This window comes from Gillisella taibaishanensis (assembly GCF_001938985.1).
GTDB classification, from domain to species: Bacteria; Pseudomonadota; Alphaproteobacteria; order Rhizobiales; family Rhizobiaceae; genus Allorhizobium; species Allorhizobium taibaishanense.
In genome coordinates, this window is the sequence record NZ_MKIN01000022.1 from 399,907 (window position 1) to 515,249 (window position 115,343).

Annotated in this window: 95 protein-coding genes, 1 tRNA gene and 1 other RNA gene (1 of these 97 running past the window's edge); 44 read left to right on the forward strand and 53 right to left on the reverse strand. The window is 58.7% G+C overall.

What is annotated here, in order from left to right:
- A protein-coding gene (locus tag BJF91_RS13055; protein ID WP_075615620.1) for a cell division protein FtsQ/DivIB crosses the window boundary here: on the reverse strand, positions 1-315 show its start. The gene continues 606 nt to the left of window position 1, outside the view; only the first 315 of its 921 coding nucleotides appear in the window; the start codon lies at positions 313-315; its stop codon lies beyond the left edge, outside the window.
- 23 nt (positions 316-338) lie between these two features.
- Complete coding sequence (locus tag BJF91_RS13060; RefSeq protein WP_075614937.1) at positions 339-1,265, reverse strand: D-alanine--D-alanine ligase; 927 nt, start codon at positions 1,263-1,265, stop codon at positions 339-341.
- Positions 1,266-1,552: 287 nt separating this feature from the next.
- Between BJF91_RS13060 and BJF91_RS13065 the strand changes: the two genes are divergently transcribed.
- Entirely contained in the window at positions 1,553-2,857 is a 1,305-nt protein-coding gene (locus tag BJF91_RS13065) for an MFS transporter (protein WP_075615621.1), read from the forward strand.
- Between the two features lie 470 nt (positions 2,858-3,327).
- Here the strand turns inward: BJF91_RS13065 and murB are convergent, their stop codons facing one another.
- From murB to BJF91_RS13155, 17 genes are all read right to left on the reverse strand, one after another.
- Positions 3,328-4,302 carry a UDP-N-acetylmuramate dehydrogenase gene (gene murB, locus BJF91_RS13070; RefSeq protein ID WP_075614938.1) on the reverse strand — a complete coding sequence of 325 codons (975 nt, stop codon included), beginning with the start codon at positions 4,300-4,302 and terminating at the stop codon, positions 3,328-3,330.
- Positions 4,303-4,380: 78 nt separating this feature from the next.
- Positions 4,381-5,799, reverse strand: a complete 1,419-nt coding sequence (gene murC / locus BJF91_RS13075; protein ID WP_075614939.1) for a UDP-N-acetylmuramate--L-alanine ligase — start codon at positions 5,797-5,799, stop codon at positions 4,381-4,383.
- Positions 5,796-6,917 (reverse strand): undecaprenyldiphospho-muramoylpentapeptide beta-N-acetylglucosaminyltransferase, encoded by a 1,122-nt coding sequence (gene murG / locus BJF91_RS13080; protein WP_075614940.1) that lies wholly within the window; start codon positions 6,915-6,917, stop codon positions 5,796-5,798. The genes murC and murG overlap by 4 nt, the downstream gene beginning before the upstream one ends.
- A 41-nt stretch (positions 6,918-6,958) precedes the next feature.
- Positions 6,959-8,113 carry a putative lipid II flippase FtsW gene (gene ftsW, locus BJF91_RS13085; protein ID WP_075614941.1) on the reverse strand — a complete coding sequence of 385 codons (1,155 nt, stop codon included), beginning with the start codon at positions 8,111-8,113 and terminating at the stop codon, positions 6,959-6,961.
- A gap of 1 nt (position 8,114) precedes the next feature.
- Positions 8,115-9,518, reverse strand: coding sequence for a UDP-N-acetylmuramoyl-L-alanine--D-glutamate ligase (gene murD, locus BJF91_RS13090; RefSeq protein ID WP_075614942.1), 1,404 nt, complete (start codon positions 9,516-9,518; stop codon positions 8,115-8,117).
- A 7-nt stretch (positions 9,519-9,525) separates the two neighbouring features.
- Complete coding sequence (gene mraY / locus BJF91_RS13095; protein WP_075614943.1) at positions 9,526-10,626, reverse strand: phospho-N-acetylmuramoyl-pentapeptide-transferase; 1,101 nt, start codon at positions 10,624-10,626, stop codon at positions 9,526-9,528.
- Between the two features lie 87 nt (positions 10,627-10,713).
- Positions 10,714-12,147, reverse strand: a complete 1,434-nt coding sequence (locus BJF91_RS13100) for a UDP-N-acetylmuramoylalanyl-D-glutamyl-2,6-diaminopimelate--D-alanyl-D-alanine ligase (RefSeq protein WP_075614944.1) — start codon at positions 12,145-12,147, stop codon at positions 10,714-10,716.
- On the reverse strand, positions 12,144-13,619 hold the full coding sequence (locus BJF91_RS13105; RefSeq protein ID WP_075614945.1) for a UDP-N-acetylmuramoyl-L-alanyl-D-glutamate--2,6-diaminopimelate ligase: 1,476 nt from the start codon (positions 13,617-13,619) through the stop codon (positions 12,144-12,146). The genes BJF91_RS13100 and BJF91_RS13105 overlap by 4 nt, the downstream gene beginning before the upstream one ends.
- 185 nt (positions 13,620-13,804) lie before the next feature.
- Entirely contained in the window at positions 13,805-15,553 is a 1,749-nt protein-coding gene (locus tag BJF91_RS13110; RefSeq protein ID WP_075614946.1) for a peptidoglycan D,D-transpeptidase FtsI family protein, read from the reverse strand.
- Positions 15,553-15,969: a cell division protein FtsL gene (gene ftsL, locus BJF91_RS13115; RefSeq protein WP_075614947.1), complete on the reverse strand. Its 417-nt coding sequence runs from the start codon at positions 15,967-15,969 to the stop codon at positions 15,553-15,555. The genes BJF91_RS13110 and ftsL overlap by 1 nt, the downstream gene beginning before the upstream one ends.
- A gap of 3 nt (positions 15,970-15,972) precedes the next feature.
- Positions 15,973-16,998, reverse strand: a complete 1,026-nt coding sequence (gene rsmH / locus BJF91_RS13120; RefSeq protein ID WP_075614948.1) for a 16S rRNA (cytosine(1402)-N(4))-methyltransferase RsmH — start codon at positions 16,996-16,998, stop codon at positions 15,973-15,975.
- 14 nt (positions 16,999-17,012) lie between these two features.
- Positions 17,013-17,453 carry a division/cell wall cluster transcriptional repressor MraZ gene (mraZ, locus tag BJF91_RS13125; protein WP_075614949.1) on the reverse strand — a complete coding sequence of 147 codons (441 nt, stop codon included), beginning with the start codon at positions 17,451-17,453 and terminating at the stop codon, positions 17,013-17,015.
- A 430-nt stretch (positions 17,454-17,883) separates the two neighbouring features.
- An RNA gene (gene rnpB / locus BJF91_RS13130) (RNase P RNA component class A) lies at positions 17,884-18,281 on the reverse strand.
- Positions 18,282-18,332: 51 nt separating this feature from the next.
- Positions 18,333-19,538: an NAD(P)/FAD-dependent oxidoreductase gene (locus tag BJF91_RS13135; RefSeq protein WP_075614950.1), complete on the reverse strand. Its 1,206-nt coding sequence runs from the start codon at positions 19,536-19,538 to the stop codon at positions 18,333-18,335.
- Positions 19,539-19,811: 273 nt separating this feature from the next.
- Positions 19,812-20,396 (reverse strand): lytic transglycosylase domain-containing protein, encoded by a 585-nt coding sequence (locus BJF91_RS13140; RefSeq protein WP_075614951.1) that lies wholly within the window; start codon positions 20,394-20,396, stop codon positions 19,812-19,814.
- Between the two features lie 295 nt (positions 20,397-20,691).
- Positions 20,692-21,450: an N-acetylmuramoyl-L-alanine amidase gene (locus BJF91_RS13150; RefSeq protein WP_075614953.1), complete on the reverse strand. Its 759-nt coding sequence runs from the start codon at positions 21,448-21,450 to the stop codon at positions 20,692-20,694.
- Complete coding sequence (locus tag BJF91_RS13155; protein ID WP_075614954.1) at positions 21,447-22,184, reverse strand: J domain-containing protein; 738 nt, start codon at positions 22,182-22,184, stop codon at positions 21,447-21,449. Before BJF91_RS13155 ends, BJF91_RS13150 begins: the two co-directional genes overlap by 4 nt.
- A 399-nt stretch (positions 22,185-22,583) precedes the next feature.
- Between BJF91_RS13155 and BJF91_RS13160 the strand changes: the two genes are divergently transcribed.
- The 3 genes from BJF91_RS13160 (at position 22,584) to BJF91_RS13170 (ending at position 25,944) form a co-directional block, all read left to right on the forward strand.
- Entirely contained in the window at positions 22,584-23,798 is a 1,215-nt protein-coding gene (locus BJF91_RS13160) for a pyrophosphate--fructose-6-phosphate 1-phosphotransferase (RefSeq protein ID WP_075614955.1), read from the forward strand.
- A 251-nt stretch (positions 23,799-24,049) separates the two neighbouring features.
- Positions 24,050-24,685 carry a LysE family translocator gene (locus tag BJF91_RS13165; protein ID WP_075614956.1) on the forward strand — a complete coding sequence of 212 codons (636 nt, stop codon included), beginning with the start codon at positions 24,050-24,052 and terminating at the stop codon, positions 24,683-24,685.
- Positions 24,686-24,834: 149 nt separating this feature from the next.
- Complete coding sequence (locus BJF91_RS13170) at positions 24,835-25,944, forward strand: transglycosylase SLT domain-containing protein (RefSeq protein ID WP_075614957.1); 1,110 nt, start codon at positions 24,835-24,837, stop codon at positions 25,942-25,944.
- A gap of 63 nt (positions 25,945-26,007) precedes the next feature.
- Here BJF91_RS13170 and BJF91_RS13175 read toward each other — a convergent pair whose 3' ends face one another.
- Positions 26,008-27,375 (reverse strand): serine hydrolase domain-containing protein, encoded by a 1,368-nt coding sequence (locus BJF91_RS13175; protein ID WP_075614958.1) that lies wholly within the window; start codon positions 27,373-27,375, stop codon positions 26,008-26,010.
- Between the two features lie 215 nt (positions 27,376-27,590).
- Between BJF91_RS13175 and BJF91_RS13180 the strand changes: the two genes are divergently transcribed.
- The 7 genes from BJF91_RS13180 to BJF91_RS25025 all read left to right on the forward strand — a co-directional run bounded on the left by BJF91_RS13180 (position 27,591) and on the right by BJF91_RS25025 (position 34,134).
- On the forward strand, positions 27,591-28,838 hold the full coding sequence (locus BJF91_RS13180) for a DUF3419 family protein (RefSeq protein ID WP_075614959.1): 1,248 nt from the start codon (positions 27,591-27,593) through the stop codon (positions 28,836-28,838).
- 86 nt (positions 28,839-28,924) lie between these two features.
- A complete protein-coding gene (locus BJF91_RS13185; RefSeq protein ID WP_075615622.1) occupies positions 28,925-29,551 on the forward strand; it encodes a class I SAM-dependent methyltransferase in 627 nt (208 codons plus the stop codon).
- A 160-nt stretch (positions 29,552-29,711) separates the two neighbouring features.
- The gene (locus tag BJF91_RS13190) at positions 29,712-30,518 is read left to right on the forward strand and encodes a glycoside hydrolase family 25 protein (protein WP_075614960.1); all 807 of its coding nucleotides are present in this window, start codon (positions 29,712-29,714) and stop codon (positions 30,516-30,518) included.
- Between the two features lie 112 nt (positions 30,519-30,630).
- The gene (locus BJF91_RS13195) at positions 30,631-31,863 is read left to right on the forward strand and encodes a lytic murein transglycosylase (RefSeq protein ID WP_075614961.1); all 1,233 of its coding nucleotides are present in this window, start codon (positions 30,631-30,633) and stop codon (positions 31,861-31,863) included.
- Positions 31,864-32,080: 217 nt separating this feature from the next.
- Positions 32,081-32,650, forward strand: a complete 570-nt coding sequence (locus tag BJF91_RS13200; RefSeq protein WP_075614962.1) for an isochorismatase family protein — start codon at positions 32,081-32,083, stop codon at positions 32,648-32,650.
- Positions 32,647-33,639 (forward strand): GlxA family transcriptional regulator, encoded by a 993-nt coding sequence (locus BJF91_RS13205; RefSeq protein ID WP_075614963.1) that lies wholly within the window; start codon positions 32,647-32,649, stop codon positions 33,637-33,639. The genes BJF91_RS13200 and BJF91_RS13205 overlap by 4 nt, the downstream gene beginning before the upstream one ends.
- A 357-nt stretch (positions 33,640-33,996) precedes the next feature.
- Positions 33,997-34,134: a hypothetical protein gene (locus BJF91_RS25025; RefSeq protein WP_162843866.1), complete on the forward strand. Its 138-nt coding sequence runs from the start codon at positions 33,997-33,999 to the stop codon at positions 34,132-34,134.
- Between the two features lie 35 nt (positions 34,135-34,169).
- Here BJF91_RS25025 and metF read toward each other — a convergent pair whose 3' ends face one another.
- The 5 genes from metF to BJF91_RS13230 all read right to left on the reverse strand — a co-directional run bounded on the left by metF (position 34,170) and on the right by BJF91_RS13230 (position 41,387).
- Positions 34,170-35,084, reverse strand: coding sequence for a methylenetetrahydrofolate reductase [NAD(P)H] (gene metF / locus BJF91_RS13210; protein WP_075614964.1), 915 nt, complete (start codon positions 35,082-35,084; stop codon positions 34,170-34,172).
- Positions 35,084-36,085: an ArsR/SmtB family transcription factor gene (locus tag BJF91_RS13215; protein WP_075614965.1), complete on the reverse strand. Its 1,002-nt coding sequence runs from the start codon at positions 36,083-36,085 to the stop codon at positions 35,084-35,086. The genes metF and BJF91_RS13215 overlap by 1 nt, the downstream gene beginning before the upstream one ends.
- A 244-nt stretch (positions 36,086-36,329) precedes the next feature.
- A complete protein-coding gene (locus BJF91_RS13220; RefSeq protein ID WP_075614966.1) occupies positions 36,330-38,702 on the reverse strand; it encodes a methyl-accepting chemotaxis protein in 2,373 nt (790 codons plus the stop codon).
- A 112-nt stretch (positions 38,703-38,814) separates the two neighbouring features.
- Positions 38,815-40,464, reverse strand: coding sequence for an energy-dependent translational throttle protein EttA (ettA, locus tag BJF91_RS13225; protein ID WP_075614967.1), 1,650 nt, complete (start codon positions 40,462-40,464; stop codon positions 38,815-38,817).
- A 185-nt stretch (positions 40,465-40,649) separates the two neighbouring features.
- Positions 40,650-41,387: a ribonuclease T2 gene (locus BJF91_RS13230; protein ID WP_075614968.1), complete on the reverse strand. Its 738-nt coding sequence runs from the start codon at positions 41,385-41,387 to the stop codon at positions 40,650-40,652.
- Positions 41,388-41,771: 384 nt separating this feature from the next.
- Here BJF91_RS13230 and BJF91_RS13235 point away from each other — a divergent pair, with 384 nt between their 5' ends.
- The 3 genes from BJF91_RS13235 (at position 41,772) to BJF91_RS13245 (ending at position 45,591) form a co-directional block, all read left to right on the forward strand.
- Complete coding sequence (locus BJF91_RS13235) at positions 41,772-42,704, forward strand: alpha/beta hydrolase (RefSeq protein ID WP_075614969.1); 933 nt, start codon at positions 41,772-41,774, stop codon at positions 42,702-42,704.
- A gap of 186 nt (positions 42,705-42,890) precedes the next feature.
- Positions 42,891-43,862, forward strand: a complete 972-nt coding sequence (locus BJF91_RS13240) for a DMT family transporter (RefSeq protein ID WP_075614970.1) — start codon at positions 42,891-42,893, stop codon at positions 43,860-43,862.
- 76 nt (positions 43,863-43,938) lie between these two features.
- On the forward strand, positions 43,939-45,591 hold the full coding sequence (locus BJF91_RS13245; protein WP_075614971.1) for a thiamine pyrophosphate-binding protein: 1,653 nt from the start codon (positions 43,939-43,941) through the stop codon (positions 45,589-45,591).
- A gap of 705 nt (positions 45,592-46,296) precedes the next feature.
- On the opposite strand, the gene BJF91_RS13250 is transcribed toward BJF91_RS13245, so the two are convergent.
- The 3 genes from BJF91_RS13250 to BJF91_RS13260 all read right to left on the reverse strand — a co-directional run bounded on the left by BJF91_RS13250 (position 46,297) and on the right by BJF91_RS13260 (position 48,152).
- Positions 46,297-46,638: a RidA family protein gene (locus tag BJF91_RS13250; RefSeq protein ID WP_071204851.1), complete on the reverse strand. Its 342-nt coding sequence runs from the start codon at positions 46,636-46,638 to the stop codon at positions 46,297-46,299.
- 119 nt (positions 46,639-46,757) lie between these two features.
- Positions 46,758-47,093 carry a TIGR01244 family sulfur transferase gene (locus BJF91_RS13255; RefSeq protein WP_075615623.1) on the reverse strand — a complete coding sequence of 112 codons (336 nt, stop codon included), beginning with the start codon at positions 47,091-47,093 and terminating at the stop codon, positions 46,758-46,760.
- A 225-nt stretch (positions 47,094-47,318) separates the two neighbouring features.
- Entirely contained in the window at positions 47,319-48,152 is an 834-nt protein-coding gene (locus BJF91_RS13260; RefSeq protein WP_075614972.1) for a DUF4432 family protein, read from the reverse strand.
- Between the two features lie 305 nt (positions 48,153-48,457).
- On the opposite strand from BJF91_RS13260, the gene BJF91_RS13265 reads away from it, so the two are divergent.
- On the forward strand, positions 48,458-49,819 hold the full coding sequence (locus BJF91_RS13265) for a L,D-transpeptidase family protein (protein ID WP_075614973.1): 1,362 nt from the start codon (positions 48,458-48,460) through the stop codon (positions 49,817-49,819).
- 66 nt (positions 49,820-49,885) lie between these two features.
- On the opposite strand, the gene BJF91_RS13270 is transcribed toward BJF91_RS13265, so the two are convergent.
- From BJF91_RS13270 to BJF91_RS13280, 3 genes are all read right to left on the reverse strand, one after another.
- Positions 49,886-50,602, reverse strand: a complete 717-nt coding sequence (locus BJF91_RS13270) for a ParA family protein (RefSeq protein ID WP_075614974.1) — start codon at positions 50,600-50,602, stop codon at positions 49,886-49,888.
- 178 nt (positions 50,603-50,780) lie between these two features.
- On the reverse strand, positions 50,781-51,926 hold the full coding sequence (locus tag BJF91_RS13275; RefSeq protein ID WP_075614975.1) for an iron-containing alcohol dehydrogenase: 1,146 nt from the start codon (positions 51,924-51,926) through the stop codon (positions 50,781-50,783).
- 335 nt (positions 51,927-52,261) lie between these two features.
- The gene (locus BJF91_RS13280; protein ID WP_075614976.1) at positions 52,262-53,833 is read right to left on the reverse strand and encodes an amino acid permease; all 1,572 of its coding nucleotides are present in this window, start codon (positions 53,831-53,833) and stop codon (positions 52,262-52,264) included.
- 811 nt (positions 53,834-54,644) lie between these two features.
- On the opposite strand from BJF91_RS13280, the gene BJF91_RS13285 reads away from it, so the two are divergent.
- The 6 genes from BJF91_RS13285 (at position 54,645) to BJF91_RS13310 (ending at position 61,399) form a co-directional block, all read left to right on the forward strand.
- Complete coding sequence (locus tag BJF91_RS13285) at positions 54,645-55,712, forward strand: ABC transporter substrate-binding protein (protein ID WP_075615624.1); 1,068 nt, start codon at positions 54,645-54,647, stop codon at positions 55,710-55,712.
- Positions 55,713-55,781: 69 nt separating this feature from the next.
- Positions 55,782-56,651, forward strand: coding sequence for an ABC transporter permease (locus BJF91_RS13290; RefSeq protein ID WP_075614977.1), 870 nt, complete (start codon positions 55,782-55,784; stop codon positions 56,649-56,651).
- Positions 56,648-57,436, forward strand: a complete 789-nt coding sequence (locus BJF91_RS13295) for an ABC transporter permease (RefSeq protein ID WP_075614978.1) — start codon at positions 56,648-56,650, stop codon at positions 57,434-57,436. The genes BJF91_RS13290 and BJF91_RS13295 overlap by 4 nt, the downstream gene beginning before the upstream one ends.
- 10 nt (positions 57,437-57,446) lie before the next feature.
- Entirely contained in the window at positions 57,447-58,505 is a 1,059-nt protein-coding gene (locus BJF91_RS13300; protein ID WP_075614979.1) for an ABC transporter ATP-binding protein, read from the forward strand.
- Positions 58,506-58,634: 129 nt separating this feature from the next.
- Positions 58,635-60,362, forward strand: a complete 1,728-nt coding sequence (locus BJF91_RS13305) for a methyl-accepting chemotaxis protein (RefSeq protein WP_075614980.1) — start codon at positions 58,635-58,637, stop codon at positions 60,360-60,362.
- Between the two features lie 146 nt (positions 60,363-60,508).
- A complete protein-coding gene (locus tag BJF91_RS13310) occupies positions 60,509-61,399 on the forward strand; it encodes a hypothetical protein (protein WP_075614981.1) in 891 nt (296 codons plus the stop codon).
- A 2-nt stretch (positions 61,400-61,401) separates the two neighbouring features.
- On the opposite strand, the gene hisC is transcribed toward BJF91_RS13310, so the two are convergent.
- Positions 61,402-62,460, reverse strand: a complete 1,059-nt coding sequence (hisC, locus tag BJF91_RS13315) for a histidinol-phosphate transaminase (protein WP_075615625.1) — start codon at positions 62,458-62,460, stop codon at positions 61,402-61,404.
- 485 nt (positions 62,461-62,945) lie between these two features.
- On the opposite strand from hisC, the gene BJF91_RS13325 reads away from it, so the two are divergent.
- Positions 62,946-64,109, forward strand: coding sequence for an acyltransferase family protein (locus tag BJF91_RS13325; protein WP_075614983.1), 1,164 nt, complete (start codon positions 62,946-62,948; stop codon positions 64,107-64,109).
- Between the two features lie 215 nt (positions 64,110-64,324).
- Positions 64,325-65,233, forward strand: a complete 909-nt coding sequence (locus tag BJF91_RS24780; protein WP_139310688.1) for a hypothetical protein — start codon at positions 64,325-64,327, stop codon at positions 65,231-65,233.
- 10 nt (positions 65,234-65,243) lie between these two features.
- On the opposite strand, the gene BJF91_RS13335 is transcribed toward BJF91_RS24780, so the two are convergent.
- Entirely contained in the window at positions 65,244-65,726 is a 483-nt protein-coding gene (locus BJF91_RS13335; protein ID WP_075614984.1) for a GNAT family N-acetyltransferase, read from the reverse strand.
- 418 nt (positions 65,727-66,144) lie between these two features.
- Positions 66,145-69,918 (reverse strand): methionine synthase, encoded by a 3,774-nt coding sequence (metH, locus tag BJF91_RS13340; RefSeq protein ID WP_075614985.1) that lies wholly within the window; start codon positions 69,916-69,918, stop codon positions 66,145-66,147.
- Between the two features lie 156 nt (positions 69,919-70,074).
- Here metH and BJF91_RS13345 point away from each other — a divergent pair, with 156 nt between their 5' ends.
- Positions 70,075-71,331, forward strand: coding sequence for an AGE family epimerase/isomerase (locus BJF91_RS13345; protein WP_075614986.1), 1,257 nt, complete (start codon positions 70,075-70,077; stop codon positions 71,329-71,331).
- Between the two features lie 121 nt (positions 71,332-71,452).
- Here BJF91_RS13345 and BJF91_RS13350 read toward each other — a convergent pair whose 3' ends face one another.
- The 4 genes from BJF91_RS13350 to BJF91_RS24590 all read right to left on the reverse strand — a co-directional run bounded on the left by BJF91_RS13350 (position 71,453) and on the right by BJF91_RS24590 (position 74,349).
- Positions 71,453-72,028 (reverse strand): hypothetical protein, encoded by a 576-nt coding sequence (locus BJF91_RS13350; RefSeq protein WP_139310689.1) that lies wholly within the window; start codon positions 72,026-72,028, stop codon positions 71,453-71,455.
- Between the two features lie 169 nt (positions 72,029-72,197).
- Positions 72,198-72,695 (reverse strand): hypothetical protein, encoded by a 498-nt coding sequence (locus BJF91_RS13355; RefSeq protein WP_162843867.1) that lies wholly within the window; start codon positions 72,693-72,695, stop codon positions 72,198-72,200.
- A 233-nt stretch (positions 72,696-72,928) separates the two neighbouring features.
- Positions 72,929-73,153, reverse strand: coding sequence for a hypothetical protein (locus BJF91_RS13360; RefSeq protein ID WP_139310691.1), 225 nt, complete (start codon positions 73,151-73,153; stop codon positions 72,929-72,931).
- Positions 73,154-73,527: 374 nt separating this feature from the next.
- Complete coding sequence (locus tag BJF91_RS24590) at positions 73,528-74,349, reverse strand: thermonuclease family protein (RefSeq protein ID WP_083943298.1); 822 nt, start codon at positions 74,347-74,349, stop codon at positions 73,528-73,530.
- 268 nt (positions 74,350-74,617) lie between these two features.
- Here BJF91_RS24590 and BJF91_RS13370 point away from each other — a divergent pair, with 268 nt between their 5' ends.
- Positions 74,618-74,983: a nuclear transport factor 2 family protein gene (locus BJF91_RS13370; RefSeq protein WP_075615629.1), complete on the forward strand. Its 366-nt coding sequence runs from the start codon at positions 74,618-74,620 to the stop codon at positions 74,981-74,983.
- 231 nt (positions 74,984-75,214) lie between these two features.
- Here the strand turns inward: BJF91_RS13370 and BJF91_RS13375 are convergent, their stop codons facing one another.
- A complete protein-coding gene (locus BJF91_RS13375) occupies positions 75,215-75,646 on the reverse strand; it encodes a plastocyanin/azurin family copper-binding protein (protein ID WP_075614989.1) in 432 nt (143 codons plus the stop codon).
- Between the two features lie 90 nt (positions 75,647-75,736).
- Positions 75,737-77,134 (reverse strand): aminotransferase-like domain-containing protein, encoded by a 1,398-nt coding sequence (locus BJF91_RS13380; protein WP_075614990.1) that lies wholly within the window; start codon positions 77,132-77,134, stop codon positions 75,737-75,739.
- A gap of 150 nt (positions 77,135-77,284) precedes the next feature.
- On the opposite strand from BJF91_RS13380, the gene BJF91_RS13385 reads away from it, so the two are divergent.
- Positions 77,285-78,148 (forward strand): DMT family transporter, encoded by an 864-nt coding sequence (locus BJF91_RS13385; RefSeq protein ID WP_075615630.1) that lies wholly within the window; start codon positions 77,285-77,287, stop codon positions 78,146-78,148.
- Between the two features lie 312 nt (positions 78,149-78,460).
- Positions 78,461-79,093 carry an outer membrane protein gene (locus BJF91_RS13390; RefSeq protein WP_075614991.1) on the forward strand — a complete coding sequence of 211 codons (633 nt, stop codon included), beginning with the start codon at positions 78,461-78,463 and terminating at the stop codon, positions 79,091-79,093.
- A gap of 368 nt (positions 79,094-79,461) precedes the next feature.
- Here BJF91_RS13390 and BJF91_RS13395 read toward each other — a convergent pair whose 3' ends face one another.
- Complete coding sequence (locus BJF91_RS13395) at positions 79,462-80,220, reverse strand: SIMPL domain-containing protein (RefSeq protein ID WP_075614992.1); 759 nt, start codon at positions 80,218-80,220, stop codon at positions 79,462-79,464.
- Positions 80,221-80,404: 184 nt separating this feature from the next.
- On the opposite strand from BJF91_RS13395, the gene BJF91_RS13400 reads away from it, so the two are divergent.
- Positions 80,405-80,480, forward strand: a tRNA-Ile gene (locus BJF91_RS13400).
- Between the two features lie 342 nt (positions 80,481-80,822).
- On the opposite strand, the gene BJF91_RS13405 is transcribed toward BJF91_RS13400, so the two are convergent.
- The 4 genes from BJF91_RS13405 to BJF91_RS13420 all read right to left on the reverse strand — a co-directional run bounded on the left by BJF91_RS13405 (position 80,823) and on the right by BJF91_RS13420 (position 85,095).
- Complete coding sequence (locus tag BJF91_RS13405; RefSeq protein ID WP_075614993.1) at positions 80,823-81,716, reverse strand: Mu-like prophage major head subunit gpT family protein; 894 nt, start codon at positions 81,714-81,716, stop codon at positions 80,823-80,825.
- 14 nt (positions 81,717-81,730) lie between these two features.
- Entirely contained in the window at positions 81,731-82,678 is a 948-nt protein-coding gene (locus BJF91_RS13410) for a phage protease (RefSeq protein ID WP_075614994.1), read from the reverse strand.
- Positions 82,671-83,168, reverse strand: coding sequence for a hypothetical protein (locus BJF91_RS13415; protein WP_075614995.1), 498 nt, complete (start codon positions 83,166-83,168; stop codon positions 82,671-82,673). The genes BJF91_RS13410 and BJF91_RS13415 overlap by 8 nt, the downstream gene beginning before the upstream one ends.
- 448 nt (positions 83,169-83,616) lie before the next feature.
- The gene (locus tag BJF91_RS13420; RefSeq protein WP_162843868.1) at positions 83,617-85,095 is read right to left on the reverse strand and encodes a ParB/RepB/Spo0J family partition protein; all 1,479 of its coding nucleotides are present in this window, start codon (positions 85,093-85,095) and stop codon (positions 83,617-83,619) included.
- Between the two features lie 343 nt (positions 85,096-85,438).
- Between BJF91_RS13420 and BJF91_RS13425 the strand changes: the two genes are divergently transcribed.
- The 4 genes from BJF91_RS13425 (at position 85,439) to BJF91_RS24785 (ending at position 90,940) form a co-directional block, all read left to right on the forward strand.
- Positions 85,439-86,158 (forward strand): hypothetical protein, encoded by a 720-nt coding sequence (locus tag BJF91_RS13425; RefSeq protein ID WP_075614997.1) that lies wholly within the window; start codon positions 85,439-85,441, stop codon positions 86,156-86,158.
- 674 nt (positions 86,159-86,832) lie between these two features.
- The gene (locus BJF91_RS13430; protein ID WP_139310692.1) at positions 86,833-87,834 is read left to right on the forward strand and encodes a nucleoid-associated protein; all 1,002 of its coding nucleotides are present in this window, start codon (positions 86,833-86,835) and stop codon (positions 87,832-87,834) included.
- Positions 87,831-89,315 carry a hypothetical protein gene (locus tag BJF91_RS13435; RefSeq protein WP_075614999.1) on the forward strand — a complete coding sequence of 495 codons (1,485 nt, stop codon included), beginning with the start codon at positions 87,831-87,833 and terminating at the stop codon, positions 89,313-89,315. Before BJF91_RS13430 ends, BJF91_RS13435 begins: the two co-directional genes overlap by 4 nt.
- A 1,163-nt stretch (positions 89,316-90,478) precedes the next feature.
- On the forward strand, positions 90,479-90,940 hold the full coding sequence (locus BJF91_RS24785; protein WP_139310693.1) for a hypothetical protein: 462 nt from the start codon (positions 90,479-90,481) through the stop codon (positions 90,938-90,940).
- Positions 90,941-91,106: 166 nt separating this feature from the next.
- On the opposite strand, the gene uxuA is transcribed toward BJF91_RS24785, so the two are convergent.
- Positions 91,107-92,285: a mannonate dehydratase gene (gene uxuA / locus BJF91_RS13440; RefSeq protein ID WP_075615000.1), complete on the reverse strand. Its 1,179-nt coding sequence runs from the start codon at positions 92,283-92,285 to the stop codon at positions 91,107-91,109.
- 152 nt (positions 92,286-92,437) lie between these two features.
- Here uxuA and BJF91_RS13445 point away from each other — a divergent pair, with 152 nt between their 5' ends.
- The 6 genes from BJF91_RS13445 to BJF91_RS13470 all read left to right on the forward strand — a co-directional run bounded on the left by BJF91_RS13445 (position 92,438) and on the right by BJF91_RS13470 (position 97,487).
- Positions 92,438-93,160 (forward strand): FadR/GntR family transcriptional regulator, encoded by a 723-nt coding sequence (locus tag BJF91_RS13445; RefSeq protein ID WP_083943300.1) that lies wholly within the window; start codon positions 92,438-92,440, stop codon positions 93,158-93,160.
- A 1-nt stretch (position 93,161) separates the two neighbouring features.
- Complete coding sequence (locus BJF91_RS13450; protein WP_075615001.1) at positions 93,162-93,947, forward strand: SDR family NAD(P)-dependent oxidoreductase; 786 nt, start codon at positions 93,162-93,164, stop codon at positions 93,945-93,947.
- A gap of 123 nt (positions 93,948-94,070) precedes the next feature.
- The gene (locus tag BJF91_RS13455) at positions 94,071-95,144 is read left to right on the forward strand and encodes a Gfo/Idh/MocA family protein (RefSeq protein WP_075615002.1); all 1,074 of its coding nucleotides are present in this window, start codon (positions 94,071-94,073) and stop codon (positions 95,142-95,144) included.
- Positions 95,144-95,965 carry a sugar phosphate isomerase/epimerase family protein gene (locus tag BJF91_RS13460; RefSeq protein WP_075615003.1) on the forward strand — a complete coding sequence of 274 codons (822 nt, stop codon included), beginning with the start codon at positions 95,144-95,146 and terminating at the stop codon, positions 95,963-95,965. Before BJF91_RS13455 ends, BJF91_RS13460 begins: the two co-directional genes overlap by 1 nt.
- Complete coding sequence (locus BJF91_RS13465; RefSeq protein WP_075615004.1) at positions 95,962-96,789, forward strand: alpha/beta fold hydrolase; 828 nt, start codon at positions 95,962-95,964, stop codon at positions 96,787-96,789. The genes BJF91_RS13460 and BJF91_RS13465 overlap by 4 nt, the downstream gene beginning before the upstream one ends.
- 50 nt (positions 96,790-96,839) lie before the next feature.
- Positions 96,840-97,487, forward strand: a complete 648-nt coding sequence (locus tag BJF91_RS13470) for a ribulose-phosphate 3-epimerase (protein WP_083943342.1) — start codon at positions 96,840-96,842, stop codon at positions 97,485-97,487.
- A gap of 24 nt (positions 97,488-97,511) precedes the next feature.
- Here BJF91_RS13470 and BJF91_RS13475 read toward each other — a convergent pair whose 3' ends face one another.
- From BJF91_RS13475 to BJF91_RS13495, 5 genes are all read right to left on the reverse strand, one after another.
- Positions 97,512-98,345, reverse strand: a complete 834-nt coding sequence (locus BJF91_RS13475; RefSeq protein ID WP_075615006.1) for a DeoR/GlpR family DNA-binding transcription regulator — start codon at positions 98,343-98,345, stop codon at positions 97,512-97,514.
- A 225-nt stretch (positions 98,346-98,570) separates the two neighbouring features.
- Positions 98,571-99,314 (reverse strand): ATP-binding cassette domain-containing protein, encoded by a 744-nt coding sequence (locus BJF91_RS13480; RefSeq protein WP_075615007.1) that lies wholly within the window; start codon positions 99,312-99,314, stop codon positions 98,571-98,573.
- The gene (locus BJF91_RS13485) at positions 99,307-100,371 is read right to left on the reverse strand and encodes an ABC transporter permease subunit (RefSeq protein ID WP_075615632.1); all 1,065 of its coding nucleotides are present in this window, start codon (positions 100,369-100,371) and stop codon (positions 99,307-99,309) included. Before BJF91_RS13485 ends, BJF91_RS13480 begins: the two co-directional genes overlap by 8 nt.
- A gap of 312 nt (positions 100,372-100,683) precedes the next feature.
- The gene (locus BJF91_RS13490; RefSeq protein WP_075615008.1) at positions 100,684-101,673 is read right to left on the reverse strand and encodes an ABC transporter substrate-binding protein; all 990 of its coding nucleotides are present in this window, start codon (positions 101,671-101,673) and stop codon (positions 100,684-100,686) included.
- A 165-nt stretch (positions 101,674-101,838) separates the two neighbouring features.
- Positions 101,839-102,747, reverse strand: coding sequence for a sugar-binding transcriptional regulator (locus BJF91_RS13495; protein WP_075615009.1), 909 nt, complete (start codon positions 102,745-102,747; stop codon positions 101,839-101,841).
- A gap of 382 nt (positions 102,748-103,129) precedes the next feature.
- Between BJF91_RS13495 and BJF91_RS13500 the strand changes: the two genes are divergently transcribed.
- The 4 genes from BJF91_RS13500 to BJF91_RS13515 all read left to right on the forward strand — a co-directional run bounded on the left by BJF91_RS13500 (position 103,130) and on the right by BJF91_RS13515 (position 107,455).
- Entirely contained in the window at positions 103,130-104,047 is a 918-nt protein-coding gene (locus BJF91_RS13500) for a tagatose-bisphosphate aldolase (protein WP_075615010.1), read from the forward strand.
- A 21-nt stretch (positions 104,048-104,068) separates the two neighbouring features.
- Positions 104,069-105,532, forward strand: coding sequence for an ROK family protein (locus BJF91_RS13505; protein ID WP_075615633.1), 1,464 nt, complete (start codon positions 104,069-104,071; stop codon positions 105,530-105,532).
- Between the two features lie 154 nt (positions 105,533-105,686).
- Positions 105,687-106,199, forward strand: coding sequence for a hypothetical protein (locus tag BJF91_RS13510; RefSeq protein ID WP_075615011.1), 513 nt, complete (start codon positions 105,687-105,689; stop codon positions 106,197-106,199).
- A gap of 128 nt (positions 106,200-106,327) precedes the next feature.
- The gene (locus BJF91_RS13515; protein ID WP_075615012.1) at positions 106,328-107,455 is read left to right on the forward strand and encodes a hypothetical protein; all 1,128 of its coding nucleotides are present in this window, start codon (positions 106,328-106,330) and stop codon (positions 107,453-107,455) included.
- A 90-nt stretch (positions 107,456-107,545) separates the two neighbouring features.
- Here the strand turns inward: BJF91_RS13515 and glf are convergent, their stop codons facing one another.
- Positions 107,546-108,658 (reverse strand): UDP-galactopyranose mutase, encoded by a 1,113-nt coding sequence (gene glf / locus BJF91_RS13520; protein ID WP_407639890.1) that lies wholly within the window; start codon positions 108,656-108,658, stop codon positions 107,546-107,548.
- A 566-nt stretch (positions 108,659-109,224) separates the two neighbouring features.
- On the opposite strand from glf, the gene BJF91_RS13525 reads away from it, so the two are divergent.
- A complete protein-coding gene (locus tag BJF91_RS13525) occupies positions 109,225-111,600 on the forward strand; it encodes a beta strand repeat-containing protein (RefSeq protein ID WP_075615014.1) in 2,376 nt (791 codons plus the stop codon).
- Positions 111,601-111,915: 315 nt separating this feature from the next.
- Positions 111,916-113,964: an O-linked N-acetylglucosamine transferase, SPINDLY family protein gene (locus BJF91_RS13530; protein WP_075615015.1), complete on the forward strand. Its 2,049-nt coding sequence runs from the start codon at positions 111,916-111,918 to the stop codon at positions 113,962-113,964.
- Positions 113,965-114,089: 125 nt separating this feature from the next.
- On the opposite strand, the gene BJF91_RS13535 is transcribed toward BJF91_RS13530, so the two are convergent.
- On the reverse strand, positions 114,090-115,328 hold the full coding sequence (locus tag BJF91_RS13535) for a membrane dipeptidase (RefSeq protein ID WP_075615016.1): 1,239 nt from the start codon (positions 115,326-115,328) through the stop codon (positions 114,090-114,092).
- Positions 115,329-115,343: the final 15 nt, after the last annotated feature.

The following is a 115,343-nucleotide window of genomic DNA, read 5'->3' on the forward strand; positions in this document are numbered from 1 at the left end:
CAGCACGTCGATCTCGGACGTATGCACGTTGCCAGACAGCTTGACGTCTTCGACGGCAAAGCCGGCGGTCGAGGTCATGGCCTCGGCGAAATCGGGCCAATGGCCGCCACGCACGATGCCGAAACCAGCAACCGCAACGACGTAGGCCGCAAACGAAACCTTGCCGAGATGTTCTGGCACCGCAACCTTGCCGGAGCAGAGCGCGATGACGAAGCGCATCATCCTGCGTGCAGGACGCGGCAGAATCATCAGGCCGTCATCGGCCAGGCTCGGCGCACGGTAGGGCGCCGGCTTGCGAGCCTTGACAGACTTCAGTCCTTTTCCGGAACGACCACCCCTTACCGCGAACAAGACGCGTCCTCCACCATCCAGCTGACGAATTCACCAAAGGAAATGCCCGCATGTGCGGCCATTTCAGGCACCAGCGATGTCGGCGTCATGCCCGGCTGGGTGTTGATTTCCAGCCAGATCAGATCGCCATCTTCAGAGAAACGGTCGTCGTAACGGAAGTCGGACCGACTGACGCCACGGCACCCGATCGCTTGATGAGCCCTGACCGCCAAGTCTTGTATTTTTTGGTAAATTTTCGGTGAAATTTGTGCCGGAATGACATGCTCGGAGCCGCCAGCAGCATATTTGGAGTCGTAATCGTAGAATGTGTTCGCCTTGGCGACCACTTCTGTCACTGCAAGCGCCTTGCCGTCCATCACGCCGCAGGTCAATTCGCGTCCGGCAACATATGATTCGACCATCACGGTATCGCCATAGCGCCATTCGGACGATCCCAGAACCTGGGGCGGATGCGACTGATCTTCCTTGACGATCACGACGCCGAAGCTCGACCCCTCGCGCACCGGCTTCACCACATAGGGCGGCGCGATCGGATGGGTATTGCCGATATCGAAACGCGACATCTGCCGGGCAAAGGCGATCGGAACGCCAGCCGCAGCAGCCACGATCTTGGCCTGCATCTTGTCCATGGCAAGCGCCGAGGCCAGCACACCGGAATGGGTATAGGGAATGGAGAGATATTCGAGGATGCCCTGAATGGTGCCATCTTCGCCGAAGGGGCCATGCAGCGCGTTGAAGACGACATCCGGCTTCAGTTCCTGCAAAACGCTGGCAATATTGCGGTCGACATCGACCCGGGTGACGCGATAGCCCTGCTCTTCAAGTGCTGCCGCGCAAGGGGTTCCGGAGGCGAGGCTTACAGGCCTTTCCGACGAAAATCCACCCAGCAACACAGCAACATGCTTCTTAGCCATTCACGCACCCAAACCAAACAACTGCGGTTTCCCGCCTCTTCTTGCGCCTCACTTGCGGCGCGAATCGCGCCACTTCATGCGCTTGCCCTCATAAAACGCCATTAAGGTTAATGAACCGTTTACTTTCGTTAACCCGCCCCCAAAAAGCCCGGGTGGTCAGCGGGAAGGCCGATTGAAGCGCCGTTATAAAATGTCGTGCTTACGCTTTCAAAAGACCGGAAATTACGTTAGAGGACGCTTCATTGTTAACTTTGCGCCTCGAGCGCATCATCCTGGACATGCTCACGATGACTGATGCGGTACGCTCTGTATCGCCGTCCACCGAGCCGTTGGCGCCTGGTGCATTGAATTCTCCTGCACGGGTCCTGACGGCCAGCCTGGTCGGCACCACAATCGAATTCTTCGACTTCTACGTCTATGCCACGGCAGCCGTACTGGTCTTCCCGACGCTGTTCTTCCCCAACAGCGATCCGATGACGGCAATGCTCGCCTCGTTTGCCACCTTCTCCATCGCCTTCTTCGCAAGGCCGATGGGCGCCGTGGTCTTCGGCCATTTCGGCGACCGCATCGGCCGCAAGGCAACGCTGGTGGCGGCCCTGCTCACCATGGGCGTGTCCACAGTGGTGATCGGCCTGTTGCCGACCTATGCGCAGATCGGCGTCTATGCGCCGCTGCTGCTGGCACTGTGCCGGTTCGGCCAGGGCTTCGGCCTCGGCGGGGAATGGGGCGGCGCCGTGCTGCTCGCCACCGAGAACGCGCCTGAGGGCAAACGCAACTGGTATGCGATGTTCCCGCAGCTCGGTGCACCCGTTGGCCTGTTCCTGTCATCGGGCATCTTCTGGCTGCTGCTGCATGTCGTCTCCAAGGACGACCTCCTCGCCTGGGGCTGGCGTGTGCCCTTCCTGGCCTCGACTTTGCTGATCGCCATTGGTCTCTGGGTTCGCTTCTCGATCTCGGAAACCCCGGCCTTCCGCAAGGCCATGGAAGCCCATGAGCGGGTCGAAGTGCCTGTGGCGGAGATCTTCGGCAAATACAAGCGCAGCCTGTTTCTCGGCACCTTCGTGGCACTGGTCACCTTCGTGCTGTTCTACATCGGCACGGCCTGGCTCCTGTCCTACAATATCAAAGTGCTGCAGATGCCCTTCCTCGACGCTCTGGAAATCCAGATCATGAGCGCCGTGGTTTTCGGCATCTTCATTCCGCTGACGGCCAAGATCGGCGACAAGATCGGCCGCCGCAAGGCGCTGATCGGCATCACCATCGCAATCGCCGCCTTCTCCTTCCTGCTGCCGGTGCTGCTGACATCAGGCGAAGTCGGCGTTGCCGTATTTGCCGCCGGCTCCATGGCACTGATGGGCATGACCTACGCGCTGATCGGCGCTGCCTTGTCGGCACCATTCCCGACAAACGTTCGCTATACCGGCGCATCGCTGACCTTCAACTTTGCCGGCATCGTCGGCGCCTCGCTGGCTCCTTATATCGCCACCTGGCTGCAGGCCACTTACGGCATGGCTTACGTCGGCTACTATCTCGGCCTAGCCGCCGCGATCACGCTGGTGTGCATTGTCGCATCGCGCAAGGGCGAGGTTTAACAAGGCTCATGGTGGGTGCCCTGCACCCACCAATTTCATGCATTAAAGTTTCGAATGAGGCAGAAGAATACTCCATGGTGCAAGCCAGTTCGATATGCACGTTTTTGTCGGCTTTGACCGGAGGCTATTCTGCATGGCTATGGTACAAGTCGAGCCGTATACCGATTAGTCCTGACTGGGCAGGTTGCGGTTTTGAACCGGTAGATCCTGAACAGTCGCACACCGGATGGATCGTTGCCATTCTACAAGCGGCAAGCGAATCATCTAAAATTAATAAGCATGCAGCTGCGTGGTCTGCTTCGACCGCCGCCATAACGGTCATCTCTGCTTTGTGTGGCCTATTTGGATATTGAAACATCCAACCCGAAGCTATGGCGAAAACAGCTCAACTTGAATCAGATTCTGAACAACAAAAAACGCCGCCAAGTGATTCCACTGGCGGCGTTTTTCGTGATTGGAAGAAGCCCGAATTAGTCGGTGGTCACGCCCATGAACGGCGCCACTTCGCGGCCCGGCATGAACAGGCCCAGGCGCTTGATTTCCCAATGAAGCTTGATGCCGGACTTTTCGAACACCAGCTGGCGGATGGTTTCGCCGAGATATTCGAGATCATAGGCCGTGGCATGGCCGATATTGATCATGAAATTGCAATGCAGCGACGACATCTGCGCGCCGCCGATCATCAGCCCGCGTCCGCCGGCCTCGTCGATCAGTTCCCAAGCAGAATGGCCGGGTGGGTTCTTGAAGGTGGAGCCGCCGGTCTTTTCCTTGACTGGCTGCACGGTTTCCCGGTGCTGGCGCACGGCATCCATTTCGGCGCGGATGACAGACTTTTCCTGAGGGAAGCCTTCGAACAGGCCGCTAACGAAGATCAGGCCTTCCGGTGCCTGCGAATGGCGATAGCCATAGCCCATGTCGGCCTTGGTGAGAACATGAACAGTGCCCTTGCGGTCCACCGCCTCGACTTCGACGACACGTTCGGCCGTCTCGCCACCATTGGCGCCGGCATTCATCCGAAGCGCCCCGCCGATCGAGCCCGGAATGCCGTAGTAGAAGGCAAAGCCGCCGATGTTATTGTCCATGGCCATGGCAGCTATATGCTTGTCCGGGCAGATAGCGCCGGCACGGATGCGGTTTTCGCCTTCCAGCTCCAGCCCGCCAAAACCCTTGGCCGACAGCCTGATGACCACGCCAGGAATACCGCCGTCGCGCACCAGCAAATTGGAGCCAACGCCGACCACGGTCAGCGGCACATCGTCAGGCAGGATCTTCAGGAAGGCAATCAGATCGTCCTTGTCATGCGGCTGAAACATCAGCTCGGCAAGACCGCCGGCCTGGAACCAGGTCACCCGGTCCATCGGCGCATTCGGCGTCAGCCGGCCCCGTAGCGCATCCACACCCGAGCCCAGACGAGCCAGCAGCTTTTCCCCATCCACCTGTTTCATTCCGATTTTTCCCGAATGCGCTTGCAACTCTTGGCAGACAGCCTGCCCCATCTCATTTCGGCAGCACCGCTGCCACTCTCATTTCTCAGGCGAAGACGCCAGTTTTTCCAGCTCGCCGGGCAGTGCCGCTGCCCATTGGGTGATATTGCCAGCCCCCAACAGGACCACAAAATCGCCCGGTTGCGCAATGGTCGAAACCACGCCGGCCAGTTTGTCCGGCGACGCCAGATATCGTGCATCGCGATGCCCGCTTGCCCGGATACGCGACACCAGCGCTTCGGAATCGATGCCCTCGATCGGATCTTCACCCGCAGCATAGACCGGCGACAAGAGAATGCTATCGGCATCGTTAAAGCAATTGGCGAAATCCTCGAATAGACTCGACAGTCGCGAGAAGCGGTGCGGCTGGTGCACGGCGATGATCCGCCCCTTGCAGCTCTCACGCGCCGCCTTCAGCACCGCCTTGATTTCCACGGGATGGTGGCCGTAATCGTCGAAGACCTGCACGCCGTTCCAGGTGCCGGTCAGCGTGAAGCGCCGCTTGACGCCACTAAAGCTCGACAGGCCCTTGCGGATGGCCTCTTCCGAAATTCCCAGCCGGTTGGCGACAGCAATCGCCGCGCAGGCATTCGAAATATTGTGCCGGCCGGGCATCGGCAGCATCAGATCGTTGAAGGTAAAGATCCGACCGGTGCGGCGGCGCCTGATCTCCACGTCGAAGATCGAGCGCGTGCCATCGTTGCGCACGTTGGAAAAGCGCACATCGGCCTGCGGGTTTTCGCCATAGGTCACCACCTTACGGTCTTCGATCCGGCCAACCAGGACCTGCACTTCAGGATGGTCGAGGCACATGACGCCGAAACCGTAGAAAGGTACATTCTCGACGAACTGCCGGAATGCAGCGCGCACGGCATCGAAATTGCCGTAGTGGTCAAGATGCTCGGGGTCGATATTGGTGACGACAGCTACATCAGCAGGCAGTTTCAGGAAGGTACCGTCAGACTCGTCTGCCTCGACCACCATCCACTCACCCTCGCCCATGCGCGCATTGGTGCCATAGGCATTGATGATGCCGCCGTTGATTACCGTCGGGTCGAGCTGGCCGGCTTCGAGCAGCGCTGCGACCATTGACGTCGTTGTCGTCTTGCCATGGGTGCCACCGATGGCGATCGCATTGCGGAAGCGCATCAGCTCGGCCAGCATTTCGGCCCGGCGCACCACCGGCAGCAGTTTTTCGCGCGCGGCAATCAGTTCGGGATTATTCTTCTTGATGGCTGTGGAAACAACGACCACTTCGGCATCGCCGAGATTTTCCGGCTTGTGGCCGACGAAAACCTCGATGCCCTTGTCGCGCAGCCGCTGCACATTGGCGCTTTCCGCCTGGTCCGATCCCTGCACGCGGTGACCGAGATTATGCAGCACTTCGGCAATGCCACTCATACCGATCCCGCCGATCCCGATGAAATGCACCAGACCGATGCTCTTCGGCATTTTCATGCTGTCACTTCCTTTGTAGTCTTAAAACTCCTGCCCTCGGCAATAGTCTGAACCAGTTCGGCAAGCAAGCCTGCCGCCTCCGGTTGTCCCGCGCTGCGGGCCGATGACGCCATGTGGGCAAGCTTGTCCGGGCTGGTCATCCACTCCTTCAATAGGCTTGAGAGCTTTTCAGGCGTCAGTTCCGATTGGGGCACGACGATTGCCCCGCCCTTGCCGGCGATGGCTGCCGCGTTCGCAGCCTGATCGTGATCGAGCGCGTAAGGATAAGGCACCAGCACCGCAGGCCGGCCGACAACGCTGAGCTCCGTCACAGTCGAGGCACCGGAGCGGGAAATCACCATCTGCGCCGCGCCGATCCGCTCGGCCATGTCGCCGAAGAAGGGCGAGACCGATGCGGGAACCTTGAGCTTTTCATAGAGGGTCTTAACCCGGTCGGCATCCTCCGGCCGGGCCTGCTGCGTCACATGCAGACGGGCGCGCAGCACATCATCGAGAATGCAGATGGCGCTTGGCACCGCATTGGAAAAATGCTGGGCACCCTGGCTGCCGCCGAACACGACCAGCTCGAATGGATCGCCGTCGCCCGAAGGACGGTATTCCGTTTCAGACGCCGCCAGCACCGCAGGGCGCACCGGATTGCCGGTGACCACGGTCTTGTCGGCATAGGGGCCGCCGGCCTGCAGGAAACCGCCGGCAATCGCCTGTACCCGAGGCGCCAGAAACCGGTTGGCCCGGCCCATGACGGCGTTCTGCTCATGGATGACGGTGGCCACACCAAGCGCGCGCGCCGCCATCAGCGGCGGAATGGTCGGATAACCGCCAAAGCCAATCACGACCTTCGGCTTCAGCTTGGCGATCAGCGCACGGGCGACACGGTAGCCGCGCCAGAGCGTCAACATGGCCTTGGTCACGGCGACAGGGTTTTTCGAGCCGATCGTCGCGGAAGGCACGATATGGATCGCATCGGCCGGGAATTTGCCGGCATAGCGTTCGGCCCGGCTATCCGTGACCAGATGCACGCTATAGCCACGGGCGCGCAATTCATGCGCCAGCGCCTCGGCTGGAAACAAATGGCCGCCGGTACCCCCGGCGGCAAGAAGGATGAGACCTTTCGACATGAAAACTCCGCTGGCCTAATCTGCTGGCCTGTTTTGCTGGCCTATTCTGCCGGAACGCCCTGAACCGACCTGAACAGCCGTCGCTCCTGCGAACGCTTTTCCGGCCTGTGACGCGTCAGCGCCAGGATGAAGCCTGCTGTCACACCAATCGCGACCATGGAGGACCCACCATAGGAGATCAAGGGCAGCGTCATGCCCTTGGCAGGCAGCAGTTCGAGATTGACGCCGATATTGATCATCGACTGCACACCGATCTGAAGGATCAACCCAGCCACGGCAAAACGGTTGAAGTCGTTGCGCTCGCGAAACGCATGGCCGAGGCCCCTGATAACCAGGAAGGCAAAGATCGTCACCAGCAGCAGGCAAAAGATGATGCCGAATTCCTCGGCAGCGACCGAGAAGATGAAGTCGGTATGGGCGTCGGGAATGATCCGCTTGACGATCCCCTCGCCCGGGCCGACGCCAAACCAGTTGCCGCGAATGATCGCCTCGCGCGCCGTATCCACCTGGAACGTATCGCCATCGCCGGTGAGGAAGCGGTCGATACGGCCGGCAACGTGCGGCATGGTGTAATAGGCGAGCGTCGAGCCGAGACCGCCGATACCGGCAAGCAGCACGATGAAGATCCAGGGCACGCCGGCCATGAAGAACATGCCGCCCCAGACCACCGAAGTCAGAACCGTCTGGCCGAAGTCCGGCTGCACCATCAACAGCGCCACCACCACCATGAACAGCAGAATGGCGAAAAAATTGCCGGGAATGTCCGGCTGGCGGGCATGTTCGGCAAACAGCCAGGCGCAGACCACGATGAAAGCAGGCTTCATGAATTCTGACGGCTGAATCGACAGGCTGCCGAAATTGATCCAGCGATGCGCGCCCTTGACTTCAGGACCGAAAAACAATGCCAGGATCATCAAGCCGAGCGACGCAAACAGGATGAGCAATGCGACCCGCCGGATCTGCCGGGGCGACAGAAAAGACAGTCCGATCATCGTTCCGAGGCAGGGTATGGTAAAGGCGGCCTGACGGCGCACGAAGTGGAAGCTGTCGAGCCCGATACGCTCGGCCACCGCAGGCGACGCGGCAAAGGACAGCATGAAGCCGATGCCGAGAAGCACGATGAATGTCACCAGAAAGAGCCTGTCGATGGTCCAGAACCAATCGGCCAAAGCTCCACGTTCCGCGCGGCTTACCATATCATGTCTCTCCTGGAGCCTGTTGGATCAGCATCGTCATACCTTCAAGCCCTGCAACCAGCGAGACGAAGGCATCGCCGCGGACTTCGAAATTCTTATACTGGTCGAAGCTTGCGCAAGCCGGTGACAGCATCACCGCCACATCGGCGCCATCGGCCTCAGCATCGACGCTGGCATGCGCCACCGCCCGGTCCAGCGTGCCTGATATCTCAAACGGCACAGCAGAGCCCAGCGTCGCCGCAAAACCAGCCGCTGCCTCGCCGATCAGATAGGCCTTGGCGATGCGGGAAAACAGCGGCTGAAGGCTCGCAATCCCACCCTGTTTCGGCAAACCGCCGGCAATCCAGTAGATCCGGTCGTAGCTCGACAGAGCCGGCGCTGCCGCCTCGGCATTGGTGGCCTTGCTGTCGTTGACGAAGACGACACGCCCGCGCCGCCCGACAGGCTGCATGCGATGTTTCAGCCCGGCAAAGCTCTGCAAACCGACCCGCACTTCTTCGACCGTCAGGCCAACGGCAAGGCAGGCCGCAATCGCCGCTGCCGCGTTCTGGGCATTGTGGCTGCCGCGCAGGGTGGAAATGCCGTTGAGGTCGGCGATCATCTCTCCGCTGCCGCCGCTGACGATACGATGGCCGGCATTGAACAACCCATCCGTCAACGCGCGATCCTTGGAGATCCGCAGAACCCGCTTGCCATCGGCTTCCAGCCGTTCGGCAATCGCCGCGCAATAGCTGTCGTCGACGCCGACGACAGCCGTGTCGCTACCGGCCACCAACCGCTCCTTGATGGCGGCATAGTTTTCCATGCTGCCATGGCGGTCGAGATGATCAGGGGTGAGATTCAAAAGAATACCGGCCGTAGGATCGATGCTGGGGGCAAGATCGATCTGGTAGGACGAGCATTCGACCACGTAGTAACGGTTCGGCGCCGGCGGATCGAGCGTCAGGACCGCCGTGCCGATATTGCCGCCGACCTGCACGTCATAGCCATTGGCCGAGAGGATATGGCCGATCAGCGCGGTGGTGGTCGATTTGCCATTGGTGCCGGTTATGGCGATGAAGGGGCAGCCCGGCGCGGTGGCGCGGCGCTCGCGCACGAACAACTCGACATCGCCGATAATTTCGGCGCCTGCCGCCTTCGCCAAGTCCACGGTCCAATGGGGTTTCGGATGGGTCAGCGGCACACCGGGAGACAAAACCAGGGCTGCGACACCGCTCCAGTCGATGCCGCGCAGGTCCGTGGCGATCAGCCCTCGGCTGCGCGCTTTCTCGACGCTATCGGGATTGTCGTCCCAGACGGTCACGTCGGCGCCGCCGGCCACAAGCGCCTCGGCCGTAGCCAGGCCCGAGCCACCAAGCCCGAACAGCGCAACCTTGCGATCCCTCAATGTGGCGACCGGGATCATCGCGCCCTCACCGCAGTTTCAGAGTGGCAAGGCCGAGCATGGCGAGCCCGACGGCAATGATCCAGAAGCGGATGACGACCTGACTTTCCGTCCAGCCCTTCTTTTCGAAATGGTGATGGATCGGCGCCATCAGGAACACGCGCCGACCGGTGCGCTTGTACCAGAACACCTGGATGATGACCGACAGCGTCTCCATCACGAACAAGCCGCCGATGATGACCATGACAATCTCGTGTTTGGTGGCGACGGCGACCGTGCCGATCAAGCCGCCCAACGACAGTGATCCCGTATCGCCCATGAAGATCGCGGCCGGCGGCGCATTGAACCAGAGAAACCCCAGACCAGCGCCAATGACCGCGCCGAGAATAACCGCGAGTTCGCCTGTCCCCGGCACGAAATTGATCTGCAGATAGCCGGAAAATACGATGTTACCGGCGAGATAGGCGATCAGGCCGAAGGCGGCCGAGGCGATCATCACAGGCACGATGGCCAAGCCATCCAGGCCGTCCGTCAGGTTGACGGCATTGCCGGCGGCAACGATGACGAAACCGCCAAACAAAATGAAGAAATAGCCGATGTTGAGCAGCGCATCCTTGAAGAAGGGAAAAGCGATCGAGGTCGCCACATGCGGTCCTTGCGGCGCTGAAACCTTGGCAGCCTCCATCATGAAGAACACGGCGATGCCGGCAATCACGAATTCGATGGCAAGCCGGGCCTTGCCGGAAAAGCCCTTGTCCGATTGCTTGGTGACCTTCAGATAATCGTCGTAGAAGCCGATGGCGCCGAAACCGAGCGTGACCAGCAGCGTCGCCACCACATAGACATTCGACAGATCGGCCCAGAGCAGCGACGAGCCTACGATGCCGGCCAGAATCATCAAGCCGCCCATGGTTGGCGTGCCAGACTTCTTGAAATGCGTCTGCGGCCCATCGGCACGGATCGGCTGGCCCTTGCCCTGGCGCACCTTGAGAGACGAAATGATCTTCGGTCCAAACAGGAAGACGATCAGCGCCGCCGTGAACATCGCCGCCCCGGTCCGGAAGGTGATGTACCGGAACAGGTTGAAGAACTGGATGTGGTTAGCGAGTTCAACGAGCCAAATCAGCATAAAAGCACTTTCGAGAGCATATCGGGCAAAAGAGCGGAGCGGCTTTGCATCATGACATGCGTTAACAAGACGGTTGGAGCGGGAAGGTCATTCCGGGCGGCGGGTGTCGTCCAATGGTGGATAGTTGTCAAGCAATGCAGCTACGATCTTGCCGAAACCGATGCCGAGCGACGACTTGATCATCATCACATCGCCACCCCCGACATTGGCGACACAAAAGGCTCCCAATTGCTCTGCCGTATCGAAGGATTGCACCGAAACCGTCTCCGGCAATTGTGCCTTCAACGCCGTCATCGCTTGCCCGGCAAGCCAGACATGCTCGATACCGGCGGCAAGCAACGGGCCAGCCAGTTCGCCATGTAACTCATGCGAAAGCTCGCCCATCTCGAGCATGTCGCCAAGCACAGCGATCCGCCTGCCCTCGCCGCGAGGCTGGGCTGCAGCGAGCACTGAAATTGCGGCGCGCATCGAGGCCGGATTGGCATTGTAGCTCTCGTCGATCAGCGTGAAAGGCCCCGTCGGCGTGCGCAGCCGGTGCCGCTCCCCACGGCCCTTGACCGGAGCAAGCCGGCTTAGCGCGTCGACGGCCGCATCGAGATCGCCACCAAAGATCCTGACAGCACCGAGCGCCGCCATGGCATTTTCAGCGATATGGCGGCCGGGTGCGGCAATGACCACTTCCCGCGTCTCGCCATCGATGACAGTCCATATGGTCGAGCTTTCAGCAGCACCGTCGAATTCCGCCAGTCGGAATTCCGCCTTGGCATGCTGTCCAAAGGAATGAATGCGGGTGATACCGGCCTCTTGGGCCTTGTGTTCGAGATATTCGAAATAGGGATTGTCGCGGTTGAGCAGCGCCACGCCGTTGGCGGTCACGCCGGAAAAGATCTCGGCTTTGGCATCAGCGATCTCGTCGACGCTTGCAAAATTGCCAAGATGCGCCGGCGCAATCGTGGTGATGATCGCCAGATGTGGCCGCACCAGCGCCACCAGCGGGGTGATCTCGCCGGAATGGTTCATGCCGATCTCGAACACGCCGAAATCAGCGCTGGCGGGCATCCGCGCCAGCGTCAGCGGCACACCCCAGTGATTGTTGAAGGAGGCGACCGCCGCATGCACTTCGCCCGAGGGTGCGAGCACCTGGCGCAGCATTTCCTTGGTCGTCGTCTTGCCGACCGAGCCGGTGACGGCGACGATCTTGGCACGCGAGCGAGCACGCGCGGCAACCGCCAGCCGGCCGAGTGCCTGCAATACGTCGTCGACGACGATCATCGGCACGGTCAGCCGGCCAAGAGCCGGCAGTTTCGCCTCGTTGACCACCATCAGCGCCGCGCCATTGGCAACCGCGATGCTGGCATAGTCATGGCCGTCGAGCCTCTCGCCCTTGATGGCAAAGAAGGCCTCGCCCGGCTGAATGCTGCGGCTATCAATGGAAATGCCGGTAATACCGGCGGGCATGGTCCCGACCGGCCGTCCAGCGGTGGCTGCAACAAGGTCGTCGATGGTCCAGAGAAAACTCACGGGTGGAATTCCTCCATGGCTTTGCGAATTTCGGCATGATCGGAAAAGGGCAGCGTCTGCGACCCGACGATCTGGCCTTCCTCATGGCCCTTGCCGGCCACGATCAGCGTATCGCCGGTTGCCAGCATGGCAACGCCGGCACGGATCGCCTGGGCGCGGTCGCCAATCTCGATCCCCTTCGGCGTCCCCGCCATCACTTCACCGCGGATTGTCGCGGCCACTTCCGAGCGGGGATTGTCGTCGGTGACGATGACGATATCGGCGAGCCGATTGGCGATCTCGCCCATGATCGGTCGCTTGCCCTTGTCGCGGTCGCCACCGCAGCCGAATACCACGATGACCCGGCCGCTGGTGAAGGGCCTCACCGCCGTCAGCACCTTTTCCAGGGCATCGGGCTTATGGGCGTAATCGACATAAGCGAGCGCGCCGCTCTTGGCCTGGCCGACCAGTTCCAGCCGACCGGCGGCACCTTCCAGCTTTTCCAGCGCCCGCATGGCAACCGCAGCCGGCACGCCCGTGGAGATCGCTAGGCCGGCGGCGACAAGCGCGTTGGCAATTTGGAAATCACCGGCCAATGGCAGGTCGACCTCATAGATCGCGCCCTCATGATGTACTTCCGCGATCTGCTTGTGGCGGAAATGCTCGACACGCTTGAGGGAAAGGAACGTCCCCGCCCGGCCAACGGTGCGCACATCGTGGCCAGCCTCACTGGCGACCCGGATCGCCTCGGCAGACCATTCGTCATCGGCAAAGATCACCGCTGGCGCACCCTTCGGCAGCAGCGTGTCGAAAAGCCGCATCTTGGCGGCCATGTAATCCTCAACGGTTGGATGATAATCCATGTGGTCGCGGCCGAGGTTGGTGAAACCGGCAGCGGCCAGATGTACGCCATCCAGCCGGCCCTGGTCGAGCCCGTGGCTGGAGGCTTCCATCGCTGCATGGGTCACGCCTTCGGCAGCAAGCTCGGACAGCAGCGTATGCAGCGCCACCGGATCTGGTGTCGTCAGCGAGCCGTAATCGTTGCGGCTCGGAGACACCACACCGGTCGTGCCGATCTGCGCGCTGGCAAGCCCGGCAAAGGCCCAGATCTGACGGGTAAAGGAAGCAACCGAGGTCTTGCCGGCGGTGCCGGTGACGGCCACCATGGTCTCGGGCTGGCCGGCATGAAAGCGGGCGGCGAGAAGCGCCAGCGACCGGCGCGGCTGCGGCGAGATCAGCACAGGTACGGAAAGATCAAGCGGTGTAGCAGACAATATGGCAACGGCGCCCTTGGCCACGGCATCGGCGGCAAAGCCCGCGCCATCGGCCTTCGTACCCGCCAAAGCTACGAACAGCATGCCCGGTTTCACCTTGCGGCTGTCGGCAGTGACGCCTGTAATCTCGAGGTCGTCAGCGCCAATACCACCGGCCACCCCATGCGAGGCTCCGATCAAGGCTTCCAGATCGCCGGTGGCGAGTTCGCGCAATTTCATCGTCTATCTGTCCCCTGCCGCGCCGCTGATGCCCCCATCACCGGCAACGGCGAATCAATCGTCATGCCATTTCTTTATCGTCCCGCATTCCCGGACGCAAAACGCTCAAGCACTTTTGCCTGAAATAACGCCTAGCTCAGCGCACTTCCGGTTGCCAAAACCGCTTCGTACTTTTGCTGGGAATGCTAGTACGAAACGAGCATGTCATTGCCGACCTGCCCATAATTGGGTTCTACACCAAGAATTGGGGCGCTTCTGCGAATAATGTCTCGCACGATCGGTGTTGCCGTGTAGGCCGCAAGCGTCCCCCCGCCTTCGCCGGTCAAGGGTTCGTCGATGAAACTCAGCACGACATAACGCGGCTTGCTCATCGGGAAGGCAGCAACAAAGGCATTGAAATTCAAGCGGTGGTCGTAGCGGCCATTGATGACCTTGTCGGCTGTACCTGTTTTGCCACCGACGTCGAAGCCGGGTACACGCGCATTTCGGCCCGAACCGTAGACACCGTTATATTCGAAGAGATAACGCATGTCCGCGCTAGTTTGCGGCTTGATGACCACCTCGGCCACTTCGTCAGCCTGCTCTGCTGTTCTTGGCAGGAAGGTAGGCTCGATCAGGCGACCGCCATTAACAAGCGCTGCCCCCGCCACTGCCGTCTGCAGCGGCGTCGTAGCGACGCCGTGACCAAAGGCGATGGTAATCTGGTTGATTGCCTTCCATTCCTTCGGCTGGGATGGCATTTTTACCTCCGGCAATTCGGTCTTCATTTTGCTCAAGAGACCAAGCCGGGTCAAAAATGCCTTGTGATCGGGAATGCTGACCATCTGCGCAATCTTGGCAGTACCGATATTCGAAGAATATTTGAAGATATCCGCCACCGTCAGGAAACGCGCCTGGCCGTGAAGGTCGTGAATGGTAAAGCCACCGATGCGCAGCGGGTACCGTGCGTCGAAACTGTCACCGATCTTAACCCGTCCGGAATCGAGCCCCATGGCCAGCGTGAACGATTTGAAGGTCGAACCCATTTCAAAGGTACCGTTCGACATACGGTTCAGCCAGCCGTCCTTAGCCCCTTCTTCGGGCTTGTTCGGATCGAAGTCCGGATAGGAGGCCATGGCGATCACTTCACCGGTCTCAACATCGAGCACCACGGCGCCCGCCGACTTGCCCTTGAAATTCACTTGGGCTGCAGCCACCACATCATGAACGATATTCTGAACACGCAGGTCGATGGAGAGCTTCACCGGCTCCAGCGGCGCATTGGACGTCATGCCAAGGTCGGCAAGATCGGCCAGCCCTTGGCTGTCGATGTATTTCTCCATGCCGGCCATGCCACGGTTGTCGATATTGACGAAACCGACGATATGCGAGGCCGTGGAGCCACCCGGATAGAAGCGGCGAATTTCCGGACGAAAACCGATGCCGGGAATGCCGAGCGCCAAAATCTGGCTCTGCTGCTTGGGCGTCAACTGGCGGCGCAGCCATTGGAAATGCGACTTCGACGACAGTTTCTTATAGGTGTCTTTCGCATCGAGATCCGACAGAACCGTCTGCAGCTTTTCCACGGCTTCATCGACATCGACGATCTTGTGCGGCTCGGCAAACAGCGAGACGGTGCGGATGTCGGTGGCCAGCACCTGACCATTGCGGTCAAGAATGTCGGGGCGCGCCGCCATCAACCGGTCGGGCGGCATGATGCTGGAGGTGTTCTCAGGCTTGGCGTAGCCATATTGCACCAGTCGACCGCCGATCACCCCGTATACCAGGGTAAAACTCAGGATCAGCAGGCCAACCCGGCGTTTCGCCATATCGGTCTTGCGCTTGCCGACACCTTCAAAGGTGCGAGCCTTCCCGCGGGTTGCGGTCGCCCGGCGCACATCGGTGGAAAAATGGGCCCGGCTCTTCAGAAGCATCATTCGCGAGAGAAAAGTCATCAGCGCTTCACCGATCCGGTTACGACCTTGTCCATCGGCAAGGGAATAACCTTACCATCGGCCATCTTCAGTCCGCCCTTTGCGCCTGAGGCACCGTTGCTGGCCTGGGCTGGCGGTGGCGGAACCTGGGATTTCAGCATCGGCAATTCGTTAGCGCGGGCCAGCTGACTTGGATCGGTTTGCTGCAGCTTCAGCTCCTGACCAAACGTGTTGGCGAGCTTTTCCAGCCGGTTCGGTTGGGTCAGCAATGCCCAGTCGGCCTGCAGCAACTCGATCGTGTCCTTCTCCAGCTTGATCTCGGCCTCGATGCGCTTCAGATCCTGCACCTTTTCATCGGTGTTGTGCTTGATCTGATAGGTCACCGTGGCCGCAGCGGCCATGGCGCCGATCAGGATGACATCAAAGGTTCGCAGCATGGTTCAGGCCCCCAACCGTTCGATTTCCGCCAGGTCAGGCAGATCGAAAATGGAAAAATCGGCCTTCATGGCGGGATGGACGGTGCGAATACCCGCACGCAGTTTGGCGGAACGGGCGCGCGGATTGACCTGCGCCTCTTCCTCGGTGGCAGACACCATACCCTTGCCGACAGGTTCAAAGGTCGCCGGGCGCTCGAACGCCATGGGCATATGCCTTGAGCCGGCAGCCTTGCCGGAACGGTCTGCAAAGAATTTCTTGACGATCCTGTCTTCCAGGGAATGGAAGGTGACGACGACCAGTCGGCCGCCTGGCTTCAGCGCCCGCTCGGCCGCAAACAGCGCCTCGGCCAATTCGCCAAGCTCGTCGTTGACGAAGACGCGCAGCGCCTGGAATACCCGGGTGGCCGGATGAATCTTATCCTTGGCCTTGCGCGGGGTAACGATCTCGATCATGCCCGCCAGATCGCGAGTGGTCTCGAAGGGATGGTTGACGCGGCGCTTCTCAATGGCGCGCGCAATGCGTCCGGCCTGCTTTTCCTCACCGAGGAAGCCGAAAATGCGGATGAGATCGCCGACCTTGGCGCGATTGACCACATCGGCGGCAGACACGCCTGCACCCGACATGCGCATGTCGAGCGGCCCGTTGCGCTGGAAGGAAAAGCCACGTTCCGCCTCGTCAATCTGCATCGAGGAGACGCCGATATCGAGCACGACGCCATCAAGCCCTTCATCCGGGGCGAAGCTGTCGAGGGCAGAAAATTTGGTGTGATGCAGGGAAAGACGCCCGGCACGGGCAGCAACTATCGCCTGGCCAGCAGCGATCGCGTTGGGATCGCGGTCGAGCGCGATCACGTCAGCACCCGCATCGAGGATAGCACCGGTATAGCCACCCGCTCCGAACGTGCCATCGAGAATAACTTTGCCGGCCTCAGGCTCGAGGGCCGCAATCACTTCATGGAGAAGAACCGGAATGTGACGGACCGGTCCGCCATCGGCTTCAGCATACCCTCCGCCAAGATCCGTCACCATTCCGCTTCTCCGACTTAACTGGAGCCCGCCCTTCTCAGAGTGAACTCCTTTCTTGCCGCCGCCTGCGCCTCGTGAAACGCCTGCGGCTGCCACAACTGAAAATGATCCGAACGACCGACAAAGGTCACTTCGGAGGTAATCCCGGTGAAGTCGCGGATGAAATCCGTGACCATCAACCGACCCTCGCTGTCGAGGCGCATGAAGACGCCGCCTCCGTGTACGAGAAGCGACATCTCGTTGGCAACCGACGAAAACACGTCCTCGCCGATAATCTGGCGCTCGTAGCGCTCCAGCAAGTCCGGACCGCCGATATTGATCGCCGGAAAGGTGAAATCCTGGAAGCAATACAAGTCCTGAATTTCCCGCGCCATCAAGACAGCACGGAACGCCGCCGGAACGGAAACCCGCCCCTTCGCATCGATCCTGTTCGTCGCATTGGACAAGAAGCGGTTCATGACGCTCTACCGCCGCTCCATTTCCATCAACGCGGCCCACAAATCCGCATTTCCATTGATACACCCGAGCTGCAAAGCTCATTGCCGCAAGGCCGAAACAGCCAGAAGAGACCAGAAAGGCCCGCTTCTCAGTCTCACATGTCGGGGCCCTCAATTGCCCCTCGGCAGTGCAGTTATGGGATAGCATGGGACACCATGGGCGTCAATGGGATTGGGGCCGGCGAACCGGTTTGCTGCATCGGTTATTTATAACCCGTTAAGATTAATGAATGGTTATTGAGGCTTGACGGTTAGACGACATCCATGCCGGCAGGGATACCGGCTAAGCAACTGAAATATATTGATAAAGATCAAAACAGCCCGGCAGGACGCCGGCAAGCGCGCCGGTTAAAGGCGACGCCTTGGCCGAAGTGATTCGGGGAATGTGGGAAAGACCAGTCGGCCTGTAAGCCGGGTTCTGTATGGCTCCGGTTGCCCGGAACGTGGCAGCCATTCATCTGGGACGATGCTTGCGCACCGCCTCTCGCAACCCACCCGGATGACTGGCCCGGAAACAGGCTGTAGTGCCGCAAGCGGCACCCGTGTCATCCCTATTCGGTCTTGCTCCCGGTGGGGTTTACCATGCCGTTCCTGTCGCCAGGACCGCGGTGGGCTCTTACCCCACCCTTTCACCCTGACCCCGCTAAACGGGGCGGTCTGCTTTCTGTGGCACTTTCCCTGAGGTCGCCCTCGCCGGACGTTATCCGGCACCGTGTTTCCGTGGAGCCCGGACTTTCCTCACCCTACCGTCTTTCGACATTGGTAAAGCGCGGCTGCCCGGCCGACTGGTCCGGGCGTGATTAACGGAGCGTGGCCGAGAAAGCCACCGAAATCATCAGCTCAAGCAAGATCCGAAGCAAAAACAGGGGTGAAATCGACATCGTACCCTTCCCCATCCAGCGATCCGCGCATGAGAAGCACGGCTCCGAGCCGTCCGATCTCATCGCAGCTTTTCGCAGCCTGGCCGCAGCCGCCCGAGAGTACGCCGATGCGTGGGCTGTCGCTCCAGCCAATGGCGGGATAGTCGTTACGGGTAAAAGAGGTGACGCAGGCGGCCATGGACACCGCCGCCTGCGCCACGCCGGGCACCAGTGTGCGGATGATCCGGTGCAGGTGTTCGCGGGTGCTTTCGCGCCCACCGCTGCGGAACCAGGCCCTGATATCGGGCTCGCTTGTCAGCTTCAGATCATCTGGATCGCCACCGATCTTCAGATAGGTCTTGCGATCGGGATAGCGCACCGGCGGCAGGAGATAGATGTGATCTTGCAGATTTTCCGGATGATGGATCAGCGACGGCATGCCTTTGTAGGTCGGCAATTCTTCGTCTGGAATTTCGAAGAAAGCGACGGTGCGCGCATTAACCGATAGATCAAGCTTTCGAGGCAACAGATTCTCCGCAATGGAGAATCCGCCCGCAGCGACCAGCAGCTTTTCCGCCTTCACCACCTGCCCCGCATCCGTGGTGACCGCAACATGGCTGCCCTCGTCGCGCACCGAAACGGCGGTGGCATCAATCATCGTCACCCCGGCCTTTTCGCCAAGCACGGCCTGCGCCGCCACCAGCGCCCGCGGATTGACATAACCGGCAGACGAGCCCTCGAAAATACCGGCGCTACCGGCATCGAAACCGAAATAGGGAAAACGCCTTGCCAGCGCCTGATGGTCAAGCCCTTCCGTCGCCATGCCAAGGGCGGCAACGGCTTGCTCGACCTCCGCCAGATAGGTGTTAGCGCCGCCCTGCTTCGGCCCGACAATTAGGCAGCCGACATCATGATAAAATTTGATGCCACTGCCGCGCTCGATCTCGCCGTAACGGGCAATCGAGCGGTTGGCGAGACGTGCCCAGACCGGATCGGGATCGATGGTGCGGGTAATGCGGGCTTCGTCGTAATGGCTGGCAAAAACACCCTGGTGATTGGCTTTGTCTTCAGGCTCGCTCGGCCCCAGCAACGCCACGCCGTCGGTCTGCGAAGCCAGATGCCGCGCCGCCGCAGCCCCCATCATACCGCGCCCAATAATGAGATATTTGAAAACCCGATCCGCCATCGCAATCACCCGTATGATTCAATAGACGAGGGATAGCATGGCAGAAACACTTGCACAGCCGCGAGATTGCCGCAGCTGCTTAGATTCGGTGGAGCAATTCGTAAAATCAAACAGCCCCTCCCACTACCGCCATTCTTCGTTCAGCCGTTCTTGAGGGTGAGGCGAAAATGCTCCCGTCGAGAACCGGAGCGGAGCGTACTTTAACGTACGTGAGCACCGGAAGCGCAGACGGTAGCATTTGCAGCCCACCATCGAGAACGGATGAACGAAGAATCAGGCCTTCTCGCCCATCATGGCTTGCACCTGCCCACAGTACTGCTTGGAAACGGCGTTCATGCGGGTGGCGCCGTGGCCGGCATTGTAGCGCAGGATGGCGCCGCAGGTGTCGCCGCCGCCGAGCTGATGGGCCATGGCCAGGTATTTCATACCGTATTTCAGATTGGTGGCGGGGTCGTAGAGACCGGCAATATTGCCGGTATAGCCCATGGCGCGGGCGGTGGCGGGCTTGATCTGCATCAGGCCGATTTCGCCATGGGTGCCGCGCGCCTTGGGATTGAAGCCGCTTTCGATCTTGACGACGGCGCTCGCCAGTTGGACCGGCACACCATACTGCTTGGCATAGGAGGAAATCAGCGCATGGTAGGGAGCCTTGCCATCGCCCTTGCCGTTGTCGTCATCGTGCTTTGCGGTGTCGAACGTATCACCTTTGCTCGGGCGGGAGAGATCGGCATCCTGTTTGTCCCGGTGCAACATTTCCATCAGGGTAAGACCACTGCCGGTATCGGCAGCTTTGGCCTCGGACAGAGCGGACATAGAAACGGCGATGCATGCCGCGGCAGCGAAAAGCGATGTTTTCATGGAAAAGGTCAGTCTCCAGACAAAGGGGCGGACAAGGCCGATAGCAAAGCGCAATATTCAGCCGGCCGCTGCCCAGCAAAGGACAGCGATGTTCATCACCCTCATCGTTGATATTCGCGAAAAGCTTCCCTCAGGGACGTTCTATTCGCCGTTCATCTCGACCGCAGCTCGGGAATTACCCTGCCGCGACGGGAGCTGTTAGACAGCCTCAATAAGGAAATCCTATGGCAAGGTAAAAAAACCGCAACTTTGCTGGTTCAGATACGCCTACAGCAACGCTCGGCAGCCGCAACCTCTAGGCGAAGTGCGGAAGCGCCGCCAGCAGTCTATGCAGCGTTTCAATGGTCGAGGAATCGGCAACGCCATCGACTTTCGCTTGGCGGAAATGCAGTTGGAAACTTTTGACGACGCCTTCGGTCACGGCATCGAAATCTCCATTGATTTCAATATTATAACCATAGAGCGACAGCATGGACTGCAGCGCCTCGACCGGCTGACCGCGATCCCCCCGCTGGAAGAAGCGACCACCGGCAATGGCGCTCGGCTCCACCCAATGGCCAACCCCGAGTTCGTGCAGCTGGGCCCACGGGAAATGCTCGCCCGGATCGACCTTACGCACCGGGGCTATATCGGAGTGAGCCAGCACCCTTTCAGGCGGGATCGACCAGCGTCTTGCACAATCCAGACACAATTTTGCGACCGCCTCAATCTGGCCATCGGGATAGTCAGGCAAGGTTGGATGGCCCGCATTGGCGATTTCGATGCCGATAGAGCGGGAATTGATGTCTGTTGCGCCGGCCCAGAAGCTTTTCCCGGCATGCCAGGCGCGGCGGCTCTCCGGTACCATCTGCACAACGCTACCGTTTTCGCGCACCAGATAGTGGCTGGAGACTTGGCTTTCCTCCGTGCAGAGCCAGGCAATCGCTGACTCCTCGCTCGGCATGCCGGTGTAATGCAGGATGATCGTGTCAGGCGCGCTGCACTCGACCCGTTCACCGTGGTTGGGCGAAGGAACGAGATCAGCGCCGGGATAATCGGCGGTAAAGGATGTCATGCTGCCCGGCGTTCCCTCTCGATCGCGGCATAGGCGGCGTTGAAGCTCGCCATGCGCTGATGCGCCGCCGCGTGCATTTCAACCGGCAGACCGCGCGCATAAAGCCGGTCAGGATGGTGCTCGGAAGCCAGCGCCCGGTACCGCTTTCGGATCGTGCCGAAATCATCGCTGCGCGATACGCCCAGAATACCGTAGGGATCGTGGTCGGGCGCTAAATGCCGCGCCGAGATCTCGGCAAAGCGCTCCTCGCCTATCGTAAAGATTTCGGCGATCCGCGCCAGGAAAGCCAGCTCGCTTTCATGGATCAGGCCATCCGCCGTGGCGATATGGAAGAGCGCGTCGACGATCTCTTCAAGCACCGGGCAGCCCTTGACCCGCGAACCGCAGAGATTGGCGAGCTTTTCGGCATAGGCCTCGTAGCCGGCAACATCCTGCTTGGCGAGATTATAGAGACGGGCGACGTTGCGCGCCTCTTCCGGCGGAAAATCGAAGATGCTGCGAAAGGCATTGACTTCGGCCTGCGAGACGATGCCGTCAGCCTTGGCCATCTTGGCCGAGAGTGCGATGATCGCCACCGAAAAAGAAACCCGCCGGCGCGTCTCCGGATCGCCTTCGAACACCGTGCGGATCGCCTCGACAAGCGACGACAGCGCGTTGCCGGCCGCATCGCTGACCGCGCCGAGCAATCGATCCCAGAGTGACGATAGTTGTTGGCAGGCGAAATCGAAAATCATGATGATAGGTTGACCAAATTATCACTTCAAATGCAAGGCGAGCAGCGTCGCGCAGTAGGTTAAACTTTGTTCACTTTCCCCTCCCTTAACCCGACCCGCAAAAGCCGCCTAGGTTCCCTCATCTGCCCTGAAAAGCAGGCGGCATTGGCTTTTCCACAAGCGACCGTTCGGCGCTTTCCATTTGAAACGATTATATTTCCCCTGCAGATGAAATTTCGACGAAACTGCGGATTTTGTTCGATTTTTCGCTTTACAGCATCGGTTGGCTGTCGCATCCATGGGCCACGAGATCACAGGACCTGCGGCATTTTGCCCGGGCCTGATCTTTCTATTGTCGTTTGTCCTCTTGGGAAATCGGGCCTCCCGTATTTCCCTGGCGGACTCTAAAAGGAGGGTTTGATGGCCAAGACCAAAGTCGCATTGCTGACCGCCGGGGGCCTTGCCCCCTGTCTCTCGTCCGCCGTAGGCGGCCTGATCGAGCGCTATAGCGACATCGCGCCAGATGCCGAGATCATCGCCTACAAGTCTGGCTATCGCGGCCTTTTGATGGACTACAAGATCGAGATCAACGAGAAGATGCGCGAGCAGGCACATGTGCTGCATCGCTACGGCGGCTCTCCGATCGGCAATAGCCGCGTGAAGCTCACCAATGTCGCAGATTGCGTCAAACGCGGCTTGGTCAAGGAAGGGCAGAACCCACTGCAGGTGGCGGCCGAACGACTGGCTGCCGATGGCATCACCATCCTCCACACGATCGGCGGCGACGACACCAATACCACGGCGGCTGATCTTGCCGCCTATCTCGGCGCCAATGGCTATAACCTGACCGTGGTCGGCCTGCCGAAGACCGTCGACAACGATGTCGTGCCGATCCGCCAGACGCTCGGCGCCTGGACGGCGGCCGATGTCGGCGCCCGCTTCTTCGACCATGTCTCCAACGAACAGAGTGCGGCACCGCGCACCCTCGTCATTCACGAAGTCATGGGCCGCCATTGCGGCTGGCTGACAGCGGCAACGGCACGCGCCTATATCCAGCGCATCAAGCCGAATGAATATGTCGAAGGCTTCATGATGAATGAGGAGCTGAAAATCATCGACGGGCTCTACCTGCCCGAAACCCATTTCGACATGGAGGCGGAGGCCGAGCGGCTGAAGGAACTGATGGACCGCACCGGCTTCGTCACCCTGTTCGTCTCGGAAGGCGCCTGCATGGACGAGATCGTCGCCGAACGCGAGAAGGCCGGTGAGGAAATCAAGCGCGATGCATTTGGCCATGTGAAGCTCGACACCATCAATGTCGGCGGCTGGTTCCAGAAGCATTTCGCCAAGCTGCTCGATGCCGAGCGCTCGATGGTGCAGAAATCCGGCTATTATGCCCGCTCCGCGCCGGCCAATCACCAAGACCTGCGCCTGATCCAGAGCATGGTCGATCTGGCGGTCGAAAGCGGTCTCAACGGCGTCTCGGGCGTGACGGGCCATGATGAGGATCAGGGCGGCAAATTGCGCGCCATCGAGTTCCCGCGCATCAAGGGTGGCAAGGCTTTTGATCTCTCCACCCCCTGGTTCAAAGAAGTGATGGATCATCTGGGCCAGAAATTCCGTCCGGCACATTGACCTTGACGGCGATTGGTGGCTTCTCTTTGCAAGCACCGCTCGTCGTCCGGGTGGAGGATTTTCGCAAGGCAAACCACCTGCGGAAATAGTTGGCCGGACCGGCACTAAAAACCGCGATGCGATACTATATAAAGACCAGCGCCGGATGCTCAAACGCATGCGGCGCTCATCCGTTTGTGTCGAGGCTCGCCGTGCCGAAAGGGATGCGGTGCTAAACCCGGTGCGGACGCATTGAACTCGGAGGCAGGCCTATGAACATTCAGGATTGGCTGTTGTTTTCAGCGGCAAGCGCTGCCTTCCTGGCCGTGCCTGGGCGCAGCGCCAAGCGAATCATAGCCTGTCGCCGCGCGGGCGGCCTGCGCCTTGCCTGCCTCAGCGCCGCCGGCAGCACCATTGGATATGGCGTTGCCGCAAGCCTCGTGTTCGGCGCCGCACAGGCTTTGGCCAATGCCCGCTCGACCGCGCTGTCCGATTTGCGCTGGGTTGGCATGGGCGTGTTAATGATTATGGCACTCAGATTGTGGCGGGCGCCGCTGCATATCGGCCCGGTCGCAGATAACGACAATGTCGCAGACAGACGGGCAATGGTCATTGTGTCGCAGGCGGTAATGTCGTCGGTCTTCGATGCACGCTCGCTGGTGTTTCTTCTGGCACTTGTGACCCAAATGGGAGCAGGTCTTTCGCCGTTCAGTAGCGATTTCTTGACCATGGAACTGGCTTTTCTGCTGATTTCAGGCCTGATTTGCGGCTCTCAGGCGATTTTTGCACAGGCTTTCGATCGACTGATCCGCCGGCGCACAGCGCGGCGAATCCTGCAGCCAAAGGGCAAATCCATGCTGATTTCCGCCCGTTCCGTCAGCGCTGGCTTCCGTCGCATCGCTGCCTGATCGGCCTCCTTGGCGCCCCCTCGCCAAGGCTGGAGTGCTGGTAATGTCATCTTAGACTTCAAGGGGGCTGTCAAATTTGTGAATCCGATGTTAATAGTTCGTGCGCTGCCCCAAAGCAGCACTCGTTTCAACAGCCGACGGACATTTGCATGACAGCGAAAACGGACCGCACGATTGCCATCAGCATTACTGCTGTCATCGTCGCAGCCCTTTCCAGTTGCACCAATGTGAACGACAATGCCAAGGCCGACATGGCGCCGAAGCCCGCTGCCGGGCATCAGGCTGTCGCCAAGGCCGCCGCACCGGCTGGATCTCAGGCGGCGTCGGCCGCGGCAAACGGTTCCGTTGCAGGTGCAGGCACTGCCCAGGCAGCGAATGGCCAGGCAGTGGCCGGCCAGTCCGTCAATTCCCAAGCCACGATGCAGCCGACTCAGTCCGCCGTCGCGGCGCTTGCCAATACATCGACCGGAAACAGTGCTCTGGCCGCTATTAACGGCGCGTCGGCAACCGGTGCATCGGCAAACGCCCAGATGGCCCATCTTGCGACCGGCCAGGGTCCTTATCCAATGGCAAAGCCTGGATACACCCAGGTCGCTTCGCTCGGACCCACCGTCGGCAACACACCGTCCTCGGCCAATGCTCCAGCCAACGTTGCCGACAATGAGCCGATCGGACTGGAAAACGAAGCCCTGCAGCCTGAAGTGATCCACGCGGCGATACCAACTCCACGTCCTGCTTCCCTCGGGGGCACGTCGACGGCGTCTTACGCATCCCCGTCGCGGTCCACGGCAACGTCGTTCGCCATGCTCGACGCACAGTTCGACACCAGCGCCCCTGGCCCGATTCAGGCTCTGTCGTCAGAGCGTTCAAAGACCGAATCCGCTGGCAATGCCGGCAGTTCGGCTCCTCGTGGCCCAACCGTGATCAACGGCCTCGTCAACAAATATGCAGCACTTTACGGCATGCCGTCGGCGCTGATCCACAGGGTCATTCACCGCGAGAGCCGCTACAATGCTTCGGCCTATAACCGGGGCAATTACGGGCTGATGCAGATCCGCTACAACACGGCCCGCTCGCTCGGCTATGATGGCCCCGCCGAAGGCCTGTTCGACCCGGAAACCAACCTGAAATATGCCATCAAATATCTCCGTGGCGCCTGGATGGTGGCAGACAACAATAACGACAACGCGGTTCGTCTCTATGCACGCGGCTATTACAACGACGCCAAGCGCAAGGGCCTGCTGGACGACGTGCAATAAGCACGTCATTTAAGGTCTTCACACCACATATACGAAGCTGACAGCCGGGCCTATCGCCCGGCTTTATTGTGTCGCGTCCAGCACGGCCTTGACCAGCAGCTGCGGCCGGTAGTTGGCCCAGGCGGGCGTCAGCCCCATACGCAGCACAATCAGCTTGCGCTCCGGTACAATGGTGATCGTCTGGCCGTCATGGCCCTGAAACCAGATGGTGTCTTCCTTGATCCCGAACGTCGTATCGCGCCGATCACCCGGTCCGACCCGCCAGATCTGCCCTCCGCCATAAAGGCCCCTTGAAGCGCTGGTCGGCTGGATCATCGTCTGGACGAAGCCTTCGGGCAGCAGCCGCTGCCCCTTCCACACGCCGTCCTGCAGCAGCAGTTGCGCGAGCTTGCCCCAATCGCGGGCAGAGGCATAGAAATAGGACCCGCCCGAGAGCGTGCCGACCTCATCGGCTTCGAGCACAGCGCTGCTCATGCCGAGCGGCGCAAACAGGGCGGCACGCGGATAGGCAAGTGCTGCGTCCTTGGGCAGGCTGTTCATCAGGATGCGGGACAGCAGCACCGAACTGCCTGTCGAATAGTGAAAATGCGTGCCCGGCGCTTTGTCGAGTGGCTGGGAGGCCGCAAAATTGGATTGGTCCGGCTCCAGGAAGAGCATCCGTGTCACATCGCTGACATCACCATAACTCTCGTTGAACTCAAGTCCGCTTTCCATCCCCATGATATGACGCAGCCGGATGCTGGCGCGCTCATCGCTCCATTGCGCCAGCAGATGGTCTTGATCGAGTGACAGCCCCCCCTCCCCGATCCGGTGGCCGATCAGCATCGCCGTCACGGTCTTGGTCATCGACCAGCCGATCAAGGGCGTTCCAGGCCCGAAGCCGGGGCCGTAAGCTTCTCCAACGAGCTTGCCATCGCGGATGACAAGAACCGCGCGCATCGAAGGGCCTGTCAGCGCGGGATCCGCAAGGATCTTCGTCAGCGCAGGATCGGTCTCCGCCTTGCCCATGCCGTCGGGCCAGGGCTCGGCACCTGGCGCGGCGGCCACCGGCTGCGGCTGCGGCAGGGCCACGGCGCGAGCGGCCTCGATCTTGCCATCAGGCACGCTAGCGCAGCCAAGGCCCGGACGGGCAACCGCCGTACTCGGCACGAAGGCACCGAAGATATAGGCGGTGACCGTGCCGGCATCGCGATCCACGGACACTCTCAGGAACCGCAGCAGCGGATTGCCGGGCGCCTGAACATCCTCCGACAGAACCTGATCAGGATCGCGCCCGGCAAGGAAGACATTGGAGCAGACGATCTTCGCGGCATAGCCGGTGCCGACCCGCAGCAATTCCGGCGGAGAGAGCCACAGCCAAAGCGCTGCCCCGATCACGACAGTCACAACAGCCGCCGCGAGCCAGCGGAAAAACCGAATCAGATAAACCATGCCATCTTCTCCCATGCAGGGTGCCGCGACAAACAAGCATGATTACTGCATCGGTGAAAGGGCGCCACGGTTGAAGCGACCCAGGCTTTCCTTGAGGAAAACGACCTTTTTCGACAGCAATTGTGACAGCCCCAGGCCGGTCAACAATGCGCGTCATCAAACTGTAGTGGTCGGGCTCTATTCCGGTAAAAAATCGGAAAAGGGGCCTTTCGCACATGACAGAGATTGTTCCAGACGCTGGATTTCGCAAAAACCATAAACTGAAATCCGCGCTGCTCCAACACAATGCTCTCTCGCGCCAAGGCCTGTCGGAGCGCCTGTTCGGCCTGATGTTTTCCGGCCTCGTCTATCCGCAGATCTGGGAAGATCCAGATGTCGACATGCAGGCCATGCAGCTTGGCGCCGGCCACCGCGTCGTCACCATCGGCTCAGGCGGCTGCAACATGCTGGCCTATCTGTCGCGCGAGCCCGAGAGCATCGACGTCGTCGATCTCAATCCGCATCACATCGCGCTGAACAAGCTCAAGCTCGCCGCCTTCCGCTACCTGCCTGATCATGCCGCCGTCGTGCAGCTGCTGGCAACCGACAAGGCTCGCGGCAATGCCACCATGGTCGAGCGCTACGTGGCCCCCCATCTCGATGCAACCACCCGCAGCTATTGGAAGGGCCGCAGCCTGACGGGACGCCGCCGTATCCGGGTGTTCAACGGCAATTTCTACCGCACGGGCCTGCTCGGCCGCTTTATCACCACCACCCATATCCTCGCCCGCCTGCACGGCGTTCGGCTTGAGGAAATCACGCAGTGCCGCACCCCGCGTGAGCAGCGGCAATTCTTCGAAACCCGCATTGCGCCGCTGTTTGAAAAGCCATTCATCCGCTGGCTGACCAACCGCAAGAGCTCGCTGTTCGGCCTCGGCATTCCGCCGCAGCAATATGACGAACTGGCCAGCGTATCCGATACTGGCACCATCGCCCCGGTCCTGAAGGCCCGGCTGGAAAAGCTCGCCTGTCACTTTTCGCTGCGTGACAATTACTTTGCCTGGCAGGCCTTCGCCCGCCGCTACCCGAAGTCACATGAAGGCGCCCTACCGGATTATCTGCGCGCCGATTATTATAGCGCCATCCGCACCAGCGTCGACCGGGTCAAGGTCCATCACGCCAGCTATACCGAACTGCTGTCCACCAAGCCGGCCGGCAGCGTCGACCGCTTCGTTCTGCTCGATGCCCAGGACTGGATGAACGACGAACAGTTGAACGATCTCTGGACGGAAATTACCCGCACCGCTTCCAAGAGCGCTCGTGTGATCTTCCGCACCGCCGCCGAAAAGAGCGTTATCGAAGGCCGGATCTCACCGACGCTTTCTGCGCAATGGACCTATCTCAAGGACCTGTCGCAGCATTTCAACGCGCTCGACCGCTCGGCGATCTATGGCGGCTTCCATATCTATGAGAAGTCTGCATGAGCGAGATCAACGTCGATCTCAATGGGACAACCGTGACATCGAGCTCCGGCCCGGCGCCGAGCCTTGACCAGCAGCATGCCAGCAAGATGGACCAAGTCTACCGCACCCAGCGGCACATCTACGACTTGACCCGCAAATACTACCTGCTTGGCCGCGATACAGCAATTGCGCGGCTGGCACTGCCTAGGGATGGCAGCCTCTTGGAAGTCGCCTGCGGCACGGGCCGCAACCTGATTTGCGCCGAGCGGCTCTATCCCGTCTCGCACCTCTACGGTTTCGACATTTCAAACGAAATGCTCGAACAGGCCAGGCTGAACTTCCGTGGCCGTCCGCGCCAGCCTGACCTGCGCATCGCCGACGCATCGGCCTTTACCGCCGCCGATTTCCCTGTCGGGACTGACGGTTTCGACCGGATCATGATTTCCTATGCCCTGTCGATGATCCCGGAGTGGCAAAAAGCGATTGCTTGTTCGCTCAACGCACTGAAGCCCGGCGGCGCGCTGCATGTGGTCGATTTTGGCCAGCAGGAAGGCTTGCCGCGCTGGTTTCGCCATCTGCTGCATGCCTGGCTCGCGCGCTTCCATGTGACACCGAGGGCCGACCTCAGGCAAGAGCTTGCCGCACAGGCAGAGGCGCTCGGCGCCACGCTCACCTTTACGCCGCTCTACCGCGGCTATGCCTGGCACGCAGTGATTTTGCGCCCAGCCGAATGAGCAGTTGAAAATAACGACATTTTAACGATGATGTAGCAAAGTCATGGCTTGGGGACTTTCCGCACGCGATGTGTCGGATCGGCCACAGCAGCCTTGGTTTCGCGCCTTCATGCCCGCATTCGCGGTTGCAGCGGCACAACAGTAGATGAGTAGGTTTCCGATGCGGTCGCTGGTCCTTGCCGTAATACCGATCTGCCTGGCAATGACCGCCTGCACATCGACGAGCTATGACTTCATGGAAACCGGCTCGATCCAACCGAAATTCCAGGACAAGGATCCGCAGGACTTCGGCGTCAACTCGCCGCATCGCCACCAGGTGCATGGCATCGACGTGTCCAAGTGGAATGGCGATATCGACTGGATGCGCGTGCGCCAATCCGGCGTCTCCTTCGCCTTCATCAAGGCGACCGAGGGCAAGGATGTCATCGATCCGAAATTCCAGGACTACTGGCGCCAGGCCAATGCCGCTGGCCTGCCGCATGCGCCCTACCATTTCTATTATTTCTGCTCCAGCGCCGACGAGCAAGCCAACTGGTTCATCGCCAATGTACCGAAGGCTGCAATGGATATGCCGCCCGTCATCGATGTCGAATGGAACCACACCTCCAAGACCTGCACCAAACGGCCGCCGGCCGACGTGGTCCGCAGCGAGATGAAGCGGTTCATGGACCGGCTGGAAGCCTTCTACGGCAAGCGGCCGATCATTTACACCTCGGTCGATTTCCACCGAGACAATCTGCAGGGTGCCTTCCAGGATCATTATTTCTGGGTGCGCTCGGTGGCCAAGCATCCATCGGAAATCTATCCGGACCGCCGCTGGGCCTTTTGGCAGTATACCTCGACCGGTGTAATCCCCGGCATCAAAGGCGATACCGACATCAATGTCTTTGCCGGCTCCCAGCAAAACTGGCGCAAATGGGTAGAAGCCGTCTCCTTACCGACCACCCAGCAGGCTTCGGCTCAATAGAGCCGTCAGACCGAAAGCCCTGTTATTCGCTGTAAAATAAGCACTGCTCCATGCTTATGTCACAAAGCTTGGGCACAGCGAGGCACGGTTTTTCCATATTGGGGGTCTATTCATGCATATCTTGTCTCGTTTCACGCTCGCAGCGGTCCTGAGCGGCCTTTTGGCCGGCACGGCGCTGGCGCAGCAGGCCGCAGCGCCTGTCGCTTCCGGTCAGGCGCCTGCCCAGACAGCACCATGCGGCGGCGATCTCAGCGCGTTCCTCGCTGGCGTAAAGGCGGAAGCCGTCGCCAAGGGTGCTTCGCCCGAGGCCGCAGACAAGGCGCTGGCCGGCGCACAGATCGACCAGAAGGTACTGGCTCGCGACCGCGCCCAGGGCGTGTTCAAGCAGACCTTTACCGAGTTTTCGTCGCGCACCGTCTCCAAGGGCCGGCTCGACCAGGGCAAGCAGAAGCTTCAGCAATATGCCTCCGTCTTTGACCGCGCGGAAAAGGAATATGGCGTTGCGCCGGGCGTGATCGCCGCCTTCTGGGCAATGGAAACCGATTTCGGCGCCGTGCAGGGTGATTTCAACACTCGCAACGCGCTGGTGACACTGGCGCATGATTGCCGCCGCCCCGACCTGTTCCGCCCCCAGCTTTTGGCGCTGATCACCATGGTCCAGCATGGCGACCTCGACCCGGCCACCAATACCGGCGCCTGGGCAGGCGAAGTCGGCCAGGTGCAGATGCTGCCCAAGGACATCGTCGCCTTCGGCGTCGACGGCGATGGCGACGGACATGTCAGCCTGAAGACCAGCTCTCCGGACGCAATCATGACAGCCGGAAAATTCATCCAGCATCTCGGCTTCAAGCGCGGCGAACCGTGGATTCAGGAAGTCACCGTACCTGAGAACCTGCCTTGGGAAAAAAGCGGCTTCGACAGCGGCATGAAGGCTGGTGACTGGTTCAAGCTCGGCGTCAAGCCACGCGATGGCAACACGAAGTTTGCCGATCTGGAAGGCGAACTTGTGCTGCCGCAGGGCCGCAAGGGCCCGGCCTTCATCACCTACCCGAATTTCAACATCTATCTCGAGTGGAACAAATCCTTCATCTACACGACCTCTGCCGCCTATTTCGCCACCCGGCTGTCGGGCGCTGAAGCCTATCTGAAGGGTGACCCTGAGCAGGGCCTGACCGATGTCCAGATGAAGGAACTGCAGACCAAGCTGAAGGGCCTCGGCTATGACGTCGGCGACATCGACGGCATTCTCGGCGGCGGCACCCGCGACGCCGTGCAGAAGGAACAACAAAAGCACGGCATCCCTGCAGACGGCTGGCCGACAGCTGCCCTTCTCGCCGCGCTCTGACGTATCCCGCCTGACCAACAGAAGCCGCGCCTCCCACGAGGTGCGGCTTTTTTGTTGCACGCGATGCACAGATCTAGACCGTTCATCGCGAAACGGTAAAATGCAGGAACCGGGCGCGACATCTTTGGCGCGATCTGTCCCCTCATCGGCAAGAAGCGGCATTTCGCCGGCCCCTGGCATGACATAGGCTTCACGCATCAAACAACGAAAAGAGGCTATGACCATGACCGACCGCGCTCTGCTTGTTATCGATGCGCAGCAATCTTTCCGCCTTCGTCCCTATTTCCGGGAGGACGATGTCGCAGCCTATGTCGAGCGCCAGCAGGCCTTGATCGACGGCGCGGCCAAGGCCGGCATTCCGATCATACAGATCTTCCATGTCGAAGATGAAGGCCCGTTCAGCGAGGCGTCCGGCCTTGTCTCCACGCTATCGCCGCTGACGATCGTGCCTGACGTGACCTTCCGCAAACGCCGCCATAGCGCGCTTGTCGGTACCGGGCTCGATGTCTGGCTGACACGCAACGGCATTCGCGAGCTTATCGTCTCGGGCATCCGCACCGAACAGTGCTGCGAAACCACCACCCGCCACGCCTCTGACCTTGGCTACCGCATCGATTTCGTCGCCGAGGCCACGTTGACCTTCCCGATGATCGACGTCAGGGGACGTGAGTGGAGCGCCGCCGAGATCCGCGCCCGCAGCGAATTGGTACTGGCCGACCGCTTTGCCCGCATCGCAACGGTGGAGGAGGCGCTGGCCGGTCTCACCAGGACCCGCGCTGCCGCATGACAGATGGACCGCGCCTCGTCGAGATGATCGTCGTCGTGCCGCCGCGCACGCTGCTGCTGGATCTTGCCGGTCCCATGGAAGTGCTGCGCAAGGCCAATCTCGAGCAGGATGCCGTGCGCTTCGTCGTGCGCTATGTCGGCCCCTCCTCGACAGCATCCACGTCGATCGGGATCGACCTTGCCGGCATCGAACCGCTGCCGGAGACACTGCCAGAGCGCGCCATGATCCTCGTCCCCGGCGCGGCCGCACAGCCGCTCGGGGCGATGGATCCGGCGCCAGATGCGCAGGACATCGTGAAAGAGGCTGCGATCATCGCCTGGCTGCGGCGCGTGGTCCGCCCAGGCGTTAAACTCGTCGCGGTCTGTTCGGGTGCCATCCTTGCCGCCCGGGCCGGCCTGCTGGAAGGCTATGCCTGCACCACGCACCATGCCGCAACCCGCGAACTTCAACTGATGGCACCAACGGCAAAGGTGCTGGACAACAGGCTTTATGTCGAGGATCGCGACCGGCTGACCACGGCGGGCATAACCGCCGGGATCGACATGATGCTGGCGCTCGTCGCCCGAGAGGCTGGCCATGCCGCAGCCCTCGCAGCCGCCCGCTATCTCGTCGTCTATTTGCGCCGTGCCGGTGGCGATCCGCAGCTCTCGCCCTGGCTCGAGGGTCGCAATCACATCCACCCGGCCATTCACAAGGTCCAGGACGCCGTCTCTGCCGATCCGGCCCGCGACTGGACGGTAGCGAGCATGGCCAAAATCGCCGCGACCAGTGCCCGCACCCTGTCGCGTCTGTTCAACGACCAGACCGGCATGAGCGTCACTGATTATGTCAACCGCGTCAGGGTGGCGCTTGCCCATGAACTGGTGACGGGCTCACGCCTCGACATGGAAAGTGTCGCCGAGCGCGCTGGCTTTGCGTCGACCAGGCAAATGCGCCGTGCCTGGAAACGACTCCACGGCACCACCCCAAGCCTGTCGCGCCCGTCTTGATCTGAACCAGATAACGAGTCTACCCGCTCCAAAACAGACCAGGATCGGAGCGTATGACAGCGCCGTCATTAAGCATGAAATATTTCGTTATCACACGAATTTAACAATATGTTTCCGCGTGTTACCATTAGTTTCAAGCGGTTATACAAAGCATCGGGTGCATTGCAGCACAAGTTTCGCTTTTCAAATGACACGAAACGGTCATAATCTTTAATTGTTAAACGCAAGGGAGACCGAGATGGGAATGACACGTTCAATCAACATCCTGGCAGTCGGAGTAGCGTTTTTGTTCGTCGTGGCAATGCTGTTCATCTAACAGCGCAGGCTTCGGCACAACCAGCGGCGGCCTCGACCGCCATGACCATTCTCATCATTGATGATGTCAAATACGCCATGCGTCTGGAGGGACGCATGGCGCTTTTGCGTGAGCAGTTGCTTATTTCGCGCGTAGAAACGGGCCCCAAAGATCTCTCATTCAAAGCAGCCCATCAATAGAGCGCTTCAGAGCGAGCAGACCTAATCCAGCCTTATCAGGCCAAAGCCCCAGCCCGGTTGCGTACAGTGGCATCGCTGCGTTGCAGCCCCAGCTGCTCCAGTGTCGCGTTGACCAGAGGCGCGCGGTTCATCGTGTAGAGATGGAACTCGTCCACACCACGGGCCTGGAGATCGGCGATTTGTTCGGCGGCGAGCGCTGCAGCGACCGTGGCGCGCTCAGCGGGTTTGTCGTCCATCCCTTCGAAGCGCTTGTCCAGGCTTGCGGGGATGGAGGTGCCGCACATCGAGGCAAAGCGCTTCAACTGGTTAAGGTTGAGGATAGGCATGATGCCTGGCACGATCGGGATGGTGATGCCAGCAGCGTGCACGCGGTCGAGATAGCGCGAGTAATGGTCATTGTCGAAAAAGAACTGGGTCAGCGCCCGGGTCGCGCCATTGTCGACCTTACGCTTGAGCATGTCGATATCCATGGAAAGATCAGCGCTTTCAGGATGCTTTTCCGGATAGGCTGAAACCGAGATTTCGAAATCGCCGAGCGTCTTCAGTCCCTCGACAAGGGCAGCGGCATTCTCGTAGCCGCCCGGATGCGGCTGATAGGCCGAGCCGACACCTGTCGGTGGATCGCCGCGGAGCGCCACGAAATGCTTCACGCCAACGGCGCGGAAATCCTCGACCACCTGAGCCACTTCCTCGCGGGTCGCGCCGACGCAAGTCAGATGCGACGCTGTCGCCAGACCGGTTTCGCCGATCAGGCGGCGCACGGCTGCCAGCGTCGGGGCCTTGGTGGTGCCGCCGGCGCCATAGGTAACAGAGACGAATTCCGGGTCCCATCCCGCGAGATCATCGACGGTCGCCCAGAGCTGGTGCTCCATCTCTTCTGACTTCGGCGGGAAGAATTCGAAGGATAGCTTGAATCCGCGTGTGCCAGTCTTCGTGGATGTGTGGGCCATCAGTAACCTCCCGCCCGCTTCGCCTGTGCGGGTTCTGCGGCTTGGCCATAAGTTGCCAGCCAGATTGTTGCCGTCAGCGCCTCGCCATCCTGCTGGCTGGGCGCAATATCGAGTGCATTGGTCATGTCGAAGCCGGTCTTGCTCAGCCAGCTCTCCATCAGCGTGTGGGAAAAGCCAAGCCGCACATGCGCATGATCCTCGCGCAGATGCTCCAGCTTGTGTGGCGCCAGATCGATGATCACGAGCCGTCCGCCGGGCTTCAGCATCCGGGCAGCTTCGTCCAGCGCCCGCTCCGGCTCCACCAGGAAGTGCAGCACCTGGTGGATGATCACCACGTCGAATTCGCTGCCATCCAGCGGCAGATTGAGAATGTCGCCCTGGCGCACGGAAGCCTTGGAAACCCCGGCCTTGTCGAGATTGACGCGGGCCACCGCCAGCATGTCCCGGCTTGCATCGATGCCGACGGCACGCTGATAGCAGTGCTCCAGCAGTTGCAGGATACGGCCCGTGCCGGTGCCCAGATCCAGCAATGCGTCGACCCGCTCGTCGCCGATCAGCTGCATCAGAGCCGCCTCGACATCGCGGTCGTTGATATGCAGCCGACGCAATTCGTCCCATTCCGTGGCGTTGCGGCTGAAATACGCCTGCGCCTTTTCCGCCCGCGCCCGCTTTACGGCGCCGAGGCGCTCGCCATCACGTGACAAAACAGGATCAGACTCTGAGGCAACGGCCAGGAGATGCCGCGCCAGATCGGCTGCCGCCCCATCCTGTTTCAGCCGGAAATAAGCCCAGGCACCTTCCTGATAGCGATCCACCAGTTCCGCTTCCGCAAGAAGCTTCAGATGGCGGGAGATGCGCGGCTGCGATTGGCCAAGAATGTCGGTGAGATCGGATACGGTCAAATCGCCGGCCGCCAACAGCGCCAAAAGGCGCAGACGTGTCGGTTCCCCTGCTGCCTTGAGCAGATCCACCAGACCATCCAATGTAAAAGACTTGCTCATGCCAATTCCATCAATCAAGATATAAAGATATCTTTATGTCACGCGGATCGATTTAGCAAGCCCCAAAACGCCGCTTCACAGGTCAGCAGATACGGATGATCATCACAAAGCCGCCGATAGCGGAGCCATCGGCGGCCGAAGACGTTCGCAGAAATCCCGTTCGGTCTAGTCCGTCACGGTCCTAGAGAGCATCGATCGAGAAATCAGTCCCTGATTTTCAATTCGATGCTGTGATTTTGACGGCCTAGAACTCCTCCCAGTTGTCTCGCGCGGTCACGGCAGCAGCGGCGCTGCGGCCAGAAGCCATGGCAGGACGGGCGGCACGGGAAACCGAGGCTGCCGGTTGGGTCATGGCGCGAGCCGGCTGTGACAAAACCTGGCGGCCGCTATCTTGCCGATTGCCGATGGAGGCCATGGCGTTTGATTGGTTTCCGGTCTTGAAGCTTGCGATGAGATCAGCAAGCTTGGCAGCCTCATCGGCAAGACCAGCACCAGCCGCACTCATTTCCTCGACCATGGCTGCATTCTGCTGCGTGGCCTGGTCCATATGGTTGACGGCCACATTGACTTCGCCAAGCCCGACCGACTGTTCCTGGGCAGCTGTCGCAATCGCATCCATATGGGCGTTGATGGCCTGCACCAGTTCGGCGATTTCCGTCAGCCCCCTGCCCGTATCGTTGACCAGCTTGACGCCATCGCCAACTGCCACCTCGGAATTGGCGATGAGCGCCTTGATTTCCTTCGCCGCATTGGCTGAGCGCTGGGCAAGTTCCCGCACTTCCTGGGCAACGACCGCAAAGCCCTTGCCCGCTTCGCCGGCACGCGCCGCCTCGACGCCAGCGTTGAGAGCCAGCAGGTTGGTCTGGAAGGCGATCTCGTCGATTACGCTGATGATCTGCGTGATCTTGGCGGAAGCCTCTTCGATGCGACCCATCGCGGTCACTGCATTATTGACCACAGTGCCTGAATGCTCCGCACGGGTGCGGGTATTGCGCACCAGATCGCGGGCGTCACCTGTGCGCTGTGAGGTCGATTTCACATTGGCGGTGATCTGTTCAAGTGCTGCTGCGGTTTCCTCAAGCGATGCGGCCTGCTGTTCCGTGCGCTTCGACAGATTGTCGGAGGCCTGCGAGATTTCACCACTGCCGTTGCGCACGGCAGCCGCCGCCTGCCCGACATTGAGAAGAGCAGCGCGCAGCTGGGCAACGGAACGATTGAAGTCATGGCGCAGCGCTTCGAATTGCGGCGCAAATTCCTCCTGGATTTCGCAGAGCAGGTCGCCTTCGGCCATCCGCTTCAGGCCACCGGCAAGCGCGCCCGTTGCCTTTTCCAGGCGCTCCTGCGCATCGGCTTCGGCCCGCCGTTGAACTTCCACACGCTCAAGCTCCGAGCGCTGGCGGTTCTCTTCGGCTTCAGCTTCCAGCTGCGCATTGCGGATCGCCGCTTGCCGGAACACCTCAACGGATTGCGCCATATCGCCGATTTCATCCGGACGCTCCAGATAGGGAATCGACTGATGTGTTTTACCCTCAGCAAGCGAATTCATCGACGCCGTCAGCCCGGCGATCGGGCGCAGGACTCGACGAAGAATGATCAGGAGGCCGGCAAAGGTGATGACGAGTGTCGCGATGATCGTGACGGTATAGGTGACCAGATGGGCGAAAGCGGCCGAGGCTTCGGCAACCGCTGCTTCCTGCACGGCCTTCACTGCGGTCAAAGCGACATCGGCGATGGACGCCTGGCCTTTGATATTGACAGCATTCCAATCCTCAAGCGTCGTCTTGATCGCGCTACCATTCAGCAGCGTTTTATAGATGTCATCGCGGACATCCCATGGTGAACCGCCGAAATAGAGCTTCTCCGCATTCTCCTTCGCTTGGCGCACATCGTCGGTCACGTTGGCCGACGTCATGTAGTTGCGCACCCGCTGCCAGGCTTCAAGTGACCGCGTGCGGCTGATGACGAGATCGAAGATATCCTTCTTTTCAATCGGTTGACCGCTGACGACTGCTGCAGCAATGAAGTTGGACTCATTGCCGGAACTAGCGCGGGCCGACCATGCGGCTTCTCGAATGACGAGCATGTCGGAAAGCGTGCTGTCGAGTTCGCGGATCTTCGCTTCTGTGACGGAGGAGGCGACTTCCAGATTATCAAGCACGCCCTGCCCCTGCGACATCTGTCGCGCCTTGATCTGCTTGTCGCGGGCATCGACTGGCTTGGCAAATTCCGAATCCACCTGACCGCGCATGGCGATCAGAGCCTGATAGTCAGGCTCGACCTTCTTCAAGGCGGCCTCGAGTTTGGCGGGCATGTTCGGAATTGAGGCGGCGATGATCGTCTTATAGGCTTCATCTACCGACTTGCGGTAAGCCGGAATATCCGTGAAGCCCGACATCTTGTCGGGAGAGGCGAGCAGCCCCGTGTTGGTGCGGCCGCGCTCCAAACGGTAGTTCACAAGGAACTCGAACAAGGCCTTGTTCACGGTCGCATAATCGACCACCGCGATCTGATTTTTATATTGCGTGTAGGAGCCGTATAGCTGCTGCGTCACAAAGCCGGTCAAGGCGACGCTGAGAACCGCAAAGATACTTACAAGCACATTCCGTATTGAAAACATAGCGACAGCCCATCAAGTCAGCAAAGGTAGGCTGACGCTATCGCAACTCATATAAGAACATCTTAATCAGACAGAGAGGCACCCCCCGAATATAAGGGGGTGCCAATTTGCACTAGCGGGTCAGTCGCTTGTAGGACTGGCTGCCTGGGTTCAGCGCATCAGGGCCGAGACGGCGCACCTTGTCTTCTTCGTAATCCTCGAAGTTACCTTCGAACCATTCGACATGGCCATTGCCTTCGAAGGCCAGGATATGGGTCGCGAGGCGGTCGAGGAACATGCGATCATGGCTGATGATGATGGCGCAGCCGGCGAAGGCTTCGAGCGCGCTTTCAAGCGCACCCAGCGTTTCGGTGTCGAGGTCGTTGGTCGGTTCGTCGAGCAGAAGCACGTTACCGCCGGCCTTCAGCATCTTGGCGAGATGCACGCGGTTACGCTGACCGCCCGAGAGGTTGCCGACCTTCTGCTGCTGGTCGCCGCCCTTGAAGTTGAAGGCGCCGCAATAGGCACGGGAATTCATGTCGAACTTGCCGAGCTTGATGATTTCGGCGCCACCGGAAATCTCTTCCCAGACCGTCTTGTTCGCGTCAAGCGAATCGCGGCTCTGGTCGACATAGCCGAGATGCACGGTTTCGCCGATGCGGATCGAGCCGGCATCCGGCTGTTCCTGACCGGTGATCATCTTGAACAGCGTCGACTTGCCGGCGCCGTTCGGGCCGATGATGCCGACGATGCCGCCCGGCGGCAGCTTGATCGACAGATCGTTGATCAGCGTGCGGCCTTCGAAGCCCTTGTTGATGCCTTCGAGTTCGATGACCACCTGGCCGAGGCGTTCCGAAACCGGAATGATGATCTGCGCGTCGCCGGGCCGGATGTTTTCAGCGGCATCCACCAGCTGTTCGTAAGCCTTGATACGAGCCTTTGACTTGGCCTGACGGGCCTTCGGGCTGGACGCGATCCATTCCTGTTCGCGCGACAGCGCTTTTTGGCGGCCGGCTTCGTCGCGGGCTTCCTGCTGCATGCGCTTCGCCTTGGCCTGCAGATAGGCAGAATAGTTGCCTTCGTACGGAATGCCACGGCCGCGGTCGAGTTCGAGAATCCAGCCCGTAACGTTGTCAAGGAAGTAGCGATCGTGGGTGATCATCATCACGGCGCCGGGATAGTCGCGCAGGTGCTTTTCCAGCCAGGCGATGGTTTCGGCGTCAAGATGGTTGGTCGGTTCGTCGAGCAGCAGCAGGTCTGGCTGCGACAGAAGCAGGCGGCAGAGTGCGATACGGCGGCGTTCACCACCCGACAGCAGGCTGACATCGGCGTCCTTCGGCGGGCAGCGCAGGGCTTCCATCGCCATTTCGACCTGCTGTTCCAGGTCCCAGAGGTTCTGGCTGTCGATGATGTCCTGGAGCTTGGCGCCCTCGTCGGCGGTCTCGTCCGAGTAGTTCATCATCAGTTCGTTGTAGCGGTCGAGCACAGCCGTCTTGGCAGCAACGCCCATCATCACATTCTCGAAGGCGTTCTTTGTCTCATCGAGATGCGGCTCCTGCTCGAGATAGCCGACTGTTGCGCCATCGGCGAGCCAGGCTTCACCGGTGAATTCCTTGTCCTGGCCGGCAATGATGCGCAGGACCGTAGACTTACCGGCACCGTTCGGGCCGAGGATACCGATCTTGGCGTCCGGGTAGAAGGACAGGTTGACGTTCTCAAGAATCTTCTTGGCGCCGTAGGACTTGTTGAGCCCCGACATGTGGTAGATGAACTGACGTGCCATCGGTAAAATGCTCCGCACGGTAAACGCTAAAGGGAATTGCCCGCTATGTAGGCGAAAGCGCCAGCGGGGGCAATGCCGCCAGCGCAATTCCCAGACGAATTCATTGGGGAACCCGCCGGCTCACTAAGGTGTCGGCGGACCGATTTTCGCCGAAAAGAACGATGGCTTTCGAGACGCTGGCGGCCTTACTGGCTGCCGACGGGGTCGACGATACCCTGCTCGCAATCGAACTTGGTTTGGCCAGCAGCCTGGATAAGGTCCTTCAGCGGCGCCTTCGCATCGCCGTCGCCGAGCCCGATGGTGAGTTCGGTGACGATCCGGCGGTCGCCGTCCTGCACGCAGCGCATCTTCACCCGCTGACCTGCACCCGAACCGAAACCGGTATCGAAGGCCGACTGAACTTCAGCCTGGGTCACGGCCTGCCCGACTTTGCCGGCAAACAGCGCATTGACCGGCGAGGCGTTCAGCGTCTCGATCAGCGACACGGCCTGCGCAAAATAATCGTCCTGGGCAAGGCTGGCGCAGGTGCCGTGCTTAATCCATTCATGCCGCTCCAGCGACGATTGCGTGCCGGGCATCACCCGGTCCAGCGCCTTGCGGGTGGCGTCCGACAGCTTGACCTCGGGCAGTTCCGTCCAACGGCTTTTCTTGTCGGCGTCGATATCACCCTGTGCGACGCCGCAATAATTCTTCCGCATCGGCCAGAGGCCATGCAGGGTGAAATGGCTGGCGTCATAGCGATCCGCCGTCTGGCTCTTGCATTCGGGCTTGTTGGGCCGGGTTTCGCAAAAGGCCGGCTGCCAGCTGACGGCAAGAAGGCTGGTGGTCTTGCCCTTGCCGGCAGCAAAAGCCGGCTGGCCCGTTAAAACAGCAGCAGCGATCACACCTAACGCGATCACACTCATGGAAAGAAAATGCTTCATCGAAAATCCTCCGTTGAAAATCCTGCGCCAAAACATGATCCGCCTCTTGCATGGCCAATGTATTTTTGGAACATTTAGCGAACACTTGCAACCGAGAATAACCAGCGGGATGCACTTTCTTCGTTTGCACTCGGTAGCCAAATCAGGGCATTTTCGGTGGAGGCTTTTTTGTTTTACGTGTTTCCGGACAAAAAACCGGTTCCCGCATTTCCTGGAAACACTCTACAGCGCCGTGCGCCATGTATGGCGCACAAAGGTTCGCTGTAGCACTTTAAATCTGCTGCATACTTTCTCCTTAAAGCGATTCCGATTTAAGGAATTATGCAGTAGCGCGCCAAAACCGTAGGGCCAAAACCGTAAAGTTGGGCGCCAAGGGAGGACAGCATGTTTGACGAAACGCTTTACCTATCGCGGCCGGATGGCGCGCGGATCGCCTATCATTACCAGCCTGCCGAAAATGCCGGACGGGCGATCCTGCTCGTCAACCACGGCCTGATCGAGCATTCGCGCCGCTACCGCCGCTTTGCGCTGTTCATGGCTGAGGCGGGCTTTCACGTCTATGCTCACGATCATCGCGGCCATGGCGAGACGGAAGCGCCGAACGCCCCGCTCGGCCGCTTTGCCCGCAAGAATGGCGTGGCCCGGGTGATCGAAGATGTGAAGGCAATGCGGGACCTTGCTGTCACCGCCCATCCCGGCCTTGCGGTCCTGCTATTCGGTCACTCCATGGGAGGGCTGATTGCGCTGCGCGCCGCAACGGACTATCCTGAGGACATCCAGGCGCTCGCAATCTGGAATTCCAATTTCAATTCCGGCATCGAAACCCGCTTCGCGCGGCTGGTGCTGAAGATCGAACAAGCGCTGAAGGGCTCTGACGTGCCCAGCCTGTTGATGGCCAAGGCGACCTTCGAGGCCTGGGGCAAGTCCGTGCCCGGCCACCGTACCCTGTTTGACTGGCTGAGCCGCGATGCGGCCGAGGTCGATCTCTATGCCGCAGACCCGCTCTGCCGCTTCCAGGCCAGCAATTCGCTGTGGCAGGATGTGCTCGACCTGACCGCCGAGACCGCTACCCTGCCCCGGCTGGCGCGACTGCCGACAGGCTTGCCTATTCACCTCGTAGGCGGCGGACAGGACCCGGCAACGAAGAATGGTGCGGCGACGCAGGCCCTGGCGGACCGTCTGCGGCATTCCGGTTTCACCGACGTGACGCTCACTCTTTATCCTGAGATGCGCCACGAAACACTGAACGAAATCGGCCGCGACGAAGCCATGGCCGCCTTCCGCGCCTGGGCCGAACAGGCTCTTCGTCTGGCGTAAGGCGCCTCACCTCGAGCCGGCCCGAGATCTGACGCTGAGTCAGTCCAGAGACGCAACCGCTGTAACACGGCGTTCCGTTGACAGTCGGCAAGATCATTCCGTTACGGAATGATCCTACAATCAAATGTCACGTGCGCCCTAGAAAAGACCCGGCTATAGACGCCTTACAAGAGTGAGATCATCTCCATGTCAACGCCAGCCCATTCCGGTTCCGAGCCGTTCGCCAAGACGCCGTTTTTCTCAGGCGTGACGCTAGGGCTCGGCATGATGGTGCTGTCAGTGCTGGTAACGCCGCTTGTCGACGTCTTTTCCAAGCTCGCCACCGAGACGATTTCCGCAGCCGAAATCAGCTTTGCCCGTTTCGCCTTCCAAGTCCTGTTCCTGCTGCCCGTGCTGGCAGTGCGCCGCACCTGGCTAAGGCTGACCTGGGCGACCACCCGGCTGCATATCCTGCGCGGCGGCGTGCTCTGCCTGTCGATGCTGACCTTCGTCACCGCGCTGCGGACGATGGAGGTTGCCGATGCCGTGGCGATCTTCTTCGTCGAGCCGATCATCCTGACGATCCTCAGTGGTCTGGTGCTGAAGGAAACCATCGGCCGGCGGCGCTATATCGCCTGCGGCACAGGCTTTGTCGGCGCGCTACTGGTGGTGCAGCCAAGCTTTCAGGAAGTCGGTGCCGTTGCCCTGCTGCCGATCGCCGCCGCCTTCTGTATTGCCATTTTTGCGATCCTCACGCGGCTATTGTCAAGCCGGCAGGACCCTTTCGTGATCCAGGTCGAGACCGGCTGCTGGGCCATGCTGTTTTGCGCCCTGGTTATTCTCGTTGGCCAACTCATGGGATCGACCACAACCGCCCTCACCTGGCCGGATGCGACGGGCATGCTATGGCTGGTCTGCACCGGCTTGACCGCCGCCATCGGCGGCCTGCTCGGCGTCTATGCTTACCGGGCCGCCCCGCCTTCGATGCTGGCGCCGCTGCAATATCTCGAAATCGTCACCGCCACCCTGTTTGGCTGGTTGGTCTTTAACGCCCTGCCGGACGCACTGAAATGGCTGGGCATCGCCATCATCATCGGCTCCGGCCTCTATATCATCTGGCGAGAGCGGCACCACGCCTCCCAGCCGGTATCGCAAACTGAGGGACCGCCACAGACCTGAGCGCGCCCGACCTTTTTCAAGCCCCTTCTTACACCCCTGTCTTACACCCCCCGTCTTACACCCAAGGAATAAACTGATGAAAAGATCCGGTGGACAATTGATCGTCGAAGCGCTGAAGGCCAATGGCGTCAAGCGGGTCGCCTGCGTGCCGGGCGAAAGCTATCTGGCCGTGCTCGACGCGCTCTATGACAGCGGCATCGACACCGTGGTCTGCCGCCAGGAAGGTGGTGCTGCGATGATGGCGGATTGCTGGGGCCGGCTGACCGGCGAGCCCGGCATCTGCATGGTGACCCGCGGCCCCGGCGCCACCAATGCCTCGGCCGGCCTGCATATCGCCCGCCAGGATTCGGTGCCGATGATCCTGTTCATCGGCCAGGTGCAGCGCGAGGCGCGCGAGCGCGAAGCCTTCCAGGAGGTCGAATATCGCCGCGCCTTCACCGAATTTGCCAAATGGGTCGGCGAAATCGACGATGTCGCCCGCATCCCGGAATTCGTCAGCCGCGCCTTTGCCGTGGCCACTTCAGGCCGCCCCGGTCCTGTCGTGCTGACCCTGCCGGAAGACGTTCTGGTGGAAGAGGCCGACGCGCCTGAGGCAAAACCCTATCAGCCGGTCGAGGCCCATCCCGGTCAAAGCCAGATCGCAGCACTCGGCGCGATGCTGGAAAAGGCGGAACGCCCGCTGGTCATTCTCGGCGGCACCCGCTGGGACGAAGCCTCGGTCAAGGCGTTCGAGAATTTTGCCGCTGAGTGGCAGCTGCCGGTCGGCTGCTCCTTCCGCCGGCAGATGCTGTTTGATCACCTGCACCCCAACTACGCCGGCGATGTCGGCATCGGCATCAATCCAGCGCTTTCGAAGGAAGTGAAGGAGGCGGACCTGATCGTGCTGCTGGGCGGACGCTTTTCGGAAATGCCCTCGTCTTCATATACGCTTATGGACATCCCCTATCCGAAGCAGAAGCTGGTGCATGTTTATCCCGACCCGTCGGAGCTTGGCCGCGTTTACCGCCCGGATCTCGCCATCTGCGCCAGCCCGAAGGATTTTGTCGCCGCCTTGGCCAATCTGAAGGCGCCAGCTGCTCCTGTTTGGGCCGAGCGCACCGAGAGCATGCACACCGCCTATCTTGCCTGGTCGACCCCACCGAAGAGCGGCCCGGGCCAGGTGCAGATGGGGCCGATCATGGAGTGGATCGAAGCCAACACTGCCAAGACCACCATATTTACCAATGGCGCCGGCAATTACGCCACCTGGCTGCACCGCTTTCACCGCTTCCAGGCCTATAACACTCAGGCCGCTCCAACCTCTGGCTCGATGGGCTACGGCCTGCCCGCCGCCGTGGCCGCCAAGGCTGAATTTCCCGAGCGCGAAGTGATCTGCTTTGCCGGCGACGGCTGCTTCATGATGCACGGCCAGGAATTCATCACAGCCGTGCGCTACGAACTGCCGATCATCGTGCTGTTGATCAACAACGGCACCTACGGCACGATCCGCATGCATCAGGAGCGCGAATATCCTGGACGTGTCAGTGCTACCGATCTCGTCAACCCCGATTTCAAGGCCTTCGCTGAGGCCTATGGCGGCCACGGCGAACTCGTCGAAAAGACCGAGGATTTCGCAGCCGCTTTTGAGCGCGCCCGGTCTTCCGGCAAGCCTGCGATCATTGAAATCAAGCTGGATGCGGAAGCGATCACGCCGACGCGAACGCTGACGCAGATCAGGGAGAAGAACTGATCGGTCGAAGCGGCTCACCGAAAATACCAGAGAACGCCAGCTACTGCCGGCGTTCTCTCGGCCGTCTGAGAGCGAGGATCAAACTGAGCAGTGAAGATAATGACAAGATGATGATAAACGCGATATAAAAAGCGTACCCATATTCATAATGCAAGCCAACATGCCGGCCGCAAGCGACGTCCTGCGTAAGTATATTAAACCAAAACTGAAAAAATAATCCAAAGCAAGCCGCACACCGCCACGAAAAGCAGATCCCGTTACGAAATCAAATAGAAAATAATACAAAAATGCCATTAAGACGCATAGATCTGGAACAATAAACCATACTTCATATTTTAAAATATTCGCAAAAAACAAACAAAAAAGATAAATTAAAATCAGATAATACAGAATTGATTTCTCCTGAAACCAGGAAATGTCGGTGATCCCATGACAAGTCTCGTAATAGCCCTGCGGATAGTAAACCGACAGCGCGAACGCACATAGTGCAAGAGCTTTAAGCAGCAGGCTAACCCGAGAGTTCAGCAAAAAGGACACTCAGAATACTTCACATGAAAAAAATGACAAACGCATCTCCTTTTGCGAAACAGGCATCGTGGAGTGCTAAAATTTAAGAAGGGCACTTCCGTCTCGTGTAGACGTAAAAGTGTCCTTCTAAAGATTTTAAAGGGGAATCTCAGGCCTTAAATTGGCTTCTGCCAGCCCTTAAATCGCAGCTGTCACGATGAACTCGACCTTGTAGTCCGGCGTTGCCAGGGCGGCTTCGCTGGTGGCGCGGGCTGGCGGGTTTGCCGGGTCGATCCAAGATTCCCAGACGGCGTTCATTTCGGCGAAGGTCGACATGTCAGAGAGATAGATGATCGTCTGGAGGATCTTCGACTTGTCCGAGCCGGCTGCGGCCAGCAGACGGTCGACTTCGGCCAGTGCCGATTTCGACTGTTCGGTGACACCAGTGCCTTCGCCGACCTGGCCGGCCAGATAGACGGTGTTGCCGTGCACGACGGCACCGCTCATGCGCTTGCCGGGTTCGATACGCTTGATGGACATGGAACTCTCCTGTTTACGGGTAGGAATCGGGCCGCAAATTGATGGCGGTCCTCGTGGAAATTGCTTTTGTTTCTGTGCATTCCGGAGGGGAAACCGGTTCCCGCTTTCCCTAGAAATGCTCAGCGCTGGCGCAGGCTGTGCTCGTAGGTGGCGGTCGAGCGGGCGCCGGAGCGGCAATAGCCCAGCATCGGCCGTTCGAAATCGTCGAGTGCATCGACCATGGCGGCAACGGCATCCGGCGTCACGCCCATGGGGCCGACAGGAATATGGCGGATAGCCAAACCCAATTCCTTGGCGCGCGCCTCGATGGCGGCAAAGTCCGGCTGGCCGTGCTCTTCGCCGTCAGGACGGTGGCAGACGATGGATTTGAAGCCCAAGGCCTTGATATCGTCCAGGTCCTGCACGCTGATCTGGCCAGTGACGGAATAGTCTTCATCGATCGGTCTGATATTCATCGGCTCGTCCTCTTCTCGAATGGCCGCAAACATCTACGACGCCCCTCCCCGGGCGTCAACGCTGCAACCTGTCGGCTTTCAGCGTTTCCCTAACGCATATCGCGTGGAATTGTCCTCAATTCGACGACAACGTATATGCGGAAAAAAAGGACGAAAGCCGGTCGTAGTGAACGCTATTGACTGCGACCGGGTTGAGGCAGCGGGTTGAGGCAGCGGGTCGTTCGTTCAGTCGAAGCGGAAGGACAGACCATAGTCGCGGCTTTCGCCCGGTTCCAGCATGATCCACTCCCCGGCGTCTCCAAGTTCATGCCGGCTGACCCAGCGATGCGACACCGGTTCGATACCCAGCACATGCGCCGGGTTCTGCTGGTTGCGCCACATCTGCAGATGCGGCAGGCTGGCTGTGTCGAAACGCACCGTCAGCGTCAGACCGCCGATGGCCGCGATCGGGCCAAGCCGCATCTGCGCCCAGCCGTCAGCTTCTGCAGCCGCCGGCACGCAAAACACACTGCCGGGCTCGGGGCCGAAGCGCCAGCCAAAGCCACCGCCCTCGAACATCGCGCCTTCCAGCTTGACGGCGTCGTCAAACAGTTTGGCGGCAATGTTCATGTGATACATAAGAAAGACCGGAAAAGCTGATATTCCTGTATTAGTCACCCGGTCTGACAGGTAGACTGTGCCGGTCGCCTCATCCAGCCGCCAGTGACGGTCGAGACGTGACGCACCTCCATCGGCATGGGTCACCGCGATTTCCGCCCGGCATTCCGTATCATCAGCGGCAATGATCTTGGCAGGATGCGAGGAAAGCGACCCGTGCAGCGGATATTTGCGACCGCTGCCATCGTCAAATGGTTCGGGATGGCGGATATGGTCCGGGCCGCAGGTAAACAGAAAGCCTTCGAGCGAGGCGGAAATGCGCGCATCGCCATCGTCAGGAATGGCCAGATGCGGCGACAGATCGACGCCGTTGACGAACAACGTCTTGATGTCGAGCACCGATGTCGGATCGAGTTCGACGACAAGTGCTTTGCCCAATCCCGTGCCAGCCTGCAATTTCATGATTCGCCTCCTCCTGCTTGGTGTGCGATTTACAGCCCAAAAATCCGGCCCGTGCCACATCTCATCGCGGACAAAATGCGCCGCAGCCGCAAGCCCCCTCAAAAAACGCTGGAAAGCGGCGGGTTTAAGGGTTTTTTTACTGCGTTTTCATTTTTCCATATTAGCGTCAAAATTTAGGTGTCTCAGCGCACTAGCTGTCTTCGCGTGCGCACATGCGCGCGGTGACTAAAGTCAGCGTGTCGTTTCGCCGCGAACCGAATTCGGTCCGCGGCGTTCATCTGTCAGATTAAACTGGAAAGATCACCGTGCAGCCGCTTTGGAAAACTGGTCTCCTCGTCGCGCTTCTCGCCGCCGTTTCCCAGGCCGCCCTTCCCGTGGCGGCACTGGCACGCAGCCCCTATACCGGGCAGAACCCGGATACGGTTCTCATCACGCCATCAGGGCAGGTTCTCGATTTCGTGCCTGAACAAGGCTCCGTCATGATCAGCCGCGACCGCATGGGACGCACGATCCTGGTCGATCACTACGGCAATCTAGTTGCGACCGAAATGCCGGCGACCATGGTTTATGGCCGCCCGAACGGCAACCGCAACTCGAGCGACTATTATCCGCCGGCGCCATCTGGCGGCGGCTATGACGATGAGGATATGACGACCGGCGGCATTCCGCAGGACCAACCGGTACAGCGTCGGCAGCTTGACCCGCAGCAAAGCGATGCCACCGACACGTCGGCCTATGACAATGCCGAGGCGCTACCAGCCCGTCCATCGACGGGCATGTCGCCGTCTACAGGCGCGCCATCGACGCTTGGCAGCAGCGGCAAGGCCAAGCCTGAGATCACCGCGTTGCAGGTGTTTCTGGCGAGGGAAGGCTTCTCACCGGGCGCTATCGACGGCCATATGGGCATGAACGTGCAAAAGGCACTGGAAGCCTGGCAGCAAAAGACCGGCGAAACGCTCAATCCAAACGACACCGACGCGATCATGGAACGGCTGCGGATGAATGGCGGCCTGCCCTTCACCACCTACACGATTACAGCCGCCGATGCCGCTGGGCCATATGTGGCGCAGATCCCGGAAGATTACAGCCTGAAAGCGGCAATGCCGTCGCTGGGATACACGTCCACCACAGAAATGCTCGCCGAAAAATTTCATATGGATGAAGGTTACCTGAAATCCATCAATCCCGGCGTCGATTTCACAGTGCCGGGCAGCACCGTCAAGGTGGTCAATGTCGGCCAGCCCCATAGCGGGCGCGTCGCCCGCATTGTCGCCGACAAAGCTCGCAAGCAGGTCTTGGCCTATGGCGAAGATGGCCAGTTGATCACTGCCTATCCTGCCAGCATCGGGTCGAGCGATACGCCGTCTCCGTCCGGCACCGTGCAGGTTCAGCGCGTGGCCTTCGATCCTGGTTACACCTACAATCCCAAGGTGAATTTTCAACAGGCCGGTAATGACAAGGTGCTCAACATTCCGCCAGGGCCAAACGGCCCGGTCGGTACCGTCTGGATTGCCCTGTCAAAGCCGACCTATGGCATCCATGGAACTCCGGAACCCTCCAAGATCGGTCGCACCCAAAGTCACGGCTGCATTCGCCTGACCAATTGGGACGCGACCGAACTGGCCAAGATGGTACAGCCTGGTGTGACAGTGGAATTTGTAGATTGATATAAAAGACCCCGCCGACGAGATGTCGTGGCGGGGTCTGTCATTTTCAGAACGAAGAGAGATGGGTCAAGCAGCGTCGCCGATCAGACGAAGAAGTCGGGGGCGCTGGCTGCGGACAACTCTGACAGGCAGAAGCCGCACGACTTCTCCGGCGAAAGCTTTCGAATTTTCCTGGGCCCTGTCGAGGTTGCTGACCTTGAGCGGATCCATCGTATAGACAGTGCCGCCGGTCTCGAAGACATCGCGAAAGGCGTTGCGCTCGGCAATCGGGGTGTTGATAACATTGACGCCGCGAGCCGCGAGCAGGCCCTTGATGGCCAGCAGCGCGCGCGTCGTGACCATCGAAGCGACCCGGGTCAGCACGACCGAATGCGGAATGACGAGATTGCCGGCAATGCGCATCTGCTCGATCAGGTCAAGGATCTGCGCCGCGCCCTTGGCATCCATGGCACAGCCCTGCACCGGGATCAACACGTGATCTGACAAGCCAATCGCCATGGTGACAATGGCATCGCGCGCGCCGGCGAGATCGATGATGATGTAATCGGCGGTCTGGCGACCTTCGCGGATATGGCCCTGCAGCGAACCAATCGACACCTCGGAGATCACCTCGATATTGGCGTGTCTCTCGGCCATTTCCGACCATTGGGTGATCCAGCGCTGCGGATCAGCATCGAGAATACAGATCCGGTAGCCTTGGTGGGCAAGTTCGGTGGCAAGCAGGAGAGCTGCTGTGGTTTTCCCAGCGCCGCCCTTGGCATTGGCAAATGAGATGACTGGCATTGGTGTCCTCGATGCTATGATTGAGCCACTCATCGCTCCTGACACGCACCTAGATATTCATGGTGCGCGGTTAACACATCCTTGCCAAAAATGGTTAATAAATAGCAAAGATGGTATATAAGTTCTTATGAATGAAATCTCGGATTTGCAGCGTAACATGTCCAGAGATCATTGATTTTCAAAAGCATTCCGCCAGAAGCGCTGTTGTGTTTTCGAGCGTAAGCTTAACCGGATTGCCCGCTGCACTTGCATCCTGGGTCGCCATGGCCGCCAATTCGTCGATCCGATCGCCCGGCACACCCAGTTCGCTGAGATTCTGGGGAATGGCGAGATCCTCGCGAAACACCATCAGGAAGTCGTGAAACCCGTCGAACCCACCCTGGATTTCAAGATAACCGGCCAGCTTCTCGATCTTGCGCTCGATGGCCTTGCGGTTGAAGGTAACGACGAAGGGCATCAGCACCGCGTTCGTCGTGCCGTGATGGGTATTGTAGACCGCGCCGATCGGATGCGCCAACGCGTGAATGGCGCCGAGTCCCTTCTGGAGAGCAATCGACCCCATCACCGCCGCCGACATCATGTTGAGCCGCGCCTCCAGATCGACAGGATCGCGGTAAGCCCTGGGCAGGAATTCCTTGACCAGCCGCATACCCTCGATGGCAATGCCTTGGCCGAGCGGGTGATAGACCGGTGAGCAATAGGCTTCCAGGCAATGGACGAAGGCATCCATGCCAGTGCCTGACGTGATCGATTTCGGCATGCCGACCGTCAGTTCCGGGTCGCAGATGACGATGCCGGGCAGCATTTTCGGATGAAAGATCGCGGTCTTCACACGAGTGGCGGTATTGGTAATCACGCAGGTACGCCCGACCTCTGCGCCGGTGCCAGCCGTGGTCGGCACGGTAACGATGGGCAGGATCCCCTCCTCATCGGCCTCGCGCCAACCTTCGGTGCCGGCGGCAAAATCCCAAACTGAGCGCGTCTGACCTGCCATGAAGGCTACGCATTTGCCAAGATCGATGCCGGACCCGCCACCGAAAGCAACCACTCCATCGTGCCCGCCGTCACGACAGGCGATCAAGCCAGCCTCCAGATTACGCTCGGTTGGATTCGGATCGACATCGGCAAAAAATCCGTGCTCGAGGCCGGAATCCTGCAAGATCTCACGCGCCACCCGGGTAATCGCCAGCGTCGCCAGCCCTCGGTCGGTCACCAGCAGCGGATTGCGCATGCCAAGCGATTTGCAGGCCTCTGCCAGTTCCTCGATCCGGCCGCGTCCGACCCGGATCTCCGTCGGATAGCTCCAATTTGCAAAGGTCTTCATGGTCGCATCACTCCTTCCCATGAGGATCGGGGACGAGATCGTGACGGATTAACAGGATCGGTGCCGGATGCCGGTTGCGCGATCTGCGCGCTACCCGACCTGGGGCTCGGCTCCGATTCTGAACTCAAACGCCACCTCCCGAATGCAGGTTCTCCTCATCACCCGCACCATCAATGGTAGAGTATTCAATATAAATAACTACTAATTAAAAAGCGAAAACCGCCCTGGTTTGGGTCAAAACGCCGGCCGTTTCTTTAATTTTTCGTGGGAATTTAATGATCAAGGCCACGCCAAAGCGTGGCCTTCCCCTTGTCTCTTCCTGTTCGGCACTACGATCAGGCTTCTCCGACCGCCTTCTCGGCGGCGGCAATTTCGGCCTGCCGCTTGGCGACTTCATCGCCGATTGGCGGCCCCTTGAAGCGCCGCTGCTCGAACAGCACCCAAATAACAGCCGTCAACGCCAGGAAGCCGACGGTAATGTAGAGAGCCCACTGGTTCGGCGGCTGCACGCCGATGATAAAGATTGCGATCATGGCGAGGATGACGAGCAGACCGACGATTTTATAGGCACCGATTCCCATGTCCCACGGCCCCATCTTCGGCCATTTCGCCGAGCCGATTACCTTCATCCCGAGCACGATCGGAATGGCGAAAGACAGAAACAGGAAGATAACCGTGCAGGACACCACGATCGTATAGGCAGACGAGCCTGCGATGGTGACCAGCGAAGCGCCCCAAACGAACAGGACTGATAGAACAGACCCGACCCAGATGGCCGTGGCCGGGGTGCGGAATTTCGGGCTGACGCTCGACAATGCCTTGGAAAAAGGCAGGCCGCCATCGCGTGCGAAGGCATACATCATTCGCGATACCGAGGTGACGGTGGCCAGGCCGCAGATGAACTGGGCAACGAAGATCGCGACATAGAGGATGTTGGCGATAACCGGATTGGTAACGCTGTTCAGCGTCCAGAAGAATACGTTCCAGCCCTGCCCCGCCGCCTCTTTCATGTCAGGTATGGCGAGAAGGAAGGCCAGCAGCATGATATAGCCGAAGACCGAGGCCCAGATAACCGAGGAAATCATCCCCTTCGGCACCGATTCCGAGGCCTTGATGGTTTCTTCTGAGGTGTGAGCCGAGGCGTCATAGCCGGTGATCGTATAGATCGGCAGCAGCAGGCTGAGCGCGAAAATATACCAGGTGCTGCCAGTCTGCGGCCAGACGGGCGCATCGCCGGCAGGCGTGCCCGAATAATTGGTGAACGTCCAGATTCGCGAGAAGTCCCAGGAATTTGCACCGACCAGGCAGACGATCGTCAACGCAATGGCCGTGATGAAGATCAGATAGCCGGAAATGTCGGTGAGCTTGGCCGTGAGCTTGATGCCGAGATGGTTGATCAGCGCCTGCACGGCGGTGATGCCAGCCACGAAAATGATCTGGTTGGCGAAGCCGCCTGCCGTCGTCGTATCGACGTTGGTACCAAACCAACTGGCCAGAGACCCGGCGAAAAAGCCCCAGGTGCCGACATTGATGGCGCCAAGCACGGTGACGAGGCCGATGAGGTTGAACCAGGCCGTGACCCAGCCGGTGAAGCGGTTGCCGAGGATCGAGCCCCAGTGATAAAGCCCGCCGGCGGTGGGATAGGCAGAAGCAATCTGGGCCATGCCGAGCGCGAAAACGCCTGAAATAATGCAGCCCAGCGGCCAGCCGATACCGATGGCCGCGCCGCCGGCCCCTGACGTCGCCTGGGCTAGCGAATTGATGCCGCCTGAGAGAATACAGATGATCGAGAAGGAAATCGCAAAGTTCGAGAATGAACTCATGCGGCGCTCCAGTTCCTGGGCATAGCCCATGGAATGGAGAATGTGCAGGTCGTCCTGCTTATCGCTATCGGAATAACCGGTCATTATGACCCCCAGTTAAGCCGAGGCATGACACCTCGGCGGCCTCTGCCTTTCGTCTGCCGGCTGTTGCCGTTACAGACCATTTGCAGTCTTCGCTGCTCCCTGACGGGACCTTTCGTTATCCACGCAAATCGGCGGGATGCTGCGGAGCGTCACGGTCCCGTAATGACGATCCGAATTTTCATTTTTGTCTAAAATCAACTTTAGTCGAGCGAAAAGTGAACTTCCACGCTCGCAAATGGCCATGCAATTCACGTGCCTGTTCGCGCCATTCGTGCGTCAGCCGCCGTCACCGATCCGTCTTCGAGCACGTCGACCGACCAGAGCGGCATCTTTGAGAACCGTAAACCAGGCGGTTTAGCTTCAAAACTCATGGATATACCAGGAAGACGGTGGGAGACAGTTTGACCGCGGCGCGTCGAAAAGTCGTTTTTTCTAAAAAGGCCCGATTGACTCGCTGCCCGTCTGTCGTCTTATCTTTGCGCAAACGACCGGCGAAGACCGGAGGGGAACCGAAGAGGCATCAAAGACCTGGCACACCATCAGGGTAGCGCGCTTATGTTGACCTTGGCCGCCATTGGCCCGGTCAGATCCTGCATTACACAGAATTACGCCGGATTGCTGCGTGAACAGCGCGTTCGCAATACTTGGCCTATGTTCAGTGCGAGGCAGAGGAAGCACACAAGCACCGTCACATAACTATCATCTACGCCGCCTATTCAGTCGCTCGGCTCAACGCAGACCGTTTTGCAGATCCACAAGGAGAACACCCGTGAACATCCGTTTGCACCGCATCCTTTCGCTGTCGACCGCCATGGTCGTGGCAACGACCGCCTATGCCAGCGCAGCAGAGCCGAGCGCCGACCTGATCGCCGCCGCCAAAAAGGAAGGCATGCTGACCACCATCGCCCTTCCCCACGACTGGTGCGGCTATGGCGACGTGATTGCCGGCTTCAAGAAGAAATATCCTGAAATCAAGGTCAACGAGCTGAACCCGGATGCCGGTTCGGGCGATGAAATCGAAGCGATCAAGGCCAACAAAGGCAATACCGGCGACCAGGCTCCCGACGTGATCGACGTCGGCCTGTCCTTCGGCCCGACCGCCAAGGCCGACAAGTTGATCCAGCCCTACAAGGTCTCCACCTGGGACAGCATTCCGGCGGAAGCCAAGGATGCCGACGGCTACTGGTACGGCGACTACTACGGCGTCATGGCCTTCGAAGTGAACAAGGACCTCGTCAAGGATGCGCCGAAGGATTGGGCCGATCTGCTGAAGCCTGAATATGCCAATATGGTTGCACTCGGCGGCGATCCGCGCACTGCAAACCAGGCGATCTCGGCCATCTTTGCCGCCGGTCTTTCGGCTTCCAAGGGTGATGCGGACAAGGCTGGTGAAGAAGGCCTGAAGTTCTTCAAGTCGCTCAACGAAAAGGGCAACTTCGTTCCCGTCGTCGGCAAGCCGGCAACGCTTGCCCAGGGCACGACCCCGATCACGCTGCGCTGGGACTACAATGCCCTGGCCGGTCGCGACTCGCTCAAGGGCAACCCGCCGGTCGACGTTATCGTTCCGGCCTCCGGCGTCGTTGCCGGTGTTTACGTCCAGGCGATCTCGGCCTACGCACCGCATCCGAACGCCGCCAAGCTGTGGATGGAATATCTCTATTCTGACGAAGGCCAGATTGGCTGGCTGAAGGGCTATTGCCACCCGATCCGCTTCAACGATCTCGCCAAGAACAGCAAGATCCCGGCGGACGTTCTGGCCAAGCTGCCTGACCCGAAGGCTTACGAAAAGGCCGTGTTCCCGACGCTGGCCCAGCAGGACGCCTACAAGAAGACCATCACTGAAGGTTGGGATAAGGTCGTCGGCGCCGCCGTCAAGTAAACCTTATACCTCTTTGGCCTCCCCATTTCAGGATGGGGAGGCTATTCTGTCCCTGACGGAGACCATGCCATGCAAGCCAACAAGGCGGACCGACATCGAATTTTGTTCGACTGGCTGGGCATCGCGCCCTTTATGCTGTTCGCCCTGATGTTTCTCATCATCCCGACGCTCTACCTGGTCACAGGCGCGTTTCAGGATGCGGAGGGCAACGTGACGCTCGTCAATATCGCCGGGCTGTTCACCGACAAGATCATGTCTTCCTTTTCGATCAGTATCCGCATCAGCATCGCCTCTGCGATCGGTGGGATTCTGCTCGGCTTCTATCTGGCCTGGGCGCTGGTTCTGGGCGGGTTGCCACCGGCACTGCGCGGCGCGGTCATGACATTTTGCGGGGTTGCATCCAACTTCGCCGGCGTGCCGCTTGCTTTCGCCTTCCTGGCCACACTGGGCCGTCTCGGCCTGATCACCATGGTGCTGCGCGATTGGTTCGGCTTCAATCTATATGCCAGCGGCTTCAACCTGCTGAGCTTCACCGGCTTGACGCTGACCTATATGTATTTCCAGATCCCGCTGATGGTGCTGATCATCACGCCGGCGCTGGAAGGTCTTCGCAAGGAATGGCGGGAAGCGGCTGAAAGCCTCGGCGCAAGCCACTTCCAATACTGGACAAAGGTGGCGTTGCCGATCCTGTTTCCGAGCATTGCCGGCGCCTTCATGCTGCTGTTTGCCAATGCTTTCGGCGCCATCGCCACCGCCTATTCGCTGACCGGCAGCTCGCTCAATATCGTGCCGATCCAGCTCTATGCCCAGATCCGCGGCGATGTGCTGCATAATGCCAATCTCGGCTACGCGCTTGCCTTCGGTATGATCGTCGTCACAGGCATTTCCAATCTCATCTATATCACGCTACGCGTGCGCGCCGAACGGTGGCAGAAATGAAGCCGCAGAAGTTTTTCGCCTGGTTGGCCATCGCCATCAGCAGCCTCTATTTCATCGTGCCGCTGATCGCGACCTTTGAGTTCTCGCTGCGGATGCGCCGTGGCGAATATTCCTTCGACGCTTACCGCACAGTGCTTTCGGACGGCAATTTCCAGGCCTCCTTCGGCTATTCGATGGTCATGGCGATCCTGACCATCGCCATGATCACGCTTCTGGTGGTGCCGACAGCCTATTGGGTGCGCCTGCGGCTGCCGCAGATGCGGCCGGTGATCGAATTCATTACCATGATGCCTCTGGTCATCCCGGCAATCGTGGTCATCTTCGGCTATCTGCGGCTTTATAATTCCTCGTCCTTCCTGCCGCTGACGGCGACCACCTCGGGCACGGACCTGCTGTTCCTGTTCGGCCTGATGACGCTGTCCCTGCCCTATACCTATCGCTCCGTCGACGCCGCCATGCGCGCCATCGATGTGCGCACTTTGACCGAGGCGGCCCAAAGCCTTGGAGCAGGCTGGTGGCTGATCCTGTTTCGCTGTATTTTTCCCAATGTGCTGACGGGCGTTCTCTCCGGCGCCTTCATCACCTTTGCCATCGTCATTGGTGAATTCACGATTCCGTCGCTGCTCAACCGGCCGGCTTTCGGACCCTATCTGCAATTGATCGGCGCCAACCGCGCCTATGAGCCACCGGCGCTCGCCATCATCGCCTTTGCCATGACCTGGCTCAGCATCGCGCTCCTCAATATCATCGCCCTTTTTACCAAGCCCTTGCCCTCCAAGGCCTGAGACCGATCCCATGTCCTTTCTGACCCTGACTCATATCAAGAAGAGCTTCGGCCCGATCCAGGTCGTTCACGATTTCAACATGTCGATCGAGAAGGGCGAATTCATTTCCTTTCTCGGGCCGTCCGGCTGCGGAAAGACCACCATCCTGCGCATGATCGCCGGCTTCGAGACGACAACCGACGGCGTCATCTCCATTGCCGGAAAGGACCAGAACGGCCTGAAGCCAAACCAGCGCAATATCGGCATGGTCTTCCAGGCCTATGCCCTCTTCCCCAACATGACCGTGTTTGACAATGTCGCCTTCGGCCTGAAGATCGCCAAGAAGCCGAAGGCGGAGATCGAAAGCCGGGTCAAGGAAATGCTGAAGCTGATCCATCTCGATCATCTGGCCGATCGCTATCCTTACCAGATGTCCGGCGGCCAGCAGCAGCGCGTGGCGCTGGCCCGCGCACTCGCCCCGAAGCCGCAGGTGCTGTTGCTCGACGAACCGCTGTCGGCGCTCGACGCCAAGATCCGCGTATCGCTGCGCGAAGAAATCCGCCAGATCCAGCGCCAGCTCGGCATCACCACCGTCTTCGTCACCCATGATCAGGAAGAAGCCCTGTCGATTTCGGACCGGATCGTGGTGATGAATGCCGGCCGTGCCGACCAGATCGGGTCGCCCTCGGAAATATACAATCATCCGCAAACCCGCTTCGTCGCCTCCTTCGTCGGGACGCTCAACCTCATCGATGCCAAGGTCACGGACGCGGCCAGCAATACGATCCAGATCGGCGATCAGCAGGTCAGCCTGAAAAAGCCGCTCGGCAAGGCCAATGGCGAAACCGTCACCGTGGCCCTGCGCCCGGAAGCCGGCTCGCCAGCCGAAAGCGCCAAGGGAGATATACGCCTCACGGGAAAAGTGGCTTCAAGCCACTTCCTCGGCTCGATCATCCGCACGAAGCTCGATCTCGGCGGCACGATGCTGTCATTCGACATGTTCAACGACCCCGGCATAAGCCCGCCGACCATTGGTGAGGCTGTTACTTTGAAGTTTGCCAAGGAAGATCTGATGGTTGTCGCGGACTGAAATAATGATTCAAAATATAATTATATAAAATAATAATACACTAAGGGGTTGAAATAATTCGCCTATTCCCATTTTTTACTAATTTTCAATAGGTACATGAGATAACGCTACCAACCAGGAGATAGCGTTATGGGTTTGATGTCCTTTGGATTTGGAGACGGTGCAAAAGACGTCTTGGAAGCTCTCAGCCGATCACAGGCAATCATCGAGTTTGATATTCAAGGGAATATCCTCGACGCAAATGAGAACTTCTGCAAAGCGCTCGGTTATCAAAAGTCGGAGATCATCGGCAAGCATCACCGCATCTTTGTTGATCCCGAGGAAGTCAACAGCAAGGCCTATTCGGACTTTTGGGCCAAGCTCATCACTGGCCAGTTCGACCAGCGCCAGTACAAGCGCATGACCAAGTCGGGAGAGCCCATCTGGATCGAAGCCTCGTACAATCCGGTATTTCGCGGTAAAAAACCCTACAAGATCATAAAAATTGCCACTGATATCACCGCCTCCAAAAAGAGGGCGATGGATAACAATGGCAAGATCGAGGCCCTGGCACGCGCTCAGGCTATCATCGAATTCACGCCAACTGGCCAGATCCTGACTGCCAACGAAAACTTCTGCAAGACGCTTGGCTATGAGCTGAACGAAATCGTCGGCAAACATCATCAGATGTTTTGCGATCAGGCTTACGCAGCGTCGGCAGATTACAAGGAATTCTGGCGCAAGCTCGGTGCCGGCGAATATCAGACCGATGAATTTCTGCGCATCGGCAAAGGCGGTAAAAAGGTCTATATTCAGGCGACCTATAATCCGATTTTGGACGAAAAAGGCAATGTCATCAAGGTCGTGAAGTTCGCAACCGATGTGACCGGCCGCGTCAACGCGATCGCTGCGATCGGCGCGGGTCTGGAACGCCTGTCCAACTGCAATTTGCGCATGACAATCGACGAGCCCTTCATCGCCACGTTCGAACATCTTCGCAACGACTTCAACATGTCGATCAGCAAGGTTCAGGAGACACTCGCGCTGGTTCTGGCGGAGACCACGGCCGTCACCCATAACAGCCAGGAAATGCTGGAAAGCTCGGCAAGCCTTGCCCAGCGGTCAGAGCAACAGGCTGCTGCTCTGGAACAGACATCTGCCGCCCTTGAAGAGATTACCGCAACGGTAAAGGAATCCAGCACCCGCACCAAGGAAACCCGCAACCTCGTGCGGGACGCCCGCCAGGCCGCAACCGAGTCGGTCGAAGTCGTCAATTCGACCGTGGATGCAATGAGCCGGATTGAAGGGGCGTCGAAGGAGATCGGCAATATCATCAGCGTCATCGATGAGATCGCCTTCCAGACAAACCTTCTTGCGCTCAATGCCGGCGTAGAGGCCGCTCGTGCCGGTGAAGCTGGTAAAGGCTTTGCCGTCGTCGCTCAGGAAGTACGCGAACTTGCCCAGCGCTCCGCCAAGGCAGCAAAGGAAATTGCAGCGCTGATTGCGAAATCCGGCAACGAAGTCAAAGATGGCGTGCGCCTGGTTGCGGAAACAGGTGAAGCACTAAACCGGATCTCAACCTTCGTTCAGTCGATCGACACCAATATAGAAGCGATTGCCACAGCGGCTGCCGAACAATCCACCAGCCTCGGCGAAATCAATTCTGCGGTCAACGCGCTCGACCAGGTAACGCAACAGAATACCGGCATGGTCAGCGGCATAAATGCGATCAGCGAGGCCTTGTCCAGCGGTGCCGCAAATCTATCGGCGCTCGCCAACCGCTTCCAGCTCAACCGGCGCAGCGCCATCCGCGAGCCAGGAAGTTCGGCGGCGATGCGGGGCTCCGAACGCCGCGGCCAGCGCCGCGACGCGGCCTGACCTCAGCGATATAAATGCGCAACACCCCGGCGAAAACCACGCCGGGGTGTTGCGCATTTCGGCATTTTTGCTTTGCGGAGCAGCGGGCAATAGGACAGTTTTCTCCCGATCGTCAGCCAGGCGTTTCGTGAGAAGGAAAGCTGCCCATGTCCGCCCAGCCCGCCCTGACCCTCCCTGCCCTCACCGTCATCGACACCATATCCGATCCCGGCAAGAGCGACCGTGCCAATGAGGATCGGCTCGGCTATAACACCCACGCCGCCTTCGTTCTGGATGGCGCGACAGGGCTTGGCGAGCGGCAGTTCATGGAAGGCTACGGCTCCGACGCCGCCTGGATCGCCCAATTTGCGGGAAAACGGCTGGGAGGCGAGCTCGGTCCTGATACCAATGTCACGGACCTGATCCGCGCCATTGCCTTTGACGCCCACGAGCTTTTTACCGCCACCGCCGGCGAGCAGCCCCGCTATGCCTGGCCGCTGGCAGCGCTCGCCGCCTTGAGGGTCACCGCCGCCGGCGCCGAATTCATCGGGCTTGGCGACAGCGTGCTGTATCTCTTGCACGACGATGGCCGGACCGAGACCCATATGGCGCTACCTGACGCCTTTGCCCGCGAACAGCTGGCCGCCCGCGCCCATGTGGAGCGTGTCGGCGGCATCGGCGCCAGCGGCATGGCCGCGAGCGATCCTGACACGCTCGACGAATTGCGCCGCGCCAGGGAAAAGCAGAACACACCTGACGGATGGATCTGGTCTCTGGGCCTCGTGCCTGACGCCGCCGACCACCTCGCCCGCGCACCGCTGGAGATCAAGGGCGGAACCACAGCACTAATCTGCTCGGACGGGCTTGCCGATCTCGTCAGCCTCTACAAGGCCTATGACCCGGCATCCCTGATCAAACGCGCCGCCACATCAGGGCTGAAGTCGCTGGTGTCTGAACTCAGGCATTTCGAGCGCGAAGTAGATCCTGACGGGCTGCAATATCCCCGCTTCAAGCAATGCGACGACACGACCGCGATTCTCTGCCGGATCGACAGCTGAGTTCAATTTAAAATCTGATGTAGTGCATCGAGCAACCGGTCGCATTCCTCATCGGTTCCGATGCTGATACGCAGAAAATCCTCGATGCGCTCGCTGCCAAAGCGGCGGACCAGAACACCACGATCACGCAGCGCCTGCAGCAGCTCCGCACCCTTGCGATCGGTGTGGCGCGCAAACACGAAATTGGCGCTCGACGGCAGGATCGTAAAGCCAAGTTGCTGCAAGGAAAGGCTCAAGCGCTCGCGGCTGGCGATCAGCATATCGCGGTGACGGGTGAACCACTCCTGATCCTGCCAGGAGGCCAAGGCGCCTGCCTGCGCCAGCCGATCCAGCGGATAGGAATTAAAGCTGTCCTTGACCCGCTCCAGCGCCTCGATCAGATGCCGCTGGCCCATGGCAAAGCCGACGCGCAGACCGGCCAGCCCGCGCGACTTCGAAAAGGTCTGCACGACCAGAAGGTTCGGGCAGGACCTGATCAGCGACACAGCACTCTCGGCGCCGAAATCGACATAGGCCTCGTCAATGACCACAACCTTCTGCGGATGCGCCAGCACCAGCGCCTCGATATCGGCAAGCGGCAGGGCAATCCCTGTCGGCGCGTTGGGATTGGGCAAAATGATCGCGCCGCAATCCGGCCCATAGTCCTCGATCCGCACCCGCATCGCATCGTCAAGCGGCACCGTGCGAAAACCGATGCCGTAAAGCCGGCAATAGGTCGGGTAGAAGCTGTAGGTGATATCGGGAAACAGCAGATCCCGCTCGTGGTTGAGCAGAGCCTGGAACGTGTGCGCCAAGACTTCATCCGACCCGTTGCCGACGAAAATCTCCTCCGCATCAAGACCATGGCTTGCCGCAATAGCTTGCCGGAGCGCCAGCCCGGTCGGGTCGGGATAAAGCCTCAAGGCATCATCCGACGCCTCCTTGATCGCGGCGATAGCCAGCGGCGACGGCCCATAGGGGCTTTCATTGGTATTGAGTTTTATCAGTCCGCCCTGCTTCGGCTGCTCGCCCGCCACATAGGGCGTCAGCGTGTGAACGATGGGGCTCCAGAATTGGCTCATGATCATCACCGGGGAAGTTGCACCTGCCAAAGCCTCGATTGGACAAAGAGCGCCGCAGGTATGAGACGATATAGCATCGGACCGAAAAGTGGGAACCGGTTTTCGCAAAACTCCGGTGCCCAAACAAAGAGTTAGAGCATCGTCCCGATTCCGATTTTCTGCACCATGCTCAAAGTTGTTCTATCGCAGCCAAGGCAGCAATCAAGGCCCTTGGGGAAGCAATTGGACCTCAGGCTGTCGTTGCCAAGGTGCAATAGATAGCGCCTTTGCGACAACAGCGAGCAAGGCTCGGGCCCACACTTGGGATCAATCAAAGCAAAACCCAAAAAATCCATGAACATTTTCAATATCGATTTCTGAAGTCGTATCTCATTTTGAACAGAGTTCCCGGGAATAACGTCGCAAACAAGACATAGTCGGGATCGCAATATATAGTTATCTAATATAAACATATATATTGCTGCTTATATTGTGAGGGGATGTACATGAAGACGATTGGAACTGTGCTGGACGAGCACCGCGGAATCGGCCCCGGCTTCGATTTCCTGAGAATTTTCCTGGCCGTCATGGTCCTGCTCGACCACTCCTTCCTGATCGCGGAAGGCGAGAAATACCAGTTCAATCAGCCTGGTATCACCGTGCTGCAGGCGGCAATCCTGCCGATGTTCTTTGCCCTATCAGGCTTCCTGATCACCGGTAGCGCCATGCGCTTGCCGCTCAAGGAATTCCTGCTCAACCGCGGCATCCGCATCGTTCCGGCGCTTGCCGTCGATATCGTCTTTGCCGCGCTGATCCTCGGCCCGCTGTTTACCACAGTCAGCCTGTCCGCCTATTTCAGTTCCTATGAGTTCTGGGCCTATTTCGCCAACATCTTCGGCATCATTCATTTCGTGCTGCCCGGCGTTTTCGAAAACAACCCCTTTCCCGCAACGGTCAACGGCTCGCTCTGGACCGTTCCCTATGAAATCGGCTGCTACGCCATCATGTCGGGCCTGATCGTGTTTGGCTTCCTCAAGCGGCCTCGCGCCGCACTGATGGCCTCTATTGTGATCGCCGCGATCATCATCTTCCTGAAAGTCAGCAATATCAGCCCGGCCAGCCTCGGCGGATTACTGCCGCCTGGTAGCTCCGGCTTCACCTTGCTCGATCATTTCGTGGGCCTGCGCGGGTTGATGCTCTATGTGAATTTCATGCTCGGCGCCGTGTTCTTCCTCTACCGCCGCGTGATCGTGAAACATTGGGCGCTGGCGGTGATATCAGCTATCGTGCCCATCGGGGCATCTTTCGCGCTCCCCAATGTCAGCGGCGCCACGCTCTGCACCCTTTTTGCGCCGATGTTGGTCTATCTCACCGCCTATATCGGCATGACCAGGATGCCGGCCATCCCGCTCTACCGCCGCGGCGATTATTCCTACGGCATCTATCTCTACGGCTACCCGTTCCAGCAGGCACTGGTGAACCTTTTTCCGAAGCTCACGTCCCCCTGGCTGCATTTCGCAATCTCACTGCCGATTGCCACCGTGATCGCCATGGGCTCCTGGCACTTCATAGAAAAGCCAATCCTGCGCCTGCGCAAAAACTTCAGCTTCACCGCCCAGAAGGGCAAGCGCCAGGAAATCATGCCAGGGGCGAAGGCGGTGGTGCGGTGATTACGCGCCATCTCTCGTCTGACGAAAAGCGGCAGCCAACCGACTTTCAGCCTCGGCTTTTGACGCCGTCGCCAGCAAATCCGCCCAGCCATCGGGCGGATTATCGTTTTCGAGCATAGTTCTAGTTATCACGCGAGTATCGGGCATCTAGGAACGCGAACTATAGGGGTATCAATGTCGTATGTCGCCTCCGTGTCTCAAGAATTGAGATCCACATGAGGCTTGCAAAATCCGCCGAACAGGCTGCAGAACGGATCTTTTATTGCCTCGATCTGAACCCACCTGAAACGGTTGCATGCCGAGATCGCCTTTATGCCGCGTTTTCGCACTACCGACCGGTCTGGAACTGGTGCCGCCAATGCTTCGCGGCCGAAGAGGAAGAGAAAGTCCGACGTCACCCCAATCCCCGTACCACACCGGGCGATATCATTGCGCCTCTCTATCACGAGCATCCTAGATGTAGCGGCGGACGCGAAACGTTTCTCCATTGGCTGCCACGCAGCCTGGAACTGTTTCTTCTCGACAGCGATATTTGCTTTCTCGAGCGCCTTCTGACGTTAGCCCCGTGGCAATGGCCAGCAGAAGAGCAAGGTGCTTTGCGAGAGGTACTGACGCGGGCAGCCATCGGCTGGTTCACAGGAAATGATCCGTCACCACTGCACATAAAGGACCATCTCACCCGCCGGCCAGCGGCCAGCATCACATCGGAAACGCTTGTCTGCGCGCTCTTGTGTTTGCGTGTCGATCCTTTCGCACTTTTCGCATGGCTTGCGAGGACAGGAGGACAGCGTGCTCACGACGTGCTGCTGGAGCTTGCATATAGGGAGGACATAATTGACCCACCGTTCTACTGGCTTTTGGAAGAAGGGAGCGATCAAGCCTTACAGCCCGCATTTGTCCGCTCCCTCAATAGAGTATGCCGGGATGCACTTTCGCGAATTGTGGCAGGAGGGAACCGGGCCGAACGACTGTGGATATGGGCAATGGAGGCGGACGTTGAACTCGCTGCTGACATTACGGCCTCGGAATCACTCTGGCGGTCCAATCTCTTACGCCTATCGCCAAGCCAGCGGCGCAGCGAAGGGGCAATAGTGGCTTCGGCTATCCCCAGCGGTCTATGCTAGACAGACATCACTAAGGAATCTGCCTGTCTCTCGACGCCACATGATAGACTTTGCAGATCGTCACCTCTGTTTCCCGACGAGTGCGGAAACCCATGGCTTCATAATAAGCCAATCCCGCTGGATTCTTTGCACCGATAGCCGCTTCGATCTTCTCGATAGGAAAGTCCTTCGCCGCCCTCACCGTTGCTTGAAACAGCGCTCGACCAACACCCAGTCTTGCAGCGCGCGGGCTGACATGGGTGCCGATAATGCCCCAACCTTCGGGTGCCCCGTAAGGATTACCGGCCCTTGCATAGCGAAGCGACTGAAAGCCGAGGATGCGGCCATCATCGCCCTCGGCGACCGAACATTCTATCCGGTCCGGGTGCTCGATATAGTTTGCCAACACCGTCTGCAGATCGCCCGGTGTCTTGCGCAACCCGGCCGCAAAAATGTCGTCCAAAACATCGGACATGCTCTGCCCATCAGCAGTGTTGGCCGGCTTGATCCGCATAATTATTTCCGCGTCACGTAGGTTGCCCGAGACTGCCGATGACACCCAGTATGGCGACAGCCGCAGAGATATAACAAAGGCGACTACGACTATACGACTTCAACGGCGATTTGCGCCTGACCAGCCTAGTACCATAATACAAGATGGTGTGAATCAGAAAGAAAACGACAACTGGGCCGAATATCATGGCCCCGACTGCTCCGCCCCAATTGCCGTCGGACGATGCAACAGCTGCCGATTTGATATTGAGCGCAACTGCCGTGAGGATAGTTACGCCCAAAGCAAGCAATAGATGCATTTGACAACTCCGCATTAAAACGGTGATGACGAGCCGTGCTGCCTGCCACACGTCCAGCAATTAATAGGCAGCCAGGCAGAGAATTCGGCTTGAAGCGTTGAATCACGTTCTCAATAAGCGTTACGCCGCTGCATCCTCTTCAACCGCCGCCTTCGGTACATAATTCAGCACCGGTCCCAGCCAGCGTTCGATCTCGCGCACGTCCATGCCCTTGCGCGCGGCATAGTCTTCCACCTGATCGCGCTCCACCTTGGCAACACCGAAATAGTAGCTGTCGGGGTGGCCGATATAGAGGCCTGAGACGGACGAGCCGGGCCACATGGCGTAGCTTTCCGTGAGCGTCACGCCTGTCGTGGCTGTGGCGTCAAGCAGGTTGAACAGCGTCACCTTTTCGGTGTGGTCGGGCTGGGCCGGATAGCCCGGTGCCGGGCGGATGCCGGCGTAGGATTCCGAGATCAGTTCTTCCGGCGTATAGGTCTCGTCTGCGCCGTAGCCCCAGAATTCCTTGCGCACGCGCTCATGCATGCGCTCGGCAAAGGCTTCGGCAAAGCGGTCGGCCAGCGCCTTGACCATGATCGACGAATAATCGTCATTGGCCCGCTCGAAGCGTTCGGCAATTGCCACTTCCTCGATGCCGGCCGTGACCACGAAGCCGCCGACATAGTCTTCCACGCCAGTTTCGGCTGGAGCGACGAAATCGCTCAAGGCCACATTCGGGCGGCCATCACGCTTGGAGAGCTGCTGGCGCAACGTGAAGAAAGTGGCCAAATCCTGGCTACGCTCTTCATCGGTAAACAGCCTGATATCGTCGCCAACGCTGTTGGCGGGCCAGAAGCCAATTACGGCGCGGGGGCGGAACCAGGTTTCCGCGATAATCTTCTCCAGCATGGCCTGCGCATCGGTATAGAGCGCGCGGGCGGCTTCGCCCTGCTTTTCATCTTCTAGGATGGCGGGATAACGGCCTTTCAGCTCCCAGGTCTGGAAGAACGGCGTCCAGTCGATGTACTGCGCCAGCTCCCTGAGGTCGTAATCCTCGAAGACCTTGATGCCGGTAAAGCTTGGCTTCTTCGGCTTATAGCTCGCCCAATCAACCTTGGCGGCATTGGCGCGGGCGCGGGCAATCGGCAGGCGCTGCTTTTCAAGCTCGGCGCGGGCATGCGCCTCGGCCACCTTGGCATAGTCACCGCGCAGGGTCTCGATCGTGCTGTCGCGGGTATCGGGAGACAGCAGCGAGGAGACCACGCCGACGGCGCGGCTGGCATCGAGCACATAGACCGCCTGCCCCGACTGATACTGCGGATGGATTTTCACAGCCGTATGCACGCGGCTGGTGGTCGCACCACCAATCAGCAGCGGAACGTTAAAGCCCTGGCGCTGCATTTCTGCGGCGACATGCACCATTTCGTCGAGCGACGGGGTGATCAGGCCGGACAGGCCGATGATGTCGACATTCTCCGCCTTCGCCACCTCGAGGATCTTGGTAGCCGGCACCATGACGCCGAGGTCGATGATCTCGTAATTGTTACAGGCCAGTACGACGCCGACGATGTTTTTGCCGATGTCGTGCACATCGCCCTTCACGGTCGCCATCAGCACCTTGCCAGCGGCTTCGCGCTCGCCGCTGCCGCCGTTCAAGCGCTTTTCCTCTTCCATGTAAGGAAGCAGCACGGCCACGGCCTGTTTCATCACGCGGGCGGATTTGACCACCTGCGGCAGGAACATCTTGCCGGCGCCGAAGAGGTCGCCGACCACATTCATGCCGGCCATCAACGGACCTTCGATGACATGCAGCGGCCGCTCGGCCTTCTGGCGCGCTTCTTCCGTATCGGCATCGATGAATTCGGTAATGCCGTTGACCAGCGCATGCTCCAGTCGCTTTTCGACCGGCAGTTCGCGCCAGGACATATCCTGCACACGCGCCTTGGCCTCGCCCGTGCCGCGATAGCGCTCAGCAATTTCCAGCAGGCGTTCGGTTCCATCTTCGCGGCGGTTCAGCACCACGTCTTCGCAAGCTTCGCGCAGTTCGGCGTCGATGCTTTCATACACTGCCAGCTGGCCGGCATTGACGATGCCCATGTCCATCCCCGCCTGAATGGCGTGATAGAGGAATACGGCATGCATCGCCTCGCGCACCGGCTCATTGCCGCGGAAGGAGAAGGACAGGTTGGAAACCCCGCCCGAGATATGCACCAGCGGCATGCGCTGGCGGATCGTCCGGGTGGCTTCGATGAAATCAACGCCGTAATTGTTGTGCTCTTCGATGCCGGTGGCAACCGCGAACACATTGGGGTCGAAGATGATATCTTCGGGCGCAAAGCCGGCTTCTTCGGTGAGGATCTTATAGGCGCGCGAGCAGATCTCCACCTTGCGCTCATAGGTATCCGCCTGACCCTTTTCGTCGAATGCCATGACCACGACAGCGGCACCGTAATTGCGGATCAGCTTGGCTTGCGCGACGAAATTCTCCTCGCCTTCCTTCAGCGAGATGGAATTGACGATAGGCTTGCCCTGCACGCATTTCAGGCCGGATTCGATGATCTGGAACTTGGAACTGTCGATCATCACGGGAACGCGGGCAATGTCCGGTTCGGCAGCAATCAGGTTGAGGAATTCAACCATCGCCTTCTCACTGTCGATCAGGCCTTCGTCCATGTTGATGTCGATGATCTGCGCGCCGTTTTCCACCTGGTCGCGGGCAACGACAAGGGCTGCATTGTAGTCGCCAGCGGTGATCAGCTTGCGGAACTTGGCCGAGCCCGTGACATTGGTGCGCTCGCCGACGTTGACGAAGGGAATGTCCTTAGTCAGCACGAAAGGCTCGAGACCCGAAAGCGACATGAAGGGCCGATGCTCGGCTGGCTGGCGCGGCGCCTTGCCCTTCACTGCGTCTGCAATCGCCTCGATATGGGCAGGTGTCGAGCCGCAGCAGCCGCCGACCACGTTGACGATGCCTTCGTCGGCGAAGCTGCCGACCAGCTTGGCCATGTATTCGGGGCTCTGGTCATACTGACCGAATTCATTGGGCAGGCCGGCATTTGGATAGGCGGACACGAAGGTGTCGGCGACGCCAGACAGTTCCTGCAGATGCGGGCGCATCGCGTCGGCACCGAGCGCGCAGTTCAGCCCGATAGTGAAGGGCCGTGCGTGACGCACCGAGTTCCAGAAAGCCGAAGGCGTCTGGCCGGACAGCGTGCGGCCCGAGAGGTCGGTGATTGTGCCCGAGATCATCACGGGCAGGCGAATACCCTTGGCCAGGAAGCGCTCTTCACAGGCAAAGATTGCCGCCTTGGCGTTCAGGGTATCGAAGATCGTCTCGATCAGGATGAGATCGGCGCCCCCATCGATCAAGCCGTCGATCTGCTCACCATAGGCCAGGCGCAAATCGTCAAAAGAGACCGCACGATAGCCGGGATTGTTGACGTCAGGCGAGATCGAGGCGGTACGGTTGGTCGGGCCGATGGCGCCGGCTACGAAGCGGCGCTTGCCATCCTCGCGCTCGGCGCGGGCAATTGCCCGGCGCACCACTTGCGCACCGTATTTGTTAAGGTCGTAGACCGCGCCTTCCATCTGGTAATCGGCCTGGGCAATGCGCGTCGATGAGAAGGTATTGGTCTCGATGATATCCGCACCGGCCATCGCATAGCGGAAATGGATATCTTCGATGGCCTGCGGCTGGCTGAGGATCAGAAGGTCATTGTTGCCCTTTTGGTGACAGGCGCAGCCAATGAAGCGCTCGCCGCGAAAATCATCTTCATCAAGGCCGAGACCCTGGATTTCCGTGCCCATGGCACCGTCGAGGATCAGGATCCGCTCGCGCGCCGCCTGTTGCAGAGCATTCAGGATCTCTGCGCCATCGCGGTTCGCTCCCTCTTTTCCGAACAATTGATCGAGCATGAGCGACTTCCTTCCGTTCCCAGGGTTCTTACCCAATCACATAAAGATATGTTTATGTCAATATACGCCGCATGTGAATTGCACGCGAGGGTGCGGTGACAATTCATGACGAACTCTTTATAGACGTTCAGGAATTTGTACCGCGTGGAGGATGATATGTCGAACGTCAATGAAGCACCTGTCCTGGCCGAACAATGGACCGGCCGCCCCTATCATCGTAAATGGCTACTGGACCAGGCCAATGGCCTATTTGACTTCTTCCAGACCGCGACGATCAACCCCAAGGGGGGCTTCTACGACCTGTCACGCGACGGCAAGCCTCTGAAGACCGACAATCCGGTCCGCGGCATTCATATGAGCGCCCGCATGGTGCATTGCTACTCCATTGGCGAAATGCTTGGCCGCCCCGGCGCTGCCGATGTCGTCGATCACGGCATGCGTTATCTCTGGCGCAAGCACCGCGACGAAAAGCATGGCGGCTATGCCTGGCAGCTGGACGATGACGGCGTTCTCGATGGCTCCAAGCAGGGCTATGGCCATGCTTTCGTGCTGCTCGCCGCCGCCTCCGCTAAGACCGTCGGCCATCCGCTCGCCGACCGGATGCTGGAAGACATTACCGAGGTTCTGAACGATAAATTCTGGGAAGAGCGCCATGGCGCTATCGCCGAGGAATTTTCTCAGGATTGGCAGCCCGTCGCCGGCTATCGCGGCCAGAATTCCAATATGCATCTGACCGAAGCGCTGATGTCGGCCTATGAGGCGACCGGCGAGCAGCACTATCTCGACAAAGCGCTCAGCATCGCCGACCTGATCATCAACCGCCGCGCCCGCGAGGAAGCCTTCCGCGTTGCCGAACATTTCGACGAGGAATGGGTCGTCGACCGCAATTACTACCACCCCAACGAAATGTTCCGCCCCGCCGGCACCACGCCGGGCCATTGGCTGGAATGGGCGCGTCTGGTGATGCAGCTCTGGGCGCTGACCGGCAAACAGCACGACTGGATGCCGGAAGCAGCAAGTGGGTTGTTCTACCAGTCCATGCTGCTCGGCTGGGACCGCAAGAAGGGCGGTTTCTTCTATACGCTCGATTGGGACAATGTGCCGGCCAAGACCTTCAAACTGTGGTGGCCGCTCTGCGAGGGCGCTGCCGCCGCGCATTTCCTCAATTATCACCAGGGCCGTGAGCTGAATGAGGAAAACTACCGCAAGATCTGGAATTTCATCGCCAACCACACGATCGACAAAGAGTTCGGCGGCTGGCACGAAGAAATGACCGAGGATCTCGTGCCGTCCAACACCCTCTTCCCCGGCAAGGGCGATATCTACCACGCGCTACAGGCCTGCCTGATCCCGCTCTTCCCGGCCGAAGGCAGCCTGACGAAGATGATCCAGGAACATCCGCTGTCGATCTGACAAAAAAGACATTGAACAGGGAGGACCTTGGCGCCTGCAAAGGACGTTGAAGTCCTCCCGGGTTTCACATGCAAAGCACGATGCCGAACTTGCTGCACACCATCTGCCGGAACCCCAACATTTACTGCGATTTATCGGTCAATTCGACCGGCATTGTATCGCAGTCGATGGTAGCGTAATCCTCCAGCAATCCAAGCGGAGTAGGTCCTCCGATGCTGGTTGCAGCGGTATCCTGATAATCGAACCCCTTGCCTGGCTGTGTCAGCTCTAAAAAAATGCGCGAATAGGAATAGTTGGGCCCTTCAATATTCGTATATTCCCTCACCGTAACGATGGCCATCTCGCGATTGCAAAATTTTCTTGTAACGTCGATGTCGACAATATCGAACGCCTCGACTTTAGGCGTCACATCAAAACGGTACGACGTCTTCCGCTGCCCGCTCACACTGTATTCAACAAGATATTGGGAGCCGTCACTGCCAGTTGCGTAGTCTCGCTGGAGGCGCACCTCTGATTTTCCTGTATCATAGACGACCAATTCGTTTGAATAATCCCGCGATATCAGTATCTGCCCTTCCTGTAGGATTAAGCTTTCGGCCCTTACCGGCAAAGCCGTTGAGAGTAAAATTATAGCATAAGCGGCGGAGATTCTTAATCTCATCTGGAATCCAAAATTTCGATTATTATTTTCCGACATAAAGCTGCTCCGACATAAAGCTGCCAGGCACATTGCACCTAGCCAATCCCAAATAAGAACTTATTGCGACCACGGTTCATATGTCCGATGTCATAGCAAGTCGATCAAATACGGCGATTTTTAACCCTCGTAAGCAAGCAGACAAATAACACAGCCCTGCACGCTAGGCTCAGAGCGATTTGTCGATTTCGAAATTGGCGGAAAAGGCCGTGCCCTTTTCCATCGTGCCGGAGCAGGCAACCAGGAAACGGGTCCCATCGATCTGGCTGGTATTGCAGGCGCCCTTGGCAGCAATCCGCTGGATCCCGCCTTGGCTCTTGCCGTCATTGAGGATCACCTCGTCCAGCTTGATCGCCTCGATCTGGTTCTGGTCACGCGTTTTTTCCTTCAACGGAATGCCCGTGAAGGTGATGATATGGTCCTTGCCCATGAAGAAATAGAGGCCAGAGCGGCCATCGGCGTGCAAACTGCGACCGATTTCGGCCGCGCAGACCTTAGTTAGATCCTGGGTGCCGATAGCAATCCTGAGGCAGCGGCCTTTGACAGAGGAAAATTGGGGCTGCGTCGCGTCCTTAGGCAGTTGAGGCTGCGCGCCTGCGCCACCCGCGACACTGCATGCCATCGACAAACACAGTGCGTAAACCAGCCGCATTCCTACCATGTTCAATGTCCACTCGCCTGAATATGAAACTGCCGCTCGCGTAAGCACGCAAACCGACAATAGTCCAGCCCTAGCCCGCGGAACTGCCGTGGGGCTTGTGCTGGAACTTAAAACTTTGGTTTGGATTCAAAAGCAAAAAAAGAGGAAAAAATCCTGGCAATAAAACGCCGTCTATCGCCGCAACGCAGTGTGGCGATAGGGCCGCCCCTCAGGATTACAGGAACTCAGGGCCGTTTTGATCAAGCGCAATCGACCGGCATCTGCAGATGCGCGACGCTGTCGATGACATGGGCGGCCGGAACGCCAGCCTTGCGGCACCGCATGGCCAGATTACGCTGGCGGGCGGCATCGTCAAGAAGCACGGCAAAATCGCTCAGCGACACGCCGTCGGCGCGCAGAAGCTGGCGAATCATTGGGTCCTTCAGCACTTCGGACATGGTCAGGTCGGTCATCTCGTAGGTCATTGGTCTTTCTCCCTATATCCTTGCAGCGCTTGACTGCCGGATCCGAGCCCCGCCTTGTCCTAGAGCGTCAGCATCGAACGGTTAGAAACGCTGCAAACCGGAATTTGCTCCCTGCTTCATTCAAATTCTTCTGCGTGATTTTACTGCTTCGTCTTTATTAGCACAAAGCATAGATACAAGTTGTTACGATCTGATGTCGTGGCGATGGCGCAATCGTGGCGAGAACAGCTATTTTTGGTGACATATGCCACAAATCGACACAATGCGTCCGCTGCGGCACAAAAGGCCGGCCAACCGGGAATAAATTTCCGGGAAGCTCTGCCGAAGCGTGGCAGTCGGCAGAGCTGCATGAGTTGAGCGTCAGGCTTAATCCATCAGCACCAGGGCAGACGGCGCCCGGTCCAGGGCCGCACCAGCCCCTCATCCACCATCATGGCACCGAGCGAGCGACCGTTGCGGCTGACGACCCTGAGCTTGCGGCCATATTGGTCATGATCCTGATTGCCGAAGGGCGACAGGTCGAAGTTGCCGGAATTCAAGAGATCGCGCAGCCGCACCTTGGCGGCAAAACCCCGGTCGCGCTCGGATTTGCATTTCGCCTGTTCGGTTTCCGGCGCATCGATATCGGCAACCCGGACCTTGGTCTTGTTGACCCAGAAGGTATCACCGTCGACGACGCAATTGTCGACGCCACTCGTGCCGCAATAGTAGAACTTGCCAGAGACCCGCTGCTTCTCCACGCCACGTGGCTGCAGCGACGCAACCGATGTCGCGGGAACCATGGTCGTCGCCGGCGGCAGCGGGCTTCGATCGCCAAGGCCCGGCATCATCGAGGCACTGGGGATCATCGTCGTCGCCGGTGGCAACGGCGTCGGGTCAAACCGCCGCGGCATCGGAGTCGGGATGCTGGCGGGCGGTACCGATCCGGTCGATTCATTGCTTGTAGCATGCCTTTGGCCGTCCCGGTCGTGACCGCCTCCCAGCGCCGCAATCATCTTACCGCCATGACCAAGGGTCTGGTCAAACAGGCCAGGAAGATCCCGGCTATGGTCATAGGCGGAAACGCCGGCGATGACGACGGCCAGCGCCCCGAACCACGGCCAGAGGCTACCGCCTGCGCCGGCTTTGCCGCCGGTTTTCCGACGCTTCGTCCCTGCCCCGCGTCTTGCCCCTCCCGCTGCTTTTCTGGCCGCCATGTCATACTCCTTGTCTGTGCGGCGCTATTATCGTCGTTAAGAGTTTCTAAAAGGTTGGCAAAACGCGATTGCCAATGCGTCACGATGGAACAGGATGGAAGGCTCGGCGAAAACGTTGCGGCAGCATGCTTTGAAATTAAAGCAATGGCCTTCCGCCTTCATCATGGTTCAATCGACCAAGCACTATGAACTGCCATCTTGGACGGTCTGAGGATTGCATAAAGCGTTCGCACTGATAAATTCATGGACAGCCAGCGAGGTGCAAGCATTGACCCGCCTTGAGGAAATTCAGTCACTCGAAGAAGCTCTTCACCGCCCTGAAGTCAGGACGTCTCGAAAAGCTCTGCAGACGTTGCTCGCAGAAGAATTTGTGGAGTTTGGAGCATCAGGTCGCGTGTATGACCGGCAAACCACCATAGAGGCCCTTTTGGGAGAGAGCGACATAGATAGGGGCGAACTCCAGACAACGAACTATGCGTTGCAGCCTATTTCTAGTGACGCCGTGCTTTTGACGTACGAGGCGGAGCGCCTTTATCCTGATGGTTCAAAACGGCATGTTCTGCGAAGCTCCATATGGAAACACGACGGACGCAAGTGGCAAATGCTTTTCCACCAAGGGACAATCAAAGCTTAATGCCAAACGAAAGAAACCAGGCACGAAAAAGCCCGCATCGCTGCGGGCTTTCGAATGCCGGAGAGATCCGGTTGGTGGGGCATTCACCATGGATCAGCCGGAATCCCCTGGGGCGGGGGATTAGAGTTTGTCAGGGAAAAGTGGAACCCGGTTTTCCCGACAAGACAAACGAAAACAAAAGAATCGATAGTCTGCCTGGTTCAATCTGAACATGACAGACTCGAGGATGGTTCAGGGCGTGACGGTCAGCTTGCTCTGCATGCCGGCTTCGTAATGACCCTTGATGTTGCAGAATACCAGATAGCTGCCGGGCTTCAGCGTGACTTTCAGCTTGCCATCGGCGCCGGGCTTCAGATCGGAGACTTCGCCGAGGCTCTTCAGCTTCTTCTCATCGACCCGGTGCTTGGCGGCGTCGAGGGGGATCTTGGCATCCGGCGAGGCCAGTTTCACCACGATCATCTCGTGATTTTCCGACATGGCATCGTTATGGACGTGGAACACGGCAGGACCGGCAGCGACGGTTGCCGGCTCCAGCTTCAGGCCCATGGCGCCGCCGCCCTCGCCGGTTTCGGTGACCTTGATGTCCGTTTCTGCGGCAAGCACCGCCGTGCCGAACAGGCTGACGGCAACGAGGACGGTGGCAAAGCTGGTTTTGGCGATCATGGGGGAAACTCCTGATAACGTTGGTGTTGCCCCGTTATGCCCCTGCTTGCTGACAGCGATCTGAACAAGCAGGATCCGACTAAATCCCCCTCACCCCTTGCGAGGCAACCTGGCCTTCAGCGAGGCACAAACCTTGGGATCATCCATCTGCGCCACGTTGAAGCGCATGAAGCGTCCGGCATTTTGCGAGAGGCTGAAGACATTGCCAGGCGCGAGAATGACGCCGTCGGTCAGGCACTGGCGGGCGAGATCGGCGCTATCGACGCCTTCGGGCATTTCACACCATAGAAACAGCCCCGCCTTCGGCAGCAGCCAGGGCACCAGCCCGAGACCGGCAAGATCCTTCGCGGCCTTCTGCCGCGCGCTGGCAAGCCGTGTCTTCAATCCCTCCAGATATTTGCGATAGCCGCCATCGGTCAGCACAGCCAGCACCATTGCGGCCGCCAATTGCCCGCCGCCAAAGCTGGTGGCGATCTTCAGGTCGCTCAAGCCTTCGATCCAGTCCGGTCGGGCGGCGACATAGCCGCAGCGCATCGAGGCCGACAGGGTTTTTGAAAAACTGCCGATCTGTACAACCCGGTTCAAACCGTCAAAAGCCGACAACCGGGCCGATGCCACGTCCTCGAAATCGGCAAAGATGTCGTCTTCAACAATGGTCAGCCCAGCGCGGTCAGCAAGCGTCAGCACCCGATGCGCATTGACCGCCGAAAGGCTGGCGCCGGTCGGATTGTGAACCCCTGAATTGGTGATGTAGAGCCTCGGCCGATGTGTTTCGAGAATGGCGGCAAAGGCAGCAAGGTCCGGCCCGTCAGCCAGGTAGGGCACGCTGACGATCTTGGCGCGATGCGCCCGCAGCAGTGCATGAAAATTGAAATAACAGGGATCATCGACCAGCACGCAATCGCCCGGCTCCAGAAAGAACCGGCAGATCAGATCGATGGCATGAGTGCCGGATTCCGTCAGCATGATCGCATCAGGCCCAACGCTTAAGCCGTGATCCGCCAACCGCCGGGCCAGCAGCTGCCGAAGGCCGGGCAAGCCCAGCGGCGAACTGTAATCCGTCAGCACGGCGTCATCGGCCCGGCCAAGCGAGCGCAGCGCGCGGCGCAATGCCGCCTGCGGCAACCACTCGGGTGGCAACCAGCCGCAGCCGGGCTTGAGCACGTCGGCCCCGCTTTCCAAAGATTGCCGGGAGACCCAGAGCGGATCGATGTCGCGCTCCAGCCGCGGCCCGATATCGACCAGGGAGAAAGGCGCAAGCGGCGCCGCCACGAAAAAACCCGAGCCCGGGCGCGAGCGGATCAGCCCTTCCGCCGCCAGCCGCTCATAGGCTTCGACCACCGTGGACACCGACACCTGCATCGCGCGTGCAAAGGCGCGCACCGATGGCAGCCGCGCGCCCGCCACCAGGCTGCGCGAGGCAATGCGGCTGCGTATGGCCTGCATGACCGTTTCGATCCGGCCGCTACGCTGCACATTCGTATCCATCGCCAAACATCCTCGTCCGTACTGCACCTTCAACCATAACAGTTCTTGGAAATTGTACTGCATCATCTCTGGCAAAACCATCCGTGCGGCGCAAGAAAGATGGGACGTCGGAAGCAGGAGAGAAATGAGAGCATCACCATGACCAACAGCATCAACAAAACGACGAGCGGACTGATCAACGGATTTCTGGGCATGCTGATCTTCAGCGGTTCTCTGCCGGCTACCCGCGCGGCCGTCGCCAGTTTCGACCCTCTTTTTCTGACGGTTGCCCGGGCCAGCATTGCCGGTGCGCTCGGCTGTGGCCTGCTGCTCGTCTTCCGGCAAGTCAGACCAACCAAGCGGGATCTAGCCGCGCTGGCCATCGTGTCGCTTTGCGTCGTGATCGGCTTTCCGCTTTTGACGGCGCTGGCCCTGCAGCACATGACGTCTGCGCATTCGCTTGTGTTCATCGCGCTGCTACCGCTCTCGACCGCTATGTTCGCCGTCTTGCGCGGCGGCGAGCGGCCGCGACCGGTCTTCTGGCTATTTTCCGGTCTGGGCAGCCTTCTGGTGATCGGGTTTGCGCTCAGTCAGGGTGCAGGCAGCGCGTCTGCCGCCGATCTCCTGATGATCTCGGCGGTACTGATGTGTGGCCTCGGCTATGCCGAAGGGGCCAGCCTCTCGCGCCGGTTGGGTGGCTGGCAGGTGATCTGCTGGGCCCTGACGCTCGCTCTGCCGCTCAGCCTCATCGCCGCCGTCATCACCATGCCACCGGCGCTTGCCGTTGTTACGCCAGGAGCCTGGGCTGGCCTTGCCTATGTCTCACTGTTCAGCATGCTGATCGGTTTCATCTTCTGGTATCGCGGCCTCGCCCAAGGCGGCACCGCTGCCGTCGGCCAATTGCAACTGCTACAGCCCTTCTTCGGCCTCGGGCTCGCCGCCGCCCTGCTGCATGAAGCGGTCAGCCCGGCACTGCTCGCCACCACGCTCGGCGTCGTCTTCTGCGTTGCCGGCGCGCGCAAGATGGCACGGTGACCCCGCGCTTAAAGACGGAACGGTCACCACAAACGGCCCCATTCTGCCCTACCAGGCACAGTTCGGTTATCCACACCTCTAAGCACAGGAAACATTAACCCTGACGTAAAAATGCACAGGCGACGTCAGTCTGCAATGCCCGTATGCCGGAGGCCAAAAGCGCCGAAACACGCACGCTGAGCGCGAGTGAAGCGCTAAAGGCGACTGAAATGCAGTTATGAATTGCATAAATAGTTGCAGAAAAGTGACATACACGCGGCGCGGTTAGCGTTATGTGCCACACGTATTAGAACGTAAGTGGAGACAAAGATCATGAAATTTATTCTTTTAGCAACCGTTGCCCTGCTTGCCACTGCCGGCGCCACCATGGCCGCAGACGCGATTGATCAGGTTCCGACCGCCCCCGCAGCCGTCGAAACCCCGGCTGCATTTTCCTGGGCTGGCGGCTATGTCGGCGTGCTGGGCGGCTACGGCTGGCTGGATGCTACCCTGTCGCAGGGCGGCGCGTCTCTGAGCGACAATTTCGACGGCGGCCGCATCGGCGGCTTCGGCGGCTGGAATTTCGACGTTGGCCATAACGTCATTCTCGGCGTCGAAGGCGACGTGAATTACGATTGGAACGAAAACAGCTATTCCGGCGTCAAGGTCGGCACTGATGTTTCCGGCTCTGCCCGCGCCCGCGCCGGCTACGCGATCGACCGCGCCCTGCTGTTCGTTGCCGGCGGCTGGACCGCAAGCCGTGGTTACATCAAGGCGCCAGGTGCCGAAGTAAAGGAAACCTTCAACGGCTGGACGATCGGCGCAGGCGTCGATTACGCAATCACCAACCGCATCTTCACCCGCGTTGAATATCGTTACAACGATTACGGCAGCAAGTCGTTCAGCGGCATCGACTTCGACACCAAGCAGAACGTCGTCAACGTCGGCCTCGGCGTGAAGTTCTGATCTACTGATCCGGTATCTTTGTGGATGCCGCAGTCGTCATGATAATGCCCCGGTCATTTGGCCGGGGCATTTTACGTTCAACAGGACGGCCTCTGCATATTTCCTTATTACCGCGCTGTAGGCCTCGCGCATCATCAGACGCAGGACGCTGCAAGGCATTAACCCATCAGCAGAACCTCTTGAATCGACTCAGATTTGAGATCTTCATCGGTCATCTGGAGAGGGCCGCATATTCCGACCCAACCATCGATTCTACCGCACCGAACGCGTCGCCTCTTATGGGTCTTTGCCTCAACACCGGTCAGCCGACGACGTTATAGCCGTGTCAACGACACCCGATCTCGCAACCCGCAAAGCCTCAAGACAGCCTACTGCTCGAGAGCAAAGCTGACATTGACGGTAACGCGATAGGCATTTTCGCCTGCGGCAACCGGCATCGGCGCCGGTGCCACGTCACGGGCCATGGCCGTTTTCATCATCATGGCCGGCTCGAAGGGCCGCACCGTGTTTTCATTGATGGAAATGATCCGCCCAAGCTTGACGCCCGCCGCCTGCGCCAGGGTCTTCGCCTTGTCGACCGCATCAGCCATCGCGGCCTTGCGCGCCTCGGCAAGCGCTGCATCCGGCTTTTCGTTTGTAAAGTGGATCTCGCCGCCCTGGTTGACGCCGAGCGCCACGGAAGCGTCGATCACACCACCCAGTTTGCTAAGATCGCGCACCCGAATCGTCAGACCGTTGCTGACCGAATAGCCTTCGATGACAGGCGGCTGGCTACTGGCCTTGTTCTCCGGCACCTGCCGATAGCGTGGGGTGATCTGAAAGCCGGAGGTCTGCAGATCGCGATCCGCAAGTCCCTTGTCCTTCAGCGCCTGCAACACTTTGGCCATCGCCTGGTTATTGGCCTTCAACGCCGCCGCCGCATCCTTCGCCTCGCTGACGACGCCGAGCTGCATCATCGCCATATCAGGCGCCAGCGACACCTCACCCTCCCCCGACACATTCACCGCAGCCTCCGGCCGCACGGCCTCCTGGGCCATTGCAGGCGTCGCCATCAGTGGCAAAGCCACAAACGGCGCCACCCAAACCACCGACGCCACAGCAAACGTGAACCGCCTCAAACCACTCATGATATCCTCCAAATGCCCAATCCAACGGCCTCACCACAAAGACCGCTCCACGCAACCGCGCGCCGCAATACACCTCTTGCGAAACCATTGCGGCAAACACTTGTCCCCATGGTACTTTTCGGCTAGAGCGTGTCCAGGGACGATTGGAACCATTGCCAACCCCTCCGCCGGCGCACAGCCTGCCGGGCCTGTAGCTCAATGGTTAGAGCCGGCGGCTCATAACCGCTTGGTTGGGGGTTCGAGTCCCTCCGGGCCCACCACTTTTCCTATATTTCAAAGGGGTTTAGCGGCAACATGGCTAACCTTTGTTCTCGTAATATTCCGCTGTAGCTCGCCACGGACTTCCGGAATTTTGACACGCAGATCCGGAAAAACCAAATTTCCGCAGGGGACACAAAAGCGCATTCGATTCGGCGTCAGAGGCATCTTTTATTTTCCGTACCTTTGCGCAATTTTCCACCAAATCGAGCGGCGCGGGTTTGGTTGGGGTTAACATTAAGGTACGCTCATTATTTCTGCGGTAGCACAAAACAATCAGACGACGCAGGAATATTGCGCCGTCTGGCATGTTACCGTCAGCCTCAAGTTAGGAGAAGAAATGATCAGCCAAGCCAGGGCGTAACAAGCAGGTCCAAAGAGTCATGCCACGGATTACTTGCGCCATTCGCCCGCGTCTGAGACATAATCAATTCCCTTGCGGCCTCTTCCAACGACGGACCGACGACCAGCACTGTTGGCTTTACACCTAGCAGACGGCCATTATCGCCACGCAAGCTCATCATTGAGGCGCGTGCAGCAGCGTACCTGCTGTTATCGAGAGGTCGCTTCGATCCCCATGCCAGTTGCCAAAGACCAAACCCTGCATTCGAGCGCGCGCGAACGCCATAAATATATTCATCACGGAAAAAGACGTTCTCATCGTTTTCCTGGTCTAACCGGGTCAACCGCGGCTTAATGCGGTCCTGAAATATGATTGGTTTGATCGCTCGGCTTCCGTCGAGCAAAAACCAGGGCTCGCCGCTCCCGCCATCCGTGTTAGCAACGGAAATTACATTTCCATTCTCATCAAGTGTGGCATGATCAGGGTCGAAGAAATACTGGCCATCATAGCATTTGGTAGTGAAGCCAGATTTCAGAAGGTCATAAACAAGTTCATTTGGATGCTCGGCAGCGGCCTGCCCCAGTTCCTGAAAGAGCGGGCTTAGAATGCCATACTGGTCATCTTCAAAATCTTCGCGCCTGACCCGTATTGTGTTCTCAAATTTGCGGTTCTCGATAGAAAAGCTGTGAGCTTCGAGATTATTGAGTATCCGATCGCCGAGCCATTCCCGCATCTTCGGAATTTGGCCTAGCCAGCGATAGATTTCGCTGGACGCACTCGATGGCACAATCATCGCAACCTTTTCGTACGTCGACTGTGCGCTACCAAAACCCTTATCAAAGGACACTTTGAAGCCAGTGAAAGCGTTCTCAATATTCGCGCGGTTAATAAGCATATGCGGATCCTTTGCTATTCGCCGATTTGGGCGCTGATGAATTCGGCTTCGGACAGCCCCATGATGCGGCAAATCGCTAGCTGATCTTCGCTCAGCTTAGTGGTGGCTTTAGAGTAATAGGCGCCTTGAACTTGCGAGCTCATCACCTGCGTGAAGAACGGTCCGGTGCGCTCAACGAAACTGTCAAGTTGTGGCTTGTTGACGGAGCATAGGTTGAGCGCCCACTCCCGGAGAAACGGTGCAAGGGATCCAGACCTGATAAGTCCCGACACATGAGTTTCCGCAGCCTGCTGGCTGATGCCTTGGCGAAGTTTATTGCCTTCAGCGACAACCCGTTCAAAGTCGCCAATAGAAACAAATTTCGTGGGGTCAGGGTGAGCGCTGTTTGATGCCGCCATCAAAGCCGAAATTGCCTCTCGAATAGCGCCGAAATCAGCATCAGAAGCCAAGCCGAGTAACGTTCGAAGTTCGGTGAGTTGCACTTCATTCATGGAAAATACCTCCGATCGCGCCACGGCGGTCAAATCTAGGTTGGGAGTGTTGGTGAGGGCGACGTTTAGAATGCGCTTCACCATCCCTTTGGCGTCATGGTGAAAAACTGGCGACAGATAACGGTAAGCCCTTTGGCGGATCATTTTCGCCGCTTCAGGTGTCCACTTTACATGCGCCCAGATGCCATCTGAGCGCGCTTGCAACGAGGCTATCCAGCCAGCAGCCGGAGCAGGTTTGCCGCTGTGCGCGGCATTTACAGACTGATGCTCAAAATCCACCAGCATCTGGGTTTTGCCGTGATAGCGGCGGGTCTCAGCCATGACGCTGTCTGGATCAACTACCGTGTAGGGACCTCGTCCATCGCGACCTGAGACCGTACCCAGCGGCAATATGTGTATCCATTGCCTGTCATCAGAATTGATTTTCTCTGAGACTAGCGTTGAGGCTGCGCTTGACAGAATGTCAGCCATGATGGCCCTCGCCGCTTGTCAAGTTCACACGCACAACGAGGCCCAAAGCTACGGCTTCATCAATATGAGCACTTAACGCCCTGCATTTATTGCGTATGGATGACTTACGGCGCTCTTGATCTGACTTCAGCCACCCTCTTACGGCAACATCTGTAGACGAGAGCCGCGTCGCGATATCGGGATTTTTCAATCCCTTGGATCGAAGATACCGAGCCAGAAACTTCTTCGCAGTGGGAACCCGATAGCTTTGCGGATAGCCAGCATTGAGAAGGCTTTCGCCCAAATCACGTGCTTTGTCCTTACCGTAGAGAACTGCGATCCTATTGCGGCTCTGAATGGCCTTTTCGCTCAAGCGTATATATGTTCCGCCGAACAACATCAGGAATTCGGACCCTTTACCAAATCCGAGGACTTTGATGATCGGCACCAAGTGAGCGTCGACGTTTGCCGAGACTTCCTTACCCGCAGTATCTGTCCAAGTCAGCTTCATGAGATTGAATTTTCCTGCAATGAACTGAGTGCAGGATACTCGCCGCAAGGATTTGCAGACAGCCACAAGGCTTTATTGATAAACGGGAAAAGTGCAGGTTACTGTATATTTCAGACGATATAGCCGAAGATACGTTTGGCCATCAATGACAGCCGGGAAATCGCCGGTCCGGTTTGGTGATCCCGTCCTGGCAACGGCGACACTGCTACGGGGAATGTGGCGTCCCCCCTTTGATGGCCAACCAATGGCGGACCACTATCTAGCGTTCCTAATGCATCCCCTTTTAACGGAACCCAACTAGTGGGCCGGACAGCAACGCACCTCAATGACCACACAAACTCTATAAGCGCTCGATGAAATAACTGTTGCAATAGAAAGCCGCTGACGCGATTTTTGCGACGCTGAAAGAAAACCCTCCACTCAACTCGTCCAATCGCGCCCAAGGCCTTCAAAACGGCTTCAAAATCGATCTCTGGTCGAAGTCCCACAGCACGTCTATCGCACTATAGCGTCCAGCCTCTTCCGGCTTCTGGAGGATTTTCATAACGCGGTACGCCGCGTCTTCCAAATCACAGCCCGAATCAATTAAATCCGAGATCTCTTCTTGCTGATTTCCGCTCAACTTGTGAGCTTCCTTCGTGATCCAGAAGTCACTTTGAACCTCAAGTGTATATACCAGCCGTTTGGCCAAACCAGCGCTTACACCTTGTTTTGTCAATTTCTTGAAAAGTTTCACGCGAGGCGGATCAGGTGGGCGGCCTCGCTTTGCCTTTCTGGATTTTGCGGCTTTAGCCTTCGCGCGTTGCTTCTCAAACGTCTCACGGCGCGCCGCCTCTTCCGCGTTGATCTTGTCGGAAAGGCTTTGCGCTCCATAAGCTAACTCGTCCGCCTCACTTTCAATCTCAGCCTTCATTTCTTCGAGCTGATCATATGTAAGCTTGGCGGAAAGAGTGGCATAAGGGTTTTGCATCATCCGCCATAAGGGCGAAGTGTTACCGGGAACAGGAATAGGAAGCGGCGATGGAAAGCTGGCAGGCCACGGGTCAATCGGCTTCATAATCGCACCAATCTTACCAAGTGCTGCCGCGCGACGATCTCTGGGCATTCCTGCCCATGCATCAGTGAATTGCTTCTCTCGCCAGTCGCCTGTTTCCATACGCCCAACGCTTTGACGCCCTGACGTCGGATCAGCGATCCGCAACACGCGGTCTAAATCTGGCTGAATTTTCAATGCCTCGGCAATGCCCGCTTGCTGCGGCAAGCTCATTTTCCTGAGCTTTAGAAGCCGCCCCTGGTCGTCAGCATAGCGTGTCCCACGAAGTGCGTCTCGAAGTGACCGCTCAAGGCTACCGATCTGGAACAGACGCCATCCGACCGTCTTAGATATACTGAAATTACCACTTAAGTCTTTGTAAAAACCGGATTTTTTAAGATATTCGCTCTTTTCATGGAGAGTTTCACTTTGAAATCTTGAACGTCTATCACCTCCCCAGCCAGGGGAGCCATTACATTCAATCCACCACTCCACATAACGGACAACATGCTCTCCCTTCTCCAATTGAGGGAGATTAGCGACGCTTAAATTGTCGCTAATTTCGAGCATAAGCGCTTCGGCCTTTAGGCGCAAGACAGCGTTGATTTCCTTAAAACCGAGGATTTCCATGGCCCGCAGACGCCTGCCGCCGTAAATTAGCGTGTATTGCCGACCTTCACCTTTTGCATGACTTTTATAGACCGCGATTGGGTTCAACTGCCCCTCGCGTTCTATAAGTCGCGCAAGCGCGTGCGCCGCTGCCTCGTCAACCGGTCGGATGCGATCTTCCGGAACATGGATTTTATCGATAGGAATAGAAATAGTTTCGACCAACGCAGCCCCGCCCTTAAGCACCGAAACACGTTGAAACGACAGCAGCCTCAGTTCTGGCACGCAGTGGCAATAAGCATCCAGACACGTAATTGCTTACGGGCTTATCGCTCATTTCAGCAGCCCTTTTTGCGATAGAACACCTTCCAATAAACGCCTAATACCCTCCGGCCTCGTAGGAAGGTCAGCTTCCGTCTTTCGAAAGGTGTCTATAGCCTCAATCATCTGGCGCGGTAGCCGCACGGTTACCGCTTCAGTATCAACCTGGGGCCGTCCTGTTTTTGCCATTTTGACTTTATGCCATTATCTATTGACCGAATAGATTCATGATGTCATAAAGTCAACAGCCGCGCAAGGTGCTACCAACACCCGACGCGGCCTAACCGCAGGCAAAGGAGTTCACCCCATGCCCGAAGCTGTAGCCAGCAATAGCAGATCTATGTCCGAAGGTCAGCACTCGTTCAAGACAGACCTCACAGCCTTCCTTGAAACAATACAAGAGCTTCACGCCCTAACCATTATGCTTTCGAGCCTACTCTCAGCCAGCGGCCTGGAAAGCGAAGCATCCGGTGTTGCAGGACTATTTCGACGGCAGATATCCGATCTCGATGAAATTTATAAAGCCGTAAAGTCTGACCTATCGAAACCAACTGAAAGAGCAATAACGGCAACAGAAAAACCGAGGCAAAGCAACGTTAACGTTCAATTCAAACTCTACAATCACATTCTTAACCTAATCAAAGTCATCCGGATTGAAACCGGAGAACCGGTCTACGCCACACATGAAGAATGGCCCGAAGCCATTCAAAAAACTATCATCGGCCTTGCGCAAAGCTATGTCGATAAAGTGTTCAACAAGATGGAAGACAAAACAAGCGAGATGGAAGCTGGAAGTCTGCTTCCATGGATAGAGGCCATTATTCGCCGTGAACTGCTGAACGAAAAGCCATCCGCGCCGACCACGATGTTACGCGATAACTTCATTTTCGACAGTATAGAAAGTGGATACTCAACCGCAGACATTGCTCAAGTGCTTGGCCTATCGCGCCACGCAATTGATAAAGCCGTATATCGCCTCAAGCGGCCAATTCATGGGGCAACTACGCAGCAATCAACGGCAGGCTAACAGCCCCAATCAATTAAATTACAAGGCACTCTGGCAAACCTGAGTGCCTTTTTATGTCGATTTCGTATCGACGTTTTGTCATTCACAGCCGCGACGACTTTCGACAATTTCGGTCTATCGAACAATTCGTCTTAAGGACTGTCACATGCCCACTCTCGCCGAACGAACACGCAACCAATACCCGGCGACAAATGTCATTCCCGCTTGGCTCCTTTTCTATTGGCGAGTGTTGCGCACAACAGCCGCAGGCGATTATGCAAAAGCTTGGGCAATGTTACCCTCGGCGCTTCCTATGAATGTAACGTGCCCGACAGTGGAAGGTCTTGCCGCAATGTTGGTATATCATCATCTCATTGACGAGCAATAAAAACGTATTACACAGAGGCTCTTAAATTTTGAAAATCTCAAAAAATGCGATTTATATTTACATAAGCATAATAATTTATAATCGAATTTGAGGTGGAATTAGAAGCCATTTAATACGTGAATCTCATTTATTTTAGAGCTTTCATTCTAGACGTTTGCGCAGTTAAGCCTCAACCAAAAAGCTGCCATCTTCATTAGGCCGAGGTCTTTCCATTACCCGTCGACCATGATAGAACAAAGTGTGAACGAATTGCATTCTCGATCAGAATCTGTAGTTTGATCTTCAAGTGATTTGGTTGGGGGATGTAATGCAGTTATCAGAGGAAGAGATAGAAAACCTTTCTATCGACAAGTTTATCTTTCACGTCGTTCATCATCATAATGATGAACCGATCCTTCTTGATGAGACACCTATTGGCGATTTTGAGGACTTCTTCCTCGAAAGGGCGATGGAGACGTTGCAAGGCAATCATTTTACCTTCGCAGATGGTTCGATAACCAGAACATTGCTCAAGCAAGTTCTCGATGACGAAAGCCAGTTCGTGCCGGTGTCAAAAACGCTGGCGCAAACCTTCCACGCTGGGAGGGACAAACGGATCAAGCCAGGTGTGATGATCCTAATGAGGTTGGTCACCGGACAGCGCAAGCTGTTGTCTGTGCTGAAATATGACCACGAAGAGGCAGTCACCTACGACATTACCGAAGATGCCAAGGCAATTCTGAAAGCAATCGCGAATTCGTTTACTAAGTCAGCCGACGCGCTACAGAAATCAGCCTTGATCGAGATTGTCGATGGCGAAGGTGATGACGACGACCACATCGTGGTCGTTGACAAAACAGTTCGCCACGAGATCACCGATTTTTTCCGCGGATTTCTCGCATGCAAGCGCCTTTTAGATGATAAGCAAATGACCCAGGCCGTCGAGGCGCTGGTCGTTGAGGTGGTCAAAAAGCATCAGAACGACCTGCCAAACGACATCACCCAGCGTGTGCGTGATCGGTACTACGACACGGTCCAGAACCGCGAAAACTTCGATGCTGCCGAGTTCTTCGCCGAATTTTTCGGCGCACATGGCAGCGCTGCAGTGCGAGCCAGCTTTGACAAAGGGTTGGTTAAAAAAGGCATGGAAGGTGAGGTCTTCAGGTTCGACAAAGGTGCTGTTAAAAAGCAGCGTCCACAGAAGTATAGGACTGCTGAAGGTGTAAAGATTGACGTGCCGGAGCAGGCCTCGGATACCATGAAAACTGCGACGACGGCAGCGGGCAGCACCGTAATCACTATCACCACAAGTCGATTGACGAATCTATGACGCTCGAGGAGATGATCGAACTCGGTGTCGTGTTTCAGCGATTAGCCGCATCGGAAGGTGCGGTCTTTGCCGAGACGACGCTAGTCTGCCGGGTCGATCAGATCTCGAACATCGCCGCTACGGATTTTATTCAGATTTCTGAATTGGCCTCGGCATTGGCCCAGGCCAAATTGGGAACGCTGTCCATGTTCGGGGAAATCAGCGGGCCGATTGACCTCGTCAACGGGGACGTTTCGAGCATAGAGGGTGAAGCTGTCGCCGTTCGTTTGACAAAAAACGTTGAAGCGCAGGCGGCGTATTTCATCACTCGAACAGGTTTCGAGGCAGCCCTCTGTGATTCAGAGTTCATGCTTACCACTCGCAAAATATGGATCGCCGAAGACTTTTCACCCTTTGCCACGAGGTCGTGCGTTTATGCGCCATGGAGCGGCACGGTCGACCAGAAACATCTAGACGACACCTTCGACAGCCCACGCAGATTGGTTCGGGACCAGAGCTACCAGTTATCGCCAATCGACATCCGGCCTTGGTACCTTATGATTCCAGGTGACGAGAGTTCGGAGATTTTCGTTTCTTGGAAAGAAGCTGCCGTCAAGAACCTGATCTTTTGCCTACCAACCGAAATTCGAGCCTCGGACGCAGGCAGACAGGTCGTGCTGAAAGGTGCCAAGTCTACCTTCGCCGATGTCGATCTCAGCAAGCCTCAATCTCAGCTTTTTGACGTTGTCACCGATGCAGTCCGTTGGGTCTACGATCAACGGCGTGACACCGAGACGAAGTTCCACCTTCTCAACAACCACTTGGCGCTGTATTGGCCGGAGAAGGCCAAGTGGCCGATGGCTCTTGCTAGCGTGTTGGACCACGCGTTGGCCAGCGCTCGAGAAGCCTTTGCCTTCCACCTGCAGGATGACAGCAAGGAAGCAATCAAATCCTTAGGCGATCTCCGGAAGGCCCTGCAGGAAGAGGTTGCGCGATCGCATATAGCCACGCGCGATCTTTTGGCCGCTCTCTGGCGAGATGCAGCAATCGCGGGTGCGGCATTTGCGTTGCGTTCGGCCACAACGAACTCGTCTGCTGTGATAACTGCGTCGTTGGGCGCGGCGACACTGCTGTTTGCGAGCTTACTGACGACAATCGTCTCAAATTGGAGATTTGATGTTCTCGCCAAGCAAGTTCGCGTTCAATGGCGGCAGCGTCTTTACGCCTTCATGTCTGACAAGCAGTGGGATGAACTAGTGACCCAACCAATTTCTCGGGCTCGATGGGTCTATCGGGCTTCAGTTTTCCCAGTGGTCGCAGTCTATGGTGTGCTGATTGGTGCACTCCTGTGGGTAGTATATCCCGCCGAAGTTGTGGCAGCAGTAGATTTCATCTTTGCCCTGCTATCGAACGCTTGGCGGTTGGTCGGTGACCTATGGGATTGGATGACGCCCGCACCAATCCTGCCGTCATCCCCTCCATCGGCAGTGACACCTTCATAACACACTTTAAAGTCAGCGGATGCGACGATTGGCCAAATGAACGAACTGCAGATTGCAGATGATGGATCTCGGTCTCGATTGAAAAGAATTTTTCGAGCGCGCGTTGTCGTAAGATGAACTATAGAACGCTGGCAGTAATGTCCGATTTGGACCAAAAGCGAACGCTTGAATGAGCTTTGTGCGAACGTCTAAAAAGGCGACGCAAGCGGTCACAGAGATGGTCAGCGCTCTTTGAGAGCTATTCCTCACCGGCACCCCAAACCGGAGAGTTCATCCCGGCCCCTTATTCGCCATCACCGTTTGCCTCGAAAGCAGAGCATAAGTATGAAATTTTCTGGCTTCAAAATGGAAGCACTTAAGCCGTTACTTTCGTTGAATGAAATTGGTTTTTTATTAGAAAATACCAACTTGGATTTTTATGATTTAAAATTTCATCCAAAATCAGCGGAAAATGGTACCGTTATCGAGAAGCGGCTTTCAGAGTAATTGTTGGGCGTCAAAATCAGATAATACCCACATATGGAACTTGGCGCCCCAAGATACGCCAATATCAGCGACAGAGCGGATGAAATTTGCTGATGGCTCCCTGCGCGGCCTAGTGCGATGTTTTAAGGTCGATATTTTGCCGGAGCAAATAATCGCCGCGTGAATGTTTTACGTTTGGTCTTCCGGTATGCCAGGAATGCAAGAGCGCTCGCTCAATTATCTTGATTAGTGCGCGATATCAGCCATTTGGATGGGCATTGCGGATCCTTTGAAGAATCTTTGAAAGCGAAGGGCAGATCTAGGGCCATCCCGCCTTTGGGGCATTTCAAAAAAGGAATCGCACGGCGATCTGACACGCATGCGCCTCTAAAAAGAGAAGCGGAATATCTTTCCGAAACAATTGCTTCCGCCTGTGCCCGGTTGATCTCATATATTCCCACGAATTCCAGACGCATATGTCAGACAACAGTGCCTATTGTCATCGGCATTGGCTTACTGATTTTCTGGCACTGATCCCCGGCCTTGACCTCGCCAGCGCCGATCAAACCGCCATCGCCTCCGACTAAATCAGCAATATCGGCCCTATGCGGACATTGCGGATGTTGCTAGGCGGCGCATATGCTTGCCCAGATTAGGTATCCTGCTATCAATACCATTTTCCGGGAGTCAAGGAGCCGATGCGCAGTCTAATTTTCATCCTACTAGCATTATCGTCGCCAATTACCTCATTCGCGGCTGAGTTTTCGCGTGAACCCGGCAGCAACGGAACTGACTTGATCTTTGTTGAAGGAATACTATCCGATGGCGATGAAGTAACGTTTCGAAAAATGGCAACGACATCGGACAAGGCAATTGTTGTCCTCGACAGTGAAGGTGGCGCCGTAAAAGCAGGCCTAGAGATAGGTCGCGCCATCCGCTTACGCGGCTTCGCTACAGCCGTCACACCCGGTACACTTTGCGCGTCAGCTTGCGCATTAACATGGCTGGCAGGCAGCCCGCGGCTTATCAGCCACGCGTCAAAAGTTGGGTTTCATGCAGCTTACCGGCTGATTGATGGAAAGGCGACCTTGTGCATTCTCAGCGCTGCAAAAAGCAGCAGAACCCTGTGTAACAGGCAATTGAGCTGGGCTGTGCGGTGAAAGCCTTGGTCTCTTCTCCCCGACGGGGAGAAGTCCCCGGCAGGGGGATGAGGAGGGCCAAGCCCACAAAATCCTTTGCATCATGCTCTTTGCAGCTGTGGACCATCCGTCAGCTCTGTTTCGGCAACATTCGCCCCGCTTCCATGAGAGACCGCCCTCGCCCCCCTCACAAAAACCGCCGTGCCATGCGCATCGCGCCGCGCAGTTCGGCGAGACCCTTCAGGCGGCCGATCAGGGAATAGCCGGGATTGATCTTCGCCTTGCCGATGTCGTCGGCCAGCAGGTGGCCGTGGTCTGGGCGCATGGGGATGGTGGCGTCGGGGCGGCCTTGTTGTTCGCGGCGGATTTCTTCCCGGGTGAGCGCGATCACCACGGCTTCCATGTCGGTCGAGCCGTCGAGATGGTCTGCCTCGTGGAAGGAGCCGTCGCCTTCGAGCGTGACATTGCGCAGGTGGGCGAAATGGATGCGGCTGGCGAATTCGTCGACCATGGCGGGCAGGTCGTTATCGGGCCTTGCACCGTAGGAGCCGGTGCAGAAGGTCAGGCCGTTTTCCTTGTTATCAACAGCAGAAAGGATGGCGCGGGCGTCATCCGCCGTCGAGACGATACGCGGCAGGCCAAATAGCGAGAATGGCGGATCGTCGGGGTGAATGCAGAGGTTGACGCCGCATTCGACAGCGACAGGCACGATCTGGCGCAGGAAATAGAACAGATTGTCGCGCATCGTCGCGGCATCGATGCCGCGATATTCGGCCAGCGCCTCGCGAAAGGCCGGGCGGTCGTAGACCCGCTCGGTGGCCGGCAGGCCGGCGATCAGGTTGCGCTCGATGCGCAGCGCCTTCGCTTCGTCCATGGAGCGGAAGCGGGCTTCGGCCTCCGTGATCCGGCTCTCGACATAGTCGTCGGCGGCACCCTCGCGCTTCAGCACGAAGATGTCATAGGCGGCGAAATCCACGGCATCGAAGCGCAGCGCCAGACCCGTCGAGGGCATCGGGTACATCAGATCCGTGCGCGTCCAGTCCACCACCGGCATGAAATTATAGCAGACGGTGCGGATGCCGGCCTTGGCCAGCGCCCGGATGGTCTGCTGGTAGTTGGCGATATAGCGCTCGCGCTCGGGCGCGCCGATCTTGATCGAATTGTGCACCGGAATGCTTTCGACCACCGACCAGACAAGGCCAGCCGCCTCGATCTTGGCCTTGTGTTCGAGGATCTCGGCCTCCGGCCAGGCAGAACCGTCGTAGATGTGATGCAGCGCCGTGACGATGCCCGTGGCGCCTGCCTGCCTGATATGTTCGAGCGGCACCGGATCATTACTGCCATACCAGCGAAAACATTCCTGCATCACGACCTCCCTGAAGTTCTTATCATTGGCCTGAAATTCCTATTTGTTGGACCACAGTGCGATTTTTTTGGCAATATGGTACCGGTTAAAAATATTCAGTGGACATTTTCACAATTGCGTCCAACAATTGCAGCATCGATCCGGGAGGGGATATGACGATTGCCGAGATGAAGCCCCAGACCAAACCGGCTGGCTCTTCCGCCGTGGAGCGGATGATCGGCAATATCCAGCACATGATTGCCGAGCGAAATCTTGCCTTTGGCGATGCCCTGCCGACCGAGCGGGAACTTGGCCTTTTGTTCGGCGCCAGCCGCAATACGGTGCGCGAAGCCCTGCAATGCCTGCGGGCCTATGGGGTGATCAGTATCCGTCCCAAGACCGGCGCCGTGCTGACCAACCGCCAGAGCCATGCCGTCGACCGGATGATGACCTTGCACCACGCCATCTCGCCCGCCTCGTTCCGCGAGGTGCAGGGATTTCGCAAGGTGGTGGAAACGGGCGCCGGCGAAATCGTGCTGATGCGCGCCAGCGACGAGGATCTTGCCCTGCTCGATGCCGCCAATCGCAAGGTGCGCGAGAGCGTCACTGTCGCGGAGGCCGCCGCCAACGACTTCGCCTTTCACGATCTGCTGGTGAAGCTTGCCGGCAACAGCGTGCTACATGCCAGCTACCAATCGCAGCGCAGCGCCATTCTCGACCTGATGCGGATCGGCAAAGGCAATCAGCCGATCCATCAGGCCACGTTCGATGCGCATCAGGAGATCATCGAGGCTCTCAGGTCGAAAGATCGCCTCGCCTTCAGCTACCTCCTCAGCCACCATCTGGATTTCGGCCTGAGGTTTATCGAAACAGACAGCATGACCGCGGGAGACTGAGATGGGAGAATTTGAGGGCCGCATTGCCCTGGTCACGGGCACCTCAGGCATCGGGCGGGCCTGCGCGCTGGATCTCGCCCGCTCGGGCGCCAGCGTCTTCTGCCTCGGCATCGACGCTACGGCAAATGACGAATTGCGTGCATTGGCGGCTGGCGAAGGGCTGACATTGGAGGTTCATTCCTGCGACGTCTCGATCCCTTCGCAAGTCGAGGCTGCGTTTGCAGCCTTGCAGGACCGGTTCGGCGGGCTCGATGTGATCGTCAATTCGGCCGCCATCCATCCCTATGGCACCGTTGTCGACACCGATCCGGATCTGTTTCTCAAAGCCTATGCGGTCAATGTCGGCTCGATCCAGCTCACCGCCCGGTCCGGCATTCCGATGATGCGGGCGCGCGGCGGCGGGGCGATCGTCAATATCTCCTCCGTACAAGGCCAAGCCTGCCAGAAGAATGTCGCCGCCTATGTGGCGACCAAGGGCGCCATTCATGCCTTGACGCGGGCCATGGCGCTGGACCATGCCGGCGACCGCATCCGGGTCAATTCCGTCAGCCCCGGCTCGGTGCGCACCCCGATCCTGGAACTCGCCGCCCGCACCTTTGATGGCGATGGCGCCGATATCGAAGATGTCTTCCGCCGTTTCGGCGCGGCTCATCCCATCGGCCGGATCGGTGAGCCGGAGGAAGTCGCCGCACTCGTCTCCTTCCTAGCATCTGATCGGGCGGGCTTCATGACCGGCGCCGATTACCGGATCGATGGCGGTCTGCTGGCAGGCCTGAGTGTGCAATAACGAAATCCGGCATCGCTTCATTTGCATCATTTTGCGCTTTTAAGCGTTTTTATGCGCATGGCTTCTTGACACCAGGCGCAGGAGAGCGACATTCTCCCAGTGCAGTCAGTGGAGGAGAATGGCATGCACAAGCAGGATCGACAGCTGCGCGTCGGGATACTCGGCTGCGGGCCGATTGCGCAGTTCGCGCATTTCGAATCCACGGTCAAAGGTCACAACACCAGGCTCTACGCTATCTGCGATGCGGCTGAGGATCTCGCTGCCCGGATGGGCGCGACCTATGGGCCGGACAAGATCTATCATGACTATGACGCGATGCTGGCCGATCCGGAATTGGAAGCGGTGATCATCGCCACGTCGGATGCCTTTCACGTACCGGCGGCGATGCGGGCGCTGGAGGCCGGCAAGCATGTGATGTGTGAAAAGCCTGTCGGCCTTGATGTCGAGGAGGTCGAGGCGTTGGCGCAGACCGTGCGCCGCACCGGGAAGATCCTGCAAATTGGCCATATGAAGCGCTTCGATCCCGGCATCGAGGCTGCTAAGCGCTTTATCGACGAGGAAATGGGCGAGCGGCTGGCGCTGAAGGCCTGGTACTGCGACAGCACCCACCGCTACACCATGACCGATGCGGTGCAGCCGCTGCCGGTTCTGTCGAAGGCAGCGCTGAAGCCCAAGGACAATCCGAAGGCCGATCTCAAACGCTATTACATGCTGGCGCATGGCAGCCATCTCGTCGACATCGCCAGGCATCTCTGCGGGCCGATCGACTGGGTCAGGGCCCGGCTGCTGCAACGGTTCGGCGCCTATAGCTGGTTTGTGGAAACCGGCTTTGCCGATGGCACGCTCGGCCATCTGGATCTCACGGTCGCGGTGCGCATGGATTGGCACGAGGGCTTCCAGCTCTACGGCGAGCATGGCAGCGTCATCGCGAAAACCTATAATCCCTGGTATTACAAGTCGAGCGATGTCGAGATCTTCCGCGAACGCACCGCAAGCTATGAGCGGCCGCTGGGCGCCGATGGACATTTTTATCGCCGGCAGTTGGAAGGCTTTGCCGACAGCGTTCTCGATGGCGCGCCAATGCTGGGCGCCGACATCGAAGACGGGATTGCTTCGGTCAAGGCCATGGCGGCGATTGCCCGGTCCGTCGAGACCGGTGAAGCCGTGGATGTTGCCAGCATGACGGGAGCCGTGTGATGCAGGCAGGCATCTTCGCAAAGACCTATGCCGGAACCGATCCTGCGACCGTCCTCGCGCGCGCTGCCGCTGATGGTTATGCCTGCGTCCAGTATAATCTCGCCTGCTCCGGTCTGGCGCCGATGCCCGATCACGTCAGCGATGCGGCGATAGCCGAGATCGACGCCGCGAGGCGCGCAACTGGCGTCGGCATCGCCGCCCTTTCGGCCACCTACAACATGATCCATCCCGATCCGGCCCAGCGGCAACAGGGTCTCGAGCGCTTGAAGGTCAGCCTTCAGGTTGCCGCGCGTCTCGCGATCCCCGTGGTGACGCTCTGCACCGGTACGCGGGACGGCGAGGATCAATGGCGCCACCATCCCGACAATGCCACGCCTGAAGCCTGGCGCGATCTGGTGGAGCAGATGGCCGCAGCAGCCGCCAGCGCCGATGCGCTCGGCATCCGGCTCGGCATCGAGCCGGAACAGGCCAATGTGGTGCGCGATGCCGAAGATGCGGTACGGTTGATGCGTGAGGTGGCGTCGCCCTCGCTCGGTATCGTGCTTGATCCCGCCAACCTGTTCGAGCGCGCCGATGCGGCAGAGGCCCGTGATATTGTTGCCCATGCCATCGACAGGCTCGGCGACCGCATCCTGATGGCGCATGCGAAAGATCGCGACGCGAGTGGCGCCTTTGTCAGCGCCGGGCGCGGTGTGGTGGATTTTCGCGATATCATCGCACGTCTGTCGGCGATCGGCTTTGACGGCCCTGTCGTCACGCATGGGCTATCGGAAGCTGAGGCACCCGATGTTTGCCGCTTCCTCACCGGACTGCTGTCATGAGTGCATTTTCACATACGCAGCGGGATGGACGCAGCGTGCATGTCGAGGATCACGGCTCAGGGCTGCCTGTATTTTTCCAGCATGGGCTGGGTGGCGACCGCAATCAGGTGGCCGACAGTTTTCCAGCCGAGCTTGCCTGCCGGCGGATCACCATGGAATGCCGTGGCCATGGCCTGACCGGCCTCGTCGCAGGTGAACCCGTTTCGATTGCGGGCTTTGCAGACGATCTTCTTACACTTGCCGATGCGCTTGGCTTTGAAAAATTCGTGGTCGGCGGCATCTCCATGGGCGCGGCGATTGCGCTGCGCATCGCAATTACGCATCCCGAGCGGGTCGCGGGTCTGATCCTGGTGCGTCCGGCCTGGATCTCGACGCCAGCACCGCCATCCATGGCACCGTTTTGCGTCGCCGCCGATCATCTGCGCCGCCTTGGCGCTGACGGCCGCGCTGCCTTTCTAGCATCACCGACCGGTCAGAAGCTGGCCGCCGAGGCACCTGACAATCTCGCGTCGCTGTCAGGCTTCTTCGATCGGTCAGAGCCACAGGCCTTCGCAGACGTCCTCGATGCCATTGCCAGCGATGGCCCAGGCGTCGACTATGCCGATATCTGCGCCCTATCCGTGCCAACGCTGGTGGTGGGGCATGATCTCGACCTCGTCCACCCGCTCGCCTATGCGCGCACGCTTGGCGATGCGATACCGAACGCGCATCTGGCCGAGATCACGCCAAAGGCCGTGGACAAGGCGCGCTATAGCGCCGAATTGCGGGCGGCCATTACCGCCTTTATCCGACATCTCGACACCTCCAGGGAGAACCGCCCGTGACCGACACTGCTGCCAATAACTGGCTCGAAACCCTGCCGAAAACTCGTCTCATGGGTGAATTTTCGCTCTGGTCGGCCGATCTCGCCAATCTCGAACAGGAGATCAAGCGCGTCGATCCCCATGTGGACATCTACCATGCCGATGTCGCGGACGGTCGCTTTGCGCCGTCCTTCCTGTTCTTTCCCGATCAACTGGCCCGGATCCGCAAGCTGACGGCAAAACCGATCCATGTCCATCTGATGGTCGAGGGCGATATCGTTCTGAGCCAGATCCGGCAATTTGCCGAGGCAGGCGCCGACCTGATTTCGGTGCATCCGGAAAACGGGCCGGTCGTTCAAGAGGCAATCGCGCTTATCCGGGAACTGGGGCTGAAGGCCGGCATCGTGCTACGGCTGGAAACGCCTGTGGAAACCATCCGGCCGCTGGTTGCCAATCTCGATTTCGTCACGCTGCTGGGCACCGCCATCGGCGTCAAAGGCCAGGGCCTGTCGCCGGCGGCCTGCCCGCGCCTCGTTGAGGCAGCGGCGATCCTGAAAGACCAGGGACGCACCGATATCGTCCTCGCAGCAGACGGCGGCATCCGTGAAAACACCGTGCCTTTGCTGCGCGAAGCGGGTGCGCAAACGGTGGTGCTGGGGTCATTGGCCTTCAACGACAAGGATCTGGCCGGCCGCATGGCCTGGCTGCACGGACTTTGAATCGAGGTTTGTCCATAAGCCGGCCTAGGCGACGATCAGTTGCGCACCGGCCTTCTGGATCGCCGTGACGATAGCGGCCGGCGGCCATGCATCTGTGACGACAAACGTGATCTGGCTGAAGGTAGCAATCCGCGCAAAAGCCGTGACATTGAACTTGCTCTGATCAATGAGCGCGATGGTGCGGGTTGCGACCTTGACCATCGCCGTCGTCTCGGATGCCTCTTCCAGCCGCCCCATGGAAATGCCATTGGCGGAAATGCCGGTGGCGCCGATCACAGCGGTATCCGCGCTGATGCCGGGCACCTCCACGAAGCCGACCGGGCCGATCGTCACCTGCGACACAGGCCAATAGACGCCGCCGAGAATATGCAGCGACCGCAAGGCGCTTTCGGGCGTGACGGGCGGCAGGCGAAGATTATTGGTTATGATCGTCAGATTTTGCCGCTCTCCGAGGGCTGCTGCGAAATAACAGGTGGAAGAGCCGCCGTTGACGATCAGCGTTTCGCCGTCGCGGATCAGGTTGGCCGCCGCCTTGCCCATCCGCTGCTTTGCCGCCGCAAAAGCATCCATCCGCGCGCCAAGCGTCGTATCCACCCGCACCAGCGCATCATTGTAGATCGCCCCGCCATGGGTCCGCAGGATCAGTCCGCGCCCTTCCAGCTGGTCGAGATCGCGCCGCACCGTATCGCGCGACACCGAGAGTTGCTCGACCATTTCGTTGACCGTCATCTGGCCGTTCTTGCGCAGAAGATCGATCAGCCGGTTATGGCGAACGGCCGGGAGAGCGGAGCTGCCCGTGTTTTGAGCAGTTGCCATGGTCTGCGCAAGCGATGCATCGCTATCGGATTCGTCTGACATCGGCGTCCAATCATGGTCTGCGAAAAGGGCCGGTGGATGAACCAGCTCCTCTCCTTAAAACATGCGTCCTACGTTTGGAAACGGGTTGTACACGACAATCCGCAGCCCCTGCTGCTGATTGGGCTGGTGTCGGTAACTTTTGGGCTTTTCAAATCTGGCGTGTCTTCCGGGAAAGTCGGCTAAGGCTTCCCCGGAAGACTGACTGCGCATTTCCCGGGAAATGCTCTAGCCGCCAATCATCAGGCGTACGACTTCGTCATGCGTCGTGTCGGCAATCATCCGCTCGCCCGCAACAATGCCACGGCGGAGCACGACGATGCGGTCGGCAACGGCAAAAATGTCCTGCAGATTGTGGGAGATAAAAACCACCCCCCGCCCCTGCGCCTTCAGCGACTTGATCAACGAGATGACTTTGCGCTGCTCCGGCACGCCAAGGGCGGCCGTGGGCTCGTCCATGATGAGGATCTTGGCGTTCCAGTAGACTGCGCGGCCGATGGCGACAGCCTGCCGCTGACCGCCGGAGAAATTGCTGACCGGCGCATCCAGGCGTTTGACGTGGAAGTCCAGCTTGGCCATGGTTTCAGCCGCAGCATTGGCCATGCGTTTGCGATCCAGCATCGGCAGGAAGCCGAAGACCTTTTTCATCGGCTCACGACCGAGGAAGATATTAGCGCCGATGGTGAGATTATCCGCCAGCGCCAGATCCTGATAGATGGTTTCCACGCCGAGAGCCCGGGCTTCCTGCGGCGAGGAAAACTTGACCGGATTGCCCTCGATCAGGATATCGCCCGAGGTCGGCGCGTAAACGCCTGACAGCGCCTTGATCATCGTGGTCTTGCCAGCACCATTGTCGCCGGCGAGCGCCACCACTTCGCCCGGATGCACGGCCATCGAGCAATTTTCCAGCGCTTTGACGGCGCCGAAGTGGCGGGAAAGATTGCGGACTTCGAGAAGCGGTTGACTATTCATCCTGCTTACCTCCGCTGAACCGGCGCTGGGCCTGATCGATCAGCACTGAAATGATGATAACGACACCGACGGCGATGAACTGCCAGAAGGGTTCGACATCGAGAAACACCAAGCCGTATTGAATGACGGCGATGACAAGGGCACCGGCGACCGTGCCGATGATCGAGCCCGAACCGCCAAACAGCGAAGCACCGCCGATGACGACTGCCGCGACCGAGTCGAGCAGCAATGGTTCGCCCGCCTGCGCGGCACCGGCTGTGAAGCGCGCCGCATAGAGTGCGCCGCCTAGGCCGGCGCACATGGCCGACAAGATATAGAGTTTGAGGATGTGCTTCTTGATATCGATGCCGGCGCGCCGCGCCGCCTGGACATTGGCGCCGATGGCATAATTGTGCTGACCAAACCGCGTCTGGCTGAGCACATAATGCATGATCAGGACGAAGACGGCCGTGACCATGATCAGATAGGGAATGCCCATCAGGCGGCCGTTGCCGAGTGCCGCAAACCAGTCATTGGATACCGGCACTGTCGTGCCACCGGCCAAAAGAAAGGCCGTGCCACGGGCAACGCCGAACATGCCGAGCGTACCGATGAAGGGCGGAACCTTGAGCCGGGAAATCAGCAGACCGTTGATCACACCGGGTACACCGGCTGCGAGAACGGCACAGATGATGCCGGCCAACATGGCCAGCGGTACCGGCAGATAAAGCCCTGAAATATTGGTGACATGGGCAGCCACCACGGCGGCGAGCCCCATGATGAAGCCGGTCGACAGATCGATGCCGCCGGAAATGATGACATAGGTCTGCCCGATGGCGATCAGCAGCGGCGCCACGGCGAACACCGCCACCGACTGCCAATTGAAGGAGGAGAAGACAAAGGTGCCGTCGAAGGACAGTCGCGCCCAGATCTCGAAAGTGATGATCAGCGCGGCCAGGAACAGCCAGGCGCGAAGCTGGGCGATGCGCTGAACCAGCGTCTTGCCTACTTCGGCGTGGTCGGCCTGCGGCGCGACATGCTTTTCAGCTGAAGCCGTCATGGTGTTGATATCCGTCATTGGTTCTTCCCGGCGGTTGGCGTTGTTCACCCATCGCAAAAAGGTCTCTTGAACCGACACATTCACTTCGTTCATGTGTCGGTTCATGAGTTTTCTGTTTATGCATCGATTTCTCCAAACTCGGCTGATGCCTGCGATTGGATCGATGCATTAGGAAAAATGGCGTCCGCTCCGCACGGAACAGACGCCTAGTGCACTGATGCATTCACTTCGTTCATGCTTGCGTGCACTCGGTTTTTGTTTATGCAGCGATTTATCCAAACTCGGCTAAAGCCTCTGTTTGGATCGCTGCACTAGCTGTCGGAAGCGTCGTTATTCCGAGTAGATGAACTTCGCGACCTTCGGGTCGGACAGGTTCGTCTTGTCGATGACCGTGAACCCGGTGCCGATAGACGTCGGAACGGAGTTGCCGGTCAGGTGCGCATAGGCCGCCATGACGCCGAAATAACCGATTTCGGCCGGGTGCTGGGCAATCGCCATATCGACGAGACCTGATTTCAGGTTGTCGACGATACTGCCGGGGGCATCGAAAGCCACGACCTTGACCTTGCCGTTCTGGCCCGCCTGCTTCACGCCGTTGGCGGCGCCGATGGCGGAAAACAGATTGGCGCCGAACACGCCGGTCAGGTCGCTATTGCGCGCATAGACGGCCTGCAATTGCGAGGCGGCCTTGTTGGCGTCGTTGTCGTTATATTGGGTATCCAGCACCTTGATGCCTGGATATTTGGCCATTTCCTGCTTGAAGCCTTCTTCACGCTGGTCGGTGGTGGAAATGCCTGGCTTGACGTTGGAGACGTAGACCTTGCCCTTCTCGCCGATCGCCTTGGCAAGCGCGCGGGCGGCAATCGCCCCACCAAGCTTGTTGTCGGACGCGACATAAGAGATCGGGAAGTCGGCATCGCCGGCGCCCGTCTGATAGTTGCCAGTGCCAATGAACGTATCGACCGTAATGACGGGAATGCCGGCGTCGGCTGCCTTCTTCAGCGGCTGCACGAGCTGCGTCTTGTCCGTCGGGGCAATCAGGATGGCATCGGGATGCTTGGCGATGACGGCATCGAGTACAGGCACCTGGGTTACCGGGTTGAAGTCCGGCGCGCCCTGGAACACCAGCGTCGCACCAACCGCCTTGGCTGCAGCCTCGGCGCCCTTGCGCATGGTGATGTAGAACGCGTCTGTGGTCAGGCCCGGTACCAGGGCGATGGTGAATTTCTTGTCCTGCGCGCTTGCGTGACCGGATGTCAGCGCGGCAGAGGCCGCAATCGATGCGGCGGCTGCGATCTTGAAGAATGAACGGCGCTCCATGGTCTCCTCCTTATGTGAGCTGGTTCCTCTCTCGGCGCCGGCAACTCCTCCTGTAACCGGCTGGAAACCATTTCACGCCCTCGAAGGCCATCCGTCAACCGCAATTTCTTCCAGAAACGAATTTCGTGCGTTTTTTTGCGTTTTTTAATGGGGGCAGTTTGCCGATCAGCCCTCCTCGCCCCGCAGCAGGTCGAGAACCGCCTTTGCGGTGGCGGTATCCGTGACCACAGCATTGATCATGCCGGATCGGACGGCGCCGATAATGCCGGCCGCCTTTTCCACCGTCGCGATCACTCCAATCGACAGGCCCGTGTTGCGCAACTGGTCTGGCGAGGCGGCAATCATCCGCTCCTCGCCGTCCCAGGGCACCAGCCGCCCCTCGATATCGAAATAGTGGCGGATCACATCGCCGACCGCGCTCAGCGACTGCTCGTCGATGGTTGCTGCACTGGCTTCGGGCGGATTGATCGCATGCGGCAGGCCAATGCCGACGATGCAGCAATCCATCCGGTCCCAAAGGCCCGTGGTTTCCTGCACTCCGGGATCGCTCAGAAAGGCATCACGCAGCACGCTCGAAGACAGGTAGGGCGCATGCAGGAAACGCGGCGTGCCGCCCAACTGCTCGGCGGCCTGTCGGGTAAACTCGTTGATCTGAAAATGTGCAGCCGGCTGCTGCATGCCGCCGTTCATCGGCACGGCAAGCGTGCCGGGAATGCGCGGTAGCCCGGCCGTCAGCACCTCGCGCACGGCCCTGCCCCAGCCTATGCCGATAATCGCCCCGGCACCGAGCCCCTCATCCCTCAGCAGATTGCCGAGTGGTGCAGCAAGCGCCCCAAGTCCACCGGTTGCCGGCGTATCGATAACGGCGGCGCGCTTCAGCCCCAGAGCCTGGATCAGTTCCTCGGTCATATCCTCAGGCGCGGCAAGGTCGAGCACCTCGATGCGGACGATACCGAAGATGCGCGCCTTCTGCAGCATCCGCGAGACGGTTGCAGTCGAAACGCCAAGTTTCTTGGCGATATCCACCTGCGCCATGTCTGCCTCGTAATGCAGCTTTGCGACCATGTGGATCATGGCGCGGGAGGCGGGCGTATCCTGGGAGGGTTGAGGAGGCAGCTTGCAATTCCTTTCTGAAACGTGTTACATGATCGTGCTTGGAGGAGTTATCGCTGAAATCAGGCAAAACCGCAATGCACTAGATTAACCGGCTTTTTCGGCTGTTTCAGCCGCGTTCCCTGATGGACGCGGAACGGCTTGCCTATGCCTTTTTTTTGCGACCAGCCCGCCTTCGACCGTGACCTTTCATGCCCAAGCATTTTCGGATGGGAACCGGTTCCCAATTTCCCTGGAAATGCTCTGACCTTGTTTCGACGCATTTCCAGACGGGAAACCGGTTCTCACTTTCCCTGGAAATGCTCCAACCCGCTGCGACGACAGCGAAGCCGGAGGATACACCATGACAGCTATGACGACAGCGGAACGACGCGGATACCATCAGATTTGTGGCGCTGATGGCGCGATGATGGTGATTGCCTGCGACCAGCGCGGCGGCATGCGCACCCTGCTCGCCACAACGCCGGAGGAGCAGGCCGCGATCAGCAACGAGACACTCGGCGATACCAAAGCCGACATCACCCGCTATCTCGCCGCTCATGCCGGCTGCGTGCTGGTCGATCCGATGTGCGCCGTTCCTAAACTGGTGGATGGCAATATCCTGCCGCGCGATACCGCGCTGCTGATCGGCATCGACGCTTCCGGCTGGGACACCTCACCCGAGGGCTACCGGATTTCCAAGATGGTCGAAGGCGTCACCGCCCGGCGGGTGCGCGAGCTTGGCGGCACCGGCGGCAAGATCATGGTCTATCTGCGCATGGACACGCCTGCCGCCAATGTGAAGAACCTTGAGACGCTGAAGGACAGCATCGAAGACTTCGCCCGCGAAGACCTGCTGCTCGTCGTCGAATTCCTCACCTACAAGCTGGAGGGTGAAAGCGCCGAGGACTACGCTGCCAAGATCCCCATGTTGATCAAGACCGGATCTCAAGCCTGCCTCGATCTCGGCGCCAAGGTGCTGAAGATCCCTTATCCGGGCTCGGAAGAAGCCTGCGCCGAGATTACCCGCATTTCAGGCGATGTTCCCTGGGCAGTTCTGTCGGCCGGCGTCGACCACGAAACCTTCCTCGGTCAGGTCGAGGCGGCGATGAAGAACGGCGCTTCCGGCGTGATTGCCGGCCGCTCACTCTGGAAGGATTGCATCTCGCTTGATCGGGAATTGTCGAAAAAACAGCTGTCGACGACCGCTGTCTCGCGTCTGCGCGATATCCAGGCGATTATTTCCCGCTATTATCGGAATGAGACCAGCAAGGCTGCATGAAACCTTTGGGTGGAGATGGACATGCAAGACTGCACGATCGGGGTGGATATTGGCGGCACGAATATTCGTGTCGCCCGAATTTCACCCTCCGGTGAGATACTGCGCAAGAAAATCGTTGCGGGAAGCCGGGACCGACCAACGGCAATCGGGTTGATCACCGACCTGATCGTGGAGATGGACGGCCCTGACGTGACCGCCATCGGCATCGGCGTTCCCGGCCGTGTCGACGCCGATACCGGTATGGTTCTGTCCGGCGGTTATCTCGACCTGTCCAACTGCGATTTCAAAGGGATGATCGAAGAGAGATTCGGCCGGCCGGTCGCCATCTCCAATGATTGCAGCATGGCCTTGCTGGGTGAGGCTGCCATCGGCGCGGCGGCAGGTCTCACCAGTGTCGTCATGCTCACCATAGGCACCGGCATTGGCGGCGCGGCCATGGAAAATGGCCGGATCGTCAACGGCAAGCAGAGCGCTGGCCAGCTCGGCCATATCATCGTTAATCACGCCGGACGCAAATGCGTCTGCGGCCAACGCGGCTGCGTCGAGACCGAATCATCAGGCACGGCGCTTGGCCGCCATCTGGAAGAGGCCGGCTATCAACCCGGCACGCGGTTCGAAGACGTTCTGCCGCTAGCGCGTGCGGGTGACGAGCGGGCGCTTGAAGCACTGCGCAACTGGACAAGCCCGCTGCGGGCTGCCATCGGCACCTTGGCGGCCACATTCGACCCGGCGGTCTTGCTTCTTGGCGGTGGCATGGGCCAAGCGGCAGTCACCGCGCTTGGCTTTCTCGCCAAGGCACAAGGCTGGTATTGCACCGAAGTGCGCGCAGCCGCTCTTGGCGACGATGCAGGGCTGATCGGTGCCGGCCTCACAGCACACGATTTCGCGCGCAAGACTTTGGCCAATCCGGCACCGCGGAAGCCAAAGCGGATCATTCTCGTCAATGGCGTGCCGGCCTCCGGCAAAAGCAGCGTGTCCCGCGCGCTCTCAAGGCAAACCGGCTTTCCAGTGCTGGCAATCGACACGATCAAGAACCCGTTTCTCGAACATATCGACGGCGTCGACCGGTTGTTCAACCGCACGCTCGGCAAGGCTAGCTACCAGGCCATCTGGAGCATAATCAAGGAGGCGCCGGAGGGCGCAAGCTTCATCGTCGATGCCTGGTTCGGCTTCCAGCCGATCGAACTGCTCAAGGATTACCTCGCCATGCTCAAACCCGTCGAGATTGCGGAAATCTGGTGCAACGCGCCGCCCGATGTCATTGGCGAACGTTACCGTAGCCGATTGCAGGACAGGCTACCCGGTCACCCGGGCGAAAGCTACGTGCCGGAACTCATTGCGCTGGCCGCTCGGGCCGAACCAACCGGGCTCGCGCCGATCTACGACGTCGACACGACCACTGCTTTCGATGAGAAGGCCGTACTGCGGTGGCTGGAAAAATGTTTTGAAAGGGAGGATACGCCCGCGCGCAGACAGGTGGCCTAGCAGCAGCTGGAGGCGCCTCTCTCCATCATGAGGCTTGGCGCACATCGCAATCATGTGTCGGAACTTGATGCCAACTGAGAAGTTGTAGGCGAGGAGCGGCTTCGATTGTCGCGTGCGCTCTGACCTTTTGGCCCTCTGTGCGAAAGACACGATCATGAACAAGGTTTTTGCGCGTTCTATTGCCCTCGTCTTCACCTCGATATTGACGATCGGAACAGCGCATGCCGACGAAGCAGCGTTTTTGAAAACACTTTCGGGTAACTGGAGTGGCACGGGAACCGTCAAGCTGCGCATAAGTGCGCCGACAGTTAAAGTGAACTGTAATTTCAAATCGAACACAACGGCTCAAGCGCTTGCCTTGAACGGTCGTTGCAAAAGTCTCGTCGTGTTTTCTCGCGCCATTGACGCAGATCTGAAGATCAACGGCGGCACCTATAGCGGCTCTTATATTGGTGCGGGAAGCGGCCCTGCCCGTCTCAACGGCAAACGCGCTGGAAACGCCATCAACCTCGCGATCACCTGGGCGAAAGACGTCAATGGTGACCGGCGCGCGCAGATGACCATTGAAAAGATTGGCGCTTCAGGGATGCGGCTCACCACTGTCGATACCGATCCCACTACAGGCAAATCGGTTGTCACCAGCAGCATCACTCTGCAGCGGAGCTGACGCGAGGTTTAAAATCACCCTTTGACGGAGCGGCGCCGGATCTGTTTGTGCGGCCGCGCCAACTCATCGGCAATGCCGCTTTTGGAAAACTCCAGGCCCTACTTTACGACATCCTTTCTATTTGATCTATGAAAGAGAAAATAGGAAAGGGCCCTACATTGACGCCAATACTTCGTCTTCCAGATCGTCCGCTGTCGCTGTCATCCGATCTGATTTCAACGCCAAAATTCCTTTTCCTGTCGATACCGTTTATCCTGGCGCTCGGCGTGTTTCTCGTGATCTCGGAACTCCCCGACGTTATTCGCGATTACCAAATCAGCCAAAATCCATTGGCTCTGGAAAACGGCTCCGTGCAGAACGGGCGATGCACGACGCACAAGGGGGTTTTTACCACTTGTGAAGCTCACCTTAGCTATCAATATCAAGGCCAGAGCTACAATTCAGACGTTGAGGTGATGTTTACTGACCTCCATGTCGGTGACTATGAGACCGACATGGTGATTTCCGCCGACCACCCCGAGATGGCGACGATCAGCCTTGGCTTGGACAAGCTGTGGAACCGGATCATCACACTTGCAGCTTTCGCCTTGATTTTCGCCGGGCTCGGTATCGGGGCAACATTTACTGGTATCAGGGCGTTGCTGGCCCGACGCCAACTGCGTCAACCGGCGATGCTGACGCCGATCCCCGTCGAGATTACCGGTTTCAATCGTAGCCGAGGCGCGCTGTCGATCAACTATCGCGATAGGATCGCAGACGACAAGACCGGAAGAATCGCGTTGACGATCATGCGCCGTGGCGAGGAACCCCTGATCATCGGTCAGTTCAAGGGCAAGCCGGTCGGCTTGGCCGTGCGGCATGCCAACGCGGCCCTTCCCGTGCTTCTGGACGATCGCCTCAACCGCCTGCCGTTGACAGACGAAGAACGAAGTGTGGCTTTGGCGCCGTTTGCACCTTTGCTCGAGGCTGGACAAAAGCAAGGTCTGGGACGAGGCCGAAAAGCTATGGCCGCATCCCTCTGGAAGGGACTGCAGGTGTTCTTGTCCGTGCTGCTTCTCTTCGCCGTCGGCGCGATCGGCTTCTGGCTATGGTACGTCACGACTTCAGACACACAGTTCCAATCGCCGGGTATGGACATCAACAACGCAATGCCAGCCCCCATCAACGCCTGGGGATGCGAGCAGTTGAAAAAGCGGTTCGGCCACGAGAATGCGCCATTCGGATGCGCTGCGGCGGATTTCAGGAGCTGGAAGTAACCGTCCCTCTCGCCATGGTGTTGACCTGCCATCGCTCAGGACATTTCGCAATAAGATCGCGAAATGTCCTGCTTCAGCGATCAGACCACTTTACGCCGCCAAGAACTTCTTTGCGCAATCGAGCGCTTCCGCAATCGTCACATCCATGTCGAGATAGCGGAAGGTGCCGAGGCGGCCGACGAAGGTGACTTTGGTTTCGGCGGAGGCAAGGGCCTGATAGCGCGTGAGGTTGTCTGAAAGACCGGTGAGGTGCACGGGGTAATAAGGAATATCCTTCTCCGTGCAGGCGCGGCTGTATTCCTTGTAGCAGATCGTCTTCTCGTGGCTTTCCCAGGGCGAGAAATGCTTGTGTTCGGTAATGCGGGTATAGGGCACGTCGACACCGCAGTAGTTGACCACGGCATTGCCCTGATAATCGCCCTCAGCGCGCAGCACTTCGAAGTCGAGCGTGCGATACGGCAGCCGCCCTTCGCTGTAGCCGAACCAGGCATCCAGCGGCCCGCTATAGAAGACATGGTCGAAGTCGCCCTTTTCCGAAGGCGAAAACGGGCGGTTGAGATGCACTTCCACACCGGGCACGTCGAGGATCCGCTCGACGATTTGAGTATAGCCATGTTCAGGCATGCCCTGAAAGCGATGATTGAAGTAATTATCGTCGTAATTAAAGCGCACCGGCAACCGCTTCAGGATGCTGGCCGGCAACTGGTTCGGCTGCACGCCCCATTGCTTGATAGTATAGCCCTTGAAGAAGGCCTCGTAGAGTTCGCGGCCGATAAATTTCAGCGCCTGATCCTCGAAGGACTGCGGCTCCCCATCCATCTTCTCGCCCTTCTCCTGAATGAAGGCGCGGGCCTCCGTTGGGCTGAAGGTCTTGCCGAAATACTGGTTGATCGTGTGCAGATTGATCGGCAACGAGAAGACCCTGTCTTCGGTAATCGCCTTGACCCTGTTGGTGTAGGGCTTGAAGGTCGCAAAACCTGTGACGTAATTCCAGACGGTCTCATTGTCGGTATGGAAGATATGTGGCCCGTAGACATGCAGCATCACACCCGTCTCCGGGTCGCGCGCCGTGTGGCAATTGCCGGCAATATGGTCGCGCGCCTCGAATACCGAGACCTTGTGTCCGGCTAGCGCCAGCTCCCGCGCGATCACGGCACCCGAAAGCCCTGCCCCGACGATTGCAATGTCCTTCATCGATTCGATTCTCCCCCTGTTTCTCCAGACCGTACTAAATCACGACCTTCAAGATAAGACGGTTTTCTAAAGCAAGGCGTCCTTCTCCAGCAAAAACGCGCAGTTGGATTTCGCTATATCCAATAACTATTTTTTTCCAGTAAAAAAGCAGGGGAATGCTTGCGCTATCACGAGATTGCCCGTTACACCCAAAAAAAACTAAACATCGTTATATTCATAACGAGCTGAGAAGACTTCGGTTTATCATGCCGTTAAACGAAAATTAGTAACTTTCGGAGTAAACAGAGGTCCATAGGTCCATCATTGATGAACAAAGACGGACTGTGGCAAATAAAAATATTGATGAAACGACCAGCGTATCGCGATTCGGTTTCATCAAATGACGTGGGATCGGGGACACTATGGGCCCCTATGCATGACGCGCTCCTAACGTGCCGGCTCATCCGAGCCATGTCCTAAGTAGCATTTTTTCTTCTGATACGATTTTCGATTGGGCGCTGCGCGAGATCGCGTGCCTAAGGGGACGTGACGGGAGGATTATGTTGGCATTCCGTTAACCCAAGGGGCACATCTCAATGACATCTATCATCTCGTCGCTTTCCATTACCCAGATCAAATCACTGTCCACGGCTTCCATCGCAGCACTCGACACTGACGATGTGGCCGCCATGAGCACGGCCCAGGTCGCAGCACTCAGCTCCAAGCAGATCGCCGCGATCGAGACGGTTGACCTTGGCGCAATGAGCAGCGATCAGGTCGGCGCCATCTCCGCCGCAAGCATTGTCGGTCTGACGCTGAGCCAGCTCACCGCATTGACTTCGGGCCAGGAAGCCGCACTGACCACCAAGTCCATCGCTGCGCTGACCACCACCCAGATCAACAACCTCGGCACGGACCAGGTCTCCTATCTGTCCACCACGCAGGTTGCTTCCCTCTCCGCCGTGCAGGTTGGCGCCGTTGGCACCGACGACATCGCCGTGATGTCCTCCGACCAGATTGCCGCGATCAGCACCAAGTCGATCACCGGCTTGACCACCACCCAGATTTCCACCCTGACCACCGCTCAGGTCAGCGCCCTGTCCACCGGCCAGATCGCATCCTTGACCTCCAAGCAGCTCAGCGCTCTCACGACCGACGCCATCGTCGCCCTGTCGAGCGCCCAGGTCGGTGCTATCAGCGCCAAGTCCATCGGCGGCCTGACCACTGCACAGATCGCAGTTCTGGAAACGGCTGATGAAGTTGCTCTGAATTCCACTCAGATCGCTGCTCTGTCCTCGTCGCAAATTAAGGCCCTCTCCTCTGACCAGGTCAGCAGCCTGACCTCGACCCAGCTTAGCGGCCTGTCTGCAGCTCAGCTTGGCGCTCTGGATACCGAAGATCTCGCCACGCTCGACAGCACCGACCTTGCTGCCATCAGCACCAAGGCCATTGCCGGACTGACCACAACCCAGATCGCATCCTTGTCCACCGATCAGGTCAGCGCCCTGTCGACCGGCCAGATCGCAACCTTGACCTCTAAGCAGCTCAGCGCCATCACCACCGACGGCATCGCGGCCCTGTCAAGCACCCAGGTTGGCGCCATCAGCGCCAAGTCAATCGGTGGCCTGACAACCGCACAGATCGGTGCATTGGAATCCGCAGACGAAGCGGCTCTGAGCTCCACTCAGATTGCGGCTCTCTCCACCGCGCAGGTCAAGGCTCTGTCCTCCGACCAGGTTGCAGCCCTGACCACGAGCCAGATCAGCAACCTCTCTGCAACGCAGCTCGGCGCTCTCGATACCGACGATATCGCCACCTTCGACAGCACAGACCTTGCTGCCATCAGCACCAAGGCCATTGCCGGCCTGACCACGACGCAGATCGCATCCTTGTCCACCGACCAGGCCAGCGCCCTGTCCACCGGCCAGATTGCAACCCTGACCTCCAAGCAGCTCAGCGCCCTGACGACCGACGCCATTGTCGCCCTGTCGAGCGCCCAGGTCGGCGCCATCAGCGCCAAGTCCATCGGTGGCCTGACCACGGCGCAGGTAGCAGCGCTCGAAACGGCAGATGAAGCCGCCTTGAGCTCGACCCAGATCGCCGCCCTGTCGTCTGCGCAGATCAAGGCTCTGACATCCGACCAGGTTGGCGCGCTGACCTCGACCCAGCTGGGCAGCCTGTCTGCCACGCAGATCGCGGTTCTCGAGACCGATGACATTGCTACCCTCGACAGCAACGACCTTGCTGCCATCAGCACCAAGGCCATTGCCGGCCTGACCACGACCCAGATCGCCTCCTTGTCGACCGACCAGGCCAGCGCTCTGTCCTCCGGTCAAGTTGCCACCCTGAGCGCCAAACAGTTGGGCGCCCTCTCGACCGACGCCATCGCGGCCCTGTCGAGCACCCAGGTCGGCGCAATCAGCGCCAAGTCCATCAGCGGCCTGACCACGGCACAGATCGCAGCGATCGAAACGGCTGATGAAGCCGCCTTGAGCTCGGCACAGATCGCCGCTTTGTCGTCGACCCAGATCAAGGCTCTGTCGTCTGACCAGGTTGCGGCGCTGGGCACCACCCAGATCGCTTCCCTGTCGGCCACTCAGCTGGGTGCGGTTTCCACCACTGGCATCGCCGGTCTGACGTCAACCCAGGTTATCGCCCTGACCACGAAGGCCATCGCCGGTCTGACCACCGACCAGATCACCGCTATGTCGACCGACCAGGTCGAAGCTCTGACCTCCGGCCAGGTCGCGGCGCTGTCCTCCAAGCAGCTCTCGGCAATCAGCACCGACGATATCGTCACCTTCTCGACCGACGATATCGCCGCGATCAGCTCCAAGTCGATCACCGGTCTCTCGACTGCCGACATCACTGCAATGAGCAGCACCCAGCTTCAGGCCTTCAGCTCGACGCAGGTCCAGGCGATGAACTCCTCGCAGGTCGACGCGATCATCACCGCTTACCAGAGCTTCTAAGCTCTGGTCAGAGACGCAAATTGAATACTGAATGCGGCGCCCCCTCGGGCGCCGCATTTGCGTTGAACAGGCGAGCCGTCCGCGATAACCGCTTTTCTTCCTTGTTGCGCCCGCGTCGCGGCAATGCGCAAGACGATTTCCAGCAACGCTGTCCGCGATCACAGAATCGTCAGCCCTATGCAAGCTAATCGCGCTAGCAACGGAACTGCATGACGACATGGTTCACTTCATTGTGGCGTGACATCATGCAGCGGGAGGCAAGTTTATGATGTTTCCTGCTGTCGCCATCCGGTCTCGCGACCTATCATTCCTGGGATGACTATGGACACTGGAATTAACGTTTCGAATGAGATTTCGCCGCTTGCCGCACTGATCGAGCGAGCCCGCAATCAACAACTCTCGGTAACGGACGTGTTCCAGGGTGCCGAAATGCTGACCCGCGCTGGTCGGCCTGACCAGGCAATGGACCTTTACAAGTCTTGGATTGCCTTCAACAGCAATCATCCGCTGGTGCATATGGTTTATTTCAACTATTCCGTTACGTTGCGGCAGGTTGGAGATACCGCCGGCGCCATCAACGCGTTGCGCGCCTGCCTGAAGGCCGAGCCAATGTTCGGCGCCGCGCATGTGAACCTGGGCCGTGCGCTGGAGGACAGCGGGTTACTGAACGATGCTCTGCAGCAATGGCGCAGCTATGCGGCATCCACTGCGGAAATAAACCCCGACAAGCTCGCCCATCGCGTGATGGTGCTGGAGCATATTGGCCGCGTTTTGGAAAATGCCGGCATGATGGAGGAGGCAGAAACCACGCTGTGGCAGGCCATCGAGCTTAGGCCCGAAAAGAAGGAAGCCGGTCAGCATTGGTCGGCCATCCGCTTGCGCCAATGCAAATGGCCGGCGCTGGAAGGATCTCATTACGTCACTGTGCGGCAGTTGCTCGACGCGGTCTCGCCCTTGACGATTGCTTGCTACACGGACGATCCGCTATTTCATCTCGCCAAGGCCCAGCGCTACAACCGGACGATGGTCGGCAAGCCTGATCTCGGCGTCATCCCGCCACAACTGCCCCGCAAGAAAACCGGCACAGGCCAGCGATTGCGCGTTGGCTATCTCTCGTCCGACCTGCGTGACCACGCCGTCGGCTTTGCCCTGCGCGAAGTACTCGAACTGCATGACAAGGCGACCGTCGAGGTCTTTGCCTATTACTGCGGCGACCCGATCACGCCAGACGAGACCCAACGGCGCATCCGCAGCGCGGTCGATGGTTGGCGGGAAATCGCGGCACTGAGCGATGTGGATGCGGCACGGTTGATCGTCAATGACGAAATAGACATTCTCGTTGACGTCAACGGCTATACCAAGCACGCCCGCACGCGGATTTTTGCCTATCGCCCCGCGCCTGTGATCGTCAATTTCTGCGGCTATCCCGGGACCATGGCGAGCCCGTTCCACCAGTATATGATCGCCGATAATGTCATTGTTCCGCCGGAACACGAGATCTACTATTCCGAAAAGGTGTTGCGGATCCCTTGCAATCAGCCGGTGGACCGTAAGCGCGTGGTTGCCCCACGTCCAACCCGGGCCGAGGTCGGCTTGCCCGAGGACGCTTTTGTCTTCGCCTGCTTCAACGGCATGCAAAAGATCACCCAAGCCTGCTTCACCCGCTGGATGTCGATTCTCAATGCCGTGCCGGGAAGTGTTCTCTGGATTCTCTCCGGCGATGACGCGGTCAATCAGCGCCTTCGTGACGCGGCCACCCGCGCCGGTGTCGATGCGGCTCGGCTGCTGTTTGCCGCCAAAGCGCTCAATGCCCACCATCTCGCCCGCATCGCCGTCGCGGATCTCTTCCTCGACACTTTCCCATACGGCGCCCATTCGACCGCCGCCGACGCGATCAACATGGGCCTGCCGGTCCTCACCTTCCCCGGCAAGAGCTTTGCCTCGCGCTTCTGCGCCAGCGTCGTTGCCGCTGCCGGGGTGCCGGAATTGATCGCGACTTCGCCGGATGATTATACGCGCCGGGCCATCGCTTTCGGTCTCGACCGTGCCAGCCTCCAGCCTATCAGAGACAGCCTGAAGCGTCAGTTCGAAACCAGCGCGTTGCGCGACATGCCTGGCCTCGCCCGCCGGCTTGAAGAGCTTTATTGGCAGATGCAGGGCGAATGCGAACGGGGCGAAACCCCGGTACCGCAATTGCTCAACATGGACGCCTACTACGAAATCGGCGCCGAGTTCAGTCTCGAAAACCGCGAATTCGAGGATGAGGCGAGCTACCGCCAGCGTTTCCATGAAAAGCTGGTGCAGTGGAATTCCTACGCGCCGCTGCTTCCCGACGGGCGTCTCTGGACCGGAGCAGACGCTTAAGACCAAAAAACCGCCCTGCATTGCCAAATGCGGGGCGGTTTTCATTTCATGACCTATCTCGTTTACTTTATTGCGTAATTTAAAGTTTACGGCGGCGAAACAGGCCTTCTTGCATGTCTTCCGGCCTATGGCCGCACCCGCTGCCAGACCCGCAAAAAATTGCCGCTATAGACATCGATAATGCGCTGCGCTGGCCAGCCAGCATCCATCATTGCCTGGGTCAGCTTGCGTAGATCCGCACCGCTCTGCATGCCCGTCGGCAGGCTGGAAATGCCGCCATCAAAATCGCTGCCGAAGGAGAGATGCTTCCACGGATCCTCGACGATCTTCATCTCGGCGATCTGCTGGGCAAAGGCTTCGTAATAAGCGACGACGAAGGCCAGGTCGGCGTCCATGTTCGGCTTGCCGTCGGGATAGTAGGTGTTTTGCAGGAAGTATGGCGCAAGGATCACGCTGATGCAGCCGCCAGTGCTGACGATTGCGCGGATCGCCTCATCGCTCATGGCACGGTCGAGATGACGCGATGGCCGCGTCTCGGTTCCCTGGGTGACACGGCGCGATGCGCCATGGGAGGCGAAGGCTGGCATGTTGCGCCCAATGCAGATCGCGCAGGCGTCGATAATGCCTTGCGTTGAGGTATGGGTGAGATCGACCAGCAGCCCGACATCGATACAGCGCTCGACCACCTGCCGTCCGAAGGCAGACAGACCACCGCCTTCGATCCGCCGCCACGGATTGACCGGCGCATAGCCTGCCTCGGAAATATCCGTATGGCTGAAATGATTGAGCGTCAGATAGGCTGCGCCCGCCCTAGCCACCTCACCCAGCCGGTCCAGCCTGAATACCTGGCTTTTTGCGCCTTGCGGTCCAAGCATATGGGCGCCTTCCATCGACAGGATGGCACAACACTGCCCATCTTGCCGTGCGGCGCGCACCTCGCTGGCGCTGCGAGCCAGCCGCATCTTGCCGTTGCTCTGCACCACGACCGCCTCGACATAGCTGCAATGATCCACCCAGTTCTTCCAGGGATCCATCAACGGCGCCGGAATGAGGTTTTCCCAAAGCGCATGGGCGCTGAAACAGGCACCGCCATAGCCGCCAGCCAGAAAATCAGGACCACTGACATGGTCCGACAGTGGTCGGTTGCGGCCCCTTGGCGAGGTTTTGCGGATCAGCCACACCACCGGCGAACGCCGATTCGCCTTCCAATCGCCCTTCCAGAAATCATAGCCAGCCACACGCGATAGAAATAGCGAATCGAGGTGGGTGTCGATCGGATACGCTGCCGCATGGATCGCATCAAGCGTATGGTCAGGTGCGTCGGTGACCGACGTCTCGGAAATTCCTGATGATGCCAGGTCCATTAGGACAGCCTCGCA

Coding starts and splice junctions, on each gene's coding strand:
- BJF91_RS13415 (WP_075614995.1), bottom strand. CDS start 83,168: ATGAAGCTGACTTGGACAGATACTGCGGGTAAGGAAGTCTCGGCAAAC.
- ftsL (WP_075614947.1), bottom strand. CDS start 15,969: ATGCTGCGAACCTTTGATGTCATCCTGATCGGCGCCATGGCCGCTGCG.
- BJF91_RS13350 (WP_139310689.1), bottom strand. CDS start 72,028: ATGTCGGAAAATAATAATCGAAATTTTGGATTCCAGATGAGATTAAGA.
- murC (WP_075614939.1), bottom strand. CDS start 5,799: ATGAAAATGCCGAAGAGCATCGGTCTGGTGCATTTCATCGGGATCGGC.
- BJF91_RS13510 (WP_075615011.1), top strand. CDS start 105,687: ATGAACAAGGTTTTTGCGCGTTCTATTGCCCTCGTCTTCACCTCGATA.
- BJF91_RS13335 (WP_075614984.1), bottom strand. CDS start 65,726: ATGCGGATCAAGCCGGCCAACACTGCTGATGGGCAGAGCATGTCCGAT.
- BJF91_RS13290 (WP_075614977.1), top strand. CDS start 55,782: ATGCAAGCCAACAAGGCGGACCGACATCGAATTTTGTTCGACTGGCTG.
- BJF91_RS13405 (WP_075614993.1), bottom strand. CDS start 81,716: ATGCTTATTAACCGCGCGAATATTGAGAACGCTTTCACTGGCTTCAAA.
- BJF91_RS13230 (WP_075614968.1), bottom strand. CDS start 41,387: ATGAAGCATTTTCTTTCCATGAGTGTGATCGCGTTAGGTGTGATCGCT.
- BJF91_RS13160 (WP_075614955.1), top strand. CDS start 22,584: ATGGCCAAGACCAAAGTCGCATTGCTGACCGCCGGGGGCCTTGCCCCC.
- BJF91_RS13245 (WP_075614971.1), top strand. CDS start 43,939: ATGAAAAGATCCGGTGGACAATTGATCGTCGAAGCGCTGAAGGCCAAT.
- BJF91_RS13295 (WP_075614978.1), top strand. CDS start 56,648: ATGAAGCCGCAGAAGTTTTTCGCCTGGTTGGCCATCGCCATCAGCAGC.
- BJF91_RS13410 (WP_075614994.1), bottom strand. CDS start 82,678: ATGGCTGACATTCTGTCAAGCGCAGCCTCAACGCTAGTCTCAGAGAAA.
- BJF91_RS24780 (WP_139310688.1), top strand. CDS start 64,325: ATGAGGCTTGCAAAATCCGCCGAACAGGCTGCAGAACGGATCTTTTAT.
- rsmH (WP_075614948.1), bottom strand. CDS start 16,998: ATGGTGACGGATCTTGGCGGAGGGTATGCTGAAGCCGATGGCGGACCG.
- BJF91_RS25025 (WP_162843866.1), top strand. CDS start 33,997: ATGACCATTCTCATCATTGATGATGTCAAATACGCCATGCGTCTGGAG.
- BJF91_RS13515 (WP_075615012.1), top strand. CDS start 106,328: ATGAAAGAGAAAATAGGAAAGGGCCCTACATTGACGCCAATACTTCGT.
- BJF91_RS13435 (WP_075614999.1), top strand. CDS start 87,831: ATGACGCTCGAGGAGATGATCGAACTCGGTGTCGTGTTTCAGCGATTA.
- BJF91_RS13345 (WP_075614986.1), top strand. CDS start 70,075: ATGTCGAACGTCAATGAAGCACCTGTCCTGGCCGAACAATGGACCGGC.
- BJF91_RS13395 (WP_075614992.1), bottom strand. CDS start 80,220: ATGAGTGGTTTGAGGCGGTTCACGTTTGCTGTGGCGTCGGTGGTTTGG.
- BJF91_RS13235 (WP_075614969.1), top strand. CDS start 41,772: ATGTTTGACGAAACGCTTTACCTATCGCGGCCGGATGGCGCGCGGATC.
- BJF91_RS13490 (WP_075615008.1), bottom strand. CDS start 101,673: ATGGAGCGCCGTTCATTCTTCAAGATCGCAGCCGCCGCATCGATTGCG.
- BJF91_RS13195 (WP_075614961.1), top strand. CDS start 30,631: ATGCATATCTTGTCTCGTTTCACGCTCGCAGCGGTCCTGAGCGGCCTT.
- BJF91_RS13525 (WP_075615014.1), top strand. CDS start 109,225: ATGACATCTATCATCTCGTCGCTTTCCATTACCCAGATCAAATCACTG.
- BJF91_RS13465 (WP_075615004.1), top strand. CDS start 95,962: ATGAGTGCATTTTCACATACGCAGCGGGATGGACGCAGCGTGCATGTC.
- BJF91_RS13305 (WP_075614980.1), top strand. CDS start 58,635: ATGGGTTTGATGTCCTTTGGATTTGGAGACGGTGCAAAAGACGTCTTG.
- BJF91_RS13065 (WP_075615621.1), top strand. CDS start 1,553: ATGACTGATGCGGTACGCTCTGTATCGCCGTCCACCGAGCCGTTGGCG.
- murG (WP_075614940.1), bottom strand. CDS start 6,917: ATGTCGAAAGGTCTCATCCTTCTTGCCGCCGGGGGTACCGGCGGCCAT.
- ftsW (WP_075614941.1), bottom strand. CDS start 8,113: ATGGTAAGCCGCGCGGAACGTGGAGCTTTGGCCGATTGGTTCTGGACC.
- BJF91_RS13215 (WP_075614965.1), bottom strand. CDS start 36,085: ATGAGCAAGTCTTTTACATTGGATGGTCTGGTGGATCTGCTCAAGGCA.
- BJF91_RS13360 (WP_139310691.1), bottom strand. CDS start 73,153: ATGACCTACGAGATGACCGACCTGACCATGTCCGAAGTGCTGAAGGAC.
- BJF91_RS13500 (WP_075615010.1), top strand. CDS start 103,130: ATGACAGCTATGACGACAGCGGAACGACGCGGATACCATCAGATTTGT.
- hisC (WP_075615625.1), bottom strand. CDS start 62,460: ATGAGCCAATTCTGGAGCCCCATCGTTCACACGCTGACGCCCTATGTG.
- BJF91_RS13505 (WP_075615633.1), top strand. CDS start 104,069: ATGCAAGACTGCACGATCGGGGTGGATATTGGCGGCACGAATATTCGT.
- ettA (WP_075614967.1), bottom strand. CDS start 40,464: ATGGCACGTCAGTTCATCTACCACATGTCGGGGCTCAACAAGTCCTAC.
- BJF91_RS13455 (WP_075615002.1), top strand. CDS start 94,071: ATGCACAAGCAGGATCGACAGCTGCGCGTCGGGATACTCGGCTGCGGG.
- BJF91_RS13270 (WP_075614974.1), bottom strand. CDS start 50,602: ATGCCAGTCATCTCATTTGCCAATGCCAAGGGCGGCGCTGGGAAAACC.
- BJF91_RS13460 (WP_075615003.1), top strand. CDS start 95,144: ATGCAGGCAGGCATCTTCGCAAAGACCTATGCCGGAACCGATCCTGCG.
- BJF91_RS13190 (WP_075614960.1), top strand. CDS start 29,712: ATGCGGTCGCTGGTCCTTGCCGTAATACCGATCTGCCTGGCAATGACC.
- BJF91_RS13135 (WP_075614950.1), bottom strand. CDS start 19,538: ATGGCGGATCGGGTTTTCAAATATCTCATTATTGGGCGCGGTATGATG.
- BJF91_RS13175 (WP_075614958.1), bottom strand. CDS start 27,375: ATGGTTTATCTGATTCGGTTTTTCCGCTGGCTCGCGGCGGCTGTTGTG.
- BJF91_RS13255 (WP_075615623.1), bottom strand. CDS start 47,093: ATGAATATCAGACCGATCGATGAAGACTATTCCGTCACTGGCCAGATC.
- BJF91_RS13140 (WP_075614951.1), bottom strand. CDS start 20,396: ATGAAAACATCGCTTTTCGCTGCCGCGGCATGCATCGCCGTTTCTATG.
- BJF91_RS13110 (WP_075614946.1), bottom strand. CDS start 15,553: ATGACTTTTCTCTCGCGAATGATGCTTCTGAAGAGCCGGGCCCATTTT.
- BJF91_RS13170 (WP_075614957.1), top strand. CDS start 24,835: ATGACAGCGAAAACGGACCGCACGATTGCCATCAGCATTACTGCTGTC.
- BJF91_RS13060 (WP_075614937.1), bottom strand. CDS start 1,265: ATGGCTAAGAAGCATGTTGCTGTGTTGCTGGGTGGATTTTCGTCGGAA.
- BJF91_RS13280 (WP_075614976.1), bottom strand. CDS start 53,833: ATGACCGGTTATTCCGATAGCGATAAGCAGGACGACCTGCACATTCTC.
- BJF91_RS13325 (WP_075614983.1), top strand. CDS start 62,946: ATGAAGACGATTGGAACTGTGCTGGACGAGCACCGCGGAATCGGCCCC.
- BJF91_RS24590 (WP_083943298.1), bottom strand. CDS start 74,349: ATGGCGGCCAGAAAAGCAGCGGGAGGGGCAAGACGCGGGGCAGGGACG.
- metH (WP_075614985.1), bottom strand. CDS start 69,918: ATGCTCGATCAATTGTTCGGAAAAGAGGGAGCGAACCGCGATGGCGCA.
- BJF91_RS13300 (WP_075614979.1), top strand. CDS start 57,447: ATGTCCTTTCTGACCCTGACTCATATCAAGAAGAGCTTCGGCCCGATC.
- BJF91_RS13285 (WP_075615624.1), top strand. CDS start 54,645: ATGGTCGTGGCAACGACCGCCTATGCCAGCGCAGCAGAGCCGAGCGCC.
- BJF91_RS13530 (WP_075615015.1), top strand. CDS start 111,916: ATGACTATGGACACTGGAATTAACGTTTCGAATGAGATTTCGCCGCTT.
- BJF91_RS13535 (WP_075615016.1), bottom strand. CDS start 115,328: ATGGACCTGGCATCATCAGGAATTTCCGAGACGTCGGTCACCGACGCA.
- BJF91_RS13450 (WP_075615001.1), top strand. CDS start 93,162: ATGGGAGAATTTGAGGGCCGCATTGCCCTGGTCACGGGCACCTCAGGC.
- BJF91_RS13250 (WP_071204851.1), bottom strand. CDS start 46,638: ATGTCCATCAAGCGTATCGAACCCGGCAAGCGCATGAGCGGTGCCGTC.
- BJF91_RS13240 (WP_075614970.1), top strand. CDS start 42,891: ATGTCAACGCCAGCCCATTCCGGTTCCGAGCCGTTCGCCAAGACGCCG.
- murB (WP_075614938.1), bottom strand. CDS start 4,302: ATGAAACAGGTGGATGGGGAAAAGCTGCTGGCTCGTCTGGGCTCGGGT.
- BJF91_RS13260 (WP_075614972.1), bottom strand. CDS start 48,152: ATGAAATTGCAGGCTGGCACGGGATTGGGCAAAGCACTTGTCGTCGAA.
- uxuA (WP_075615000.1), bottom strand. CDS start 92,285: ATGCAGGAATGTTTTCGCTGGTATGGCAGTAATGATCCGGTGCCGCTC.
- BJF91_RS13180 (WP_075614959.1), top strand. CDS start 27,591: ATGACAGAGATTGTTCCAGACGCTGGATTTCGCAAAAACCATAAACTG.
- BJF91_RS13380 (WP_075614990.1), bottom strand. CDS start 77,134: ATGGATACGAATGTGCAGCGTAGCGGCCGGATCGAAACGGTCATGCAG.
- BJF91_RS13470 (WP_083943342.1), top strand. CDS start 96,840: ATGGGTGAATTTTCGCTCTGGTCGGCCGATCTCGCCAATCTCGAACAG.
- murD (WP_075614942.1), bottom strand. CDS start 9,518: ATGATCCCGGTCGCCACATTGAGGGATCGCAAGGTTGCGCTGTTCGGG.
- BJF91_RS24785 (WP_139310693.1), top strand. CDS start 90,479: ATGCGCAGTCTAATTTTCATCCTACTAGCATTATCGTCGCCAATTACC.
- BJF91_RS13390 (WP_075614991.1), top strand. CDS start 78,461: ATGAAATTTATTCTTTTAGCAACCGTTGCCCTGCTTGCCACTGCCGGC.
- BJF91_RS13220 (WP_075614966.1), bottom strand. CDS start 38,702: ATGTTTTCAATACGGAATGTGCTTGTAAGTATCTTTGCGGTTCTCAGC.
- BJF91_RS13205 (WP_075614963.1), top strand. CDS start 32,647: ATGACAGATGGACCGCGCCTCGTCGAGATGATCGTCGTCGTGCCGCCG.
- metF (WP_075614964.1), bottom strand. CDS start 35,084: ATGGCCCACACATCCACGAAGACTGGCACACGCGGATTCAAGCTATCC.
- BJF91_RS13480 (WP_075615007.1), bottom strand. CDS start 99,314: ATGAATAGTCAACCGCTTCTCGAAGTCCGCAATCTTTCCCGCCACTTC.
- BJF91_RS13375 (WP_075614989.1), bottom strand. CDS start 75,646: ATGATCGCCAAAACCAGCTTTGCCACCGTCCTCGTTGCCGTCAGCCTG.
- BJF91_RS13150 (WP_075614953.1), bottom strand. CDS start 21,450: ATGACATCCTTTACCGCCGATTATCCCGGCGCTGATCTCGTTCCTTCG.
- BJF91_RS13485 (WP_075615632.1), bottom strand. CDS start 100,371: ATGACGGATATCAACACCATGACGGCTTCAGCTGAAAAGCATGTCGCG.
- BJF91_RS13425 (WP_075614997.1), top strand. CDS start 85,439: ATGCCCGAAGCTGTAGCCAGCAATAGCAGATCTATGTCCGAAGGTCAG.
- BJF91_RS13165 (WP_075614956.1), top strand. CDS start 24,050: ATGAACATTCAGGATTGGCTGTTGTTTTCAGCGGCAAGCGCTGCCTTC.
- BJF91_RS13495 (WP_075615009.1), bottom strand. CDS start 102,747: ATGATCCACATGGTCGCAAAGCTGCATTACGAGGCAGACATGGCGCAG.
- BJF91_RS13445 (WP_083943300.1), top strand. CDS start 92,438: ATGACGATTGCCGAGATGAAGCCCCAGACCAAACCGGCTGGCTCTTCC.
- BJF91_RS13200 (WP_075614962.1), top strand. CDS start 32,081: ATGACCATGACCGACCGCGCTCTGCTTGTTATCGATGCGCAGCAATCT.
- BJF91_RS13475 (WP_075615006.1), bottom strand. CDS start 98,345: ATGTCAGACGAATCCGATAGCGATGCATCGCTTGCGCAGACCATGGCA.
- BJF91_RS13310 (WP_075614981.1), top strand. CDS start 60,509: ATGTCCGCCCAGCCCGCCCTGACCCTCCCTGCCCTCACCGTCATCGAC.
- BJF91_RS13430 (WP_139310692.1), top strand. CDS start 86,833: ATGCAGTTATCAGAGGAAGAGATAGAAAACCTTTCTATCGACAAGTTT.
- BJF91_RS13105 (WP_075614945.1), bottom strand. CDS start 13,619: ATGAAATTGCGCGAACTCGCCACCGGCGATCTGGAAGCCTTGATCGGA.
- BJF91_RS13275 (WP_075614975.1), bottom strand. CDS start 51,926: ATGAAGACCTTTGCAAATTGGAGCTATCCGACGGAGATCCGGGTCGGA.
- mraY (WP_075614943.1), bottom strand. CDS start 10,626: ATGCTGATTTGGCTCGTTGAACTCGCTAACCACATCCAGTTCTTCAAC.
- BJF91_RS13155 (WP_075614954.1), bottom strand. CDS start 22,184: ATGATTTTCGATTTCGCCTGCCAACAACTATCGTCACTCTGGGATCGA.
- mraZ (WP_075614949.1), bottom strand. CDS start 17,453: ATGAACCGCTTCTTGTCCAATGCGACGAACAGGATCGATGCGAAGGGG.
- BJF91_RS13185 (WP_075615622.1), top strand. CDS start 28,925: ATGGACCAAGTCTACCGCACCCAGCGGCACATCTACGACTTGACCCGC.